The sequence below is a fragment of the Agrobacterium fabrum str. C58 genome, assembly GCF_000092025.1.
Classification (GTDB): domain Bacteria; phylum Pseudomonadota; class Alphaproteobacteria; order Rhizobiales; family Rhizobiaceae; genus Agrobacterium; species Agrobacterium fabrum.
The window spans coordinates 1941596-2056938 of record NC_003063.2 but is presented as its reverse complement, the minus strand read 5'-3'; the positions used below and the strand labels follow the sequence as shown (position 1 = coordinate 2056938).

99 protein-coding genes and 4 pseudogenes (2 of these 103 running past the window's edge) are annotated in these 115343 nt (G+C 57.9%); 52 read left to right on the top strand and 51 right to left on the bottom strand.

The window, feature by feature from the left end; translation table 11 throughout:
* On the bottom strand, positions 1 to 396 hold the 5' portion of the coding sequence (locus ATU_RS22895) for a hypothetical protein (RefSeq protein ID WP_035258782.1). Its footprint begins 21 nt before the window's first position; 396 of the gene's 417 nt are visible here — the first part of the coding sequence; it begins with the start codon at positions 394 to 396; its stop codon lies beyond the left edge, outside the window.
* A gap of 73 nt (positions 397 to 469) precedes the next feature.
* Between ATU_RS22895 and ATU_RS22890 the strand changes: the two genes are divergently transcribed.
* Positions 470 to 1042 (top strand): TetR/AcrR family transcriptional regulator, encoded by a 573-nt coding sequence (locus ATU_RS22890; RefSeq protein ID WP_010974242.1) that lies wholly within the window; start codon positions 470 to 472, stop codon positions 1040 to 1042.
* A gap of 126 nt (positions 1043 to 1168) precedes the next feature.
* Here ATU_RS22890 and ATU_RS22885 read toward each other — a convergent pair whose 3' ends face one another.
* On the bottom strand, positions 1169 to 2068 hold the full coding sequence (locus ATU_RS22885) for a LysR family transcriptional regulator (RefSeq protein WP_010974241.1): 900 nt from the start codon (positions 2066 to 2068) through the stop codon (positions 1169 to 1171).
* A 195-nt stretch (positions 2069 to 2263) separates the two neighbouring features.
* Between ATU_RS22885 and ATU_RS22880 the strand changes: the two genes are divergently transcribed.
* The gene (locus tag ATU_RS22880) at positions 2264 to 3223 is read left to right on the top strand and encodes a quinone oxidoreductase family protein (protein ID WP_010974240.1); all 960 of its coding nucleotides are present in this window, start codon (positions 2264 to 2266) and stop codon (positions 3221 to 3223) included.
* A 16-nt stretch (positions 3224 to 3239) separates the two neighbouring features.
* On the opposite strand, the gene ATU_RS27005 is transcribed toward ATU_RS22880, so the two are convergent.
* On the bottom strand, positions 3240 to 3662 hold the full coding sequence (locus ATU_RS27005) for an AraC family transcriptional regulator (RefSeq protein ID WP_010974239.1): 423 nt from the start codon (positions 3660 to 3662) through the stop codon (positions 3240 to 3242).
* Positions 3663 to 3857: 195 nt separating this feature from the next.
* On the opposite strand from ATU_RS27005, the gene ATU_RS22870 reads away from it, so the two are divergent.
* The 5 genes and pseudogenes from ATU_RS22870 (at position 3858) to ATU_RS22855 (ending at position 6901) form a co-directional block, all read left to right on the top strand.
* Complete coding sequence (locus ATU_RS22870; protein WP_010974238.1) at positions 3858 to 4928, top strand: aldo/keto reductase; 1071 nt, start codon at positions 3858 to 3860, stop codon at positions 4926 to 4928.
* Positions 4929 to 4932: 4 nt separating this feature from the next.
* Positions 4933 to 5469 (top strand): nuclear transport factor 2 family protein, encoded by a 537-nt coding sequence (locus tag ATU_RS22865; protein WP_010974237.1) that lies wholly within the window; start codon positions 4933 to 4935, stop codon positions 5467 to 5469.
* A gap of 5 nt (positions 5470 to 5474) precedes the next feature.
* Positions 5475 to 5597, top strand: coding sequence for a hypothetical protein (locus ATU_RS26945; RefSeq protein ID WP_266021892.1), 123 nt, complete (start codon positions 5475 to 5477; stop codon positions 5595 to 5597).
* A 16-nt stretch (positions 5598 to 5613) separates the two neighbouring features.
* Positions 5614 to 5850, top strand: a pseudogene (locus tag ATU_RS22860) (Atu4866 domain-containing protein); the annotation flags it as partial.
* Between the two features lie 169 nt (positions 5851 to 6019).
* Complete coding sequence (locus ATU_RS22855) at positions 6020 to 6901, top strand: SDR family oxidoreductase (protein ID WP_010974235.1); 882 nt, start codon at positions 6020 to 6022, stop codon at positions 6899 to 6901.
* Between the two features lie 218 nt (positions 6902 to 7119).
* On the opposite strand, the gene ATU_RS22850 is transcribed toward ATU_RS22855, so the two are convergent.
* Positions 7120 to 7572 carry a MarR family winged helix-turn-helix transcriptional regulator gene (locus ATU_RS22850; RefSeq protein WP_010974234.1) on the bottom strand — a complete coding sequence of 151 codons (453 nt, stop codon included), beginning with the start codon at positions 7570 to 7572 and terminating at the stop codon, positions 7120 to 7122.
* A gap of 127 nt (positions 7573 to 7699) precedes the next feature.
* Between ATU_RS22850 and ATU_RS22845 the strand changes: the two are divergent.
* The 3 genes and pseudogenes from ATU_RS22845 to istB form a co-directional block, all read left to right on the top strand.
* A pseudogene (locus tag ATU_RS22845) lies at positions 7700 to 7870 on the top strand (alpha/beta fold hydrolase); the annotation flags it as partial.
* Between the two features lie 100 nt (positions 7871 to 7970).
* A complete protein-coding gene (gene istA, locus ATU_RS22840; protein WP_010974233.1) occupies positions 7971 to 9467 on the top strand; it encodes an IS21 family transposase in 1497 nt (498 codons plus the stop codon).
* Positions 9464 to 10222: an IS21-like element helper ATPase IstB gene (gene istB / locus ATU_RS22835; protein WP_010974232.1), complete on the top strand. Its 759-nt coding sequence runs from the start codon at positions 9464 to 9466 to the stop codon at positions 10220 to 10222. Before istA ends, istB begins: the two co-directional genes overlap by 4 nt.
* A gap of 254 nt (positions 10223 to 10476) precedes the next feature.
* Here istB and ATU_RS22830 read toward each other — a convergent pair whose 3' ends face one another.
* Positions 10477 to 10671 carry a hypothetical protein gene (locus tag ATU_RS22830; RefSeq protein ID WP_035258776.1) on the bottom strand — a complete coding sequence of 65 codons (195 nt, stop codon included), beginning with the start codon at positions 10669 to 10671 and terminating at the stop codon, positions 10477 to 10479.
* 116 nt (positions 10672 to 10787) lie between these two features.
* On the bottom strand, positions 10788 to 11723 hold the full coding sequence (locus tag ATU_RS22825) for a nucleotidyltransferase and HEPN domain-containing protein (RefSeq protein WP_010974231.1): 936 nt from the start codon (positions 11721 to 11723) through the stop codon (positions 10788 to 10790).
* A 467-nt stretch (positions 11724 to 12190) separates the two neighbouring features.
* Between ATU_RS22825 and ATU_RS22820 the strand changes: the two genes are divergently transcribed.
* A complete protein-coding gene (locus ATU_RS22820) occupies positions 12191 to 13264 on the top strand; it encodes a nucleotidyltransferase family protein (protein ID WP_010974230.1) in 1074 nt (357 codons plus the stop codon).
* Between the two features lie 346 nt (positions 13265 to 13610).
* Here ATU_RS22820 and ATU_RS22815 read toward each other — a convergent pair whose 3' ends face one another.
* The 3 genes from ATU_RS22815 to ATU_RS22805 all read right to left on the bottom strand — a co-directional run bounded on the left by ATU_RS22815 (position 13611) and on the right by ATU_RS22805 (position 16693).
* The gene (locus ATU_RS22815) at positions 13611 to 15275 is read right to left on the bottom strand and encodes a type IV secretory system conjugative DNA transfer family protein (protein WP_010974229.1); all 1665 of its coding nucleotides are present in this window, start codon (positions 15273 to 15275) and stop codon (positions 13611 to 13613) included.
* Positions 15272 to 15580 (bottom strand): anti-sigma factor antagonist, encoded by a 309-nt coding sequence (locus ATU_RS22810; RefSeq protein WP_035258773.1) that lies wholly within the window; start codon positions 15578 to 15580, stop codon positions 15272 to 15274. The genes ATU_RS22815 and ATU_RS22810 overlap by 4 nt, the downstream gene beginning before the upstream one ends.
* A gap of 186 nt (positions 15581 to 15766) precedes the next feature.
* Positions 15767 to 16693 (bottom strand): nucleotidyltransferase and HEPN domain-containing protein, encoded by a 927-nt coding sequence (locus ATU_RS22805; RefSeq protein WP_010974227.1) that lies wholly within the window; start codon positions 16691 to 16693, stop codon positions 15767 to 15769.
* Between the two features lie 636 nt (positions 16694 to 17329).
* Here ATU_RS22805 and traA point away from each other — a divergent pair.
* The 3 genes from traA (at position 17330) to ATU_RS22790 (ending at position 23270) form a co-directional block, all read left to right on the top strand.
* A complete protein-coding gene (traA, locus tag ATU_RS22800) occupies positions 17330 to 21130 on the top strand; it encodes a Ti-type conjugative transfer relaxase TraA (protein WP_010974226.1) in 3801 nt (1266 codons plus the stop codon).
* A gap of 842 nt (positions 21131 to 21972) precedes the next feature.
* On the top strand, positions 21973 to 22560 hold the full coding sequence (locus ATU_RS22795; protein WP_010974224.1) for a hypothetical protein: 588 nt from the start codon (positions 21973 to 21975) through the stop codon (positions 22558 to 22560).
* Positions 22561 to 22727: 167 nt separating this feature from the next.
* Positions 22728 to 23270 carry a hypothetical protein gene (locus ATU_RS22790; protein WP_010974223.1) on the top strand — a complete coding sequence of 181 codons (543 nt, stop codon included), beginning with the start codon at positions 22728 to 22730 and terminating at the stop codon, positions 23268 to 23270.
* A gap of 34 nt (positions 23271 to 23304) precedes the next feature.
* On the opposite strand, the gene ATU_RS22785 is transcribed toward ATU_RS22790, so the two are convergent.
* The 10 genes and pseudogenes from ATU_RS22785 to ATU_RS22740 form a co-directional block, all read right to left on the bottom strand.
* Positions 23305 to 24183 (bottom strand): citrate synthase, encoded by an 879-nt coding sequence (locus ATU_RS22785; RefSeq protein ID WP_236762346.1) that lies wholly within the window; start codon positions 24181 to 24183, stop codon positions 23305 to 23307.
* A gap of 1 nt (position 24184) precedes the next feature.
* Positions 24185 to 24733, bottom strand: a pseudogene (locus ATU_RS22780) (hypothetical protein); the annotation flags it as partial.
* Positions 24734 to 25201: 468 nt separating this feature from the next.
* Positions 25202 to 27598, bottom strand: a complete 2397-nt coding sequence (locus ATU_RS22775) for an aldehyde dehydrogenase family protein (protein ID WP_035257133.1) — start codon at positions 27596 to 27598, stop codon at positions 25202 to 25204.
* An 11-nt stretch (positions 27599 to 27609) separates the two neighbouring features.
* The gene (gene deoC, locus ATU_RS22770; protein WP_010974219.1) at positions 27610 to 28569 is read right to left on the bottom strand and encodes a deoxyribose-phosphate aldolase; all 960 of its coding nucleotides are present in this window, start codon (positions 28567 to 28569) and stop codon (positions 27610 to 27612) included.
* Between the two features lie 19 nt (positions 28570 to 28588).
* Positions 28589 to 29527: a ribokinase gene (gene rbsK / locus ATU_RS22765; protein ID WP_010974218.1), complete on the bottom strand. Its 939-nt coding sequence runs from the start codon at positions 29525 to 29527 to the stop codon at positions 28589 to 28591.
* Between the two features lie 24 nt (positions 29528 to 29551).
* Positions 29552 to 30634 (bottom strand): aldose 1-epimerase family protein, encoded by a 1083-nt coding sequence (locus ATU_RS22760; protein ID WP_010974217.1) that lies wholly within the window; start codon positions 30632 to 30634, stop codon positions 29552 to 29554.
* A gap of 4 nt (positions 30635 to 30638) precedes the next feature.
* Entirely contained in the window at positions 30639 to 31637 is a 999-nt protein-coding gene (locus tag ATU_RS22755) for an ABC transporter permease (protein WP_010974216.1), read from the bottom strand.
* Between the two features lie 14 nt (positions 31638 to 31651).
* Positions 31652 to 32629 carry an ABC transporter permease gene (locus tag ATU_RS22750; RefSeq protein WP_010974215.1) on the bottom strand — a complete coding sequence of 326 codons (978 nt, stop codon included), beginning with the start codon at positions 32627 to 32629 and terminating at the stop codon, positions 31652 to 31654.
* A gap of 13 nt (positions 32630 to 32642) precedes the next feature.
* Positions 32643 to 34142 carry a sugar ABC transporter ATP-binding protein gene (locus ATU_RS22745; protein ID WP_010974214.1) on the bottom strand — a complete coding sequence of 500 codons (1500 nt, stop codon included), beginning with the start codon at positions 34140 to 34142 and terminating at the stop codon, positions 32643 to 32645.
* 71 nt (positions 34143 to 34213) lie between these two features.
* Complete coding sequence (locus tag ATU_RS22740) at positions 34214 to 35260, bottom strand: autoinducer 2 ABC transporter substrate-binding protein (protein ID WP_010974213.1); 1047 nt, start codon at positions 35258 to 35260, stop codon at positions 34214 to 34216.
* A gap of 337 nt (positions 35261 to 35597) precedes the next feature.
* Here ATU_RS22740 and ATU_RS22735 point away from each other — a divergent pair, with 337 nt between their 5' ends.
* Entirely contained in the window at positions 35598 to 36329 is a 732-nt protein-coding gene (locus ATU_RS22735; protein WP_010974212.1) for a DeoR/GlpR family DNA-binding transcription regulator, read from the top strand.
* 723 nt (positions 36330 to 37052) lie between these two features.
* Here ATU_RS22735 and ATU_RS22730 read toward each other — a convergent pair.
* From ATU_RS22730 to ATU_RS22700, 7 genes are all read right to left on the bottom strand, one after another.
* Positions 37053 to 37751 carry an SDR family NAD(P)-dependent oxidoreductase gene (locus ATU_RS22730; protein ID WP_010974210.1) on the bottom strand — a complete coding sequence of 233 codons (699 nt, stop codon included), beginning with the start codon at positions 37749 to 37751 and terminating at the stop codon, positions 37053 to 37055.
* A gap of 19 nt (positions 37752 to 37770) precedes the next feature.
* Positions 37771 to 38301: a lipocalin family protein gene (locus ATU_RS22725; RefSeq protein ID WP_010974209.1), complete on the bottom strand. Its 531-nt coding sequence runs from the start codon at positions 38299 to 38301 to the stop codon at positions 37771 to 37773.
* 26 nt (positions 38302 to 38327) lie between these two features.
* Positions 38328 to 38885: a hypothetical protein gene (locus ATU_RS22720; protein ID WP_010974208.1), complete on the bottom strand. Its 558-nt coding sequence runs from the start codon at positions 38883 to 38885 to the stop codon at positions 38328 to 38330.
* Positions 38886 to 39001: 116 nt separating this feature from the next.
* Complete coding sequence (locus tag ATU_RS22715) at positions 39002 to 39679, bottom strand: ROK family protein (RefSeq protein WP_010974207.1); 678 nt, start codon at positions 39677 to 39679, stop codon at positions 39002 to 39004.
* Positions 39680 to 39711: 32 nt separating this feature from the next.
* Positions 39712 to 41097 (bottom strand): glucose-6-phosphate dehydrogenase, encoded by a 1386-nt coding sequence (gene zwf, locus ATU_RS22710; RefSeq protein ID WP_010974206.1) that lies wholly within the window; start codon positions 41095 to 41097, stop codon positions 39712 to 39714.
* The gene (gene gnd, locus ATU_RS22705) at positions 41094 to 42098 is read right to left on the bottom strand and encodes a phosphogluconate dehydrogenase (NAD(+)-dependent, decarboxylating) (protein WP_010974205.1); all 1005 of its coding nucleotides are present in this window, start codon (positions 42096 to 42098) and stop codon (positions 41094 to 41096) included. The genes zwf and gnd overlap by 4 nt, the downstream gene beginning before the upstream one ends.
* A gap of 37 nt (positions 42099 to 42135) precedes the next feature.
* Positions 42136 to 44538 (bottom strand): glucan 1,4-alpha-glucosidase, encoded by a 2403-nt coding sequence (locus tag ATU_RS22700; protein WP_010974204.1) that lies wholly within the window; start codon positions 44536 to 44538, stop codon positions 42136 to 42138.
* 1135 nt (positions 44539 to 45673) lie between these two features.
* Between ATU_RS22700 and ATU_RS22695 the strand changes: the two genes are divergently transcribed.
* Together ATU_RS22695 and ATU_RS22690 are read left to right on the top strand one after the other, a co-directional pair.
* Positions 45674 to 46063 carry an MbcA/ParS/Xre antitoxin family protein gene (locus ATU_RS22695; protein WP_010974202.1) on the top strand — a complete coding sequence of 130 codons (390 nt, stop codon included), beginning with the start codon at positions 45674 to 45676 and terminating at the stop codon, positions 46061 to 46063.
* A complete protein-coding gene (locus ATU_RS22690) occupies positions 46060 to 46755 on the top strand; it encodes an RES family NAD+ phosphorylase (RefSeq protein ID WP_010974201.1) in 696 nt (231 codons plus the stop codon). Before ATU_RS22695 ends, ATU_RS22690 begins: the two co-directional genes overlap by 4 nt.
* A 28-nt stretch (positions 46756 to 46783) precedes the next feature.
* On the opposite strand, the gene ATU_RS22685 is transcribed toward ATU_RS22690, so the two are convergent.
* Complete coding sequence (locus tag ATU_RS22685; RefSeq protein ID WP_155276038.1) at positions 46784 to 46954, bottom strand: hypothetical protein; 171 nt, start codon at positions 46952 to 46954, stop codon at positions 46784 to 46786.
* A complete protein-coding gene (locus ATU_RS22680) occupies positions 46923 to 47234 on the bottom strand; it encodes a TIR domain-containing protein (RefSeq protein ID WP_258114828.1) in 312 nt (103 codons plus the stop codon). The genes ATU_RS22685 and ATU_RS22680 overlap by 32 nt, the downstream gene beginning before the upstream one ends.
* A gap of 18 nt (positions 47235 to 47252) precedes the next feature.
* On the opposite strand from ATU_RS22680, the pseudogene ATU_RS22675 reads away from it, so the two are divergent.
* From ATU_RS22675 to ATU_RS22635, 9 genes and pseudogenes are all read left to right on the top strand, one after another.
* Positions 47253 to 47444: pseudogene (locus ATU_RS22675) on the top strand (transposase); the annotation flags it as partial.
* 405 nt (positions 47445 to 47849) lie between these two features.
* A complete protein-coding gene (locus ATU_RS22670; protein ID WP_010974200.1) occupies positions 47850 to 49727 on the top strand; it encodes a TRAP transporter large permease in 1878 nt (625 codons plus the stop codon).
* A 65-nt stretch (positions 49728 to 49792) separates the two neighbouring features.
* On the top strand, positions 49793 to 50803 hold the full coding sequence (locus ATU_RS22665) for a TRAP transporter substrate-binding protein (RefSeq protein WP_010974199.1): 1011 nt from the start codon (positions 49793 to 49795) through the stop codon (positions 50801 to 50803).
* 76 nt (positions 50804 to 50879) lie between these two features.
* Positions 50880 to 51683 carry an SDR family NAD(P)-dependent oxidoreductase gene (locus tag ATU_RS22660; protein WP_035257141.1) on the top strand — a complete coding sequence of 268 codons (804 nt, stop codon included), beginning with the start codon at positions 50880 to 50882 and terminating at the stop codon, positions 51681 to 51683.
* Position 51684: 1 nt separating this feature from the next.
* Positions 51685 to 52551 (top strand): IclR family transcriptional regulator, encoded by an 867-nt coding sequence (locus ATU_RS22655; RefSeq protein WP_010974197.1) that lies wholly within the window; start codon positions 51685 to 51687, stop codon positions 52549 to 52551.
* A complete protein-coding gene (locus ATU_RS22650) occupies positions 52548 to 53717 on the top strand; it encodes an acetyl-CoA acetyltransferase (protein WP_010974196.1) in 1170 nt (389 codons plus the stop codon). The genes ATU_RS22655 and ATU_RS22650 overlap by 4 nt, the downstream gene beginning before the upstream one ends.
* Positions 53714 to 55354 (top strand): acyl-CoA synthetase, encoded by a 1641-nt coding sequence (locus ATU_RS22645; RefSeq protein WP_010974195.1) that lies wholly within the window; start codon positions 53714 to 53716, stop codon positions 55352 to 55354. The genes ATU_RS22650 and ATU_RS22645 overlap by 4 nt, the downstream gene beginning before the upstream one ends.
* A 31-nt stretch (positions 55355 to 55385) precedes the next feature.
* Positions 55386 to 56165: an SDR family NAD(P)-dependent oxidoreductase gene (locus ATU_RS22640; RefSeq protein WP_010974194.1), complete on the top strand. Its 780-nt coding sequence runs from the start codon at positions 55386 to 55388 to the stop codon at positions 56163 to 56165.
* On the top strand, positions 56162 to 57055 hold the full coding sequence (locus ATU_RS22635; protein WP_010974193.1) for a PPC domain-containing DNA-binding protein: 894 nt from the start codon (positions 56162 to 56164) through the stop codon (positions 57053 to 57055). The genes ATU_RS22640 and ATU_RS22635 overlap by 4 nt, the downstream gene beginning before the upstream one ends.
* Before the next feature lie 38 nt (positions 57056 to 57093).
* On the opposite strand, the gene ATU_RS22630 is transcribed toward ATU_RS22635, so the two are convergent.
* Positions 57094 to 57501, bottom strand: coding sequence for a PPC domain-containing DNA-binding protein (locus ATU_RS22630; RefSeq protein WP_035257145.1), 408 nt, complete (start codon positions 57499 to 57501; stop codon positions 57094 to 57096).
* On the bottom strand, positions 57488 to 58054 hold the full coding sequence (locus tag ATU_RS22625; protein WP_035257148.1) for a PPC domain-containing DNA-binding protein: 567 nt from the start codon (positions 58052 to 58054) through the stop codon (positions 57488 to 57490). Before ATU_RS22625 ends, ATU_RS22630 begins: the two co-directional genes overlap by 14 nt.
* A gap of 160 nt (positions 58055 to 58214) precedes the next feature.
* Between ATU_RS22625 and ATU_RS22620 the strand changes: the two genes are divergently transcribed.
* The 4 genes from ATU_RS22620 (at position 58215) to ATU_RS22605 (ending at position 62826) form a co-directional block, all read left to right on the top strand.
* Positions 58215 to 58733: an Lrp/AsnC family transcriptional regulator gene (locus ATU_RS22620; RefSeq protein WP_010974190.1), complete on the top strand. Its 519-nt coding sequence runs from the start codon at positions 58215 to 58217 to the stop codon at positions 58731 to 58733.
* A gap of 387 nt (positions 58734 to 59120) precedes the next feature.
* Positions 59121 to 60374: a glycosyltransferase family 4 protein gene (locus tag ATU_RS22615; protein WP_010974189.1), complete on the top strand. Its 1254-nt coding sequence runs from the start codon at positions 59121 to 59123 to the stop codon at positions 60372 to 60374.
* Positions 60371 to 61654: a glycosyltransferase family 4 protein gene (locus ATU_RS22610; RefSeq protein ID WP_010974188.1), complete on the top strand. Its 1284-nt coding sequence runs from the start codon at positions 60371 to 60373 to the stop codon at positions 61652 to 61654. Before ATU_RS22615 ends, ATU_RS22610 begins: the two co-directional genes overlap by 4 nt.
* Positions 61651 to 62826 carry a glycosyltransferase gene (locus ATU_RS22605; RefSeq protein ID WP_010974187.1) on the top strand — a complete coding sequence of 392 codons (1176 nt, stop codon included), beginning with the start codon at positions 61651 to 61653 and terminating at the stop codon, positions 62824 to 62826. Before ATU_RS22610 ends, ATU_RS22605 begins: the two co-directional genes overlap by 4 nt.
* On the opposite strand, the gene ATU_RS22600 is transcribed toward ATU_RS22605, so the two are convergent.
* From ATU_RS22600 to ATU_RS22575, 6 genes are all read right to left on the bottom strand, one after another.
* Positions 62790 to 63398: an LbetaH domain-containing protein gene (locus ATU_RS22600; protein WP_010974186.1), complete on the bottom strand. Its 609-nt coding sequence runs from the start codon at positions 63396 to 63398 to the stop codon at positions 62790 to 62792. The two genes, ATU_RS22605 and ATU_RS22600, sit on opposite strands and share 37 nt — an antisense overlap.
* A 3-nt stretch (positions 63399 to 63401) precedes the next feature.
* Positions 63402 to 64679: a hypothetical protein gene (locus ATU_RS22595; protein ID WP_035257154.1), complete on the bottom strand. Its 1278-nt coding sequence runs from the start codon at positions 64677 to 64679 to the stop codon at positions 63402 to 63404.
* Positions 64676 to 65374, bottom strand: a complete 699-nt coding sequence (locus ATU_RS22590; protein ID WP_010974184.1) for a YdcF family protein — start codon at positions 65372 to 65374, stop codon at positions 64676 to 64678. The genes ATU_RS22595 and ATU_RS22590 overlap by 4 nt, the downstream gene beginning before the upstream one ends.
* 7 nt (positions 65375 to 65381) lie before the next feature.
* Positions 65382 to 66527 carry an MraY family glycosyltransferase gene (locus tag ATU_RS22585; protein WP_010974183.1) on the bottom strand — a complete coding sequence of 382 codons (1146 nt, stop codon included), beginning with the start codon at positions 66525 to 66527 and terminating at the stop codon, positions 65382 to 65384.
* Between the two features lie 254 nt (positions 66528 to 66781).
* Complete coding sequence (locus ATU_RS22580) at positions 66782 to 68101, bottom strand: glycoside hydrolase family 140 protein (RefSeq protein ID WP_010974182.1); 1320 nt, start codon at positions 68099 to 68101, stop codon at positions 66782 to 66784.
* A 4-nt stretch (positions 68102 to 68105) separates the two neighbouring features.
* The gene (locus ATU_RS22575) at positions 68106 to 69305 is read right to left on the bottom strand and encodes a glycosyltransferase family 4 protein (RefSeq protein WP_010974181.1); all 1200 of its coding nucleotides are present in this window, start codon (positions 69303 to 69305) and stop codon (positions 68106 to 68108) included.
* A gap of 270 nt (positions 69306 to 69575) precedes the next feature.
* Between ATU_RS22575 and ATU_RS22570 the strand changes: the two genes are divergently transcribed.
* The 3 genes from ATU_RS22570 (at position 69576) to ATU_RS22560 (ending at position 73501) form a co-directional block, all read left to right on the top strand.
* The gene (locus tag ATU_RS22570) at positions 69576 to 70808 is read left to right on the top strand and encodes a polysaccharide pyruvyl transferase family protein (RefSeq protein WP_010974180.1); all 1233 of its coding nucleotides are present in this window, start codon (positions 69576 to 69578) and stop codon (positions 70806 to 70808) included.
* Positions 70809 to 71033: 225 nt separating this feature from the next.
* Positions 71034 to 72545, top strand: a complete 1512-nt coding sequence (locus ATU_RS22565) for an oligosaccharide flippase family protein (RefSeq protein ID WP_010974179.1) — start codon at positions 71034 to 71036, stop codon at positions 72543 to 72545.
* Complete coding sequence (locus ATU_RS22560; protein ID WP_010974178.1) at positions 72542 to 73501, top strand: glycosyltransferase family 2 protein; 960 nt, start codon at positions 72542 to 72544, stop codon at positions 73499 to 73501. Before ATU_RS22565 ends, ATU_RS22560 begins: the two co-directional genes overlap by 4 nt.
* A gap of 33 nt (positions 73502 to 73534) precedes the next feature.
* Here the strand turns inward: ATU_RS22560 and ATU_RS22555 are convergent, their stop codons facing one another.
* Complete coding sequence (locus tag ATU_RS22555) at positions 73535 to 75787, bottom strand: response regulator (RefSeq protein WP_035257239.1); 2253 nt, start codon at positions 75785 to 75787, stop codon at positions 73535 to 73537.
* 857 nt (positions 75788 to 76644) lie between these two features.
* Between ATU_RS22555 and ATU_RS22550 the strand changes: the two genes are divergently transcribed.
* The 4 genes from ATU_RS22550 (at position 76645) to ATU_RS22535 (ending at position 81537) form a co-directional block, all read left to right on the top strand.
* On the top strand, positions 76645 to 77373 hold the full coding sequence (locus ATU_RS22550; RefSeq protein ID WP_010974176.1) for a LuxR C-terminal-related transcriptional regulator: 729 nt from the start codon (positions 76645 to 76647) through the stop codon (positions 77371 to 77373).
* 215 nt (positions 77374 to 77588) lie between these two features.
* Entirely contained in the window at positions 77589 to 78992 is a 1404-nt protein-coding gene (locus ATU_RS22545; RefSeq protein WP_010974175.1) for a glutamate-1-semialdehyde 2,1-aminomutase, read from the top strand.
* Between the two features lie 117 nt (positions 78993 to 79109).
* Positions 79110 to 80180 (top strand): NAD-dependent epimerase/dehydratase family protein, encoded by a 1071-nt coding sequence (locus ATU_RS22540; RefSeq protein ID WP_010974174.1) that lies wholly within the window; start codon positions 79110 to 79112, stop codon positions 80178 to 80180.
* A 13-nt stretch (positions 80181 to 80193) separates the two neighbouring features.
* Positions 80194 to 81537, top strand: a complete 1344-nt coding sequence (locus ATU_RS22535) for a DUF4910 domain-containing protein (RefSeq protein ID WP_010974173.1) — start codon at positions 80194 to 80196, stop codon at positions 81535 to 81537.
* Positions 81538 to 81541: 4 nt separating this feature from the next.
* Here ATU_RS22535 and rfbC read toward each other — a convergent pair whose 3' ends face one another.
* Positions 81542 to 82069 (bottom strand): dTDP-4-dehydrorhamnose 3,5-epimerase, encoded by a 528-nt coding sequence (rfbC, locus tag ATU_RS22530; protein ID WP_006311451.1) that lies wholly within the window; start codon positions 82067 to 82069, stop codon positions 81542 to 81544.
* Positions 82070 to 82373: 304 nt separating this feature from the next.
* Here rfbC and ATU_RS22525 point away from each other — a divergent pair, with 304 nt between their 5' ends.
* From ATU_RS22525 to ATU_RS22495, 7 genes are all read left to right on the top strand, one after another.
* A complete protein-coding gene (locus ATU_RS22525) occupies positions 82374 to 83666 on the top strand; it encodes a class I SAM-dependent methyltransferase (RefSeq protein ID WP_010974172.1) in 1293 nt (430 codons plus the stop codon).
* The gene (locus ATU_RS22520) at positions 83663 to 84475 is read left to right on the top strand and encodes a glucose-1-phosphate cytidylyltransferase (RefSeq protein WP_010974171.1); all 813 of its coding nucleotides are present in this window, start codon (positions 83663 to 83665) and stop codon (positions 84473 to 84475) included. The genes ATU_RS22525 and ATU_RS22520 overlap by 4 nt, the downstream gene beginning before the upstream one ends.
* Positions 84472 to 85125 (top strand): PIG-L deacetylase family protein, encoded by a 654-nt coding sequence (locus ATU_RS22515; RefSeq protein ID WP_035257160.1) that lies wholly within the window; start codon positions 84472 to 84474, stop codon positions 85123 to 85125. The genes ATU_RS22520 and ATU_RS22515 overlap by 4 nt, the downstream gene beginning before the upstream one ends.
* An 86-nt stretch (positions 85126 to 85211) precedes the next feature.
* Positions 85212 to 85922, top strand: a complete 711-nt coding sequence (locus ATU_RS22510; protein WP_010974169.1) for a helix-turn-helix transcriptional regulator — start codon at positions 85212 to 85214, stop codon at positions 85920 to 85922.
* A 54-nt stretch (positions 85923 to 85976) separates the two neighbouring features.
* Positions 85977 to 88139, top strand: coding sequence for a GumC family protein (locus ATU_RS22505; RefSeq protein WP_010974168.1), 2163 nt, complete (start codon positions 85977 to 85979; stop codon positions 88137 to 88139).
* A 39-nt stretch (positions 88140 to 88178) separates the two neighbouring features.
* A complete protein-coding gene (locus ATU_RS22500) occupies positions 88179 to 89402 on the top strand; it encodes a polysaccharide biosynthesis/export family protein (RefSeq protein ID WP_236762329.1) in 1224 nt (407 codons plus the stop codon).
* A 223-nt stretch (positions 89403 to 89625) separates the two neighbouring features.
* Positions 89626 to 89922 carry a hypothetical protein gene (locus tag ATU_RS22495; protein WP_010974166.1) on the top strand — a complete coding sequence of 99 codons (297 nt, stop codon included), beginning with the start codon at positions 89626 to 89628 and terminating at the stop codon, positions 89920 to 89922.
* A gap of 541 nt (positions 89923 to 90463) precedes the next feature.
* Here ATU_RS22495 and ATU_RS26745 read toward each other — a convergent pair.
* From ATU_RS26745 to gmd, 4 genes are all read right to left on the bottom strand, one after another.
* Positions 90464 to 90952 (bottom strand): hypothetical protein, encoded by a 489-nt coding sequence (locus ATU_RS26745; protein ID WP_010974165.1) that lies wholly within the window; start codon positions 90950 to 90952, stop codon positions 90464 to 90466.
* Between the two features lie 36 nt (positions 90953 to 90988).
* Positions 90989 to 92770 carry a glycosyl hydrolase family 28-related protein gene (locus ATU_RS22490; protein WP_236762327.1) on the bottom strand — a complete coding sequence of 594 codons (1782 nt, stop codon included), beginning with the start codon at positions 92768 to 92770 and terminating at the stop codon, positions 90989 to 90991.
* A gap of 164 nt (positions 92771 to 92934) precedes the next feature.
* Positions 92935 to 93930, bottom strand: a complete 996-nt coding sequence (locus ATU_RS22485) for a GDP-L-fucose synthase family protein (protein ID WP_035257168.1) — start codon at positions 93928 to 93930, stop codon at positions 92935 to 92937.
* Positions 93914 to 94984, bottom strand: a complete 1071-nt coding sequence (gene gmd / locus ATU_RS22480; protein ID WP_010974162.1) for a GDP-mannose 4,6-dehydratase — start codon at positions 94982 to 94984, stop codon at positions 93914 to 93916. The genes ATU_RS22485 and gmd overlap by 17 nt, the downstream gene beginning before the upstream one ends.
* Positions 94985 to 95300: 316 nt before the next feature.
* Here gmd and ATU_RS22475 point away from each other — a divergent pair, with 316 nt between their 5' ends.
* Positions 95301 to 96380 (top strand): class I SAM-dependent methyltransferase, encoded by a 1080-nt coding sequence (locus ATU_RS22475; RefSeq protein WP_010974161.1) that lies wholly within the window; start codon positions 95301 to 95303, stop codon positions 96378 to 96380.
* A gap of 136 nt (positions 96381 to 96516) precedes the next feature.
* Here ATU_RS22475 and ATU_RS22470 read toward each other — a convergent pair whose 3' ends face one another.
* The 5 genes from ATU_RS22470 to ATU_RS22450 all read right to left on the bottom strand — a co-directional run bounded on the left by ATU_RS22470 (position 96517) and on the right by ATU_RS22450 (position 102874).
* Positions 96517 to 97326: an inositol monophosphatase family protein gene (locus tag ATU_RS22470; protein ID WP_010974160.1), complete on the bottom strand. Its 810-nt coding sequence runs from the start codon at positions 97324 to 97326 to the stop codon at positions 96517 to 96519.
* A gap of 27 nt (positions 97327 to 97353) precedes the next feature.
* Positions 97354 to 98415 carry an ABC transporter ATP-binding protein gene (locus ATU_RS22465; RefSeq protein WP_010974159.1) on the bottom strand — a complete coding sequence of 354 codons (1062 nt, stop codon included), beginning with the start codon at positions 98413 to 98415 and terminating at the stop codon, positions 97354 to 97356.
* The gene (locus ATU_RS22460) at positions 98412 to 100643 is read right to left on the bottom strand and encodes an ABC transporter permease (protein WP_010974158.1); all 2232 of its coding nucleotides are present in this window, start codon (positions 100641 to 100643) and stop codon (positions 98412 to 98414) included. Before ATU_RS22460 ends, ATU_RS22465 begins: the two co-directional genes overlap by 4 nt.
* Positions 100644 to 100721: 78 nt before the next feature.
* The gene (locus ATU_RS22455) at positions 100722 to 101747 is read right to left on the bottom strand and encodes an ABC transporter substrate-binding protein (RefSeq protein WP_010974157.1); all 1026 of its coding nucleotides are present in this window, start codon (positions 101745 to 101747) and stop codon (positions 100722 to 100724) included.
* Positions 101748 to 101845: 98 nt separating this feature from the next.
* Positions 101846 to 102874 carry an ABC transporter substrate-binding protein gene (locus ATU_RS22450; RefSeq protein WP_010974156.1) on the bottom strand — a complete coding sequence of 343 codons (1029 nt, stop codon included), beginning with the start codon at positions 102872 to 102874 and terminating at the stop codon, positions 101846 to 101848.
* A gap of 217 nt (positions 102875 to 103091) precedes the next feature.
* Here ATU_RS22450 and ATU_RS22445 point away from each other — a divergent pair, with 217 nt between their 5' ends.
* Both ATU_RS22445 and ATU_RS22440 read left to right on the top strand, forming a co-directional pair.
* Positions 103092 to 103838, top strand: a complete 747-nt coding sequence (locus tag ATU_RS22445; protein ID WP_010974155.1) for a response regulator transcription factor — start codon at positions 103092 to 103094, stop codon at positions 103836 to 103838.
* A complete protein-coding gene (locus tag ATU_RS22440; RefSeq protein WP_010974154.1) occupies positions 103835 to 105967 on the top strand; it encodes a sensor histidine kinase in 2133 nt (710 codons plus the stop codon). The genes ATU_RS22445 and ATU_RS22440 overlap by 4 nt, the downstream gene beginning before the upstream one ends.
* 175 nt (positions 105968 to 106142) lie before the next feature.
* Here the strand turns inward: ATU_RS22440 and ATU_RS22435 are convergent, their stop codons facing one another.
* The 4 genes from ATU_RS22435 to ATU_RS22425 all read right to left on the bottom strand — a co-directional run bounded on the left by ATU_RS22435 (position 106143) and on the right by ATU_RS22425 (position 109337).
* Positions 106143 to 107231, bottom strand: coding sequence for a coiled-coil domain-containing protein (locus tag ATU_RS22435; protein WP_010974153.1), 1089 nt, complete (start codon positions 107229 to 107231; stop codon positions 106143 to 106145).
* 345 nt (positions 107232 to 107576) lie between these two features.
* Complete coding sequence (locus tag ATU_RS26600; protein WP_162854817.1) at positions 107577 to 107753, bottom strand: hypothetical protein; 177 nt, start codon at positions 107751 to 107753, stop codon at positions 107577 to 107579.
* A gap of 65 nt (positions 107754 to 107818) precedes the next feature.
* The gene (locus ATU_RS22430) at positions 107819 to 108799 is read right to left on the bottom strand and encodes an alpha/beta fold hydrolase (RefSeq protein ID WP_010974151.1); all 981 of its coding nucleotides are present in this window, start codon (positions 108797 to 108799) and stop codon (positions 107819 to 107821) included.
* Positions 108800 to 108818: 19 nt separating this feature from the next.
* Positions 108819 to 109337, bottom strand: a complete 519-nt coding sequence (locus tag ATU_RS22425) for a Dps family protein (RefSeq protein WP_010974150.1) — start codon at positions 109335 to 109337, stop codon at positions 108819 to 108821.
* Positions 109338 to 109746: 409 nt separating this feature from the next.
* Here ATU_RS22425 and ATU_RS22420 point away from each other — a divergent pair, with 409 nt between their 5' ends.
* The 5 genes from ATU_RS22420 to ATU_RS22400 all read left to right on the top strand — a co-directional run.
* Positions 109747 to 112041 (top strand): FdhF/YdeP family oxidoreductase, encoded by a 2295-nt coding sequence (locus tag ATU_RS22420; protein WP_010974149.1) that lies wholly within the window; start codon positions 109747 to 109749, stop codon positions 112039 to 112041.
* A 260-nt stretch (positions 112042 to 112301) separates the two neighbouring features.
* A complete protein-coding gene (locus ATU_RS22415) occupies positions 112302 to 113882 on the top strand; it encodes a sensor histidine kinase (protein ID WP_010974148.1) in 1581 nt (526 codons plus the stop codon).
* Positions 113875 to 114531 carry a response regulator transcription factor gene (locus ATU_RS22410; protein WP_010974147.1) on the top strand — a complete coding sequence of 219 codons (657 nt, stop codon included), beginning with the start codon at positions 113875 to 113877 and terminating at the stop codon, positions 114529 to 114531. Before ATU_RS22415 ends, ATU_RS22410 begins: the two co-directional genes overlap by 8 nt.
* 64 nt (positions 114532 to 114595) lie before the next feature.
* Complete coding sequence (locus ATU_RS22405; protein WP_006311406.1) at positions 114596 to 114970, top strand: response regulator transcription factor; 375 nt, start codon at positions 114596 to 114598, stop codon at positions 114968 to 114970.
* Between the two features lie 324 nt (positions 114971 to 115294).
* Positions 115295 to 115343 carry the beginning of a hypothetical protein gene (locus ATU_RS22400; RefSeq protein WP_010974146.1) on the top strand. 416 nt of this gene lie beyond the right edge of the window, so the window shows 49 of its 465 coding nt (coding positions 1-49); it begins with the start codon at positions 115295 to 115297; its stop codon lies beyond the right edge, outside the window.

The window sequence follows — 115343 nt, the reverse complement described above, 5'->3', positions numbered from 1 at the left end:
GACGAACCGCCAGCCCACGACGGAAGCTTCGCGATGAGGTTCAGCTTGCAACGCGTATTCCGGTGTGTCGATTATTGAGCACAGGTCCGCGAAGCTGTCGTAGCGGACGATGACGATGTCGTCCCATACCTCGCTCTCTTTTGGAAGCAATGTCATCAATTGGGAGCCAGCGTAGATAAGCTCCGTTGAAATATTGAGCGCCGTCGCGATCTGCTGGAAGGCCGAGGCATAACCCTCATAGTATGCGGATCGAGACGTTGTCTTCACATGTTCGAACCCGTCGGAATATAGCGGACGGTCTCTGAAGCGGAGGAAGTTGATCATGACAACCGGCCCACCGCCTAACCGCTTAGCAGCGTCGGCAAGTGTTTCAGGAATGAGAGCTTCAAGTTCCATTTTTTGACTTTCTGACACTTTATGTTGATATGTCAGACATTGACACTTTTCGTCTTTTTGTCAAGTTAGGGGAATGGAGAAGTTTTCAAATAAAGAAGAACGGGTCCTGACCGCTGCGGAAGATGTGTTCGCCCGGTACGGATTCGCGCGCACGACGATGGGCGACATCGCAAAAGCGGCTGCCATTTCCCGTCCGGCGCTCTATTTAATATTTCCAGACAAAGAGGCAATCTTCACCCGTGTGATCGAGATGATGGACGCCAGATCCCTGGACCTGATCCAGAATGAGGTCGATCAGATCGCGGCTATTGATCAGAAGCTGCTACACGCCTGTACTATTTGGGGTCTGCATGGAGTGGAACTCGCTACCGCATATCCCGACGCTGCCGATCTATTCGATTTCCAATTTCCGGCCGTTCGTCAAGTTTACGAACGGTTTCAGCAGTTTCTCGTTCGAATATTGGAAAAAGGAACGGCTTCTTGGGAATTGCCGGTGTCACGTGCAGACTTTGCGACGACGCTCACCTATGGTCTACGAGGCCTTCGATACGCAGCGACTGACGTTAATCACATGAGGCACCTCATTGAAGTTCACGTAACCGTGTACGGACTGACCCTTACGCGAACGGACGCTTCAATCGGCTGAGAAAACGATGACGTCAAATCCACGTATGCTGCTCAACCATACGTGCGTGCCTTCGTTTAAATGGACTTCAAGATTGCACAACTGCGGTACCGGTTTTCATTGCGTTCAGGCAATGACAATAGGATTCTAAGTCACTCCCTCCTTTTTGAAATGCTCGATGAGTGCGCGAAACGCTGGCGAAGTTCTGCGTCGGCTCGGATAATAAAGGCTGAAACCTGGGAGGTCCGTTAGCCAATCTGTGAGAACCTCCCGGAGATTGCCGGCTTCAAGATCGGAGGCCACTTGCGAGCGAAGCAGAAAGCCAATACCGAGCCCGTCCATTACGGCTGATCGGATCGCCGCTCCGTCGTCGAGGATCAACGCTGGGTCTCCCTTGTATTCAAACTTCTGACTACCCTTTGCCAGCGGCCACCGGAATAGCCGTGACGAGCTCAGATAGCGATATAATATGCATCGGTGACCAGCCAGATGTTCCGGAGCCAAGGGAATTGGGTAGTTCTCAAAGTAAGATGCAGAGCCAGCAATCACGATAGGGGTAGACGCCGTCAAGGGAAGCGCCACCATATCTTTATCGATGAGCGTACCGAAACGGATCCCACCGTCAAACCCTTCTGTGACGATGTCATCCAGTCTCTCACTCGTAGAGATTTCGAACACGACATCGGGGTAGCGCTGACAAAAGCTTGGCAGCATTGGCCGAACGATGCTTTCAAAGGCGACCGGGATCATCGTCAGCCGAACGACGCCTGCGATCGTCTCCCTTGCTTCCTGTAAACGCAGGAGCTCTTCCCGGAGATCGCGCAGTGCCGGACCGAGTATCTCCAATAGGCGTAACCCTGAGCCGGTTGGAGCCACGCTTCTCGTGGTTCTTGCAAGCAGAGCAACCCCGATTTTCCGTTCGAGTTGGCTAATCGTGTAGCTCAAAGTGGACTGCTTCACACCAAGTTCGGATGCCGCATCGGTGAAGCTCTGGTGTCGCGCAACCACTTCGAAGACTGCTAAATCGCGGAGGATATGCCGGTCCATTTATCGATCCTATCTATAGAGCTTCTTGAGGCGCAGTATCTTATCAATATGCGGATGGACGTCTATGCTTCTTCGACATCAAGTTTTGTCGACAGCCTGCAAGGGATGGATCGTGCCTCTAAACAGGTGAGTTGTGAACGAGGGCGCGATTTGCCGCCGCACAGGCCCAGCGATAATTAAAAAGGAAAAGAAGGCATGAAGGCAGCCGTTTACGATCAAGCAGGACCTCCGGATGTTTTGACGTACAGGGACGTCGCCGACCCGATTGTAGGTCCGGATGATGTCCTCATCGCAGTGGAAGCCATTTCGATTGAAGGAGGAGACTTGATCAATCGTCGATCCACGCCGCCTCCTGGCCGCCCGTGGATAGTCGGCTATGCAGCATCTGGGCGCGTCGTGGGGGCCGGTGCGAACGTGAGGGACCGCAAAGTCGGAGACAGGGTTACTGCCTTTGACATGCAGGGTTCGCACGCCGAACTCTGGGCCGTGCCAGCGATCCGAACGTGGCTTTTGCCATCCGGCGTGGATGCAGCGTCGGCTGCCGCTTTGCCGATATCGTTTGGTACTGCCCACCATTGTCTTTTTGCCAGAGGTGGCCTTCTGCGCAACCAGACGGTTCTTGTACAGGCAGCGGCGGGTGGAGTTGGCCTCGCCGCAGTTCAGCTCGCGGCTCAAGCCGGCGCAACCGTCATCGCCGTCTCAAGTGGAGAAAGCCGGCTGCAAAGGATATCTTCCCTTGGGGCTGATCACGTTGTCGATCGGTCGATGGGGAACGTTGTCGAGGCTGTCAGACAGAACACGGGAGGCAAAGGAGTCGATCTCGTGATTGATCCTGTCGGTGTCACCTTGTCCGCTTCTCTGACTCTCCTGGCACCAGAAGGACGTCTTGTGTTTGTGGGAAACGCTGGGGGCGGAAGCCTGACCATCGATCTGTGGCCAGCCATGCAGTCAAATCAGACTTTGCTCGGAGTTTTCATGGGCCCGCTATTAGAGAGACCTCAGGTTCGTGCGACGGTAGATGAGATGCTTCAAATGCTCGATCGTCGCGAAATCCGTGTGATGATCGAAAAGACGTTTCCGCTCTCGGAAGCGGCAGCCGCTCATGATTTTGCAGAAAATGCGAAACCGCTTGGCCGGGTGATTATGGAGCCGTGAATGCGGCTCATACCCGCTAGGGCGGCGGCCTGCTCAATCGGATAGGCCTCCCGGAAATGCGTCCCGATCCAAAGGATGGCGCGGGCGATCTGGCTGAGACGCTGTCAGCCTGCGCCATTTGGTGGGGCGTAGTTCCGCTGCCCCCCGTCAGAAGGCGATAAAGGATTTCCCGAGTTGTCAAAGGTGCAAGCTCCTCAATGTCATCTGGTGTTTCCAGAAGTCTGGCAAGCCGAATCGAAGTATCGAGCAGTGGAGGTGTAACGCGGTTGAGCGCAATCCCTACCGGCATTCCCTTGGTGTTGGGACTTTTGGGGGCAGCGGATTGCGCGGCCGCGTCGAGATCGAGCTGAAGGCAAAGATAAGACCTCTCCACAATCGCTTCGATGACCGATCCCACGATTGGCAAATCGACCGACGCATCAGATAGCCTGACGGTCACAGATGAAGGATCTCGCGCCCAGCACGGCCCGTTTGCAACGATACAAAAGCGTAGGCTCTTAGATGACGGGGATCGGTATCATTCGGATGATCGTACAAGAAACCCGGACAAACATTCTACCTCCGACTTAGCGTATCCGTTCATATGGGACGGCAAGAAACAGCGACACGTTAGCCTCGATCGGAGACAGCTTTCATGCCAAAGACCATTTCGCTAGACCAATATCGTCTGCTCGGCCGCTCCGGCCTGCGCGTATCACCCCTATCTCTCGGCACGATGACCTTCGGGTCGGAGTGGGGCTGGGGCGCCGATGAAGGCGAGGCTCGCCGCATTTTTGACGCTTACGTCGACCGTGGCGGGAATTTCATCGATACCTCGGTCAATTACACCGATGGTGCGTCCGAGAGGATTCTCGGCGGCTTCGTCAAGGACAAGCGTGAGCGCGTGGTTCTCTCAACCAAGTTCACGATGGCGCGTGACGCACAAAACATCAATTCGGGCGGCAACCATCGTCTCAACCTCATGCGGTCAGTGGAAACCAGCCTTCGTCAACTCGACACCGACCGTATCGATCTTCTCTATCTGCATGCCTGGGACTTTACGACAACACCCGAAGAGGTCATGCGCGCACTGGATGATCTCGTTAGCGCCGGCAAGGTTCTTTACGTTGGCATCTGCAATACGCCGGCCTGGCGCGTGGCGCAGATGCAGACGCTGGCCGATCTGCGCGGTTGGTCACCGTTCGTGGCGCTCCAGATCGAGTATAGCCTCGTGGAGCGAACGGTGGAGTTTGAACTCATGCCGATGGCACACGAGTTGGGGCTTGGCGTGCTGCCTTGGTCGCCTCTAGGCGGCGGCATCCTGACGGGAAAGTACAGCCGCGCCGACCTGTCTGACGAAAACGACGCCAATGTCGCGCCGACACGAAAAGGTGTGATCGCCTCGACCGGCCACCTCAACGAGCGCTCACTTGAGATTGCTGACGTGGTGGGGACGGTAGCGGAAGAGCTTGGCGCGTCGCGTTCGCAGGTCGCGCTTGCCTGGACGCTGCTCAACCCAGCCGTAACCTCGCCCATCGTGGGAGCACGCACCCTTGAACAGGTGGAAGACAATTTCGGTGCGCTGGAAATCATGTTTAGCGACAAACAGATCGACTTGCTGAACCGGTCCAGCGCCTTGCCGCCGATCTTCCCAGAGCGCTTCATCGGCCGCCCGATGGGCCAGCAACTCATCTTCGGCACGAACAAGGTAGTAGACAGGAGATAATGTCATGCTGAGCATAGATTTCGCCAGTCGCTCGCGCTGGACTTTCTTGAAAACTCTTCTGGCTTGCGCTGTGGTGCTGCCGATGTCCATAGCGCATGGACAGGAAACGCCCTTGCAGGAGGCGCCACGCGACCGCAACAGGGCGATCATTGGAGCCGCCTTCGATCGCTGGGCCGCCGGCGGGTCCGACTTCTTCAATGAGGTTCTGGCGCAAGATGTTGTCTGGACAATAGAGGGCACAGGGCCGAATGCTGGAACTTACCGCGGTCGAGACGACTTGATTGAGCGAGCTGTTCGTCCCCTCGCGACGCGCCTGACCAAGCCCATCCGGCCAGTCTCAACGCGTATCTGGGCCGATGGCGATCACGTCATCGTCAATTGGGAAGGCGAAGCCGTCGCTCGTGACGGCAAGCCCTATTCCAACACTTATGTGTGGATACTCCGCATGGACGGAGAACGGGCGACTGAGGTGACTGCGTTCCTTGACCTCGTTGCCTATGAGGATGTGCTGCGCCGTATTCCACATTCCGAATTGCGGTGATCACGATGACCAAAGCAAAGCTATTCGGCTGCGGTTTGCTCGAATCAGTGATCCTCGCTGTCCCGCTCCTCGCTATGGAGATGCCAAACGAGGCGGACGCCGGGCGTTATCTCAACCTCGAGAAATGAAAGGACAGGCACTATGCAACATCCCTATGTCGGCATTTGGGTAACGGCTGACGGGCGCATCCGCCAGGAACTATTGCCAAACGGGCGCTACGATGAAGCGCGCGGCAACCGCAAAAGCGCATATCAGGGCCGCTATGAGGTCCGGGGCGCCCACATCAATTATTGGGACGATACCGGTTTTACCGCTGACGGAGATTTTGTAAGCGCGAACGAACTACATCACGGTGGAATGACATTCTACCGCGAAAAGTAAAAGTGACGCTTCGGAATCTCACATAGTTGCCGCAAGAGTCAGGCACAGCCGTCGTCAATCATCTTCCAGCTCGAAACAGGTACTGATTTCGGTCGCGAAAGCGGTACGGGTGCGCATTTTGTTCAACACGTTTGCGAGCTTCCCTTCAACAAAACCAAGGAGAAATGTTATGAAGACCGTTCTTATATCAGGCTCCGGATCGGGTATGGGCCTTTTGACCGCGCAAACGCTTATCCGGCAAGGCTATGCGGTCTACGCCGGGGTACGTGATCCTCACGGGAGAAGTGCCGGGCGGCGAGAAGCCCTTGAACGTTACGCGACCGAACATGGTGGCTATGTCCGTGTCATCGACATGGACATTCATAGCGAAGAATCTTGCCAGGCAGCCGTTGATCAGTTGGTCGCCGACCACGGACACCTCGACGTCGTCATTCACAATGCCGCTCATCTGTTCATCGGCGTATTTGAAGGCTTCACACCGGACCAGTTGACCGACTGTCTCAACACCAATGTCGTCGGTGCTCACCGGCTAAACCGTGCCGCAATTCCGCAGATGCGCAAACAGGGGAACGGTGTTCTCCTCTACGTTGGCAGCACCATTTCCCGCATCGTGACACCCTTTGTCGGGCCGTACATCGCCGGGAAATATGCGCTGGACGCGTTGGCAGAGGTGACCGCCTATGAAATCAATCGCTTCGGCATCGAGACCGTGATCGTAATGCCGGGCATTTTCCCGGATGGGACGGCGCATTTCGAATCCGCTGTCCATCCAGGCGATGACGACGCGGTCGAGGGATACGAGAAATTCAAGGCCGACTTCGACAATATCGGGCCTGGTTTGCGTGCTCTTCTTCGAGGAGCCGATGCACCCATCCAAGGCGTTGCCGACGAGATCGCACGTGTGTTGGCGCTCCCGAAAGGCGATAAGCCAATGCGCACGATCATCGATTACTCGGACTATGGCACTCCTGTAATCAACGCGGTGGTTGAAACGCAAACTGCACGCGTGTTCCAAATGATGGGTTATGAGCATCTGCTCAAGGTGTCGTAGCTGGCGGGCACGTCGCTTCATGCTGCCCTCACGGTTCACATGGGGCGTGGGGGCAGCGCTATGATGATCGGGTCGCACAGATCTACGGTGAAGCAGTTGCGCCGTGAGGGCGCCGAACTCTGGACGGTCCAGGCCAAGGCGGCCGTCACGGATGTGGAACTCTGGTTGCGGTCGATCCTCAGCCACGAGATGATCGAGCGCCAGCATTGCAGCGGCCCTTATGACTTGATCTTATCCCTTATGGCGTCGAGTGACGCTTTGACCGATTGAACTGTCTCGGCATCCAATCCCACGGCTTCCTCAATGCAGCGCCCGACATCCGAAGCGCTAGTCCGGAGATCATCCCCTTTTTGCGTCAGGTGAATAAGAACCTCGCGTTCATCCCTTGGATTGCGGCTTCGGGTGATCAGCCCCGCCGCATCCAGTCTCTTGAGGAGCGGTGTCAGAGTGCTGGAATCCAGGAACAGTGTCTTCCCTAGTTCCTTCACGGTCTGGCCGTCGCGATGCCACAGAGTCAGCATCACCAGATACTGCGGGTAAGTTAGGCTCAATTTGTCGAGCAGTGACCTGTAGAGCTGCGTGAAGGCGTGGCTCGCCGAGTAGAGTGAAAAGCACAGCAATCCGGTCACGTCTGCGCGGGTATCCGGGGCGTCAATCCGTTTGTCAGTCATGGCAATCTCCTTTGCTTAAAAATAATTTGTACGCGATTAGATTGCAAGCGATTGACAGCAGCCAAATGAGTGGCATATATATTGTGCACAAACAAATTACGAACAATCAAATTTCCAGGAGAGCAACATGTCGATATTCATCACCACCGATGGCGCGCGCCTCTTCTATAAGGACTGGGGTGCAGGACAGCCGATCCTCTTTTCCCATGGCTGGCCGCTGTCTTCGGACGCTTGGGACCAGCAGATGCTGTTCTTCAGCCAGAATGGCTTCAGGGTGAGAGCGGCGGTGCAAAAGTCGGCCATGGTAGCGGCGGAATAATCCAGCCGCGGGCGGAGTAAAATCCGGCCACCTATCTTCCTTCTGCATTGGAAGCAGGAGGGACAAGGGGATCTACACCGTGGAATTGTATCTCAAGGTTCGCCTGGCCGTCTCGGAAGGGATGACCCGGCGTCAGGCTGCAAAGTATTTCAACATATCTCGCGACAGCGTTGCCAAGATGGTGTCGTACTCGACGCCGCCGGGCTATCAGCGTCAGTTGCCGATCCGGCGGCCGAAGCTGGATGCGTTCGTCTCGACAATTGATCATTGGCTCGATGAGGACGTGAAGGTGCCGCGCAAGCAGCGCCACACGGCCAAGCGGGTGTTCGACCGGCTCCGGGACGAGCGCGGCTTCACCGGTGGCTACACGATCATCAAGGATTACATGCGCGAGCGGGATCAGCGCCGCCAGGAGGTGTTCGTGCCGCTGGCGCATCCGCCCGGCCATGGGCAGGCCGACTTCGGTGAGGCTCTGGTGGTGATCGGCGGTGTCGAGCGGAAGGCCCACTTCTTCGTGCTGGATCTGCCGCACAGCGACGGCTGTTATGTGCGGGCCTATCCAGCGGCCGTATCGGAGGCCTGGGTCGACGGCCACATCCATGCGTTCGCGTTCTTCAGGGCCGTGCCGCAATCGATCGTCTACGACAATGATCGTTGCCTGGTCGCAAAGATCCTGCCTGATGGGACCCGCAAGCGTGCGGCGCTGTTCAGCGGTTTTTTGTCCCACTACCTGATCCGGGATCGTTACGGACGGCCGGGCAAGGGCAACGATAAGGGAAACGTCGAGGGGCTTGTTGGTTATGCCAGACGCAACTTCATGGTGCCGATACCGCAGTTTCCAACATGGGAGGCGTTCAACGTCTGGCTTGAGGAGCAATGCCGCAAGCGCCAGCGCGACAAACTGCGGGGCGAGAGCGAGACGATCGGCGAACGGCTGCAGCGGGATCTGGCTGCCATGCGCATGTTACCGGCATCTCCATTCGATGCGTGCGACCATGCCGGCGTCAAGGTAACGGCCCAGTCGTTGGCGCGTTACAAGACCAATGACTATTCCGTCCCGGTCGCCTACGGCCATCAGGATGTCTGGGTCAGGGGTTATGTCAACGAAGTGGTGATCGGCTGCCGCGGCGAGATCATCGCCCGTCATCCCCGGAGCTGGGACCGTGAGGACGTCGTCTTCGATCCTGTGCATTACCTGCCGCTGATCGAGCAGAAGATCAATTCGCTGGATCAGGCAGCACCTCTCCAGGGCTGGGATTTGCCAGAGGAATTCGCCACGCTGCGCCGTTTGATGGAAGGCCGCATGGCCAAGCATGGCCGGCGAGAATATGTGCAGGTCTTGCGCCTGCTGGAAAGCTTCGAGCTCGCCGACCTGCACGCGGCGGTAAAGCAGGCGCTCCAACTCGGCGCGATCGGCTTCGACGCCGTCAAGCATCTGATCCTGTGCCGAGTGGAGCGCCGGCCGCCACGACTGGACCTGTCCATCTACCCGTATTTGCCGAGGGCGACGGTCGAGACGACGTCGGCGAAAGCCTACATGCGACTGCTTTCCGCGTATGGGGAGGAAGCGGCATGAGTGACGAAGTGCCCGAGATCCTGCTCGCCCATTATCTCAAGACCCTGAAGCTCCCGACCTTCCAGCGCGAGTACCAGAAGCTGGCCCGGCTATGTGCCACCGAGGGCGTCGATCATGTCGAATACCTGTTGCGGCTTTCCGAAAGAGAGATGATCGAACGGGACCGCCGCAAGGTCGAGCGCCGCATCAAGGCGGCACGGTTCCCAGTCGTCAAAAGCCTGGACAGCTTCGACTTCGCCGCCATCCCCAAACTCAATAAGATGCAGGTGCTCGAGCTGGCACGCTGCGAATGGATCGAGCGTCGTGAGAACGTCATTGCGCTCGGGCCCAGTGGCACGGGAAAGACGCATGTCGCGCTCGGCCTCGGCCTGGCCGCATGCCAGAAGGGCTTGTCCGTCGGCTTCACCACGGCCGCCGCTCTGGTCAGCGAGATGATGGAAGCCCGTGACGAACGGCGTCTGCTCCGCTTCCAGAAGCAAATGGCTGCCTACCAGCTTCTCATCATTGATGAGTTGGGCTTTGTGCCGCTGTCCAAGACTGGTGCGGAATTGCTGTTCGAGCTGATCTCACAACGCTATGAACGCGGCGCGACCCTGATCACCAGCAATCTTCCGTTTGACGAATGGACAGAGACCTTGGGATCGGAACGACTGACTGGTGCACTGCTCGATCGCATCACCCACCACGTCAACATTCTCGAGATGAACGGCGACAGCTATCGTCTCGCCCAAAGCCGCGCACGAAAGGCAGGCTGAAACCCTTTCAAAAATCGACGCGCACGCATGAGAACCCCGCTCGGGCTACGCACTCCCGGAGGTCTCATGCGTGCGCCGATAGTGGCCTGGTTTTACTCCGCCGCCTGGCCTTAATTTGCTCCGGCGTTGACATCGAAGAATTGAAGCAGCGTCACAATCCCGCCCAGACGGAACTGCGCATGCGCCACTTCTTCCTGCAGGCGCGCCGCGGCAAAAACGACGATGCCAAGCGTCAGGTGATGCCGATTGTGCGCTCACTGGTGCAGAAGGTGGTGATCGGCAAGACCCAGGGCCATCAGCCGGCAACCCTCGAAGTCCACGGCTTGATCTCCTCCATCCTTGCGCAGATGGACGTTCTCGACCTGATGGAGCGCCGCTTCGTCGCCGAAGTGCATGCGGACTTCATCGAGAAGCTGGAGGCTGGCGAGATCGAGACGAAGGAGAAACAAAAAAAGCTCCTCGACTCATATGAGGAGGAGCTTCGTCGCAAATACCCCGAGTGGGCGAATTTGCAAGTGTCGGTGGTTGCGGGGGCACGATTAGAACCTGCTTTGACACCTCGCGGTCATTGGCTGCTTTCACTCCCGCCCATTCGAACGCCACAATCCACCTTTTCGATATGTTCATCGCAAACGACCTTTACCAGCTCGAGCAAATGCGCGGTGCGCTCACCGAGCCAGCCAAGCGCCTCTTCGCTGATCTCGAAATGTTTCGAGTACCGCGCCTTCACATAGGCTTCATTGATCGTATTGAACCAGGCCCGCTGCCGATGATGATCGCGTGGAAACGCGTCGACCAGTCGAAGGTCCTGCTCCTCGGCAAGAGAGCGGAGGAACTTGATGTTGTGGGAGGCAGGCCCGTAGTTCGTCAGTGTGAGAAGGACGCAGGAATAGGCTTGCTCGATCGCCTGATGCAAAAGAAACGCAGCTCTTTTTGTAAAGCCACTGTTGCGAGCGTGACAGGATAGAACAAAGAACTCGGTACCTGCCTCGAACCGTTCCCGGCAATGCTCCCGCGCGACATTCAACCGTTCTTCCGCAGTCAGCAGCTTCGGCTCAGCGAGCGGCTCGTCATCCAGTTCGTATAGAACGATGCCTTCCTTGCGGATATCCGAGAAGAAGTAGTGGCCCTTCTTAAGCTCTGTGTTCACCTCGCGCAGAGAATGCACGATGAACTGCGTCGGCGTTTCGATAAAGCTGTCGCGGATGATCCGGTCGGCCGCCTTGTACCAGTAGGTCGCGTGATCCGTCAGCTTGCGATTGTTGACGATCACCAGCAAATCGAAATCCGAGCGATAGCCCTTCATCGTATGCGGCTCATCGACAAAGGTGCCGCGGGCATAGGAGCCAAACAGAATGATTTTGAGAATGCGTCCGCGCTTCTTGAAGTCGGCGGTGCCTTCCCCCAGCGCATCCTCGAACTCCTCGTGCAGGATCTCCAGCGCACGGGCGAGCTCTCGCTGCTTTCTGTGCGGGATATGATCAAGGGAGGATTTCATCATGGGAACGAGGTATCTGACTAGCTTGCGATTGCGACACCCACGCAATCGCGCTGGTGGTATCCATGAACTTTATACGCTTCGACACGTTGATCAAATGCCAAAAGTGCTAGTCGAATTTTGTAGGTCGGGAAATGGCTGACAGGAAAGCCTGATAAACACGCTGCCGAATGCTGATATCATCTCCTCGCTTCGATGCGTCTCCTCTCTCGAGAGAAAACATGCGTTGGCGCCAAATCTATCGATCGACCTTACTACTACTTGGTTTGGGGTCGAAGGAGAGGACGACGGCATTTAGGTCTGGCAGTTGCGGCCGTCTACAGTCTCCGCTCGACGGCCTGCATGCAATGGTGTCGAAGCGAACCAGTGTCCACTTTCTGAATGAAAACGACGTGGTCTTGCCTCGCTCCATTGACATCTGGCAGCATAGTTATAATGTTTTTGCAAATTCATTATAACTGGATCGGGCGATGAAACAGATTGACCTCGTTTACAGAACGGCGTTCGCTGAACTCGCGCAGCGGACGTTCGATGCACAATTTCAGGCAGATTTTCCCCTTGAAGGTCGGTTTGTTGCCGTTCCGGTCAAGGGCCGCAATTATTGGTATTTTGATCTCCCTACTCCCGAGGGTAAGGACAAGAGACGCTATGTCGGCCCGCAGGATGACGTCGACATCACGGCTCGGGTGAAAGCCCATAGGCAAGTCAAAGACGACATCCGGGAGCGGCGCAAGCTCGTCGGCATGCTGCTGCGAAGCGGTGGCATGTCCGCGCCGGATCGCTTCGCAGGTGAAGTGACTAAAGCACTCGCTGACGCGGGCCTATTCCGTCTGAGGGCACTCCTCGTCGGTTCCGTGGCTTTTAGCTGTTACTCAGGCCTCCTTGGCGTTCGTCTCCCTGGTACCTCTATGCAAACAGGCGACGCGGACTTCGCGCAGGACTTTGCGATCTCGGCGGAAGTCGAGGACAGCCTGCCTCCAATCCTCGATCTCCTGAGATCGATAGACAGCACGTTCAGGGCGGTCCCGCACCAGGCCGATAACGCAAAGGTGGTGGCCTTTTCGAATTCGGTAAACTACCGCGTCGAATTCCTGACGACCAACCGTGGATCGGATGACTACACGGGCAAGCCGTCCCCAATGCCTGCCCTTGGAGGCGCGTCTGCTGAAAACTTGCGGTTCCTGGACTTCCTGATCTACGAACCCGTAAGAACGGTATTGCTGCACCGGGAAGGCGTTAGCGTGAATATCCCCGCTCCCGAGCGGTATGCCATCCACAAGCTGATCGTTGCATCCAGGAGGCGCACGGATGCCCTCGGGCGAGCCAAGAGGGATAAGGACCTCGTACAGGCCTCGCTGCTGTGCGAGGCGCTCGTGGAGACGCGACAGAGCCATTTGCTTGCCGATGCCTACCGCGAAGCGTGGACGCGCGGAGAGGCGTGGCAGGAAGGGATCCTGTCGGGCCTCGTATTAATGCCAGACAACGGCAAGCTCGCGTTGGCAAATGCCCTTGGTGTCACGGTAGACCGACTGGGTAAGGCGTAGGGACATGGAAGCAGAAGACAGCACATGCGACCCGGACCTCGCCAAAGATGCGGCGACAGCTCTCGTTGTCGCTGGAGACATGCAGCACGCCTCCGTTTTCATGCCTTTGCAGCAAGACGCACGCCTGTCCTGCCGCTCACTTCGGCGCTATGGGGGAGCGCGTTCCCGTCAGGACAGGCTGGATCACCCCGTTCATTGCTGCAGACGTTCATACCGACCCGTTTCCAATTCCTTGACGATTGGAATTATCAGTCATGATAATTGGAAGTCCACGCCGAGGAGATCCAAGGGCCTCCGATACAAGGTTGCGATGCGAATGCCAGCCTGCCTGTTTGTCACGCTACCGTCAGACTGGATCGAACATCTGCCTGAACTCCGGATCGGCAAAATAGGCAAGCTTTTCAGCAAAAATTGGTCGTTGCCCGGCCAGGAACAGCAATTGTCCGTTCGCCGGCAGATTGCGCACTTCATCAGGGGTGAGTAGCGGCCGGCCGGTATGTTGCTGGCTGTAGGTGATCCCGGTCTTATCGGAATAGAGCGCTCTCGCTATGGTCTGGAACACGACCGTTTCCTGTCCGAGCAAATCAGAGATGAGGCGGGCGCTGTCATGGTCGTTGACGCCAAAGACCTGCAGCACGCCGGCGTTTGACAGAAAGGTTCCGGCGCGGTGACCATATGTGGCACGCAGCTGATGGATGTCCTGGAGGATGGGCCAAAGCTGGACACCATAACCCGCCATCACACCCATCGCGCGCTCGACTGGTGCCAAATGCCCAAGGGATGCGAACTCATCGAGCAGATAGAGAACCGGTGTCGCCGGCTTTGTCGGATCGCGGGCCATTTCGAGCAGGCTTTGGGAGACAAGCAGTCGCAGCCAGCGCGAATAGGTCGAGAGACGATCAGGGGGAAGGACGAGGAACACCGTCACATTGCTGCGCTTGAGATCGGCAAATCGGAAATCCGAGCGGCTGAGGACGGCCGTCATGCGCGGTGAATCAAGAAAATGCGTATGGCGTTGGGCTGCGGAGAGAACGCCTGCAGCTTCGCGATCGGATTTTCCAAGGTGGCGGTTTGCGGCGCGCGCGACAAGACCTCTTGCCGCATCGCTTTCCTGCATACGCTTGAGCAGCGCTGCAAACTGTTCAGGAGCAAGGGTGAGATAGTCGCGAAGTGTTGCGAGGTGCCTGCCACTCAAAGGCTCATCTGCAACGATCTTGAGTAGCAATCCGGCAATCAGTGCTTTTGCCTCCTCGTTCCAATGCGCCTCGCCTGCCATTCCCGGTTCGTCGAACACGAGAGCGTCGGCAAGGGTGTTGGCGTCGTCGGCGACATCGAGGCTGTGGGGATCAAGCAGGGCAAGGGGATTGAAGGCGGCCGAGGATCTCCCGGTGACCCCGAAAGGATCGAGCACATGAACCGGGCCGAATTTCTGGCGCGCACGACCGGTGATTCTTGCATTCTCACCTTTCGGATCGACGCAGATCACGGAACGGTCGGCGGTCAACAGATTTGGGATGATCGTCCCGACACCCTTGCCGGTGCGGGTCGGCGCCATCGTCAGGAGATGGGCCGGGCCATCATAGCGCAGAGGTTTGGCTGATTTTGTATCACGACCAATCAACAGGCCGGAACCGGATGAGGTGAGAGCGGCTATCTCCTTGTCTGTCGCGAAGCGGGCGGAGCCATGGGTATCATCGTCATCATCCCCGAAATGCAAAATCAGTGGAGTAGTGATGAACCAAAAAGAGATAACGGCAAGCGCCAGCAGGGTTAAGAGACCTGGGATGATGTGGACAAGCGAGCCCCGCTCGAAACCCGTTTGCTCGAGGAAATGACCGCCACCCATGCCGATCACAAAGTTGACGTTGAACAGGATGAACATAAATCCAAGGAGCCGTTTCCAGATCCGGAAGGGCATGGTGATTAAAGCCAGGAATGCCCAAAGCGGATCACGCGCGGCGGCTCGCATCATGTTCTTGAATGCGTCCCGAGAAAGTCGCAACCGGTTCATGGAGCGCCCTGCCCGCTGTCGCCATTCTCTGCTGTGCCCGTCAGTCCTTGTCCGATCAGATCGGCAAACAGCGCCTTGTCATTGTCACGCGTCAGAAAGCCCGGCAGTTCGCGGCGTAGCCAGTCATCGAGCTGTTGCTTAAACTCCTGATCATTCGCGGTCTCCAGGTGATGCAGAACGAGCGAGCCGATCAGGACCTTGCGGCGCATATCGTTGTTGCGCTCGGTTTTCGAGAGACGGGCCTTGAGGGCGGAACGTTGCGCATCCAGTTCAGCCAGGCGCTGTTCGATTGTTTTCCTTGCCACGATTGTTCCTTTCGATTGCGGTCGCATCGGAACTGCCGCTGTTGACCACGGCTTCGTTCCTGGAAGACGACCAGTTTCTATGAGGAGATCGACATAGCGATAGCGAGAGTTGGTTGGACCGTATGGTTCATGACGCTGCGGTGGCTGTTACCTGAGTTCAGGAAAGTTTGTGCTAACCCGTGAAGCTCAATCGCTGGAATTTGCGGCTTGTCCTGCGGCATGTTCGAGCTTTTCGATGTGCTCGCGGCAAAGCGTCTCAACCAGCTTATGAAGTTCCGCGGTGCGCTCCTGAAGCCAGGTGAGCGCCTCTTCGGAAACCTCGAAACGCTTCGAATAGCGTGCCTTAACGTAGGCCTCATTCAGGATGTTGTACCATGTGGTAAATCGCTGACGATCGCGCGGCCAGATGTCGATCAGACGGCGATCACGACCTTCGGAAAGTCCACGCAGGAATTTGAGGTTGTGCGACGCAGGCGAATAGTTTGTCAGTGTCAGGAGGTAGCAGTTGTAGGCGGTCTCCACTGCCTGATGGAGATTGAAGGCGGCTAGGTGTAGGTTACCTTTCGCAACGAGATATTTTGCTACATCAGCGAAATCTCGCGCATCCGGGAGGTGCCGCAGAAAATGATCTTCTGCCACCCTGAGTGCATCGGCAGGGCTGAGCGGTTTCGGTTCAGCCAACGGCCTGTCGTCGAATTCGTAGAGGACGATGCCTTCACGAGCGAGATCGACAAAGAAGGGTTGGCCGTCATTTAGAAAATTGCTGATTTCGCGAGCGCCGTGCACGATAAGACCGACAGGTGTCTCGATCTCCTTGTCCCACATCAGCCGGTCTGTTGTTTTGTCCCAGTACTTGGGATCGGCAAGTTCCTTGTTGCTGACGATGACGAGGATATCGAAATCCGAGCGGTAGCCTTTCGACGTATGCGGTTCATCCACCCAGGTGCCACGCGCGTAAGAACCGAACAGAATGATTTTGAAAATCCGCCCATCCTTCTTGGCGTCAGACTTGGAGCGCTCCACCAGATCAGCAAACTCTTCCTGAATAATTCCGACGACGCGCGCGAGTTCGCGTTGCTTTCGTTCTGGCAAATGTTCAAGGCTGGTCTTCATGTCTGCTCCGCTTATCGACGGTGTCCTGTACGGGCCATTCCAGAGGCCTTTGAAACTCCGATTTTTGGTAGCCACCAGGCGAATGTCTGTCTTCCTGGACGATGCACATTCGATCTTGCGGCAACCGGCTCTGATTTGTGCAAATGGTATTGGAATACCCGCATTCCTCAATAGCGAACATTCAATGGTACTTTATCTCAGGTTGTATCTCGCTTTCCGTTTTTTTTTCCAATCGCAGGTACTGCGGGCGCAATACCGTGGCCGACAGAGCGCAGTATTGAGGTTCTGAAGGACCGTTCACGAAGGCATTCTGTCCAACCGTTGCAGCAAGATGCCCGCCTGCCCTGCCCCTCACGTCGGCGCGCTGCCGCAGGTCCTCACGATGACCGCATTCCTCCTTTCGTCCAGCTCCCTGATCCGTTGTGCGATCGGCTTGCGCATATCGCCTCCCTGATTGAGGCGTTTGCGTCCCCTATTCAAACACAAGAAATTGCCAGTTGGCGACTACTACTTTTAGTAGTCGAAATCGCTGTTCGATGTTGCTAGCGTCGCCACCGGTAAACAGACAAGGGCGCACTTACGACTTGCAGCGCGTTTGAGCGTTTGGTCTCCCCGTTTGCGTATCGGAGATTTCGTTTGGCGATTTATCATCTCAGCACCAAACCTGTCTCGCGCTCATCTGGCCGCAGCGCTGTCGCATCCGCCGCCTACCGTTGTGCTGTTCTTCTCGTCAATCAACGCGATGGCCTTGTGCATGACTTCACCCGGAAAGAGGGTGTGGCGCATAGTGAGATCGTGCTGCCGCAAGGCGTGTCTGCCGGCTGGGCTTTGGATCGCTCGACGTTGTGGAATGCTGCCGAGTTTGCAGAAAAGCGAAAGGACGCCCGCGTCGCGCGCGAATTCGAAATCGCGCTTCCGCATGAGCTTTCGCCAGAAGGGCGACTGAAGGCTGCGCGTGCCTTTGCTCAGGATCTGGCAAACCGCTATGGCGCGGCCGTGGATTTTGCGATCCATTCGCCGAGTGAGCATGGTGATATCAGGAACCACCATGCGCATGTGCTGATGACGACGCGACAGGTTGGCAAAGCCGGCCTTGGCGAGAAGACCTGTCTTGAGCACAAGAACGCACGGCTGTTGGCAAATGGCATGGCGACAACCGACATGCAGCTTCGCGATATCCGGCAGTCATGGGAAGGAATCGCCAACCGTCAGCTTCAACACGAAGGCCTGGACGTTCGCATCGATCATCGCTCGCATATTGAGCGCGGTCTTGAGTTGTCGCCGACCGAACATATGGGCGTGCATGCGTCGCAGATGCGCCAGCAAGGAATGGCCGTCGAGCGCGGGCGGCTGGATGACGAGGCAGCACGGCAAAATGCCGCGCTGATCCGCCAAAAACCGGAACAGGTTTTGACGCTGATCAGCCATGAGAAGAGCGTGTTCGATCGCCACGATATTGCCAAAACCTTGCATCGCTACATCAACGATGACGCCCAAACATTCCAGAACGCCTTTGCGGCTGTTTTGGCATCATCAGCGCTCGTGGAACTTCAGGCTGAGCGCATCGATCCTGGGACAGGCAAAGTGTCCAATGCGCGCTATTCGACGCGAGAGATGATTGACCTGGAACTCGCAATGGCGCGATCGGCGGTAAGATTACATCAGGCGCAGTCCCATGGCGTCGATCCTCGCCATGTCGATCGCGCGATTGAGAGGCAGGATCGCTCTCTTCGGAGAAGCTCCGGCGGAATGTTAGCTGCAAGCGATCCGTCAGCGGGATTGTCGGACGAACAGCGTCATGCGATCAAACATATTACAGGTTCAGAACGCATCGCGGTTGTGGTCGGGTTTGCCGGCGCTGGAAAGTCCACCATGCTTACAGCCGCTCGTAAGGCCTGGGAGGCTCAAGGCTATCAGGTCCATGGTGCGGCACTTAGCGGAAAGGCAGCCGAGGGTCTTGAGGAAAGTTCCGGCATAGAGAGCCGCACTCTCGCGTCATGGTCTTACAGTTGGGACCAGGGCCGGAATCTGATCGGCAGCAGCGACTTGTTCGTCATCGACGAGGCCGGCATGGTCGGCAGCCGTCAGCTTGCCCGCTTTATCGGCGAGGCGGAAGAGCGCGGCGCAAAGATTGTTCTTGTTGGTGACCATGAGCAGCTGCAGGCAATCGGAGCCGGTGCACCCTTCAGGGCGATTGCCGAGCAGATTGGTCATGTCGAGCTTTCCGGCATTCGCCGTCAGCGCCATGATTGGCAGCGGCAAGCATCGGTTGCCTTTGCCACCCACAAGACGGCAGAGGGCCTGGCCGCCTATCGGGATCACGGCGACATCCATTTTGCGGAAAGTCGCGACGCAGCAATGGCGCAGATCGTGCGTGATTATATTGACGATAATGAGAAGCGACCAGATGGCACCCGCGTTGCCATGGCGCATCGCCGCGCCGATGTGCGCGCTCTCAATGCCACTATCCGATCCGAGCTTCAGAACCGGCAAAGGCTCGAGCGCAGCCTCGGGCTGAGCGATGGTCCGGACCGTGGAGACCGTGGGGATGTTGAGGATCGTGGGAACAGTGGGGATGTTGCAGAACTCACTTTCCAGACCAGTAACGGCAAACGCGCCTTCGCTTCCGGTGACCGGATCATCTTCCTCGAGAACAACCGCGACCTCGGTGTGAAAAACGGCATGCTCGGCACGGTCGAGGATGTCGAGAAGGGTCGGATCGTTGCGCGGCTCGATGGTCGAGGCGGCGACAGTGTCAGCATTCCAACAGACAGCTACCAGGCGATCGACCATGGCTATGCGACGACGATCCATAAAAACCAGGGAGCGACGGTCGATCGCGCTTTTGTGCTGGCGTCCAGCACCATGGACCGGCATCTGGCCTATGTCGCCATGACCAGGCATCGCGACAGCGTGCAGCTCTATGCCGACATTAAGGAGTTCACCAGTGCGGGCCGGCTGGTTGATCACGGCGTTGCGCCCTACGAGCATAATCGCCGGGCGCGAGAAAACTATTTTGTGACGCTGGAGAATGACAAGGGCGAGCGGCATACAGTGTGGGGCGTTGATCTCAATCGGGCCATGCGAGATGCATCACCCGCGATCGGTGACAAGATCGGACTGCAGCATGTAGGCGCCACGCCTGTTACGCTTCCGGACGGTACAAAGGCCGAGCGCAATGCGTGGCGTGTCGTCAAGGGTGAGGAACTCGCCTACCAGAAGCTGGCAAGCCGCCTGTCGCGTTCCGGCGCCAAGGAAACGACGCTGGATTACATCAGCGAGTTTGCCGAGCGGCGCGGGATCGCCAGCGACCCACGGATCGCAGGCGACCAAGGGATCGCGGATCAGCTCGGGCTCAAGAGCGAGATCGAGCTTGCGTCCGCCCGAAAAGACCGTCAAGAGGTCTTGTCCCGTGCGGCCCATCTGCAACGGGAGCAGCAGGATCGGCCATCAGAGCGTCAGCAGGTTTACGAGGAACGTGCCGGCGATCTGGCCGGCCCTGTTCGCCGCGGACACCCTCGTAGTCCGTTCGCCCGAGATATCGATGAGGGACAGCAGGACGACCGGGCAGAGGAAACCAATCGATATCGCCGGATCCGGTGGTCCGACCTCATGTCACAAGACGGCGCCGTCCCTCCCCCAACCGAAACTGTCGGCCAGCAATCGTCGCTTGAAACCGGTAGGCCCACTCCGCTTGTGCCAGCCATCACCCGATACCAACGCAGCATCGAAGAGGTGGCGCAGCAAAGGGCGTTGTCCGTCATCGATCAGCAATTCGATACGGTGGAATCTCTGGTGCGGCGCGTATTCCGTGATCCGGCCGAGGTCGCCGCAAGACTGCGCGCCGCGATGACCGAGAAGGAAGGCAATGGAAAAATCATGGCGAAAGCCATGGCCGGGCAGCCGGAGCGCTTCGGCGAGCTGCGCGGCGAGTCAGGTCTGTTCGGAAGCAACAAGGAGCGCAAAGAGGCGCTGCAATATGCGAGATCTCTCTCCGCCCATATCGGTTATGTCTCCGAGGCATGGGAGCGCCGGCTTGGCGAAGAACGTCAGAGCGAACAATGGCAGCGGGAACAGCGTGACGTGATCGAAGTGCCCGGTCTCACCCCGCGCAGCGCCGAAATCCTTGCCAAGGTGGAGGAGATGCAGGTCGAGAAGCGAGGCAAGTTCATCAAAGACCTGCGATCGTCGGCTGAGGGGCAAGCCGCGCTTGATGAGGCCAGGCAGGTGGCCGATGCGCTCACGCGGCGGTTCGGTAGTTCTGATCCTCGCAGGTTCGCCGAGGAGCTGGAGGCACGCCCGGAGCTCGCAAAACAGGCCGAGCAGATCCAGACAATCGCCCGCATGGTGCATCGGACACGCCATGCCGAGCTTAGCCATGACTACGCGCTGAAACGGCAGCTTAACCGGTCACAGGGGCTTGGATTGAGTAGATAGTAGGCGCCGACGACAGCAGCGTTAAATAGTGGTCGTCCTCGAAAGTGCGCCACGCTTCCAAATTTCCTCGGCGGCGCGATAGACCTGACCGGGCGCGACTGGAGAGAGCACTCCGTTTCTTTTGTATTTTCGTGTCGGGGCGCAGAACAGCTCGACGTAATCTAACATGTTCTGGCGCGCTTTGTAGCGTGAACGGTGGATCCTGCTGCGGGTCCGCTCTCGCATCAGTAGGTTGAAGACGCTCTCCGCCCCGTGAGCTCAAGGGCAAAAAGTCTCATGAGGTTGAATTGGTCCACCGGCGCAAGTAGGAAGCGGAGCTTGTTCTGGCAGGTGGTGACAAAACTGTAGAGGTTGAGACTTCTCGGAATGCGCGCCCCTTGGAAGAAGATGAGGTAGCGGACTGAGGAGGCGATGCCTCACCGGCAGATCCTGCGGCAAGGCCGTTGAACCGCCGTTAGGAGCTGGGGCAAAAGCGCGAAGCTGAGCGCAATTGAGACGAGCAGGAAGTTAAGATGAACCGAAGAAGCCTGCTTCACATAAGCCATGAGACGAATTAGCGGAGAAGTTGAGGCGTTATAGCGATATATGATTCCGGCGGCATTTGCGGTAGCCCTACTTTTCCTCGTGGTGTTCATGGTAGGCGCAGCGCTCGATATCGCTTGGGTCCACCTACAGCAATGATATCAGGTCATCGCCAGCCACAGGCCATTCTAATTGGCGAATAAAGCCGAGTTAGCTTGTCTTTTTCATTTGGAACGCGCGGGAGCTCTCAATTGCAGACGGAAGACCCTATTTCCTACAGCTTCACTACGCAAGTCGTGATGCATCGTGTGGGATCCACAATGATCACAACCGCCTACCTCATCGACGCCAAAGGCCTTTGGGTGACGCGAGCAGGATCCGCCCGTCTCATCCCGTGGACCTCTATTCGGTTCCTGCACGTTCACGTAACGAGTGGGGTCGGCACCACCGGGTTTCCAGTCTACAGCGCGCGTTTGCGGATGCTCTTCGCATGGAGGGACATATCCTCGCTGCATTGGCAGGGAGAGACACGTACCGATCAATCAGCCGATTACGTTCGCTTCATGGAAGAACTTATTCCTTTTGCAATCGCCCGTAACCCGCGTATTCGGCTCCGATACGGCGGCGACCCTATGCTGGAGGCGGCGATCCCTGGCGTACTCTTTCTCGTCTCTCTGCCATTCTTGTTCATACCGTTTTTGATCATTAAACCGCTCGGTGCTCTTGTTTCTGGCTTTAAATTTTTTGGGTTGAACAAATTCGGATCCAGGCCCGCAGTTGCTGCAATTATCGCGGGGCTTGGCGTGGTGCTCAACATGCTTCCCTGGTCCACGGGCAAACACTTCAAGGCCGATGATCTGCCCACCGCAGAACTTCCGCCGAAATATCGACAACACCAGCAGATCTGATTATCCGAGCGACGCCAATGACACAGCTCCACGAGACCGGCCTCCCGGAGGAGGTTGCCCCTGAAATCGCCTCGTGAGACGCCCAGTTTAGCATTGCAGCTACTTACAGTTTTAAGCAGCCCACGTTAGTTTTCCATTCATGCTAATCGGCAAATAGGGATTACGTAGTGACCGAAGATTCAGTCATCTTGTTAGAGAGAAAGTTCATCAAGGCATCTGTTGTCACGTATTTCACGGCATTTATTGTCGGAATTCTGATATCTGCGCTTCTCTGGTCTCGTGTTGATCACCTTAATGCAGCAGAATTCTGGATTTTTTGGCCCTTAAATTTACGCTACATTAGCCAAATAACAGCACATTTTGGCAGCATCGACGGCTGGAATGGATTTTTATTCTCTAATTACGTCATCAGTTCAATAATGATTATACGGATAATCTATCTTTTTTCAGTAGAACTTGCCAAGCCTCATGATAGCTTTACGTGGGGAATTACTAAAGTTCACCTCATGGTTATACCTTTCGCACTGATAGCTTTATTCCTCCCCTTCCGAGAAGGGCCACGATCCTACGGAATGACATTTTACGATGGTCCAGTTGGCAGCTCCCTAAAGAGCAATTTTCTCGTTGCGATTTTTTATTTCAGCATCACAGACCCGGTCGTGAAGTTCGTAAGCTGGCTGAAGTTCTCCTTTTATCCACGAAGTAATTAGATGGATTTTTCCTAGCTCTGCCCAAGATCGTGGGCTATTGCCCCATATAACGGGCCCGGGGTCGAATGAGTTTGTCATCCAGCTTCTGTTCCAGTGCATGGGCGACCCAGCCGACAGTTCGTGCTACGGCAAAAAGTGCAAGCGCCGCACCGCGAGGCAGCTTCAGGCTTCGCCGGAGGCTGACGAGCGCCACATCGCAGGTGGGCAGTTGCCCGGTAGTATCGTTCATCATTTGCAGAAGCTCGTCGCGTTGAGCATCCGGCGGGAGATAGAGCAACAGGCCAGTCGCTCGAGGGTCGCCGTCTGGATAGAGCGGATGACGAAAGCCGGGAATGGCTTCACCCCGACGCAAGCGTTCGTCGATGACCCGCTCGACATCCCCATATCGATCCAGCTCGTCGAATAAAATTTCGACAAGGCTTGTCATGCCGCCATGCAGGGGGCCGCTCAGCGCGGAAAGCCCCGCATTCAGGCACGCCCCCAGCGATGCGCCCGTCGAAGCTACGACGCGCACCGCAAATGCCGAGGTATTGAGTTCGTGATCGGCCTGTAGAACCAGGGCCCGGCGAATGAGATCCGCACCTGCCGCGTCCGTCTGCCATGCGTCCGCGAGGGACAGGTGAACTGCCTGCGTCTTCGGTTGGCTTGAGATGCAGGCACCGGCGATGCCCCGCAACAAGGCTGCGGCACCAGGCCAAAGACGCCGGTTGTCACGCCGCCAGGTGGTCACCCGGCCCGCTTCCAAAAGAGGGAGAAGCGCCTGGCACCGCTCTGTCAGTGGCAGATCTCTGACATAGTCGAGTACCGGCTGTGGCCACGGCGTTGGGGCAGCTTTTAGATCATCGAATGGATCAACTTCGCCGCAGTCCCATAGCAGCCGGGCAACGTCCTCAAGGCTCTCGTTCGCGAGTATCAGCACGCCCGGGCCGCTTCGCCTTTTCGATCGCCGCTTCCGATCGGGCCAACACCGCATCGATGGCGGCATAGTCGACGCCGGGAAGCCCTTCGGCTTCGTCGCTGTCTCTCCCCTCACCTTCTGCATTAGCGGTGACTGCGGGCCGAACGACCCCGGCTAGTTCCGAAGCCTCAACTCCGACCGAATTGATGTCCGACGTTTGTCGCAAAGACCGGACACCCTCTGCGGACAAGGCCCAGTCCGGAGACTGCGCGGCGATGCGCCGGCGGGTGCGCAACACGTCGCGGGCGATGGTGAGTTCGTGGGTGGGCGTGCGGATGTCGCGGGTGGCGTCGTGGAGGACGAGGTCTTCGAGATGAACGAGTTCACCGTCGATCCAGAGGGAAGCACAGGCGTCGGCGAAATTTTGCCGCTCGATAAAGCCCTGGCCGACCGGGGAGCGCGCAATTCGCTCGTCAAGACGTGCCAGAGCGACACCGGCGTCGAAAGCCGGCCGCATCAGGGCTGTCATGCAGATTTTCGTGAGATCGTAAGCCATTGAAATCATGGTAAATGATTTCTTAAACGAACTCTATCGAAATATTACAGTTCCTCACATGGTATGATTGCTGGTTGAAGTACTAACCATCGATAAGTACCCCATATCAGTAATAGATTTTTATTTCGATATAATATTTGCTATTTATATATTATACCGTAACAGAATAAATTTTTTATTAAAATGTACACGCCTTCTTATGAATTTGATCAGAAAGTATATTTCTGTCATCTAGCAGCCCGTTTACGAATCATTACTGCGAAGCCTAAAGCATTCCTGAACATAATCGCGTGGAGAAGTACTCAGTTTATCCAACGCTATTGCTTGAGTTTGCGTCTCGACCATCCTCCCAGCGCCCCGAGTGACGGCAACAGCGTGCAAGTGCCTCCGCAGGATTGATCTCACGGATAAAACCTTACGGGGACCGCCTTGTCCCCGTAGACAAACTTGTCAGTTGTTGATCCGCCAAGATGCCTATCAGGCTCCGTATGGTACCCAGATATTCTTCACCTGAATGGCCCTTCGCAAATAGTCACGGCCTTGCCATTGTGTACGGTCAAGCCAATCCGGCTGACGCCCATTATTGACCCAAGCGGCCTTCAGGTTGCCCGCAGAAGCCCTCTCGACCATCGCGCTCCCAACAGCCGATCCGAAATACCAGATAGCCGCAACGTCATCATGCTCGGCCAGCGTCTTTGCAAGCATATCGCGTTCGCCGGTCACAATGTTGATGACCCCGCCGGGAACATCCGACGTGTCCAGCACCTGGTAGAAATCACCGGCAATCAATGGATGGCGCGATGACGGGATGACCACGACGCGATTGCCCATGGCGATTGCCGGCAGCACCAGCGACACCAACGACAGCAGCGGCGCCTCATCCGGGCAAACGATACCGACGATGCCCCACGGCTCGTTCATGGCAAGCGTAACGTGACGCGACTTGGTGGAGTGTATGGCGCCATCGAACTTGTCGGCCTGGGCCGCGTAATAGGAAATGCGACGCAGAGACGCGTCGAATTCGTCCCTCGCCTTCTTTTCGCTCACACCCGTGCTATCGATGATGCGGGCGACAAATTCGTCACGCCGCGCATTGAGGTTCTCTGCGAGATAATAGAGCACCTGCGCGCGATTATGGGCGGTTGCGGAACTCCAGCTGCCAGCCTTGGACGCGGCTTCCACAGCATTGCGGATGTCCTTGCGGTTGCCTATTCCGGCCATGCCAATCACGGCATTGCCCTTGCCGGTGACCGAATAACTGTAGCCACCGTCGGGGCGTGCTTGCTTGCCGCCGATATAGTTCTTCATAGTCCGATCAAGGCCATCGATCGCCTTTTTGCTGTCAGCGTTCGGCAATGCAGATGGTGCGAAGGCTTCAGCGGGCTTGCTGACCGACAGGTTCTTTTCCCAGTCTGCCGCCAGATATTCGTAAAGCCCTTCGCGCGCACCTTCACGGCCGAAACCGCTTTCACGGTAGCCGCCAAAACCTGCACCGGCGTCCAGCATGTTGGTGCAGTTGATCCAGACCACGCCTGCCTTGACCCGGGCAGCCAGATCAAGCGCGACATTGATGTTTTCCGACCAGATCGAGGCGGCGAGGCCGTAACGGGTGTTGTTGGCCAGCGAAACGGCTTCATCCGGCGTGCGGAATGTGGTTGCCGCAGCGATCGGGCCGAAAATTTCCACCTGGCAAACCGTCGACGCCTGATCAACATCGGTGAAGAAGCCGGGAGCGACATAATTGCCGGTGGGCGGCAACGGGTTGGAACTCTGCCAGAGTTCACCGCCTTCTTCCACGCCCTTGCGGACCAGATCTGTGATGCGTTTCACCTGCGTGGCGGAAACAATGGCACCGACATCGGTCGACTTGTCGAGCGGATCGCCGACCCGCAGGGTTTCCAGTCGTTTTTTCAGGCGTGCATAAAATTTCTCGGCAATGCCTTCCTGCACCAACAGCCGGGAACCGGCGCAGCAAACTTCGCCCTGGTTGAACCAGATCGCGTCAACAACACCTTCAACCGCCGCATCAAGATCGGCATCCTCGAAAACGATGAAGGGTGACTTGCCGCCCAGTTCCAACGACAGTTTTTTGCCCGAACCGGCAATCTGCTCGCGAATAACGCGGCCAACCTTGGTCGAACCGGTGAAGGCGACCTTGTCGACGCCGTCATGGCCGCAGATCGCAGCGCCTGTTGAGCCATCGCCCTGCACGATGTTGACGACACCGGCCGGAAGGCCGACCTCGTGGCAGATTTCCGCAAAGGCGATAGCCGTCAGCGGTGTCAGATCGGCGGGCTTCAGCACCACGGTATTGCCAGCCGCAAGTGCTGGCGCGATCTTCCAGGCCAGCATCAGGAGAGGGAAATTCCAGGGGATGACCTGACCGCAAACACCGACGGGCGAGAAACCATGGAACTCGTCTTCCACCATTTCGGCCCATCCGGCGTGATGGTAAAAGTGGCGGGCGACGAGTGGAATGTCGATATCACGGGTTTCGCGAACCGGCTTGCCGTTGTCCATCGTTTCCAGAACGGAAAGGAAGCGCTCGCGCTTTTGTATATGACGGGCAATGGCATAGAGGTAGCGGGCACGCGCATGACCCGACAGCTTCGACCATTTTCCGAAGGCCGCGCGGGCGGCCTTGATCGCCTGATCCACGTCTTCCTCATTGCCGCAAACGATCTCCGCCAGCTTGTCCCCGTTTGCGGGGTTTGAGACGGCAATCGTCTTGCGGCCGTCAGGCGATACGAACCGGCCGTTGATATAGTGACCGAACGAGCGTCCGTGAGCGTCGAGCCACTGCTTCACATCACCATTGGCTTCGGGGGAAGGTCCATATTCCATGGTTTCCAAAATGTCCTTAATAGGTCGCATTATTTCAGTCCTTATGCGGCAGCGTGGTGGTGAGCGCTTGAATAGCGGCCGGTTACGAAATGTTCGAGCTGCCGCTCAATATCGCCGAGCATCGAGCTGGCGCCGATGCGGAACAGGTCCGGCTCCAGCCAGCGATTGCCCAGCTCCTCCTTCATCAGCGTCAGCCATGACACCGCGTCCTTTGCCGTCTTCAATCCGCCTGCAGGCTTGAAGCCGACCATCTGGCCGGTCAGTTCGCCGTAATCGCGCAGTGCCCGAACCATGGTCAGACTGACCGGCAGGGTGGCGTTGACCTCTTCTTTGCCAGTCGACGTCTTGATGAAGTCCGAGCCCGCCTGCATGGCCACCATCGAGGCACGATAGACGTTAGTCAGGGTGTTGAGATCGCCCGTCGCCAGGATAGCCTTCATATGGGCGTCGCCGCAGGCTTCACGCATCGCGGAAATCTCGTCGTAAAGTGCTGTCCAGTTCTGCGTCAGAACGAACTCGCGGGTTATGACGATATCGATCTCCTTGGCGCCTTGCTCGACGGCATATCGAATTTCGGCAAGCCGTTGCGGCAGCGGGGTCAGGCCGGAGGGAAAGCCCGTCGCCACCGATGCGACCGGAATTGCCGTGCCTTCCAACGCCTTGACGGCGTGGGGCACCATGGTCGGGTAAACGCAGACGGCGCCGGTGGTGATGCCGGCATCCGCAAGGCCGAGTGTCTCGAGGATATCTTCCCGGACCGGACGGCGCGCTTTCGCGCACAGGCGGCGCACGCGACCGGGGGTGTCGTCGCCGGACAGCGTCGTCAGATCGATGCAGGTGATGGCCTTGATCTGCCAGGCGACCTGGTATTCCTTCTTGACCGAGCGCCGGGTGGTGATCGTCGCTGCACGCCGTTCGGAAGCGCTGCGATTGACCGACACATCGTCGAACCATTCCGGTTTGAGAGCGGTGCCGTTATTTCTGGGAAATGCTTCGCTCATTTTCTGTCCATTCTTCTGGTCAGGCTGCGCCATTGGCATGGTCGCGGCAAAATGCCTCGAACTCGTCGATGCTGGCATAGGCCTTCTGTGTTCCGGGACGGGTGATGGAATGCGCCGCGTAAAGCGATGCCTTCTTCAGGGAGGATACGACCTCGCGCGTTTCGGCGTAAAAGCGGGCGAAGGAACCAATAAAGGCATCGCCCGCACCCGTAGTGTCTCTCGGCGTTACCTTGACGGGCTCGATGTTGACGATTTCATCTGACGTAATCATGCGCGCACCGCGCGCGCCCAGGGTCACGATGACGGTGCGAATGCCGCGTGCGATCAGCGAACGGGCGGCCCTGACGATGTCTTCGTCGGTGTCGGTCGGCAACCCCGACAGCAAGGCGAGCTCGCTCTCGTTCGGTACGAGGAAGGTTACCTGGCGGATGCGCTCAGGATCGAGATTGGCAGCGGCAGGCGCGGGATTGAGGATCGTCTCGATACCGTTCTGGGCTGCAAATTCGATAGTATGGTAGACGGTCTCAACTGGCACTTCCATCTGCATCAGGATCAGGCCGCACTCTTTCAGATCAGCGGCCGCCTTGTCGACCTCAACAGGCAAAAGGTCGGCATTGGCTCCTTTGACGATGAGGATGGAATTCTCGCCCGATTGTTCGACGAAGATCGGGGCGACACCGCTGGATTTGCCGGAAACCTTCACCACATGACGCGTATCAACGCCAAAGCTCGCGAGGTTGCGGATGGTGTTATCGGCGAAGACATCGTCACCGACCCGGGTGACCATCATCACTTCAGCACCAAGTCGCGCCGCAGCAACCGCCTGGTTGGCACCCTTGCCGCCGCACCCCATTTCGAAGGTGGGCGCCTCGAGTGTCTCGCCCGGTCCAGGCATACGGTCCACATAGGTGATAAGATCGACCATGTTGGAGCCGACGACCCCGATTTTCTTACTCATGCCGATATTCCCTGCTTATCTGTTTTAAAGGGCGCTGATCCTGGCGCCGAACCGATCGGCGGCAGTGTGGTCGAGATAGCCCAGCCGTACCGGGAAGACCCTGCGTTCACCCGGCGATAGTCTCTGCACGTTGTTCTTGGCCTTTTCAGCCAGATAGCCTTCCGGCTCGCAGGTGGATGGGAGGGCAAAAGCGGCAACCTGCGAATCCCCGTTGACCAGGATCCAACGCACTGTCTTGGGGAAGGCTGAAAGCGAATAGGAGATGGCAAAGCCATCACCTTCACGTCGTTGCATCATCAGATGCGTGAGCCCCTCACCGTCCGCCGGCAGGCCGTTGATGTAGAACACCTGTTCGGGGTCGTAACGTTTTGGTTCGTCGAGCACTTCCATGGCCGAAGGCTGCCTTGCGAGCGTCTCCAGCAGGGAAATGTAATCGGGATTTGGTGTGACATGGCCGGGTACGACCGTTCGCACCTTCACATGCTCCGACGTGTAGGGCACGGGCTGAACGATCCGTGCGCCCTCGGCATAGGCGAAATTCACATGACACATATACATGAGATCCATGGGCGCTGATGAGAGGTTCTCGATGTCCATGACCATGTCAAAAAGCGTGTCCTCAGCATGCAAAGTCACGCTTGGTCGGGCCAGATAATTGGCGCCAAAGCCCATGACATATTCGACTTCGCTTGTTACCCGAACATAGGCGCCGCGCGCATCGTGACCGATGACAAGACCAGCTTTGTCCATGGCGGCACAGGGCATTTCGCCATGCAGCGCATGATTATCCTGCGGCGACGGGCAGCCGTTGCGCAACATGCCGCTATGGAATGCAAAACACCCATATGTCTCGACGATTGAACCGGCTGGTCGCGGCATCGAAAAGCGACTTCCCATAGTCAGGTCCACACCGTTGAACTCAACGCTCCAGATCATCTGCCCCATGAATGGCAATATGACGATCCGGCCGTAGCGGTTCTCCAATTGCAGCGCCTCAATGCCGGTGGCGTAGCGGAAGGTGGTAACCTTCAGCCCATCGGTTGCGGCTAGAAGATGCGGAAGATCGGTGAAGTCCTGTCTGCGAAGTTGAAATTCTGTCGCCTGCATGGGATCACCTGCCCGGGTTTCGCCATGCATTGATGGCGATGACGAGAATGAGGAATGCGCCCCAGATGAAGTCGATAAGGTGGTTGGAGAACCGCATCATCTGGAAACCGGAGGAAAGCAGCATGAGGGCGATCAGCGCAATGGCGATGCCAAGAACCCGCCCCTTCCCGCCTGCCGGATTTGTGCCGCCGAGAACGGCAATCAACACCGCCTGCAGCAGATAGGACGCGCCGTAGTCGGATTTCGCTGCATTGGTTCGACCGGACAAAATGATGCCCGCCAGCGACGCCAGAACGCCGGTCAGCATGTAGGAATAGAGCATCATGCGATCCTTGCGGATGCCTGCAAAGACGGCTGCGCGCGGATTGGTCCCGATCAGCATCAGGTTAATGCCGAGCGTCGAGCGCGTCAGCAGGATCGCCACGGTGATGCAGACACCGATGAACAGCAGAAACGGCGTCGCTATACCCAAGATCTTGCCGTTGCCGATCCAGTTCCACGCGTCAGGGAAGCCGACGATTGCCGGGCCGCCGGTCAATACCAGCGCCAGCCCCATCAGCACCTGACCTGTGCCGAGTGTCGCCAGTATCGGGGTAATACGCAGCTTCGCGACCAAAAGGCCGTTGATCAGACCGGCCAGCAGGCCGACCGCCATGGCGAGGACGATGCCGAGCCCGGTGTAGAACACAACGCCCGAAGTGGAGGATTGCCCCGCCTGAACCATTGTGGAATGGAAATAGACGCCGGCGATGATACCCGCCAGATTGGCAATCCCCACCACGGAAAGATCGATGCCACCGGTCAGCATGGCAATCATCATGGCGATGGAGAGGATCCCCAGTTCGGGCATGATGTAGCTGATGGATTCAAAATTGTAGTAGTTCAGGAACTTACCCGGGTTCATCCAGGTCATCAGCGCAAAGACGATGACGGTGATCACAAGAAGCTGAATGATATTGCTGTCGTTGCCGAAAAGCCGACGCATGTCGAACGAATTTTTCATGATGCGCTCTCCCGTCACGCTATGCTTTTGCGGTCGCGCCATGCCGTGATGGCGGTGGCGATGATGATGATCAGGCCGACAACGACCCGCTGCCAGGTAGTGTCCACTTTCATGATGATCAGCGAGTTTTTGACCATCACCAGCATGAACACGCCCATTAATGTTCCGAGAACCGTGCCGCGTCCACCAAAGATCGACGCACCGCCCAGAACCACCGCCGCGATCACGTCGAGTTCGAGACCGACAAAATCACGCGGGTTGGCAAGCCAGATCATCGAGGAATGCAGCAGGCCCGAGAAGCCCGCCAGCGCACCGGCGATGCAATAGACAAAGAAGATCGTCGCACCTGTATTGAAGCCAACACGTTTGGCTGCTTCAGGAGAGCCGCCATAGGCATAAACGCTGCGCCCAATCATGGTGTAGGTCAGGATGAGATGAATGACCAATGCCAGCCCCAGATAGACCAGGAACATCGCGGTCAGGCCGAAAGTCGATCCAGTGGCCGACGTCAGCGAGATAACATCGGTCTTGCCGAACTCGATCAGCTCCTTTGGCATCTTGTTGATGTTGACGATGCTGGTACCGACGAGGCCGAGAACCAGACCACGCACAATGGAACCGGTCCCGAGCGTCACGATCAGCGGGATCATCCTGAAACGATGGATAATCAAACCGTTGAAAGCACCGAGAACGAGCCCAATCAGCGTTGCCGCAACAAAGGGAATGAGCACGCCATCATAGCCGAGATAGACCATGCTACGCACAGTCAGATACATCGCCGCAATGGCAAAGGCCGTGAACGATACGTCGATACCGCCGGAAATCATCACGAGTAATACACCGAGCGCCATGATGCCGATCACGACATTGGAGCGCAACAGGCCGAAGATGTTGTCGAGCGACCAGAAGGCTGGATTGATGAGACCGATGATGATCATGGCCGCGAGCAGGACGCAGGCGATAATGAATTCTGTGCTTTTCAGGAATTTCATGTCTTGCGGCCCCTCAATTCAGCATCTTGAGCCGGTCGTTAACGGCGTCTTCGGTCATGCTCTCTCCAGACAACTCGTCAACGAAACGGCCGCGATGCATGACCAGCACGCGGTTGCAGTTCTGCACCAGTTCCGGCACATCGTCGGAAATCATCAGCACGGCCAGCCCTTCCTTTTCGGCCAGCTTGCGGATGATGGTGTGGATCTGTGCTTTGGAACCGACATCGACGCCGACGGTCGGGCCGTTCAGGATCAGCACTTTGGCCCCAGTCAACAACCAGCGAGCCAGAACGACGCGCTGTGCGTTGCCACCGGACAAATGGTTGACCGGCGTGTGCGGTCCTGGTGCCACGATCTGCATGGCCGAGAACATTTCGCGGGTCGTCTCGTCCGCCTTTTTGCGATTGATGAAAAGACCGCGGACGAATTTCTCAATCGACGTGACAATGATATTCCGTTCGATCGATTGCGTCAGGAATAGCCCCTCGGTCAGGCGATCCTCCGGCACATAAGCGACACCGCAGGCAATACCCTCCTGAACGGTCCTTGGGTGAACCTCGCGGCCTGCGAGGCGCACTGAACCGGTAAAATCGGGGCGCATGCCAAACAGCGCCAGCGCAAGTTCGGTACGCCCCGAACCGATCAAACCCGAAATACCGACGATTTCGCCTGGCCTTAACGTCAGGTCGGTGTTTTCCACGGAAGCCGGAACCGAGAGGTTGCGGACTTCCAGCACCGGTGTATCGGCACCTTCCTGCGGTGCCCACTTGTAGCTGTGGGCGGTCAGCTCCTGCCCCGTCATCGCGCGGGTGATTGCCGGCTCATCGAATTCGGCGATCGGCCCTTCGGCCACCTTCTTGCCATTGCGGAAAACTGTCAGGCGCTCGCTGATTTCGAGCATCTCGCGCATTTTGTGGCTGACGAAGAGCACGGCGATGCCCTGCGCCTGAATATCACGCACAATCTTGAAGAGGGCATCAACCTCATGGCGCGTCAGCGCGGTCGTCGGCTCATCCATGATGATCAGGCGTGCATCGGCCATGACGGCACGGGCAATCGCCACGATCTGCTTTCCAGAGGTCGGCAGGGTTTCGACATCCGTATCAAGATCGATGCTCACGCCGAGGCGGTCCAACGCCTTTTGGGCCAGCTCACGGACATGTCGCCAGTCGACCGTTTTGCGACCTTCCATCAGAAAGGTATTGATGGCCAGGTTCTCGGCGACCGTCAGGTTACCAAACAGCGAAAAATCCTGATAGATCACCTGAATACCGTGGTGAACGGATTTTACCGGATCGAGTTTGCCGACAGGCTTCCCGTCGATCAGGATCTCACCGTCCTCGGGTGTGTAAACCCCGGACATGATTTTGATGACGGTGGATTTGCCGGAACCGTTTTCACCGGCAAGGCAATGGATTTCGCCCGGGCGAATGCTCAGCGATACGTCGTCGAGCGCCTTCACGCCACCAAACCGCTTACCGATGTGGCGCAGCTCGATCAGATTTTCAGTCATAATGGCCTCGTGCAAGGCTGGAAAACACGGGGTGCACAGAGAGAGGGTTGCCCCTCCCTCCGTGGTTCGGATCAGAAGTCGTACTTGTCCATGTTTTCTTTGGTCACCCCGACCCAACCTGCGCCGTAGAGCAGGTGTGGCTTGGAGGCGTCAGGAACCAGCAGGCTTTCATAACCGGGTAGACCCATGTTGAGACCCGCCTTGATCTGCTCATTCTTCTTCTCGAGAACCGCGACAGCCAGCATGTTCATGGCATAACCGGCCACGGCCGGATCCCAGAACTGGATGTACTGGATATTATCGTTCTTGATGTATTCGCCGGCAACGGAAACCAGGCCCGTTCCCGAGAAGAAAACCTTGCCCGACAGGCCGCCCTCGGCGATCAGGCGGCCAGCGCCTGCGGATGTCGGCATCGGCGCGCCGAGAATACCGGTAATGTCCGGATAGGCGGTCATTGCTTCCTTGAGTTTGGTGTAGTCGGTGTTGGCGTCGTCATAGGTTTCCAGCCGCTCGGTCGCCTGCGACATTTCCGGGAAGTTTGCCTTCTGGTACTCGACGGCGCCGTCGATCCATTCCATCTGCGACTTGGACGTCAGACTGCCAACGGTGGCGACGTACTTGCCCTTACCGCCCATGGATTTGCCAAGTTCCTTCATCAGGTTGGCGCCGTATGCTTTGTTGTCGAAGGCTTCGATGTCGAAATCGACGTTCTGGATGTTCGAAGCCTCATGGCTGATGACGACGATGCCGCGATCTCGGGCTTTCTTGAGCACCGGCTCTACCGCTTCGACCGAGAACGGCACGATGGCGATCGCATCAACTCCCTGTGCGATGAGGTTTTCAACGAGCTGCACCTGGGCGGCAGCATCAGCCTGGCTTGGGCCAACCATCCAGACATCGTTTCCGGTATCCCCCTTGAACTGCTCGACGCCATCGCGCATGCGGTCAAACCACGCAATGCCATCCACCTTCACGACAGTTGCAATGGTGTATTTCTTGCCGCTCGCCGTTGTGATCAACTCCTTGTTGACCTTCGACGCATCGACGGCGCTCTGCGCAAAGACAGCCGAGGCCGAAAGCGTCGCAGCAAGCGCGATAGTTGTGAAAATTTTATTCACGGATAACTCCTCCCTTTGAAACTGCAATGTGTGGGAACTATTCCAGCCCCAGCACCCGACAATGTTCGATAACTGACGCCGGAAACTGGTTCTCACGCGTCCGACGCCTCCTCATTCGCCCGGAAGGATTCCCATGCCCCCGGTGGATGGGCCACGATGTGCCCCAGAAACCTGTTGTTTTCCTCTCCCGATAATGCGAACTATTATGATATAATCCGATCATTATGTTTCGATCGTTTCATGTTTGTTATTCTTCTGTCAAGCGCAGAGATGTGCGATTGCGAGCAAAGTAACACCGAAATATGACGCACAGCGAGAAACCGAAAGCGGAGACAAGGTGAGCAGAATAAGTGCACACAATGCCAGGTTGGACGCCCTGGCTGGGCTGGTTCAGGAAACGGGCGTACTGAGGCTGCGGGACGCCGCGTCCAGGCTTGGCGTCTCCGAAATTACCATTCGCCGCGATATTGCCGCCGATGGCGAGCGGCTGAGCTGTCTTGGCGGCTACATTATTCCGGTTCAGGACGGCACCGTTAGCAGCGACTATGTGCTGGAACAGGAAAAGGACAGCCACGCAACTGCTAAAGCGCGGGCCTGTAGGCAGGCGGCAGTTATGATCGAACCATATGACACTGTATTCATCGATTGCGGAACGACGATGCCGCATTTGGCGCGGCAGATTCCGGCAAATGCCCATGTCACCGTCATCTGCTATTCCCTTAATGTTGCAGAGGAGCTGGCGAGCAGAAACGATGTCCGCCTGATCATGCTCGGAGGAGTTTATCACCCGGAAGCGGCTTCGTTTTCAGGTGATGAGGGTATCGAGGTGCTAAAGCGCATCAATATAAATAAGGCATTCTTGTCTGCCGGCGGTGTGGACGAACAGCATGGCGTCACCTGCTCACACTTTCATGAAGTGCCGATCAAACAGATGGTTATGCAACGCTCAATGCAAAAGCATCTTGTGGTGGACAGCAGCAAGTTCAGCAAGGTGCGGGCCGCGCGCTATGCTTCCATAGGCGACTTCAATTCAATTGTTTCGGATCAACCCTTACCGTTTGTAAAATAAGCGGAAAATGGCGCACGTTTCCGCTGCTCGTTGAAGGAGGCATCGGCTATTACCCATAGCCTGTTCGGGCGGATTATTCGGGGTGTTATTCTCGGCCTCCCGAAGACGGAAATGCTCGAACCTCCCGTGCCCAGGACGGGCTCTACCAATCCCCTGATGGCTGGTACAATCTCATCACAGCTTAACCAGTTGCGGACGTCAGGCACCATGCCGGTGGTAGAGGATAACAATTAGCCAAAGATATCGATCTAGCTGACCTCGACCTCCACTTCCGTCAGGCGTACTAGGAACTCGGCAGTTTCGTAAACGGCGCTGTGGAATACAATGTCAGGCCGTCGGCACATCGGGCTATCGCGACATGCTGATGAGGGCCTTGCCGACTTTACGATCCGGTCTGAGGCAAATATCCTTAAAAACTCCCCGGGCCGTCTAGCTGACTTTTCGACACCCCCCCTGATCTGAATGCTCTACTCTCCAAAAAACTGGATCGTTTTTGATTGGAATTTTTCGCGCTAGATTCCCGGCTGGGAACAGGAGCGGAAGCAATGAAAGCATCGAATTTTCCGGACGCGTAGATGGGGCTCACGTCAAAAACTTTGCAGGTCAGGAACGCCGAGAAGGCCGAGTTCATCAGACTGCAATGCGCAAAGTCGCTATGTTGAAAACTTATAGCTCGTTTCGTCGAGTTGCTGTTGCTCGCAACAGCACTGTATAAGTCAGAACTCACCATTCTATCGTTGAGCCGTCATGGGCGAAAAATCGGCCCGTCTGGCTCTCGTCGAGACCGTTGATGGTCTCCAAAAGGCGCACAGCCGAGTGATCCGGAGTGAACCGGTCTCTGCCCTTCGAGAACGGCTGGGAAAGGTCCGTATCGACTGTCCCGGGATGCAGCGCGACGATGATGGCCTGGCGGTTGGTGCGAGCAATTTCGATCGCCGCAGTTCGAATGATCTGATTTTGAGCGGCCTTCGCGGCGCGATAGGAAATCCACCCGCCCAGCCGGTTATCGCCAATCGAGCCAACACGCGCCGACAGGGAGGCAAAGACGCTTCGCCTGTCCCGTTGCAAAAGCGGCGTGAAATATTTCAGGAGCAGTGCAGGCCCTATGGCATTGACCGCAAATTGTTTCGCCATGAGATCGGCGTCGATCGCCCGTATCGACTTTTCTGGACCGGCACCATCGACCACCAAAGCACCCGTTGCGTTGAAGATCAGATCGAATGAACCGCGCTGGTCTTCCAGACGGGCAGCGGCTTCGCGGACCGTCGTCTCGTCGGTGATGTCGAGACCGTCGTGGCTGCGAGACAGAGGCAGGGCAAATGCACACCGGGGATCGGCCTTGAGGCGCGCAAGCAATGCAGCGCCAATACCGCCGGACGCACCGATGACGATGGCTCGATAGCCGTTTTCAAGGGTCTTCATCGGCGCTCTCCGTCAGCGGTTATTTCTGGGCGGGAAATTCGAGCTTTTTGACATCATAACCCAGCTCACGCACTTTCATCATCATCCTGTTGAGCTTCGCCTTGGAGGGAACGCTGCGGGCGTAAACCCAGACATCTTCGGTGGATGGATTGGCGCTGATGAACCAGGACTTGTCAGGAGATTTATAGAGCACCCAGTAATTGAACGTGATCAGAAGCGGGTAACGGACCCTCATCTTCGCCTTGGTAGATGCGAAGTCCTCGATCTTTCCAACACCGTTGATGGTCTTCAACTTGCCCTGCGGCGTGCCTTCGCGGCAGCCATCTTCTACCAGCACTTCATCGGCCGACTTACCCTGCCGGTAGGTGGAATAGCCGGCAACGCATCCGTCCGTCAGAAGCATCGGCATGCGACCGATTTCCAGCCATGTGCCACGATAGTGACCGGCATCAACGGCAACGGGCTTGGGGGCAGCAGCAGCGAACGAGCCCGCGAATAAAAACAACGAGAATGTGAGCGCCCCCATGATGCGCTTGCGATCTTTCTGCATAAACTCCTCCTGTCGATCAATCGGGTTCAGGTTTCAGTTCGCCGTGACAAGCCGGCATATCGAAGCGCGATAAAGGCCATGAGGCCGGCAGCGGAAAACGTATTCAGATTGACAAGCGTTGCAAGATCGTCCGCCGACCAGGATTGCAGCCCCGCGCCCAGAAATGTGCGCGAGCAGAAGAAGGCGATAAAGACAAGAATTGCCGTCGCATATTGCCAGAGTTTCTCGTCCGCACGGAACGAGATGGCCGCCAGCATGATGCATGCCGCAAAGAAAAATTCCGTGCCGGATGCGTGGCCGAATATCGCTGTTTCAAACAGGGTATCAAGCGTTCCCACAAGAGGAAGCGACAGGCGCGCAGCCAGATGGGATTTCTTCGCAAGAAACGGAATCGCAAGGAAAAACGGCAGCGATAGCAGGGTTACGAGCGATGCCACAGCAGCATCGGCATCGACCAGATACCAGACATAAAGCGGATAAAACGGCTTGTTGAGGATGATGACCCAGGCAACGGTCAGTGTCGCCTTCGTCAGGTCTTCTGTTACGGCCAGACCCGTCCGCGTATCGTCCCTTCCAAGCTCCATCAGGCCGTCTTCTCCGTTAGCGCCAGGCAGGTCGCTGGCCTAGATACGAAGAGGAGACTGGTTTGGTTTCAGTCGCGAGACAAAAGTGCGATGGTGGCTCCGTAAATCAATACCGCCTACACGATGAGGTCCGCGTTCTTCCACAGGCGGAACCCGCCTTCGAAAGCCATAGCGTTGTCTCCGCGTCTGCACTTCGGCGGCAGATTTTCGAGCCTTTCCACGTTGCCGCCGCCGATGACGACCTCATCCGGTTCAAGAGCCGCGCTCAGGCGCTCCACAACGTCCTGGACGCGCTTTTGCCATTTAGCGTTGCCTTTCTTTTCCCGATAGGCCTCGCTGACATAGTGCTCGTAGGTTTTGCCCTTGCGATAAGGAAGATGGGCGATCTCCATCGGCTGGGCAACGTTTTCGACAATCATCGCGGCGCCCAAACCCGTGCCGAGCCCCAGAAACAACATGCGTCCGCCGTTGTAAGAGCCAATCGCCTGCATGAGCGCATCGTTGACGATGCGAACGGGACGACCGAAAGCGCCCTCATAATCATAGCCGACCCAGCCTTCGCCCAGATTGACCGGTTCCCGAAGCGGTTTGTTGTGAACGACCGGGCCGGGATATCCCATGGCAATGACGTCATAGGTCATATCTTTTGCCATGGCGGTTACGGCGGCGACCATTTCCGGTCCCGTCATTGTCTTGCCGCTTTCAACCTTGCGTTCTTCACCATCTGTGCTCAGGCCGATCTTTACATGACTGCCGCCGATATCGATTGCAAGAACGGTTTGATCCTCTGCCATATACTGGCCTCCATCGACTATGTCTGTGGGCGTTATTCGGGATCAACCCATCCGCCTGGCGGGCCAAACCCTGCCATTTCCGCCGGGCCCCAGCTTCCCACCTCATAGACAGGCGGCACGGCGGGATCATCGAGGATAGGCTCCACGATCTTCCAGGCCAGTTCCGCCGCATCCTGGCGGGTAAAGAGCTGACGCTCGCCGGCCATCGCATCGCCGATCAGCCGCTCATAAGGCGCCATGTCACCGATACCGTCATCGACCGCGCCGAGTTCTACGGCCTCGCCGCGCATGCCATCGCCAGCTGCCTTGCGACGCGCACCGATTCCGATCGCGATATCCGGGCCCAGACGGAAGCGCACATAATTGGCGGGCGTTGTCTCGACATCGCCAAAGAGCGCAATTGGCGGCCGCTTGAAGCGGACCACGACTTCGGTTGCATGCGCCGGCAGGTTCTTGCCGGACCGGATGAAGAAAGGCACGCCATTCCAGCGCCAGGTGGCGACGCGAAAGCGGGCGGCGGCGAAGGTTTCCCGGTTGGACGCCGAGGCGACACCCGGCTCGTCCAGATAACCTCTGAACTGTCCGCGCACCACATCATCGCGGGTGAGCGGCGGCATGGCTTTCAGTATCTGCACTTTTTCATCGACGAGATCATCCGAGGCGCTGGTGGCTGGCGGCTCCATGGCCAGCAGCAACAGCACATTGATCAGATGGTTCTGGATCACATCGCGGATACATCCGACTTCGTCATAAAACTTGCCGCGCCCCCTGATGCCGAAATCTTCGGCCATGGTGATCTGCACGCTCTCAACGTGGTCGCGATTCCACACGGGCTCTAGAAAGGCATTGGCAAAACGAAAATAAAGAAGGTTCTGGATGGCTTCCTTGCCCAGGAAATGGTCGATGCGGAAAATAGCATCCTCTGCGAAAACCGCGTGCAACGCTTCATTTAAGGCTTCGGCGGAGGCAAGGTCACGGCCAAAGGGTTTCTCCACCATCAGCCGGGCCGAAGCGGCGATGCCCGCCCTGTTGAGGCCGGTTACCACGGTTTCGAACAGGGAAGGCGGAATGGCGAGATAATAAAGCGGATGCTGGTGCCCGCCAAGCGCCGTGCGCAGCTTTTCGAATGTCGCTTCGTTGCGATAATCGCCGGAGACATAGGTCAGCTGTGCGGCGAATTTTTCGAAGACGGCTTCATCGATCTTGTCCAAATGGTTGGCGACCGCATCGCGCGCCCGCGCTATCAGCTGCTCACGCGGCCAATCGTCGAAAGCGACTCCGATGATGGGCGTTTGCAGCGCGCCGCGTTTCACCATGGCGTAGAGAGAGGGAAAGATCATCTTATAGGCAAGATCACCCGTGGCGCCGAACACCACCAGCACGTCCGATCGCTGTCTGTCCGTGGCTGATGCTTTCATTTGGCTTTCTCCAGATGGCCACCAAAGGCATTGCGCATGGCCGACAGCACCTTGCCGGCAAATTCGGCCTCGCCGCGTGAGGAAAAACGCTCGAAAAGGGCCGATGCCAAAACGGGGGCCGGCACGCCGGTTTCGACGGCCGCCTGCAGGGTCCAGCGTCCTTCACCGGAATCCGACACGCGCCCACCATATTGATCGAGGTTCGGGTCCTGTTTCAGGGCCTGCGCCGTGAGGTCAAGCAGCCACGAGCCGATGACGGAGCCGTGCCGCCAGACCTCCGTGACGGCGGGAAGATCAATGTCGAACTGGTAATATTGCGGATGGGCGAGAGGGGCTGTTTCGGCGTCCGCCTCGCGGTGTTGCGTGCCCGCATTGGCGGCTTTCAAGATGTTGAGACCTTCGGCATAGGCTGCCATGACACCATATTCGATGCCATTGTGGACCATCTTGACGAAATGCCCGGCTCCCGATGGACCGCAATGCAGATATCCCATCGGTGCCGTTCCGGTGACCGGGTCGGCGGCGATGCCCAGACCTGCGCCGGGCGCAAGGGAGGCGAAGATCGGGTCGAGACGCTGGACCGCAGCCACCGGGCCGCCGATCATCAACGAATAACCGCGCTCCAGCCCCCAGATGCCACCGGATGTGCCGGTATCGATGAAATCAATGCCGCGAGGCGCAAATTCGGCGGCGAGATCGATCGCGTCGCGATAGTTCGAATTTCCGCCATCGATGATGGCATCGCCGGCCTGAAGTCTGGCGGCAAAATCTCGGGCAATTTTCGGCGTGATGGCCGCCGGCAGCATCAGCCAGACGGCGCGCGGCGGAGACAGCTTCGCAACAAGATCGTCCGGCGAGGTGGCACCGGTAGCGCCTTCCTTCACCAATGGCGCAACGTTGTCGGGATTGACGTCGAAAACCACGCAATCATGACCCTGTTTCAAAAGCCGTCGCACCATGTTTGCGCCCATTCTTCCAAGCCCAACCATTCCGATCTGCATGCTGACATTCCTTCTTTACAAATGCGCTATTGCTCGTTCATTCGCCCAGGCGAACGGTAAAGTCCTCGTTTTCCCACACTCCAGCATCTCGCCAGTAGAAGGTGAAAACTACCGTGCCGCCGGCCGCCAGTTCCTGCACGGGCAAGTCCGCAAAATGCGTGCCGAGACCGGAGGCCGTCGTATTTGTATCTGTGCTCGTCGCCCAGCTGTCGGCGCTCCAGTGCACGATGGCATTATCCGCCAGTTCAAGCCGCAGAACCTTGCCGGTGGGCATGGCTGATATCGTGTTGTTGAAGCACCAGATTCGAAGATGCGACGGTGTCTTGTTGCGGATGTAGCGCTCCACACCCTGCGGCGGCATGTCGAAAACGGAGCCATCGGCAAGCGAACGCAGAAGCTTGATATGTTCTGCATGCGCCCAGACCAGCGGCATCGCGCTGCCCGACGGGGAGCCATAAAACAGCTCCCTGTCGGGAAGATCGGGTTGATCCCAGACCTGCTCGGGGAAAAGGCCGCTCTGCCCCGCCGATTTTTCCATTGTGGTCAGCAAAGCTTCCGCCGCCCCGCGTCTGCCCGCAGCAAGTTCGTAATGGGCGCGCTCGCCGGTCAGAAGGGGCCATGGCCTGCCCTGACCCGTGCCGTCAAATGCTGTTCCATCAGCGTGCTCACCATACCCGTCGCCCGTGTACCTGTACCAGACCGGCCCCTGCGGCAGCTCGGCGCGCAGGCAATGATCGATCGCCTTGACGGTTGCGAGAATGTGGGGATCGTCCGGTGCGCGCAGGCCGAAGCGGACCAGCGCAAGTGCATCAGGGCTGATGACATCGCTTGTTGGCAGGAAAGCGCGATCCGGTGTCTGGTTGAGTATAGGCGTCATGCCCGAGAGCTGAACGGCATCGGTGGTACCGGGAGAAGCGATGCGAACATAATGGCCCGAAATACCAAGCTGCGCGCACATGGTCTGGTCACCGGCAAACGTCCACCTTTCGATCTGCTCATTCCAGCAATCGGCTGTCTGCCGCAGATGCGTGGCTTCGGCCGCATCGCCCTCCATATCCAACAGATCAGCAGCGGCAAGCAGCGCGGCGATCTCGACGGCAAGCGTAAACGGGCTGTAGCCTGCATCTTCCTCCCACCTGTCCTCGCCGGTCGTCGGGCCGTTTGCCAGAATATAAGCCGCAGCGCTGCGGATCATTGGCATGTAATCCGCCCTTGCGGCGTGGTCGAGGTGGCCGTGCCGATGCAGCATATCCGCAAGCAGGATCGGAAAGGCGCATTCGTCCATCTGAACGCCCGGCCAATAGGGCTTGCCATCCAGCCAGAGATTTTGCGGCCACCGCCCCGAGGGTTGCTGCACCTGGCGCAGATAATCAAGGATGGCCAAAGCCTCATCGTGATCACCGGCCGCTAGAAACCCGCCGGCGGCTTCCACCAGATCCCGCGGCCATATCAAATGATATCCGCCAAGATCGTCATCGCCCTTGGAGGCTCCCCACGGGATCGACAGGCTCGCCACGACGGCTCCAGGCCGGTCAGCGGCACGATGCGCGGCAAGCACGGCGGTCGAGACGCGATAGGAATTGACGCCGTGATGGGTATCGCGGTCGAGGGGGCAAAGACTGTCCTGCCAGCCACGCCAGTTGGCGATATAGGCATCGTGTGCGCGTCTGAAGCCGGACTTCAGACTTGCGACAGCACAGGATGCAGCTTCATATTCGGTCTGGCCGAAACCGAGCGCCAACGTCGCGGTGTCATGGGCATCGCTAAAATCGATTTCCGCAGCCAGCGAAACATTGCCGTCATCCGCCCGCTGGAATTCCTCAATGAGGCGTCCGTGCCGGCGCAATTGTTGCCAGCCATCGGAGACGCCAACAAATCCCGCACTTGCGGCGCGCCAGGGACCGTCGCAGACCAGAGCGAGATATCGTGAGCGGCCGACCGCAAACAAGACCCGACGCCCTTCATAATCCCCTATCCAGGCGGAGTTGAGATTACCGGCATTGACTAGATGCGGCGCCAGAAGAACGCTTACACGGTAATCCCCCATCTTTCCCTTCAAGGGCGAGAAGGACACATGCAGAAGAACACAGGCCCGCGCCGGATCGGTGATGACCTGTTTTTCAATCCGATAGGCTCCATCTGTCGCCGTATTGGTGACGTGGAACGCGGGAATTCCACTCTCGAAAGGTTGGGTAAGGGAGGTGCAGTCCCGTTTCTCTTCTGAAAAGTATCCGTCATCTCTGGTGACCACAAGACCGAGATCGCGGATGCAGGCACTATCGATCCTCGGGTAATAGACCTCGTTGAGGATGCCGTGGCTGAGCGTGAACCAGATTGGTGAGGTGTTCGACAGCGCGGTTCCCACGCCATTCTTGGCGCTCGACGTCCAGCGTGCGTCAATGCCGGGTGCGCCGGGTGCGAAATCAAGTGCGGCACGCATCGTTACATGCCTCAGGCAGGGAAATGATGAAGGTGAAAGTGAATGGTTCTATGGTATTGAAAACTCATGACGGAGATCTCGACCTTGGAGAAAGGGTCTTTCCGGAATGAAACGCGAGACGGGATGTGGTTCCCGTCTCTAATTTCAAATCCGATACGGCCTCGTCATTAAGCTAGGTATTCGCGAGCAGGCGCACAACTAAAGATTTGGTAATTGAGCTTGTGGCGAGTTCCTTCGTATCTGTGGCTCGCTATATGGCCTAGACGCAGATGCCCTGCCTTAGGCTCCAAACCCAATCAATTGATTACATTATTTTGTTGTGATTCACTGCCGGCAAACGGGAGTGTTGGGATCATCGCAGGAGAGTTCTGGCTCAGCGATCAGCAGGTGTCGTAGTCGAGCATCGGCTGAACCTGGACATCCCAGAAGCGCGCATTACCTCGCGCAGTGTTGGCGGCGCCCGTGAAACGGGCCGACCGTCCTGCTGCAGCTGTCTCGATCGTATTGCGCGCTGCCGCGTTGCCCTCGCCTTCCCAGAAATCAGGCCATGGGCATCCCTCAGGACATCGAAGTCATCGACTTCCATAACAGGCTTTCCGCCTTCGGACATAAAAAAGAAAACGGCCATCAATATCCAGGATTTTGATGCAGTCACTGGACCAGAAAAGTATCGCGCCAGCAGCGCAGACACGCTCACACCCTCATCATCGAGAGCGTCAGCCAGGATCTGAACACTACTTACATTCACGTCAGGGACAGATTGAATCTACTGCCTTTTCAACACCTGAGGTTCAAAGTGCAATACAAACTGCTCCCGCCAGGCGCAACCTTGCATCGTGCTGGAGGCATCAAGCAAAGCTGCGGCATGCGGCATGCCTCGTTCAAAGGCCAGCGCCGTCGTCTACAGCATCATGCTGAATGCATAGCTTGGCAGTGTAGCCACTGATCTACAGCCTTCGTATCGCCACCCCATCCCGGCGCGAGCACGCGCGCGTTGCCGTCTTGTCCAAGACGCAAATGATCGAAGCAAGAGCAAAGGCTCTTGCGGTGGGAGCCACTTCAAAATCAAATATCGGACCATATGAACTTTACTTTAAGATCATATGGCCTATATTACGAGCATCAGGAGGCCACTATGCAAATCGCCGTCAAGCCCCACAAACCCGCGGAACTCAATGCCGTTGCACTCAAGGCCTATGCCAAGGTCACCGATGCATGGTCACTGAGCCTCAGGGAAGCAGCGGGCCTCGCCGACATGTCGGAGAGTACATGGAAGCGTGCGCGCAAACCGGGGTTTACCGGCGAATTGACGAAGGATCAGTTGCTGCGCCTCAGTGCCGTGATCGGGATCTATAAGTCGCTCGAACTCTACTTCTCGGAGCAACTCTCCAGAAGCTGGTTCACACGCCCGAACATGGGCCCGCTCTTCAGCGGCGCGCGGCCGGTCGACATCGCCATCGATGGCGGCCTCCCCCAAATTCTAGCGATTCGAACCTATCTCGACGCGCTGCGGGGTGGCGCATGAGGAGAACCGAACTGTCGGTTCGAGGATTGATCCGCCTGCTACCCGCAACCTACCACAAGCCGCCGGCGCTTCGCGGTCTGGTCGACAGCGACGAGGAACTAGAAACTCTTGCCGAGATTGAGGGGTTGACCAGCGCCCGGTTGCTCGCCGAGCGCGGCCGCAATCCGCATCTCGATCCGCGAGAGCTCGCTTGGCGGCGGCGCAACCGTGATCTCAGGATCTATGGCGACACGCACGTAAATGCGGCCTTCACCTATACGCGGGTAGGCGGCAACCGCTTCAACTCCGAAGATCGCGGTGCCTGGTATTGCGCCTGGGACGTAATGGTATCGGTCGCGGAGGTCGCTTGGCACAGAACCCGTGAACTCCGTTTCACCGGCTCGTTCCACGACAGCGCCCGTTATGTCGAACTGATCTCCGACTTCATCGGAGAATTCGACGATCTGACGGATGAACCCGAACGCGTCGCGCTCAACCCAGACCCAGAAGTCGGCTACATCGAGGGACAGGAGCTGGCCGCACGGTTGCGAAGGGATGGGAGCCGCGGCCTCATCTATCCCTCAGTCCGTGCGCCAGGCGGAAACTGCCTGGTTTGTTTCGACCCCGGGGCCGTCCAGAACGTTCGGCCCGGCGCGTCCTGGAATCTGATCTGGCAAGGCACGCCGAATTATTCGATGGTCGCCATCTCGTAGCAGCGACGAAGCACAGGTTTCCGCGAGATCATGCCGCTTCCCCGTGCACCACGGTCAGATTCACCTTGTTGCCAGCCTCGGCGTTGTCGAGGTAGTCGCTCCACCATTCCAGCATCTCGCGTCGGCCCGCCAGCCATCGCACGCTAATGCAGGCAGAGCGAACCTCGTCACGATGGGTATGGGCAATCAGCCTCAGCATATCTTTCGCCCGGATTAAAGACCCATTTACTCCCCCATCCGGTTGCATCAAAAGGAATCTTTGCGGCCCTCAGCTCCTTGACTAGGGCTTGTTTCCAGCCTTCGGCAGCGTCCATTTCCGTATAGACGATGCCAAAGAGATCAGATGGAATTTCGACATTACACTTCCGAAATAGGCAGACCCGCCCTCTTCCCAGCTTTCCCGCAAAATTGCCAAGCTCAAAAATGACATTCTGCCTTGCGCGTTGGCTCTGGCCCTCGGCAGATACCGTCGATCCAATCTTTGGCCCCGGAGCAGAATGAGCACAGCGTCTTTTTACAAGTGGCGAGCCAAATATAGCGGCATGGATGCGGCGATGATCAGCCAGATAAAGGCTCTCGAAGAACGAGAACCGGCGACCGAAGAAGATGAATGCCTAGATGAGCATGCAGGCCGAATTGCTCAAAGAGGCCTTGGCGATAAAGTGACACGCCCATCTCACCGCCGAGATGGTCGGAAAAGCGCGACGCAGGCGTACCGGGTGTATGCCGACCTGCCCCAGTCGGCCAGTAAAATTTTCATTGACTGGCCTTTGAATGAGGTGCCGCGATGCAAGGTCACCATGAGAAATCGAGACTTTATCAATCATGATCCACTATATGGACCTTAAACGCGCACGACTTAACTGCATAAATCCGTCTATTTACTGTTGATTTCGTTAAACATCCTGTGTATCTCGGATACATGGTTTTGTAAGGGTCCATATTGTGGAGGCAATACCCCTATACATTCAGACTTCTGGAGGGTCTGGCCAGTCTGGCAACAATAGCTATCCTGATGTCGCGGTCGTGGCACGGACATCCTGTTTTGCCGACACCTTTGTTGCGAAGGTTGTTCTGTGGGAGAGGAGGCCCCGATGACCATGACCGCAAACGCGAATGACGACGTATTTGTACTCGATGGCGAACTTTTGCACACCGCACCGGTAACAGGCTCGTGGTTCATGCGCCCTATCGAGGCAGTGGCGGCGGTGCTGCTGGCGATGATGATTGGCCTGCTTCTGCTGGGTGTGACGTCGCGTTATGCCCTGCATCTGCCGATTGTCTGGATCGATGAAACGGCGTCCTTGTGCTTTCTGTGGTTTGCCATGCTGGGCGCTGCAATCGCCATCGATCGCAGTGAACACCTGCGCCTCACGCTGTTTCTCAACATGTTCCCCCAACGTGTTCTGGGCTACATCAATTCCTTGGCACTGGTGCTGGTGGCGACATTTCTTGCAGCAATTATCAAGCCCGCAATGGAATACGCCATCGAGGAATGGGTGGTCACGTCTGCGGCGCTGAATATTCCGATGTCGTTTCGCGCTGCGGCACTGCCGGTCGGCGCCTGTCTTATGCTGCTTTTGGTGCTCAACAATCTCTTCCGGCGAGAAAATCTGCGCGATATCATTGCGGCCTTTGTAACGGTCGCGGTCGCCGCCGGCCTGCTCTATCTGGCATCGCCGATGCTGGAATCCCTCGGCAATTTAAATCTGGCGATTTTCCTCGGCCTGTTCGTTGCGGTATTTCTGGTGCTGGGTGTTCCGATTGCCTTCTGCTTCGGCCTTGGAACGCTAGCCTACCTGACCTTCACCACCTGGGTTCCGACCATTGTGATGATCGGGCGCATGGATGAGGGCATGTCCGGCATCATTCTGCTGTCAGTGCCAGTCTTTGTGCTGCTGGGCTGCGTGCTCGATGCTACCGGCATGGGTAAGGCGATTGTCGAGCTTCTGTCGTCGATGTTTGGCCATATTCGCGCGGGCATGTCCTATGTTCTGCTCGGTTCTCTGTTTCTTGTCTCCGGCATTTCCGGCTCCAAGGTTTCTGATATGGCAACCGTCGCACCGGCGCTGTTTCCGGAAATGAAGCGCCGTGGCCACAAACCCAAGGAAATGATCGCGCTTTTGGCCACCGGCGCCGCCATGGCCGATACGGTTCCGCCCTCAATCGTGCTGATCGTTCTGGGTTCGGCGGCAGGTGTGTCTATTGCCGGCCTCTTCACCTCCGGTTTCATGATTGCAATGGTACTGCTTCTGGTGCTGGCCGTTCTGGCCCGCTGGAAGGCGCGGGATGAAAACATGGAAGGCGCAAAGCGCACGCCATGGCCGCAGGTCGGCAAGGCAGCCCTGATTGCCGCACCGGCGCTCGTTCTGCCCTTCCTCATCCGCAGCCTGGTGGGCGGCGGTGTCGCCACGGCAACCGAAGTATCCACTATTGCTGTGCTCTACGCCATGATCGTCGGCGCGGTGCTTTATGGCGGCATCAGCCTCAGGAAGCTTTATTCGATGCTGGTCGAGACGGCAGCCCTTTCAGGGGCGATCCTGCTGATCCTCGGCTGTGCATCGGCTATGGCCTGGGGGCTGACGCAGAGCGGCTTTGCTTTCCAGCTTACCGCGATGATTACCGATCTTCCGGGCGGCTGGATGACCTACATGGTCGTGTCGATCCTGATTTTCATGATCCTGGGCTGCGTCCTGGAAGGACTGCCAGCAATCGTTCTGCTCGCGCCGATCATGTTTCCGATCGCCCGCACGCTTGGCATCAATGACATCCATTATTCGATGGTCGTGGTGGTCGCCATGAATATCGGCCTGATGGCGCCGCCCATCGGTATCGGCTTTTACATCGCCTGCAAGATCGGCAACGTGTCGCCGGACGAAGCCATGGGTGCCATCTGGCCCTATCTCGCAGCCATGATCATCGGCCTGCTGCTGATTGCAGCAATCCCCGGATTTTCGACCATTCTGCTCTGAGACCGTGGCCGGTACGCCCGCCACGCCGATGAATGATACCTGCTTTATTTTGGGAGGAGAAAGCAATGAATATCAACAGACGTAGCATACTCGCCGGCGCCGGTTCCGCCGTACTGGCCACCGCCTTCGTGTCGCGCGCCCACGCTGCCCAATACAATTATAAATATGCCAATAATCTGCCTGCGGCGCACCCGATGAACATTCGCGCCAAGGAGGCCGCCGAGCGCATCGCCAAGGAGACCGACGGGCAGGTCAATATCAGCATCTTCCCCAGCAGCCAGTTGGGTGCCGACACAGACGTTTTGAGCCAGGTGCGCTCTGGAGGCGTTGAATTCTTCACGCTTTCGCCGCTGATCCTCTCGACGCTGATACCGAACGCCTCCATCAGCGGCATCGGTTTCGCCTTCCCGAACTACGAGTCCGTATGGGCGGCCATGGATGGCGATCTCGGTAAATATGTCCGTGGCGAAATTGCCAAGCAAAATCTCGTTGCCATGGACACAATCTGGGACAACGGCTTCCGCCAGATCACCAGCGCTTCCAAGCCCATCGCCACGCCGGCCGATCTCGAAAGCTTCAAGATCCGCGTGCCAGTGAGCCCGCTCTGGACCTCTATGTTCAAGGCGTTCAAGTCTGCCCCTGCCTCGATCAATTTCGCCGAGGTCTATACTGCACTGCAGACCGGTGTGGTCGATGGCCAGGAAAACCCGCTGGCGATCATTTCCACCGCAAAGCTGTTCGAAGTGCAGAAATTCTGCTCGGTCACCAATCATATGTGGGACGGGTTCTGGTTCCTCGCCAACAAGCGGGCCTGGGAGCGTTTACCGGACGACCTGCGCGCCATCGTCGCCAAAAACCTCAACCAGTCCGGCAAGGATGAACGCGCCGATGTGGCGAAGCTCAATGCCTCGGTCAAGGAAGATCTGATTTCCAAGGGCATGACCTTCAACGACACGGATGCGACACTCTTCCGCGCCGCGCTGAAAGAGGCAGGCTTCTATTCCGAGTGGAAAGGCAAATACGGCGATGAAGCCTGGGCCATACTTGAAAAGGCCGTTGGTGCAAGCCTGACCTGACCGGCCCGTTGAATAGCTGGCCCCGCCCGTAGCGGGGCCAACCCGACTATGTCTGACGATTGGAATGGAGACTGCTTTGACAGGTCGCCTGACGGGAAAACGCGCGCTTGTGTTTGGCGCAGGATCATCGGGGCCGGGATTTGGCAACGGCAAGGCTGCGGCCGTGCAATTTGCCCGCGAAGGCGCGCGCGTAGCCTGTGTCGATCTCTGCGCTGACGCAGCCGAAGAGACGGCTGAGATCATTCGCGGAGAAGGCTTGGAGGCGATTGCGGCTGCCGCCGATGTCACTGAACTACAGTCCGTATCGGCCACCGTTGACCGCACCTGCGAGGCCTTTGGTGGCATCGATATTCTGCACAATAATGTCGGCGTGACCCATATGGGCGGGCCGGTTGAGCTGGATGAGGAAAGCTTTCGCGCCTCGGTCGATCTCAATATCGGCTCCGTTTATCGCACCTCCAAGGCTGTGTTGCCGGTGATGTTGGCGCAGGGCGGCGGGGCCATTGTCAATATCTCGTCGCTCGCCTCCATTCGCTGGACCGGCTATCCATATTTTGCCTATTACGCCATGAAGGCAGCTGTAAATCAGGCGACTGTGGCGCTGGCCATGCAATATGCCCGGCAGGGCATTCGCGCCAATTGCATTCTTCCGGGAATGATCGACACCCCACTGATCTACAAGCAGATCAGCAATCAATATGCGTCTGTCGAGGAAATGGTGGCGGCGCGCAATGCGGCTGTCCCGGTGGGTCGCATGGGCGATGCCTTTGATATTGCCCGCGCCGCCGTTTTTCTCGCATCTGATGAGGCTAAGTTCATCACCGGCGTCTGTTTGCCGGTCGATGGCGGGCAAAGCTGTGCGGTGGGGGCGTTTTCCTAAGATGGCAACAACAACAACAACGATCCCGGTAGAAAAAGATCTGACGGGCGCGCGCGCGGTGGACCGGGCTCTGGCGCTGCTCTCCATGGTCGGGAGGCACGCGGAACGCGGCGTGGCGCTTTCGGTCATCGTGACAGAAAGCGGACTGAACAAGCCCACAGCCCGCCGCCTGCTGCTGGCTCTGATCCGCGCCGGCCTTGTGGAGCAGGATGAGGAAACGCGGCGTTATTACCTCGGCGAAGAAACCTATGTGCTGGGCAGCCTGTCATCGCGCCGGTTTGGCCTTCTTCAAATGGCGCAGGACGGCCTGACGCGCATTTCCCGCCGCTCGGAGGATTCGAGCTTCCTTTCCGTGCGCCGTGATACATTTGCCCTGTGCCTTTACCGCGAAGAAGGCACCTGGCCGGTGCGCACCCATGCGCTTCAGGCCGGTTTCGAACACCCCTTGGGTATTGGCGCGGGTTCGCTCGCCATGCTGGCGGCGCTGCCGGACGCCGAGGTGGAAAGTATCATTGCGGCCAATAGCGGGCTGATTGCCGCTAATTATCCCGGCATCACGCTTGAGGGTCTGCGCCGTGATGTCGAGTTGACGAGAGCCAATGGCTATTCGCTCAACCCCGGCCTGATCCTTTCCAATTCCTGGGGTATTGGCGTTGCCATCCGCGCGCCTGATGGCGCGGTAGCCGGAGCGTTGAGCATTGCCGCTGTGGACAGCCGCATGCGGCCGGAGCGCCAGCCGGAACTGGCAGCGCTGCTGCGCGAGGAAGTAACCCGCATCGAGACACGCATCGCAGAAATGATGGCCAGCCGAGCCCGCACGCGCGGTGAAGGCGACACGAAACGGCAAACGAGGAGAACGAGCAAATGAGCAAAGCGCAGATCGTCGGCTGGGCGCATTCGCCTTTCGGGAAGTCGGCCCTTGAAAATACCGAGCAACTGATGGCTTCGGTCGTGGCGCCGGCCATAGACCATGCGGGCGTCGATGTCAGCGATATCGACGGCATTTTCGTCGGCGTGATGAACAATGGCTTCTCGAAACAGGATTTTCAGGGCGCCCTGGTAGCGATGGGAGATGAGCGCCTCGCCTATACGCCCGCAGTGCGTTTCGAAAATGCCTGCTCAACAGGATCGGCCGCCCTCTACAGCGCCATGGACTTCATCGAAGCCGGGCGCGGCCGCATCGCACTCGTTGTCGGCGCCGAAAAAATGACGGCGCTGCCGACCGCAGATGTGGGCGAAATCCTGCTCTCCGCCTGTTACCGTGCGGAGGAGGCCAATATTCCCGGCGGGTTTGCCGGCCAGTTCGGCCGCATCGCACAGGCGTATTTTCAACGTTATGGCGACCGCTCGGAAGAGCTGGCGATGATTGCCGCAAAGAACCACGCCAATGGCGCGGTCAATCCCTATGCCCATATGCGCAAGGATTTCGGCTTCGATTTCTGCAATACGGCTTCCGACAAGAACCCCTACGTCGCAGGCCCGCTGCGCCGCACCGACTGCTCGCTGATTTCTGATGGCGCTGCCGCGATCATTTTGGCCGACGAAGAAACGGCAGCCACACTCAACCGCGCCATCGGCTTCCGGGGCCGCAAGCATGTCAACGACATCATGGCATTGACCCGTCGCGATCCGTTGGCCTTCGAAGGCGCGCGCCGCGCCTGGGCCGGCTCGCTGGAACTTGCCGGCGCAACGCTCGACGACCTCTCTTTCGTTGAAACGCACGACTGCTTCACCATTGCCGAACTTATCGAATATGAGGCCATGGGGCTTGCTAAGCCCGGTGAAGGATATCGCGTTGTCCAGGATGGAACGGCACTGAAGACCGGACGCCTGCCAATCAACCCATCGGGTGGATTGAAATCGAAAGGTCATCCCGTCGGAGCGACCGGCGTTTCCATGCATGTCATGGCGGCGATGCAATTGATGGGCGAAGCAGGCGACATGCAAATTCCCAATTCCTCGCTGGCTGGCGTGTTCAACATGGGGGGCACGGCGGTTGCCAATTACGTCTCGATCATGGAGCGTGTGAAATGACGATGCAAAGTGCCGTGCAGCATCCCGCGGGCGGGGTTGCGCCCTCCACCACGCGGGTGATGAACCTCTCGCATTTCCTGACGCAGGCGGCACGCCGCAACCCGGACCATATCGGTTTCGTCTGGGGTGAAAAGACTTGGAGCTGGGCTCAAATGGAAGCCCGCGTCGACGCCATGGCCCATGCGCTGGAGACTGAATTCGGCGTCAGAAAGGGGGATCGCATTCTGGTGCAGTCCTCCAACAACAACCAGATGTTCGAATCCATGTTCGCATGCTTCCGCGTGGGTGCGGTGTGGGTGCCGACCAATTACCGTCAATCGCCCGATGAAGTTGCCTATCTGGCGAAGGCAAGCGGCGCACGCGGCATGATTTGCGCCAGTGCTTTTCCCGATCATGCAAAAGCCAGCCATGAGGCAAGCACGATCGATTTCAGCATTGCCATCGGCACGGCTGAGTTCGGTGAGGATTACGATGCCATCGTGGCCCGTCATATGGGGCGCAAAGTCAAAAGCCAGGCAGTGGATCGGGATGACCCGTGTTGGTTCTTCTTCACCTCAGGCACCACCGGCCGGCCCAAGGCTGCAGTGCTTACCCATGGCCAGATGGCGTTCGTCATCACCAACCATCTCTGCGATCTGATGCCCGGCACCGGACCGGACGACGCCTCCATCGTCGTTGCCCCGCTTTCACACGGTGCGGGCATTCACCAGCTGGTGCAGGTGGCGCATGGCGCGAAAACCGTGCTGCCGGCGGCGGAAAAGCTCGATGTGCCCGCCGTCTGGGCGCTGATCGAAAAATGGCGTATCACCAACGCCTTCACTGTACCGACCATCCTTAAAATGCTCGTCGAAGACCCCTCTGTGGATCGTTTCGATCACTCCTCACTGCGCTATGTCATCTATGCTGGCGCGCCGATGTATCGCGCGGACCAGAAACGGGCGCTTGCAAAGCTCGGCCCGGTGCTGGTGCAATATTTTGGGCTGGGTGAAGTCACCGGGAACATCACCGTGCTGCCGCCTTCTTTTCACAACGCCGAGGACGGTCCGGAAACCCGGGTCGGCACCTGCGGCTTCGACCGTACCGGCATGGAAGTGCAGATCCAGAACGATGCGGCCGAGGAGGTTGGCGCCGGTGAAACCGGTGAAATCTGTGTAATCGGTCCCGCTGTTTTTGCGGGCTATTACGATAATCCCGAGGCCAATGCCAAAGCCTTCCGCAATGGCTGGTTCCGCACCGGAGATCTCGGCCATCGCGATGAGAACGGCTTCCTCTACATCACCGGGCGCGCCTCCGACATGTATATTTCCGGCGGCTCGAACATCTATCCGCGTGAAATCGAGGAAAAAATCCTCATGCATCCGGATATCAGCGAGACTGCGGTTCTGGGTGTGCCGGACGCGGTGTGGGGCGAGGTCGGTGTGGCCGTGTGCGTGGCCCGCGAGGGCGCGGATATCGCCGCCATCGATCTGAAGGCCTATCTGGAAGGCAAGATGGCCCGCTACAAGCTGCCGAAATCAGTGGTGTTCTGGGATGCCATGCCGAAATCCGCCTATGGCAAGATCACCAAGAAAATGATCCGCGAGGAACTGGAGAAACGCGGTCAGATGCCGGCTTTCGAAGAAAAGCGGACAGGCTGACAGGCGTGACATTCAATCGGGAGGAGACGGTATGACACATGAGAAAACAGGGACAAAAGGGGCCGTCGCGATCACCGGCGGTGCATCCGGCATCGGTTTCTCCACTGCGCAGCTCCTGATGGCGCGCGGCTGGCAGCCATGGTTGCTGGATCTCAAGCGCGAGGCGCTGGATATAGCCTGCGAAAAACTCGGTATCGATCTCTGGCGCGGCATAGTCTGCGATGTTGCGGACGAGGCATCGATAGAGATGGCTTTCGCCGCCCTGACGGCTAACGGTGCCGATCATGCGGTTGATCTGGTCGCCGTCGTCAACAGCGCCGGCATCGGTATCGACAAGCTGTCCGTCGACACAAGCGTCGAAGAATTTCGCCGTATCGTTGATGTCAATCTCGTCGGCAGCTTCGCGGTAGCGCGCGCTGCCGCACGTTACTGGCTAGAGCGCGATGTTGCCGGCTCGATCGTGAATATCAGTTCTGTTTCCGGCATGTGTGGAAATCGTGGCCGCAGCGCCTATGGCGCTTCGAAAGGCGGCGTCAATCTTCTGACGATGGTAATGGCAAACGAGCTGGGGCAATCAGGCATTCGTGTCAATGCAATTGCTCCCGGTCCGGTCGATACCCCCCTCACCCAGGCAGTTCATACTGAAAATGTTCGCGACCAATGGCATAGCCGCGTTCCGATGCATCGCTATGGCAGGACGGACGAGATCGCCTCTGCCGTGGCTTTCCTCGTGTCGGATGACGCAAGCTACATCAACGGACAGGTGCTTGCCGTGGATGGGGGCTTCATTACCGCGGGGCTTGCGGTATGACGGAGACAGGCACGCAAGAGCTTCCCCGCCACATCGTCCATCCCGGACCGATAACGCCTGAACGCTTTCGCGCCGTCGGCTGCCATGCCTATCCTGTTACTCTGACGGTCCGCTCCGGCGTAAGCGCCAACGAAGCGATTGCCGATGCCTTTGCGGAGTTGGGGTTCGAAGGTGGTTACGTCAGACTGAAAAACGTACCGTTGAAACGGTTGCATTATGTCATGCCGGCAGCCGCACCGGATGACGCACATGCCGCATGGTATAGCGAAACCTTTTCCATGCCGGGTGGCACAATCATCGATGCCGGCCTGCATATCGGCCGGCGAGATAGCGCGCCGTTTCTGCATTGCCATGGTTCATGGAAGAGTGCCGACGGCGTTGTCTCAATGGGGCATCTGCTGCCTTTCGAGACCGAATTTGCTGTAGAAACACCGCTTGAAGCTCTGGCGCTGGATGGAGCGATCCTCGATGTGCAAAAGGATGAGGAAACCAACTTCCCCCTTTTTACACCCATCGCGCAGCAGCGCCGCCAGAAGGGTTCGGGTCTTCGGGCACTTTTATGCACCGTGCGGCCCAATACCGATATATGCACGGCACTCGAAGAGGTCTCTGCCCAGTTTGGCCTGCGAGAAGCCGAAGTCAATGGAATTGGCAGCCTGGTCGGTGCGGATTATGAAGACGGAACAAGCCTCAACGCCTACGCGAGCGAAATCCTCATAAACAAGGGCCGTATCGGCCAGGCCGTTCCCGGAGGCCGCAAAGCAATGCTGGATATTGCGATGGTGGATCTCACCAGACATATCAGCGGCGGGCGGCTGGTACGCGGCAAAAACCCGGTCTGCGTTACTTTCGAGCTACTTCTGACCGAAAGACAGGGGCGCGCCGCATGAGTTGCGCTGCGCAACTCACCGGCCTGCCTTACTACAACTCACGCCGCCTGCGGCTTTTCCGCAGGCAACCACTCTTCCAGCGTCACTTCAAAAGTCATGCAAACCGGGTTAGCTCCGGCGATGAAGGGACCGCCATAAACCGAACCTTCGGTATCGGCGACGACACCGGTCAGCGAGGCGCGCAGCGAGCCGTCCGGCTGGGCACGCACTTCGCCGGCGATGGAGACGATTTCCACGGCGGGACCGCGTATCTGCAAGAACGCGCCGCTGCGTGTGCCGAGACAGGCATCAACCAGACTGCCCAGCGCGCCGCGCACAAAGGCATTTCTGAAACCTTCGGCAAGGCACAGCTTTTCGACACCGAGAACGAGGTCTTCATTGGGTGCGATGCGAGCATAGACGACACGCCCCATGGATCCGGTTTCTACAGTATTATACGTGCTCATCGGCGCGCCCCGTACGGTTCCTGGGTTGAAGAATGGGAATGTTGGTTTCAGGGTCGAATGACTGCTGCAGCACGAAACTGTCTAGTGAGGTCACCAGAGCGGAAACGCCGCTCTCGCCAACAATACAAGATTCAGTCAGCAGATGGCCGCCCTTGACCACACCCGCCGCGGTGCGCATGGCGGCATGGCAATGAACGATCGGCTCGCCCTTCATGCTGCGACCGAGCGTAGCATTGCCGAAGACAAGCCAGGCTGCACCGGCGTCGATGGGTTTCGTATAGGCAATGACCGCCTTGCCGGAAGGGTCGGGCGGGGCGACGCAATAGGACAATATGTCGAAATAGCCGCCGAGGATGGTGAGCGAGGCATTCTCAATGCCGTTTTCGAAAAGCGGCTGCACGATTCCATCATAAAGACTGCGGCCCGCCGCAATGAACAGCCGCACGTGGCGCGCAGATGGCGAGTGCAGGCTGTTGATGCGCACCGGCGAGGAAATGCCGGGATGGATCAACGTTCTCGGCCTTGGAAAATGATGTTGCTCTACGGGTGCCACGCCTGCTCCTCCCTGCTGCCTGTACCTTGCTGTACGGTACTTAAAAATCAGCGGAAGGTGCTTTTGAATGCCATCGCCAAACCGCCCGTCGGAAAACATTTCTTTCGCAGGCTGCCGCAGTGACGGCAGATCTTTTGCAACATATTGTGGGGAGACCGGGATGACGAAACCGCTGGACAGAATTGACCGCAAGATATTGCGCACCCTGCTGGAGAACGGCAGGTTGAGCAATGCGGAGCTTTCGGAAAAGGTGGGACTGTCGCCCAGTCCTTGCTGGCAGCGGGTCAAGCGACTGGAAGACGAAGGCGTCATTCGCGGCTACACCGCCATTCTCGATCAGGCCAAGCTCGGACTGACCGAAACTGTTATCATCGAGGTGATGCTGGAGCGCCACGACGACGAGGTTCTGGAACGCTTCGGGGAAGCGATGGCCGCTCTTCCGGAGGTGCTGGAAGCCTATCTGACAACAGGTGAATATGATTACCTCATCAAGGTGGCCGTGGCGGGAACCGCGGGCTACGAGCAGTTTCTGCGCCGGAAGCTCTACAAGATCGAGGGTGTACGCCACTCCCGATCCTGTTTCGCACTCAAATGTCTCAAACACACATTATCAGTCGTACCCGATCCCGAACCTCCATCAATGGAAGCGACCGGCACCGGCCGCGTACCGGCAAGATAGCGGCAGCGGATTGCTGGTAAAAAAGTAGCAGTCGCGTTTGCGCCCCCTTCGTTCCTCAGCCGTTGGCTGAACCGACTTGAAATTCTCGGTTCCAGGCAATGGCGTGCCGCAGAAGATCGCAGACGTCCAGCTATGCCAGCGCAGCCAGCGCGCGATCCAAGTCAACCGCCTCCTGCCATTCATTGGCTGGCATTTTATGGATCTTCTAACCCATAAGGGCGTCATCTGCGTTTCGGCTACCAAAAGGATAGTAAGGCGCCAACTTGGGAGTATTTGCCACTCCGTATCGTGAGCCCACTAGTCCTTACGACCAGCTTGCCGCTCGTTTTCACCTCGCCAAGAATGCTTCTTCAGACGGCGCACTTGGAGGAAGGAAAAAGCGTGAGGATGATCTTCCTGAACAGATACGGTTTCCCCGACCAGTCGGCAACGAGCCGGATGATATCGTCGCTCGCCATGTCGATGGCGCAGCGCGGAATGAATGTGACTGTCGTTACAAGTCGCGAAATACACAATCATCCTGGCAGCGTATTGCCCGCAACCGAGACAGTTCGGGGTATCCATATCCAGCGGCTGTCGAGCGGTCGTTTCGGCCGGCACAACCTCATGCGCCGGAGCATTGATTATCTTCTTTTTCAGGTGCTGGCATTCGCCTGGCTTCTGCGCAACGTTCGGGCGACGGATACGGTCATTGTCTGCACCGATCCTCCGCTTCTCTCCGTCATGAGCAGCATCGCGATCCGCCTCAAGGGCGCACTCATGGTGAACTGGATCATGGATCTTTTTCCTGAGACTGCGATCGAGCTTGGATTTTTCCGGAAACGCGCACGGTGGCTTGCGCCATGGCTGACGCGGGCGCGCAACTGGTCTCTGCGATCCCCCGGCATGGTCGTCTGCCCTACCGAAAAGATGGCGGAATTCCTCTTCACGCAAGGCATTGCAAAGGATCGCGTCAGCGTTCTGCATCACTGGTCGGATGGCGAGGAAATCTATCCTGTCTTGCCCGAAGGCAACAGCCTGCGGAAGGCGTGGGGATTGCAGGATGTCTTTGTCGTCGGCTATTCAGGAAACTTCGGGCGCGCGCATGATTTCGGCACAATGCTTGCAGCGGCGAAACGTCTCGAGCACCGGCCGGATATCCGGTTCCTTTTGATTGGCGGCGGACACCAGCACGCGGCTGTGAAGACTGTCGTTCAGGATCTGGGTCTTCAGAACGTCATCTTCAAGCCGCTGCAGCCCGTTGAGAACCTTGCTGAAAGTCTGAGCGTTGCGGACGTGCATCTTGTCTCACTGCTGCCGGAGCTCGAACACTGCATCATTCCAAGCAAATTCTACGGCATCATGGCAGCCGGGAGGCCGACGATCTTCATCGGCGATCCGGATGGGGAGGTACCCCGCATTCTCAGAGCCAAGAGATGCGGCAGCAACGTCGAAATTGGCGAGACCGATAAGCTCACCGGCATCATCGAGGAGCTTTGCGATGACCCGGATACCACGAAAGCCATGGGTGATGCGGCAAGGCGGCTGCTTTGTACCGATTATTCCCGAGAAAAGGCGGCAGATGCCTGGGCGGCGCTGATTGCCGGGCTGCAGACTGTCGAGCCTTCCAGGCCACATCTCGCTCAAGGTATTTCGCCATGAAAGACAAAGTCGTCGTCAGCCAGCTCGGCGCCCGCATGCATTATGCCGTGCCGAGGATATTCGCATCCGCTGGCCGCCTTGCGCATTTTTACACGGATATTTGCGCTACGAAAGGCTGGCCCCGGATCGTCAATTCGTTTCCGGCGACCCTTTACCCCGCACCTGTCAAACGGCTGGCCGGCCGGCTGCCCAAAGGCGTGCCAACAGCGCTGACGACGGTGTTTTCCAACTTCGGCCTCCGTTCCGTGCTGCGTCACATGCGCGCGAAAGACGTTGTGGAAGAAACCTCTCACGCGATCTGGGCCGGGTCGATTTTCTCCGAAATGGTCGCCCGGCGCGGCTTCCATGGCGCAGCCGGGCTTTACGCTTTCAGCGGCGACGCACTCGAACAGATGCAGGCGGCAAAACAGCAGGGGCTGTGGACCGCAGTCGAGCAGATGATCGCCCCACGCGATGTCGTCGAAATGCTTCTCAATCAGGAAATGAAGCGGTTTCCCGCATGGGCAGGTCCTGTACAGGAGAATCCGCATGCGCGTCTCTTCGCCGAACGGGAGAAAGCCGAGTGGCGTCTGGCGGATGTCATTGTCTGCCCGTCGGAGTTTGTCCGCAAGAACGTCGTAGCCTGTGGCGGGCCGGAAGACCGGTGTGTCGTCGTACCCTACGGGGTCAATGCCGCGGTTGCCAATAACCGGCCAGCACGCATGCCGGGGCCAATCAGGGTTCTGACCGTGGGCGAAGTCGGTCTGCGCAAGGGTTCGCCCTATGTCGTGGAAGCCTCCCGGTTGATGGAAGGTAGCGCCCGTTTCCGGATGGCGGGCCGCGTTCGCTTAGCCGATGACGTCAAGCAGCAGATTTCACAATGGGTCGAGCTGAGAGGGATCGTCCCGCGCTCGCAGATCGCCGAGGAGTTTCGGTGGGCAGACGTCTTCCTGCTGCCGTCGCTCTGCGAGGGGTCCGCGACCGCCGTCTATGAAGCGCTGGCAGCGGGCCTGCCGGTTATAACGACCGAAAACACCGGCAGTGTGGTTCGCGATGGCATCGAAGGTTTTATCGTTCCCGTCTGCGATCCCGAGGCTATCGCCACTGCGGTGCGTGCGCTTGCCGGCAATCCCGAGCTGATGCGGAGCATGTCCGCCAACGCGCTCCTGCGCGCGGCCGAACATACCGTGGAGTCATATGGCGAGCGGCTTCTTGCTGTCCTGTCCGGGCCGCATCTGGCGGGATCCGTGGGTCTTTGCCAGACGGAAGAGGCGCGATACCTGGGGAACAACACGATATGAAGATCATCCATGTCATCGCTTCGATTGATCCCAAACATGGCGGGCTGCAGGCCGTTGCGATGCGCCTTGCCGCTGCACAGGCCGGACTGGGTCTGGATGTGAATATAGTCAGCTATGGCGACGCCGCCATCGAGGCGCAGGTCAAGGAAATCGGCCGCAGCATTCCGCATTTCGAGAATATTCACTGGCATCTCCTGCCGCCGGCCGGGAGGCTGGAGACACTGTTCTGCTTCAGGGGACGGCGCATGCTGAAAGCCCTGCTGAAGGATGCCTCCTTCATGCATATTCACGGCGTGTGGGAGCCATTTCTGCTTTATGCGTCCAAGCTCGCCCGCGCTGCCGGCGTACCCTACTGCATTTGCCCGGCCGGCATGCTGGATCACTGGAGCCTTGGGCAGCGATCGTGGAAAAAGAAGATCGCCTTGATGCTCTGCTATCGCAGGATGCTGAACGAGGCTGCGTTCCTGCATCTGCTCAACGTCGATGAGATGGCGGCCGTAGAAACGCTGAATTTTCAGGCACGGAATCTGATCATACCAAACGGTGTTTTTGCCGAGGAATTCGACCCCCTGCCGGCCCGCGGACATTTCAGGCAGAAAATCGCCCTCGCGCACGGCAGGCGTTACATTCTGTTCCTGTCACGCCTGCACATCAAAAAGGGTATCGACATTCTTGCCTCGGCCTTTGCGGCTATCTGTGAAACCTATGTCGACGTTGATCTCGTCGTCGCAGGTCCCCCCGGCGGCGCAGAGGGCCACTTCATGCATCTGGTCAAGAAACTGAACATCCGGCACCGCGTTTTCATGGTCGGGGCCATTTACGGCAAGGCGAAGCTCGAAGCCATGGTCGATGCCGACTGCTTCTGCCTGCCAAGCAGACAGGAAGGTTTCAGCATGGCGATAACAGAAGCGCTCGCCTGCGGCACGCCTGTGGTGATCACCGACCAGTGTCACTTTCCCGAAGTCGGTTCTGCCGATGCTGGGCTTATCGTCTCGGTTGACGCGGCCGAGGTTGCGAAGGCGTTGGCAAGCATGCTCGGCAACCCGGCCAGGGCAAGAACGATGGGCGAAAACGGCCGCCGGCTTGTGCTGGAGAAATTCACCTGGCCGGCCATTGCCCATGCCACGCTCGAGGGTTATCGGCTGAGTGCATTGGAGGCCGCCGCCTCCTGACGGCGGGAGCCAACCGCCCTTGCCGGATTGCCGACATAAATCGTCCATGGCTCCAGTGACTTCGCGGTGACGGCGCGCGCGCCGAGCACGGCCCCCCTGCCGATCACGACACCGGGCCCGACGAAGGCTTCCGCAGCCACCCAGGCATCCTCCTCAATCACCACCGGCCGCGTCACGAGGGGAAACGCGCTATCCTGAACGTCATGCGATCCGGTGCACAGATGGGCCCGTTGCGAGACCGAGGCAAATTGGCCGATGGTGATCATGTCGACGTTGTAGCAGATCACGCCAGGTCCGAGAGATGAATGACGCTCCATGACGAGGTGCCCGGGCCACCACACGATCGCGCTCGAATACACCATTGCCGTGGCATGCAGGCGTGCGCCAAAACTGCGCAGGAGAAAATTGCGCCAGCGGCGCATCGGCGGCGGCGTCCAGCTGGCGAGAAGCCGCCAGACGATCATCCAGACCAGCCGTTTCAACCGCAAATTCAGTGCAAAGGTCGGACCTCCGAAACGCGGCAGGGGCGTCGTTGTATGCTGGAAACCGGGATCGTCGTATCGTGAGCGCATCGTCTACCCTCCGGCCTGAGACGTCAAAGATGGTATCGCGTATCGCCGCTGCTGCACGCGCGCGGGTATGACGGCAAATGCCAGCGCCGGCGCTGCAAACATCAGCATATGCACCCAGACCATGAGAACCCAGTCGGTCTGATGCGAGATCGCATGCATGGACGGTACGATCGACAACAGATAGGTGAATTGCGCAGCGAACTCGCCCGTGTTCGCGGTCACCCAGATCCGGCGCACCAGATAGGCGAGCAGGAAAAATTTGAATGCTCCCAGATACCAGAAGGACCCGAACGCATCCGCCATTCCGGTTTCGGTCGTGCCAAGGACGGGATTGTAGTCGCGCGATTGAACCGGCACCGGCAGCATGAAGGATTGCTTGACCTCCACGCCCACGAGCTGCGCCGGCACGAAGTTGAACACCAGCCTGTTCCAATGGAACTTGCCATAGTCGAATTGCAGGGTGTTTGCGGTGTTGTCGATCCGCATGATCGCATTGCGCATCTCGTCACCGCCGTCCCGGAAGACTTTTTCAAGATTGCCGACGAAATCGATCCTCTTGATGTCATCCCAGACGGGCGCATCGTTGGCCTTGGTAATGGCGCGGTAGTCACCCATGCTGTTCATCGACAAAGTGCCAAGGAAGAGCGCTATGATCACGAAGATGCGCGGGATCGCCCATCCCTTGTAAAACCACCATGCCAGCGCGAACATCATGATGAGTTCCACCGCTTCGGCGCGCTTTCCGGTTATCACGATGCGATCCAGGTAAAAGACGAGATCGAACGCGAGGACAGCGAGCGCCAGCCAGGAAAATCGCCGTGCAAGACAGAGCACCGCAATGGCCAGACCGTAGCTCAACAGCCGCGAAAAGAAGATGTACATGACCGGAACACCGGTCATTTGCACCGCAATGGTCAACTCGCCCGGCAGACGGCTAAGCTTGAAATAGAAGTAGGCGCCGGCGAGCGAGAGAACGGCTGCGACGATCAGCAGACGGGTTTCATCGAAATCGATACGGAAGAATGCAAAGGGTTTCGCCGTTTTCCTCCAACCCCACCAGCACATGAAAAGGCAAAGCATCATGAACAGCGCGGTTCTGGCGAACGCGCCTTCCGGCAGGAATCGTTCCGACGCCAGTCCGGGAACCTGCGGCAAGATGAAACTGAACGTGATGACGCCCGTCAGAAACGGGAACTCGTAGATTCGCTCCCGGCGGATCATTCCCCAACAGATGAGCAGGATAACACCAACGAAAAGGCAAAAAACCAGCAGCGTATTCATGACGAGAGCCCCACCTGAACCGGAGGCAAATCCCGCACGAAACTGCTTCTGACGTCGTAGAAGAGCGCTTTGGCATACTCCTTGAACACCTGCACCCCGTCACCGTTGATGGCGAGCCGCCACAACGACACGGTTCTTTGCGCAGGAAGGGAAATCCACTGGATCTGAGGCATGACGAACCGGAAGCGCTTTACCGCGCGCCGGGAATGAAACCAGCTCGTGACCAAAATGGCGCGTTTTGCTCCCATTCCAGTCAGTATAGGCTGGGCGAATGTCGCGTTTTCCCACGTGCTGAGGGAAAGACATTCCGTCGAGACCGCAGCGAAATCCACGCCTGAGCGCACCAGCATATCGCGGATGAAGTCGCAATCGCCGTAGCCGGTCACCAGAACAAGCGGCGCCTTTCCCTCGTGCCACAGTTTCGCGGCCTGGGCGGCTCGAGGAGGACCGTCACCGCCCAGAACCACGATGACGTCGGCTTGCGCAGGCGGATCCTCCACGACCAGGAGCGATCCCGCCGAAACGAGCGCCAGTCCGTAGAGCCCGATTGCACCCAAGATGATGACACCGAGGACAATCGAATTCCGTTTCCACAGCCAGTTGGTTTTCACGCTTCGAGAAACGAGCGAACGCCAGGGCCGTCCATTCGTAAAGTGCTTTGGGGGAATGCGCGGTCCGGGCCACGGCGGCTTCATGATACAATCACTCTTCATTCGGCGATTGTATTGCTCTTGGCTCCGACACTGATTTGGCAACCACAGGCAGACGCACGACCTCGCGATAGAGATCGAAATTGCCCCTGTGAAGCAGCGTTTTCGAGAGATAACCCGTCGCGGCAAGGACGAAGGCGGTGTGAAGTGCAATAGGCAAGAGAAGGCCGGCGGCCATCACTTCCGCCGGCACACCGGCTTTTATCCCGGCAAAACCAATGCCTCCACACAGGAAGGAAATGACGATCAGCGTGTTGGTTGCCGCCGCCGGCGTGAAACCGTAATCCAGCAGCAGATGATGAAAGTGCCAGCGATCGGCCGACATGGGACTGCGACCGTGCATGATGCGCCTAATAATCAGGCTGAGCGTATCAGTGATCGGCAGGATGACGATCCACAGCAGTGCCGGAAAGGATACCGAAACGCTTGTGGTTGCAAGCAGGACGATCACGTATGCAATTGTCGCGCCAAGCGCGGTACTGCCGGCATCGCCAAGGAATATGCTCGCCCGTGCGCGCCATGGACCGCGCATGTTGAACACCAGAAAGGCGCATAGGCATACCGAGAGTGCCTCAAGCGGTGGGATGATGTCGCCGACGTTCGCGAAGACCGCCACGATCATCAACCAGATCAACGCAACGCCAGCCGTGCCGCCGGCAAGCCCGTCCACGCCATCGAGCATGTTCCAGGAATTCACCAGCCCCGTCACGAAGAGAACGCCGATGAAGAAAAACAGCGGCAGGAACAACTCCGAATGCGACGTGAACAGCACGCCGACCGAGAGAGAGCCGATATCTGCGCCGCCTACGAGCGCAATCGCCATTGCCAGTTGCATGACGAGACGCCCTGCTGCGGGCAGCGGCCGGCGGTCGTCAACGACGCCCATCAGCAGGATGACCGCCAGTCCGAGCCAGAAGTTGATGCCGAGCGCCCCGCTCCACCCGCCAACGAAGGCGGAAACAGCGAAAGCGGCAAAGATTGCAATGCCGCCGCAAAGCGGAACGGCGCCGGTGTGGCGTTTGCGGATTGAATCGGGACGATCCACAAGCTGAAACGCAATGGTCAGGCGCCTGAGAACGACTATGAAGGACACGCACAGGACGAAAGTAGCGATGGTGTTGAAGAGTATCCCCGACATGTTTGATCCCCACGCTGAACCTTGGCGGCGCATTTGCAACGATACTCGCCTGCTGACGATCCTAAAAAACACCAGCCTTCAGGGGTATGCGGGCAAAAGGCGTGTGGAATCCACCAAAGGGAGAGGGTGTCGATATTAACGTCTACCCTGCCTACACCCGAACCGGATCAACCATCGAAAGAGCTACGCTCAGGCCCTTGACGGCGGGTGACCACGAATGAACGACTCGGCAATGAGCCGCAGCTCGGGAACGATCATTCCTGCGCGGAGAGAACGGCGATCCAGTCCTGAAAGCCGGATGCATTCGCCGATGCAGGCACCGTCACGTTGCGAAGGCCGCTGCGGCCCAGACGCTCGGTGGGTTCGATGTAAAGTCCGTTCGAGGGATCATACCAGCGAAGGGTCTTCTCGCCGCCCCCCAGACTGTCGAGATCGATCGCAACGGAAGGCGTGTCGAGATAGATCAAGGCGAATGTCCCATCCCTGTCGCGCGCCGCAAATGCGCCAGCTTCGCTTTTCAGCAGGCTCCCCTGATCGGGCACCAGCTTCCACCATGCCAGTTGGCTGAAAAGAGCGGCGAGATGGGTAATGCTTTGAGCGCCGCGGCTGTTCAGCGAATTTTGCCATCTGTCTTTCGCATCATAAAGCCCGGCGGCGGAAAAATGCCAGACCGGATTGTTGCCGAAGAGCTGACCGCTCGCTCCCGAAAGCAGTGCGCCATAGGCATTGAGACGAACCTGCCGCTCCTTGACATCGTTCTCGCCTTCATAGGCGCTTTCGATGAGGAAAAAAGGCCGTCTCGGTCCAGATCGGTAACGATCCAGCACCGCCGCCGCGACATTGCTGTAAGTATAAACTGAATCGATATCGAGCCAGGAAGCGTCCCGCCAAAAATCGCTGGTCACGGTATCGGGATTGCCGTGCACGGTCTGCAATGCCGAAGGATCGGTTTCTGCTATCCCCATTGCAACGGCCATGACCAGCTGACGATTGGGCGGATCATAATCCCCGCCCTGCACCCAAATGATATTGGGGTACTTCGCAAAGCGTTGTCCGACATAACGTCCATAAGCCCGCAGCTTTTCCGGCCCGGCCGCAACCATTTCCTGATACCATCCTTCTGGACCACCGCGCGCGCCACTATAGGCCGGACAGAGAAGTACCAGCAGGTTGCGACTGGCGGCGGCCTTTATGAACGCTTCGGCCCTGTCGAAATAGGCCTCGTTCGGTTGCCCGAAGGGCTTACCGATAAAGGGTTTCTCGTCGTAGAAATTCGCCGGCGCCTTGCGGGAGAACCGGTGCTCGATCAACGATACAAGCACAGTGTTGAAGCCCTGCTGCTCTCGGGTTTGCAGATAAAATTCGGCATCGGGGATGGAGGCATCGCCAATGAGCGACCACGCACTGTCTCCGACAATCAGGAATGGCAGGCCCTTGCCGTCTTCGAGATAATGACCGTCCTGCGCAACCCGCAGCGGAAAAGCGACATCCTGTGCGGCACAGGTCGAAAACATGCCCAACCATAGAAGGAAGATGCCGGACAGAGAGCCAAGTCGCCGCTGATCGCCGATCATCGCGTCAGAGCCGTTCTCGAACGACGCGAAGCCAGTTTTTCAAGGGCAACGGCAAATAGGTTCTGAGACCCGGCCTCAACCCGGCGGGAATAGACCAGTCCTCCATCCTGAGCACCGTTGACAGACCGGGGCGGTCGTTCAATGTCATGGCGATGACTTCGTTATAGCGTGCGGCCATCCGTTCGATGCTGAAGCGGTTCAGGACCATTTCCTTTCCCGCGATCGACATCCTCTCGAGAAGGTCGCGATCGGCATGCAAGCGTCCGATCGCATTGGCCGCCGCCGTATAATTGCCGATCGGGAAAAGGAAGCCGTTTCGGCCCGGCTCGACAATCGTGTCCGTCACGCCCCGGATATGTGACACGACCGGGACACAGCCGCCGGCCATCGCCTCGATCATCGTCATGCCAAGCCCCTCGAAGCGGGACGGCATGATGAGAACATCGTGACTGGCCATGATGACCGGTATGTCGGAAAGCTGAACGGATCCTGCATAACTGACGCGATCGTCATGGCTGGCCAGCCTTCGCCTGAGTTTGCCCATGTCCGGCCCATCTCCGACGATCGTCAGGCGCACCGCCTCTGGCGAGCCATCCAGTATTTCCCGCAGCCACATCACGCCCTTCGATGCGTCTTCAATGCGGCCGACAAAGAGAACCTTGAGTTCCGGCCCCCGGTTGACGCGCCGAACCGCCTGGCTGCGGAACGCATCGCTGTCCACCGCATTGGGGATTGCGTAGGTGCGATCCTTCGGAAAGCCGTTGCGCGCGACCAGATCGGCGCGGCACCGCTCCGATACGCCTATCGTGACATGGGCATAGTCCCGGACCGAGCGCGCGGCCGCGTATGTTCCCGGCGAAATATTATGAACGACGAGAATACGCAGGATGCCTTCGGGCAGATAGCGCGCGATATTTGTCTGCAACTGATCGCCAAGAACGTTGACGATCACACCGTCGAACCCTCCGTTTTCGATGGCAGCCGCCATTCGCGCGGCGCAATCGCGTTCGCTGAGATTGACGGGCATGCGCAGGAGTTGACCGAAAGCTGTCTCACCCTGCAGATCGAGGGGCAACCCGTATGTTTCCTTGCACACGCCAAGCCATCGCACGTCTATGTCATAGGCAGCGAGGCCTTTGCGAAGATGTTTGAAGACGGAATAGGTGCCGCCGATATGGGGAATGACAAAATAGGCAAGCTTCATGGGACACTCTCACTCTTGCATCCACAACCATGCCGCAATGGATCGACGGCGGATGGTTCGAGTGGCGGCTAAGGCGACATACTAAAAAGCCACGGGATGACAGTCAGTTGCATCTTAGGCTTAGCCGTATCTTCCTTTGAGAGGTTTGCGTCGGCCAGACTATTCGTTTGGCGTAAGACGCAACCCGAAGGTCGGTGTGGGGTCGTGCCGATCCAGCGGATATCAATGCCATATCGAGCGTGTCGGCGCCGTGCTGCGATTGGAAAATAAATGAGGATCACTCTCCTTGGACAATTTGGCTCGGGCAATTCCGGCAATGACGGATCGCTGGAAGCCATGCTCCTTTATCTGCGCAGGATGAGGCCCGATGCCGATCTCTTGTGTATCTGCGCAAGCCCGACAGTCGTAAGTGCGAAGTTCAACATTCGTTCGATGGGCGTCGGCGGCCCTCCCCTGACGAATCCGTGGATGAGGCAACTGGACAGGCTGCTCGGCAAGGTGCCTTCACGGCTGATGTTATTGGTCAGTTGCCTCTTTGGTTTCGACAAGGCTGACCTGATGATCATACCGGGGACCGGCATCCTCGATGATTTTCAGGAAAAGTGGTTCGGCTGGCCCTTTGTCGTATTTTGCTGGTGTCTCGTTGCACGCCTTCGTAACACGCGGATCGCTTTCGTCAGCATCGGCGCCGGTCCGATGAAAAGCCGTCTCAGCCGCTGGTTCCTGCGCTCGGCAGCACAGATGGCCTCCTACCGCTCCTATCGGGACGATTTCTCCCTCAACTACATGAAAATGATCGGCGTTGACGTGTCGCGAGACCACCGTTACCCCGATATCGCTTTTGATCTTCCTGCGCCTGTTCCCCACCGCGAGAGGTCCGCCGACGGCGCAATGAGAATAGGTGTCGGCGTCATGGATTATCGCGGTTGGCGTCACAACGATCCCGAGGCCAACAGGATTTACCAGACCTACATCCACAAGCTCTCGCAGCTTGTTAGCTGGTTGATCGGTGAAGGTCATCGTATCACGCTTTTGATGGGGGACGTTACGGATCGGGTCGCCTGCGCGGATCTGATGTTTCTGCTTAACGATATGCTCTCCGAGGATGAGATGTCACAGATCGAGATCAGCTCGGCCGCAACGCTGCGCGATATCATGCTGCAGATGGCAGCAATCGATCTGGCCGTGGTGTCGAGATACCACGGAGTGGTCTGCTCGCTGAAACTTGGAAATCCTACAATATCAATCGGTTACGCCCGCAAGTTCGATGATCTCATGAATGATTTCGACCAGGAGAAATTTGTCCGGCACATCGACACGTTCGAAGTCGAGGACGTTATCGAGCTTGTGAAGGAAATACTTGCTGGGGCCGATGCGGTGAGGCAGCGGATTGCCCACGCCAATGAACGATTCAGGCGCCAGCTCGCCGAGCAGGAGGCGCTACTCGGCCGGGAATTTCTCCTAACGGATATCGTCGCAACGCCGCAGGGCGTTACGCCTTAGGCACGCACTATCCCGCAAACTAATGCTTTCGGCGTAATACCGAGGCGCTTTAACATTCGATTGGAGTAGACCGCCCACTGTCGCATGCCCTTCGAGAAACATTCTCCAAACCGCCTGCACCTACGGATCCGACTGGCATCCCAATGGTCAGATTTTCAAGGTTCAAGTCCGCACTCTAGATTTGACGCTACCGTCGACTATCGTCGACGCTGTCGGAGCTCTTCGATGCACAAAGTCCGCCGTGCCTTTTTCATGGCCATGCTGGAACAGCACCTCGGAATTGCGATCAATTTCGCTCTGATCGCGATCATGTCGCGGCTGCTTTCGCCTGCGGAAGTGGGCTTCGCCGTTATCGGCTACGGGGTGACGGCGGTCATCTTCGCCTTTCGCGAATTCGTTTCGTCCGACTTCCTCATTCAGCTCGATGTCGTTGAACGCGATGACATCAACACATCGCTTACACTGCTGCTTCTGGTCAGCGGTATTCTCGGGGTCGTTCTTTATCTGTGCGGACCGTATCTGGCGCTTTTCTACCACCAGCCCGGTCTCCAGCACTATCTTGTCCTCGCAATAGCCGCCGTCATGGCCGAAAGCCTTGGCATGCCGGCGTTTTCCATGCTGCGTCGCCGGCTGGCCTTCGGCACCATCGCACGCGTCCGAACCATCGGTCTCGTCGTCATGGCTGTCGTGACGATCTTCGCTGCCAGAAATGGATGGGGCTTCGTCAGTTTTGCTCTTGGCCTGCTCGTCGGCAACAGCGTTGCCAGCGCTCTTGCCGCCTATGCCGATCCGGCCCAGCGGTCAGCACGCCTCTCGCTCAAGTCGTGGCGCCGTATGGCCGAATTCGGCCGTTACAGGGGCGCTGCCACCATCGTCGACAAATTATACGAGTCCCTGCCGCAACTGGTGCTCGGCTTTGCCATGACACCGACCGCGGTTGCGATCTACAATCGCGCTAATACCGTCTGCTCCATTCCCGATCGCATTTTCCTTTCGGCAATCTTTTCCTTCGCCTTTCCGGCGCTCGCCGCAGAAGTTCGCGAAGGCGGGGACGTCCGCAGATCCTACCTTCGCGCCCTCAGTTACATCACCGTGCTCTATTGGCCGTCGCTGATCATGGTCGCCATCCTCGCCGATCCCATCGTGCGCCTTGCACTGGGAGACCAGTGGCTTGCCGCCGTACCAATCACCCGGATCCTCGCGCTTGCCTCGATTTTCTGGTTTCCAATGGTGCTGACAACGCCGCTGCTGATCGCCCTCAACGCCAACCGCGAAGCGTTCCTCGGCAATTTCGTCTGCCGCAGCGTTTCGGCAATTGTGCTCTGCTCCGCGAGCTTCTTCGGCCTGACCGCAGTCGCGCTGAGCCAATTCGTGACATTGCCCTTCCAGATGCTCGTCGCCTTCTATCTGGTCAGGCGCCATGCGCACTTCAAATTACCCGAACTGTTCGCAGCCGTCGCGCCAAGCGCCAGCGTGACCCTTGCCGCGATTGCGGGGCCGCTCGCCATATCCGCCTGGATGGGCTTCCGCTTCGATTACTCCCTCGCCCAGGCTGGCGGCGCCGTCCTTCTTTCGGTGACGGGCTGGGCCGCCGGCCTGTTTCTTCTGCGCCACCCGCTCCTCAGCGAAATACGTTCGACCCTCGACGCTTTCACCGGGCGCCGGCGTAAAGTCGGCAAACCTGCTGCACCGGCTTCCATTCCCGACACCGTCGTTTCAGCAGCGGTCGAGCCATGAGCAGTATCGATATCGTCATTCCCAACTACAATTACGGTCGCTTTCTCAAGGGGTGCGTAGAAAGCGTCCTTGGCCAGAACATCGCCGACATGCGCATCCTCATCATCGACAATGCCTCTACAGACGATAGTGTTGCGATCTCCCGGTCTCTCGCGGCAGCAAATCCGCGTATCGAAACGAGCCTGCGCGCAAGGAACCTCGGCGGTCACGCGTCTTTCAACGCAGGCATCGATTGGGCGCGGGCGGATTATTTCGCCATTATCTGCGCCGACGATGTCCTGTCGCCGGGTGCCCTGGCACGCGCAATGGAAGCGCTCGACAATAATCCCGGCGCGCACATGGCCTTCGGCCGCACCGCCTTCTTCCGCGACGACGCCGAAATTGCATCAGGCCTCCACAGCGATGCCGATGGTATGCGGCTTCATCGCGGGATGGACTTCATCGCCAACATCTGTGCGACGGGACGCAGCCCGGTGCAAGGCCCACTCGCGGTTACCAGAACGCACATTCAGCAACATGCCGGACATTACCGGCCAGCACTGCGTCACACCGACGATGTCGAGATGTGGATGCGGCTCGCGGTGCTGGGCGACATCGTCGAACTTGACGCCGTGCAGAATTTCACCCGCATCCACGGCGCCAACCAGTCGGCCATCCTTGATAACGTGCTTGCCTGGAATGCCGAAATCGAAGCCGCGCTTGAAAGCTTCTTCGGCAACGAAGGGGCGTTACTTGCCGATGCCAAGACCCTGCTCCGGCGCGGTCGCGCGAGCCTGAGCGACCGCGCCTATTGGTGTGCGCTTTCCAATCTGGTTCGGCGCAGGCCTGGCGCGGGTGCCCTCCTTGCACAAGCTTTCCGCCTGAGACCCGCTTCAGCGCTTCTACCACCGATAAGTTATCTTATGCGACGACCCGATGCGCTGCACCGCATTCGTGCAGCGATCGCCCGCCGATAGCTGTCGACCGACCAAATTTTCGATGACAAAGGCCTATTCTTCGGCATTCAGGACAAGCCGCAACAATGCCGGCAACGAAGCGGATTTCGTACGGCGCATGATTGAAGCACGGTGATTCTCGACGGTGCGCTGACTAAGCTTCAGATCGGCTGCAATAATCTTGTTGGCCTGCCCCTGGACAATACGGTCAAGGATCTGCCGTTGCTTGCGCGTCAGCGTCGCCAGGGTGGCGCGCGCCGCTTCACGCCGTTCCTCGCGCTCGTTCGCATCACGCGAACGATCAAGCGCGGACCGAACGCTCCGATACAGTTCCTGGTAAGAAATCGGCTTCTCGATGAAATCGGCCGCTCCGTATCGCATCGCATCGATTGCCATACGCACATCGCTGTGACCCGTGATCACAATGACCGGAAACCGGTGCTGTCTTTCTTTCAGCAGGCGCAGCAACTCCATGCCGACCATGCCCGGCAGATACGCATCGACAAGCAGACAACCTGATCTGTCCGGCTTGTAATCTGCAATATACTCTTCGGCCGAAACATAGGTTGCGACTGTCCAGCCCTCGCCTTCGAAAAGAGCCCGCAAGTGGTCCCGGATGTCTTTCTCGTCGTCGACGACTTCGATGAGCCGGCCCGTCATCGGCTCCATGTCTTCAGGTTCGCTTATATGCTCCGCCCTTTCGCCGGTTTGGCGAACGACCAGGGTCTCGACCACCTGCACGACGTCCTTGAGTTTCACCGGCTTGTGCAGATAGGGTATTTCGTGCTGCGCAAAAGTCGTCAGGGCCTTGCTGGAAATATCGCCTGTGAGAATGAGCGCCGGAACATTTCGGCGGAGCGCCTGCCGGATATCTTCAATCGCAGCAATGCCATTCCCGCCGGTAGGGAAATTGTAGTCCGCGAGAATGACGTCGGGCTTGAACTGCAGTCCGCGAACGATCGCGAGCGCTTCGGCACCCGTTGAGGTCGCAGCGACCACATATCCAGACTGCTCAAGGCCCATCTTGAGAAGATCGCGCATGCCGTTTTCGTCCTCGATGATCAAAACCGAGGCAGACGACAGGGCGGTCGTGTGATGCGGACGGCCATCCACCGGCGCACGAAGTGGCACAAGCGGCTCACCTGCCGGTGCCTGATCGATCTCGATCATGAATACGGAACCTTTATGCAATCGCGATCGCACCGCTACCCTCAATTCGAGGAGCTCGCTGAGCCGCTTGACGATTGACAATCCCAGCCCCAAACCACGGTCTTCTGTTCCAGCAGACGCATCGAGCTGGAGGTATTCCTGGAAAACATCCTCGATTTGGCTCTCGGGAATACCGATGCCAGTGTCCCACACTTCGAACCGAACCTTCGTACCACGCCGGCGACAGCCGACCAGAATTTTGCCGCTGGTCGTATATTTCAGCGCATTGGACAGAAGGTTACGAACGATCTGCTCGAACAGACGCGGATCAGTGCGAACGGCGAGGCTGGACGGCACGACATGGAGTTGCAGCCCGGCGGCGCGAGCGGGATAATAAAACTCCTTGAAGAGCAGTCCCAGAAGGTTGCCTATTGCAAAGTTCACGACCTGCGGTTCCACCATGCCAGCTTCTATCTGGTTGATGTCGAGAAGGGAGTCGAGCATGCCCGACATCGAGGACAGCGTTTCCTCCATCCTCTGAACGAAAGTGCGCGCCCGCCCTTCGCCCACGCTCCTCTCCAAAAGCCCCTGCAACAGTTTCAGGGTTTGCAGCGGCTGACGCAGATCGTGGCTTGCCGCAGACAGGAATCGCGACTTGGCCTCGGTCGCCCGCTCGGCGGATTTCTTTGCAGCTTCCCTGCTCTCGGCAGCCTGTTTCTGGGCGCTCACATCGATGAAGGTGATGACGACCCCGTCGACGGTCTTGCTCTCGCCGCGATAGGGTTTGACGCGGCGGACATACCATCGACCGTCAGATCCTCCTATTTCCCTGTCGATTGTATTGCCGTCGTGGAGGGTCGCCATGGCATCGGTTTGAAGCGTACCGTCGCCGTCGAAGCCGCTGAGGTCTGAAAGGGGACGGCCCACATCGGACGATACGATGTGGAATACTGACCGAGTGGCTGGTGTGAAGAACCGTATACGAAGACTGGAATCCAGAAAAAGCGTCGGGACATCGGTACTATACAGGACGTTTTGCAGATCGTTGGCAACCGCGCGCTGGCGCTCCAGTGCTTCGTGCAATTGATTGTTGAGGGCTGTCAGTTCTTCGTTGAGGGATTGCAGTTCCTCTTTCGAAGTGACGAGTTCCCCATTCATCGACTGATCCTTAGCATTCAGTCCACTCGATGAAGATCCGACACCGACACTCGGGAATGCCTTAGCATGTGCTGCTTCCCGTGATCCGGGCAGCGGACCGGTGTCCGCCTCGAAAGCGGAGGGAACCTTTTGACTGTCATCGCCGCCTTCCGCCATGTTACTCTCGTAAAAATTGGCACACGTTCCAAACAGAAATCGACCCTTGCAAAGCGCCGGGTATGAAGGGTCAACGAAGTCTTGAAAACGGCCTTCACGGCCTTGAGATCATTCGTCAGGGATATATATTCTACCGTGCTCCGTCATAAGACGAATATACGGGTACAGAGTGTCCAATCGTCTTGAGACGCAGCTTCAGAATGCGTTGAACACGCATAGGTTGCCGACATCACAAACAAATGGACCGAAGGCGGATAATAAATCAATCCGGCCGCGATTATAATTCATCCATTATAATTAGTGGTAGCCTACAAAAACGACGACGGCCTGACAGACATTATATTTCAAGCAGTTCGCGCGTGTCTGCTTGTCTGTTCACATCATGCCCGATTGAACACTGCCTCGAAATCACAATCGAAAGTGAGTAATTTCCGAACCTTTTCCAGTTGTGATACTCCATTGTACGATGCCCTGATAGAAATTCGGGTAGTGCCACGTCTGTTGCTTTCTGGCCGACATTGAATCTCGAAAAATCCAGACCGCAATTCAGATTGTGTCTTTCCGAAGTTCCCGATTGACAACGACGTGACGGGTTGCCCCTCAACGTCCGTTGTGGCGACTCGTAAAAAGAAACTCTTCGGTTGCGTCTCTGCCAAGCCAGGCAGATCCGCAAGCACGCTTTAGCGCGGATAGGACATACCATGCTGACGTCAGTTCCCAATAACGCATACAGCCCATTATCACCGAACTTTCATGTGATTGCGCATTCGAAACCTATGGAAACTTCGGTCAAAAAGCTGGCGATCATCGACGACCGGGCGCTTGACCGTGAGTGTCTGGCTCAGAGCCTGATCGCATATGGCCTTGATATGGAAGTCGAACTGTTTTCATCACTCGACGACTGGAGGCATGCCCCGAACGGACATCATAGCGGCATTCTGGTCAACGTCGGACGCAGCGATTTTTGCGATGACGTATCCCTTCATGAGCTGCGGGAATTTATTGCCGATTACCCTTATCTGCCGGTCGTCATTCTTGCGGAAAACCGCGATCTGCGCCAGGTCATGAGGGCGTTTGACGCAGGCGTGCGGGGATACATCTCCTCGTCGATAGGACTGGCGGTATGCGTGGGCGCCATCTCACTTGCATTGGCGGGTGGCGCTTTCGTGTCAGCTGAAAATCTCAGCGATCTCAGGCAGTTGCTCGTGGTTGCAGAAGACAAGGAACGTCAGCGCACCGCAATGTTCACCCAACGTGAGGTCGATGTCATCAACGCGCTCACGCAAGGCAAGCCAAACAAGATCATCGCCTATGAACTCAATCTTCGTGAAAGCACCGTAAAGGTGCATATCCGCAATATCATGAAGAAAGTCGACGCCAAAAACCGAACGGAAGTGATCTTTAAAATATCCGATCTGTTCAAAAACTAACGTCAGGTGTCGTGAAGCGAACCTGTTTAAAATCCATGATCGCCTGCGGGTGTCGGGCCTGCACGATGCAAACGCATTGGAGCGATTATGACAAGAAGGCTGTACATCTCCTCTAAGCCTTTCGGTTAGCATTCCAAGCATAAAGACGGGGTAACGGGCACCGAGCCGGATACGGTAATCTCCGGTCATTGGACATATGGACCCGGGATTTCGCCATGCAAACTTTCGTCGAAAATTTCGAAAACTCGGATCGACTGCGCCAGCGCGCCCGCAACATCATACCGGGCGGCGCGCATACCTATGCAAAGGGTGACGACCAGTACCCTGTCCTGTCTCCCGGATTCATTGAAAGGGGATATGGCTGCCATGTCTGGGATGTCGATGGAAATGAATATATCGAATACGGCATGGGTAATCGGGCTGTCGGCCTTGGCCATGCCTATGCCGACGTCGTAGAGGCGGCGCGTGCGGAACTATACCGTGGCTGCAACTTCACGCGCCCTTCAAAGATCGAGGTGGATTGCGCATCGACCTTTCTCGATACGGTCCAGACCGCCGAAATGGTCAAATTCTGCAAGAACGGTTCCGATGCGACATCCGCCGCGATACGACTTGCACGCGCCGTTACCGGCCGCGACCTGATCGCGCGCTGCAGCGACCACCCGTTTTTCTCGACCGACGACTGGTTCATCGGGACAACGGAAATGAATGCGGGCATTCCCGAGGCGATCCAGAATCTGGTCCTTGGCTTCAGCTACAATGATCTGGCAAGTGCGCGCAGTCTGTTTGACCGCTTTAAGGGTCGCATAGCCGCCTTCATCCTGGAGCCGTCGCGCGGTGATCCGCCTCGGGACCAGTTTCTTCACAAACTCCAGAAGCTTTGCCACGAAAACGGCGCGCTTTTCATTCTCGACGAAATGATCACCGGCTTCCGATGGGATGCGGGGGGCGCGCAGAAGACATATGACATCGTCCCCGATCTATCCTGTTTCGGCAAGGCGCTGGGGAATGGCTTTTCTATTTCCGCACTTGCCGGCAAGCGCGAGTTCATGGAACGGGGCGGTATCGATCAAACCGATGCCCCCCGCGTCTTCCTGCTTTCGACGACGCATGGTGCAGAAACGCATGCGATGGCGGCGGCCATCGCAACCATGAAAGTTTACACGCATGAACCCGTGGTCCCACATCTGGTCCGACAGGGAAATTCGCTGCGCGCCGCCATCAGCCAGATCGCAATTGCGCACGGGCTCGATTCCTACTTCGGCATCCAGGGCCATTCTGCCTGCCTCAGCTACTTCACGCTAGACCAGACCGGAAAGCCGTCTCAGGCCTTTCGATCGCTGTTTCTGCAGGAAACCATCCGTCGCGGCCTTCTCGCACCGTCTCTCGTTGTAAGCTACACGCATGAGGACGAGGATATAGCCAAAACGCTTGACGCCATCGATGGAGCGCTCGTCGTCTACCGTAAAGCGCTGGAATACGGCGTCGACAAATTCCTGACGGGACGCCCATCCGATGTCGTCTTCCGGCGTTTCAACGGCAACGCGCAGCATCAGGCCGGCCATGGGCTGGTCATGGCCGACATGCCCGGATTATCGGAAAGCATCCGAAAGCCTTAACCGGCTGGGGCACCTAGACCGTTCGCATTATCGCTACAGCCGCTTTGCGCGGTGCATCGATCTCGCCTGAAAAGATACGCTCGTCGCAATCGAAAATGGATTTTAAGGGGAAGTTTCATGCACGTTCTGGTCACCGGGCATCGCGGATACATCGGCTCCGTCATGGTACCCATCCTGCGCAAGGCCGGTCACGACGTACACGGCTATGACACTGAATTCTACCATCGCTGCGCTTATGTTCCAGGCGGACCCTTGCCGCAGGTCCCCGGCGTCTGCAAGGACATCCGCGATATCACGCCTGCGGATATGGAGGGTTTCGACGCCGTCATTCACCTCGCAGCGCTGTCAAACGATCCGCTGAGCAATCTCAATCCGGAAATTACCTATGAGATCAATTACCGCGGCAGCGTTCGGGCAGCGCAGGCGGCAAAGCAGGCGGGCGTCAAGCGTTTCATCTTCGCCTCGTCATGCAGCAATTACGGCGCCGCTGGCGAGGGACTGGTCAACGAGACGGCAGAGCTGAAACCGGTATCGGCCTATGGCACTTCCAAGGTCTTGGCGGAGCGGGAGATTGCAAGCCTCGCGAGCCCCGGCTTCTCACCGGTCTATATGCGCCCGGCAACCGCATATGGCCTTTCGCCCATGCTACGTTTCGATATCGTCCTCAACAACCTGACCGCTTGGGCGGTGACGGAAGGACTGATCCTCCTCAAATCCGACGGATCGCCCTGGCGTCCGATCGTTCACATCGAGGATATTTCACGCGCCTTTCTGGCCGCGCTCGAAGCGCCGACAGATGCCATACACAATCAGGCCTTCAACGTCGGACAGGACGCGCACAACTATCAGATCAGGGAGATCGCCGAAATCGTCGCTCTCACGGTGCCCGGATGCCGGCTGCAATACGCCAGCGATGCAAGCCCCGATACCCGCTCCTATCGCGTCGATTTCGGCAAGATCGCCCGTGCGCTTCCAGCGTTCAAACCGACATGGACGGCCGCCGCAGGTGCCGAGCAACTTTACCGGGCATATAAGAGCGCCGGCCTGACAATGGCCGAATTCGAGGGACCGCACTATCAGCGGATCGGCCAACTCCAGAAGCTGATCGGTGACAAGGATATCGACCTCAACCTGCGCCGCCCGATGGCCGCGCCGCGCCACGGCGCCGATATTGCGGCACCTGTTTGAACGAGAGGCGCCGATGGGCAAGATGGAGCCTGGTATCAGGCTGACGGGCGATGCATGGCGACAGGAAGGTATCGGCCAGACTATTCACGACCTGGCCTCCCGCCTCTTTCCGATCTGTCGCAGCATCACCGGCAAGGGCGTGCGAGACACCATCGATATCCTCAAAGACTACATCGATATCGAGCAGCGCGCCGTCCCGAGCGGGACACGGGTTTTCGACTGGACAGTGCCGCAGGAATGGATCGTCCGCGACGCTTATGTAAAAAACGAGGCAGGACGCAAGGTGATAGATTTCCAGATCTCTAACCTGCATCTCATGAACTACAGCATCCCTCAACGTCGCGTGATGCCGCTTGGCGAACTGCAAGCGCATATCCATACCTTGCCTGCACAACCCGATCTCATTCCTTACAAAACGGCCTATTACACGGATGCCTGGGGCTTCTGCATGGCGCATCACGACTTCCTCAAGCTCGAGGAAGGCGACTATGAAGTCGTCATCGACACCGAAAAGACGTCAGGCAATCTGTTCTACGGCGAATATCTGCATCGCGGAAAAAACGCCAAAGAGGTGCTTCTCTTCGCGCATATCTGTCATCCGTCGCTCGCAAACGACAATTGTTCCGGCCTTGCATTGCTGACATGTCTTGCCGCCGGCCTGAAAAGCAGGTCGACATATTACAGCTATAGGTTCGTCTTTGCGCCCGGAACGATCGGCTCCCTGTCGTGGCTTGCGCGGAACGAAGAAGGGATATCGAACATCGCGCATGGTCTTGTGGTTTCATGCATTGGCGACGGGGGTGGGCCGAACTACAAGCGCAGCCGCCGGGGAGATGCGCTGATCGACCGGATAGCCGCCTGCACGCGCTGCGGAGAGGATCGCAAACACCTAGAGATCGCCGACTTCATCCCCTATGGCTATGATGAGCGTCAATTCTGTTCGCCGGGCTTCAACCTGCCGGTCGGACTGCTGCAGAGAAGCGCTTTCGGAACCTTTCCCGAATATCACACCTCGGCCGACAATCTCGACTTCATCCGGCCCGAGCACCTCGCCTCATCCTTTTGGATGATCATGGACATGATCGATGCTCTCGAAGACAACTGGACACCGTTGAACCTTCGGCCCAAGGGCGAGCCCCAGCTCGGAAAATACGGGCTTTTCCCTGCGATCGGCGGCCATAAGACGAATGACGACCGCACCATGGCCTATCTCTGGATACTCAACCTCGCCGATGGCAATAACTCGCTAGTCGATATTGCCGAGAGGTCGAAAATGCCGTTCGTGGATATTGCGAGCGCTGCCGACAGGCTGCTCGAGGCGGGCCTCGTCTCGAACCTCGGTGTCCAGACGCGCTAGACCTTCATTGCCAGGCCGGCCAACCGAGATCCTTTTCAGATATAACGGAGGCTGGCGCAGGCCATTCAACACCGATCGCCGGTTCGTCATGGCGGATCCCCGCCGCGCTCGCCTCGGCATAGGGCACCGAAATCAGATAGGACACAGCCACGTCGTCGCTGAGCGACTGGAAACCGTGCGCAAAACCCTCGGGAATGTAGAACTGTGCGCCATTATCGGCTGACAACACCGTACCAACCCACTGAAGATAGGTCGGCGAGCCGCGTCGCAGATCGACGGCGACATCCCATATCGACCCTTTGACGCAGGAAACCAGCTTGGTCTCCTGATGCGGCGGCCGCTGGAAATGCAACCCTCGTATGGTGTGCTTGAGCTTTGACAGCGAGAGGCTGTGCTGACTGAAATCAGACACCAGCGCGTTGCTCTCAAATTCACGCTTGCAGAATGTCCTTGCAAACGAGCCGCGACTGTCCCGGACAGGTATCGTATTGACGACCAAAAGCCCCTCGATCTTCGTCTTCTCAAACAGCATTCGGCGCTCCTGATGCAACCCGTATCCAAGAAGGATTCTGCGCCATTTCAGCGGCGCTGGAATACATCCATAGGCAGCAGCATACCTTGAAGGCGGGCTGGCAATTAAGTCACCCTTTCGGTTACCCAGAACGACAGCTGGAAGCGCATTTTCGCGGATATTCCTGTCAACCTACGGCTTATGGATGACGTTTTCGAGCCGAATGCAGTATCGTCACCCACCCTGATCCATAGTATTTTTTCCTTCTAATAAAAGAATTTTCTGAAATTAACTCAACGACACCGCGAAAATCAGGGGGCGTCCGATGAATAATGAGGCGGTTTTTTCTGCAAGACTGAGCTCGACGCAACATGTCGGGCTTTGCCGTCTTTGCAACTCGCCATTGGTGCATACCTTCGTCGATCTGGGAATGTCTCCGCCCTGCGAAAGTTTCGTCGCAGCTGATGCAGCCAACGACGTCGAGCCATTTTATCCGCTCCATGCATTTGTCTGCGACGAGTGCTTCCTCGTCCAGCTTCAGGAATATGTCGCCCCTGAGAACATTTTCACGGAATACGCGTATTTCTCTTCATTCTCGGACAGTTGGGTCGCTCACGCAAAGCGTTATTGCGACATGGTCATCGAGCGCTTCGCGCTTGGCCAGTCCAGTTTCGTTGTCGAACTTGCCAGCAACGACGGTTACCTGTTGCAGCATTTCCTGACCAGCAACATCCCGATGCTCGGAATTGAACCGGCGGTCAACGTCGCGAAGGTGGCGATCGGGAAAGGTATTCCGACGCTCACGGAATTTTTCAACGAGGCTCTGGCGACCGATATGGCGGCCAGGGGGCAAAAGGCCGATCTCATCATCGGCAACAATGTCCTCGCGCAGGTGCCTGATATCAACGATTTCGTTGCCGGGATGAAAACCCTGCTCAAGCCTGAAGGCGTCATCACCCTCGAGTTTCCGCACATCGAAAAGCTTATCGCGGAAAACCAGTTCGACACCATCTATCACGAGCACTTTTCCTACTTCTCATTGCTGACAATAGAAAAAATGGCCCGTCGTCACGGGCTCAAGGTTTTCGATGTCGAAGAGATCCCCACGCATGGCGGTTCACTGCGGGTCTTTTTCTCACACGAAGACATCAGGTTTCCGCGTGAAGCCCGCGTGGATAGCCTCCTCGCACGGGAGTTGAATGCCGGGCTTGACAAGATCGAGACCTATACGGCGTTCGCCGAAGCCGTGCGCCAGACCAAGCGAAACCTCCTGTCCTTCCTCATCCGCCTCAAGGAGATGCGCAAATCGATCTGCGCCTATGGCGCACCGGGGAAAGGCAACACGCTGCTGAACTATTGCGGCATAGGTACCGATTTCATCGATTTCGCAGTCGATCGCAACCCTTACAAACATGGTCGTCTCACGCCGGGAATGCATATCCCGATCCGGCCCGTCAGCGAAATCCCGCACATGAAGCCGGACTACGTTCTCATTCTCCCCTGGAACCTGAAGAATGAGATCGTTGCGCAAATGAAAGACATCAGAAACTGGGGTGGGAAATTCATCGTTCCAATTCCCGACATATCCATCATTGATCCGAAGGAGTTGGTACAATGAAGGTCGTCTTGTTCTGTGGCGGCAGGGGTACCCGCATCAGGGAATATTCCGAAAGCGTCCCGAAACCGCTGATCCCGCTCGGGTCTCAACCGATCATGCGGCATGTCATGCAATATTACGCCCGTTACGGGCATGAGGACTTCATCCTCTGCCTCGGCTACAAGGCGCATGTCATAAAAGAGTTCTTCCTGAACAGCCGGCCGGAGAGCTATGCCGATTGCGTCATATCAAGCCCCGGACGTGTGGAACTGCTTGAGGAACTGCCGAGGGACTGGCGCGTATCCCTGATCGATACGGGGATATGGCGCAACATAGGCGAGCGTCTCTGGGCCGTGCGTCATCATCTCAAAGGCGAGAAGATGTTCCTTGCCAATTATAGCGATGGACTGACCGACGTCGATCTCGACGACATGATTGCCCAATTCGAAAAGAGCGACAAGCTCGCCTGCTTCCTCGCTGTCAGACCGCCCCTCACCTACCACCTGGCGGAGATCGACGAGAGCGGAAAGGTCCGGGAATTCCGGTCGTCGGAAACATCCGACATGTGGATCAACGGCGGCTATTTCCTGATGCGGCCGGAGATTTTCGACTACATGCGCGAGGGTGAGGAACTCGTGCTGGAACCGTTTTCCAGGTTGATTTCCGAAGACAAATTGATGGCCTACAAGCATGAGGGCTTCTGGCGGTCAATGGATACGCTGCGCGACTGGCAGACGCTGGAGGCGATGGTCGAGCGTGGTGACATGCCATGGATTGGAGACGATGCGTCAATGGCACGCAAATCGTCAAACGCCAAGCTGCTGCCATGAAAAACATGTCCCTCGCCTCAGCCGGTGATCGACTGTCGATCCTTTGTCTTGGAGCTCATTCCGACGACATAGAGATCGGCGTCGGAGGCACAGTCCTCAGCCTGCTATCAAAGGGCGTGTTGCTGGATGTCTACTGGTGCGTGCTTAGTGCCGGCAACGAACGTGCCCTGGAGGCGCGCAGTTCCGCAGAAGCTTTTCTGGCAAAAGCAGCATCCTACTCGATTGAGCTTGCATCGTTTCAGGACAGCTACTTCCCCTCGCAGAGCCGTGAGATCAAGTCATGGCTGCTGACGTTGCGCGACAAAGTCAGTCCCGACATCATATTCACACATAGCCGCGAGGACGCACACCAGGATCACCGCGAAATCAACAGGCTCACATCCAACATCTTCAGAAATCACCTGATTCTGGAATACGAAATCCCGAAATGGGACGGCGATTTCGGCAGGCGAAATGCCTACGTGCCGTTGAGCGAAGACGCGATGAACATGAAGGTCGAGCTTCTCCTGCAGCACTTTGGAACACAGAGATCGAAGGACTGGTTCGACGCGGATACCTTTCGGGGCCTGGCGCGGCTGCGGGGAATGGAATGCCGTGCGCCGACACGTTTTGCGGAAGCCTTTACCGTCAGAAAGCTCACATTCGCCTGAAGCAAGCGCAAGCTCTACGACGGTACGAAATAGACGTTTTTCGGAAATTCAAAGAAACCAAAAACAATACAGGGGGCATCTTCGTCATGATCCGTAACCATCTCTCCGAGAACCCGCCGGAAGGCGCACCGCATCCGCAGGCCGCAGCCAGTGCGGCCGGCTATATCGGCATCATAGATCGTCGTATGCTCGAGCGGGAATGCCTCGCCCATAGTCTCAACTATCAATATGCGGACAGGTGCATCCTGACCTTCTCCAATCTCGGCGAATGGCAACAGGCACGCGCGGAAATCGGCATGCCTGCGGCAGTTCTGGTCAGTGCCTGGCCCGGTCCGTCGGCGGAGACAAACCGCGAGCTTGCGGAGATTGTCGCTGCGGTCTCACCGGCCGCCGTCGTCGTGCTCTCCGATGATCAGGATATTAATACCATCCTTGATACGATCGCTCTTGGCGTGCGCGGGTATATATCGAGCTCCGTCAGCGTCGATGTCTGCGTCCAGGCGATCAGTCTTGCAATCGCGGGCGGCCGTTTCATACCGGCCAGCAGTGTCATGAACATGAAAAGTCTGTTCGGCCTGACGGCACACCCGGCCATACCGCCGATGAAATTTACAAGCCGTCAATCGGCTATCGCAGAGGCCCTGCGGTGCGGAAAGGCGAACAAGGATATCGCTCTGGAGCTGAACCTCTGCGAAAGCACCATCAAGGTGCATATCCGCAATATTATGAAGAAGCTTGGGGCAACCAACCGCACGGAAGTTGCCTGCAAGATCGGTGACATGGCGTACGAGCGCTAAGCACACGTCAGTCACCGACCGCTACCGAATGCCCCGCTTACAGCAGGAACCGTCATGATCCAGTCGTCATCATCTCCGGGTGAGCAGGAAGGTATTTCCCGCTTCATATCCATCCTGCGGGAGCGGCGCAGAGCCGTCTTCATCTGCTTTCTCGCCAGCTTCGCGATCGCGGCAATCGGCTATGCGCGAACTCCGATCCGCTACAAGGCCGAGGCGACCCTTGCGCTTGATGTCCGCAAGCTTCAGGCGCTCCCCACCGAATCCGTGGTGTCTCCGCTGCCTCAGGAAAGCCCGGTGCTTCGAACCGAACTCGATATCATCGGCTCGAGGTCCATGGCCGAACGGGTTCTCGTCATCCTGCAAAAAGATCGCCTGCTCGAAGGGCGGCAAACCAACTCCGATCGGGCGACCAACGACGTGACCACGCTTGGCAACGACGCCGAGACATCGAAAAAGGTCGACAACCTCATGACCAATGTTCGTGTGATGAATGATGGCCGGTCGTATACAATTTACATCTCCTATTATGCCGGCGATCCGGCACTCGCCGCGAAAGTCGCCAATGCTTTTGGGGAAGCCTATATCGACTATCAGATCGACCTTCAGACAACTGCAACCCGGCGCGTCAGCGCGTGGCTCGGGGAGCGGCTGGTCAGTCTTCGGACGGCACTGGAGGAATCCGAACGTCAGGCATCGCAATTTCGCGAGAAATCCGGATTGATAAACACCGGTGGTCTTCCGCTGCAGTCGCAGCGTCTTTCAAGTCTGAATGTCGAGCTGACGACGCTGCAGGCCAAGCTGGCGGGGTCAAGGGCACGTCTGGCGACAGCGCTCGCATTGCAGAAAAGCGGCGATGGGCTGGGGATCACCGAAGTTCTGTCCTCGCCAACGATCCAGCTTTTAAGGGCCGAGCAGGCAAGGGTCATCAGAGCAATTGCCCAGATCGATGAAAGCGGCGCCGTCATGAGCCCCGAGCGGCCGCAATTATCCTCCCAGCTCAGTTCGCTCAACAAGCAGATCGATTCAGAGATAGCGCAGATTATCGCTGCCTTGCGCAACGAGATCGAGGTCAACGAAAAACAGCGGCAGGAGGTTGAAGCCAGCCTCAATGATGTGCAACGCGCCATTTCCACGACGGATATGGCAATGGTTCAGTCCGGGCAACTCGACCGGGAAGCGGCGGCGAACCGCTCGATCTACGAGACATACCTCGCACGCTACAAGCAGACGATCGAGCAGGACGGTATCGCTACTGCCGAGGCACGGATCATATCGAGCGCCATGCCGTCCCGTAAGCCGACCAGTCCGGACGCGGGTCTGTGGGGCCTCGTTGCACTTCTTCTCGGTTGCAGCACCGGTTTGGCAACGGCCTTCATCCTGAATTTCACTGACCGGTCCGTTGGCTCCATCACATCTCTTCAACAGAAAACCGGACTTAACGTCATCGGCCGCATCCCGCGCATTTCCTTCGGAGAGTTCCAGAACAAGCCCGGGAAATTCAGCAGCGGCGCGGCGGATTTCTACAGCGCGTTTGCGGACCTCCAGACCCACCTACAGTTGGCCGAGAGCAAGGCGAAAGTGATCGCCTTCACTTCTTCGGCCGATGGGGAGGGCAAGACGTTCGTGATTGCCAACCTCGCCAGATCTCTTGCGATGAGCGGCGTGAAGCTGCTGCTGATCGACGCCAATCTGCGAAATCCGGCTCTCGGGGCGGAATTCGATGTGGGATCGACGTCGCATGTCGCCCAGGCAGTCAGCCATGAGGTCACTCTGGACGACATTATCCAGCGCGATCAGGCCTCCGGGGTCGACATCATCATCGCTGAGAAAAGCGATATGCCGCCAAATCTTGTTCTTGGAAGCAAGCGCTTCGCCGGTCTGATTGTGGAGGCGAGACAGCGATACGAACTGATATTGATCGAGGCCCCATCCGTTGACCATGACCTCGACCTGTTGCGGATCGCCACCCTTTCGGACGCCGTCTCCTTCGTGGTCCGGCAGGATGTCGCCGATGGCACGGGCATGAAAAACGCCGTCATCAAGCTGCGGGTCGCGGGTCGGCCGATCACGGGCATCATCCTCAACGGAATACGACGCCCGAGAAAGCGTCAACCGCCGGTCTGGCCGAGGATTTTCCGGGACTGGAACCCTCATTTCAAGCTGCGCAAGCGGGCGACCAGTCTGCGCCCACCGGCTGTGGTTCATAACGAGAGGTGAAACATGCGCTTTTTGACAAGGTCCAGGGGCTCTTCCCTGATGATCGCCAGCACCACCTTTCTGTCCTTGGCGTTTTACCAGATACCGGCCGCGGCAGATGGCACCAACTACAAGGTCGCTACCGGCGACGTCCTGACGATCTCCGTCTATGGCGATCCGGGCCTGACCGGCCTCTTCCCCGTCAGCGCAGATGGAACGATCGGTTATCCGCTGCTTGGCAACGTCAACGTGGTCGACCAGACGGTGAACGAAATCGGTGAGCGGATCAGCCGCGATCTGGCAAGCCATGTGGCAAACCGCTCCGTCGCCGTCGCCGTCAAGGAATATGCTCCGATCTTCGTTGTCGGCGACGTCCAGAAGCCGGGGAAATACGAATTCCGTCCCGGCATGATCGTGCTTGAACTCTTCGCGCTCGGCGGGGGACTGCGCGAGCCGAATGCACAGAGGGACACCTCGGGCATACAGCTGATCGCTGCCCAGCAGGAATATGAAGACATGTCGATGCAGCTCCTGTCGCAGGACATCCGGCGCGTCCGGCTGGAAGCGGAACTGAACGACACCGAATTCGAATATAGAGGCGACGAAATCGGACTTGTCCGGGATCGCGCCGCGCTGGAGAAGATCGTCGCATCTGAAACAAGTCTGTTTCGCCTTCGCCTGTCGGCGCAGCAGGACGAAAAGACCAATCTCGAAGTCCAAAGACAGAACTTTATTCAGGAAATTGATACGCTTCAGAAAAGCAACGTCATGCGCGGCCAGCAGCTTGAGTTGCTCGACATGGACGTCAACGCCTCGAAGGAACTTGTCACGCGTGGTGCAGCCTCGGAATCTGCCTTGAGAGAGCGCAAGCGCGAGTTGCTATCCATGAACCAGCAGGTTCTGGAATCGACATCGTTCCTGGCGCGCGCGCAACAAAACAAGAGCGAAGTGGAGCGGCGTATTCTGGAGCTGAAGAGCAAAAGGCACAATGACGCCGCGACCGAACTGCGGGAGACCTCCCTGGACATCATGCGTCTGAAGAAAAAACTGGCCTTCAGCCTTCAATCCATGGCCGAGATCGGCTCGACGGCGCGGCGGGTCTCCAGCCTCGAGGACATGATCCAGACCAAATTCTTCATCGTGCGTCAGGTTGCAGGCACATATCGCGAAACAGCTGCGGACGAGCATACGCAGGTCCGCGCGGGGGACGTCGTCCGCGTCCGCCTGTCGGTATCGGGCAGAGATCCAGTTTCGGCAGCGGTCGTCACAGGAAGCGTCAACTAGAGAGACGAGCGTTTCTGATGCCCCTGCTAAAACGGCCCTGCAAAGCAGCTACCGCTTTTGGAGAGCTATGGCACCAGCTCGCAATTTGCTATCCTGAATAGTGCCCTCCAACAGTCTTGTAGGATCCGCACCAACCAAAAGAGCTTGCCGGCGTTCCGATCGGTAGGCTCCCGATTTCCTCCAGAGGATAGAAACGATCGGCACAAGTGCCGGGGAGACGGAGATGGAATCTGCGATCGTTCCGGTTGGTTATCACATGGTCAGGCAGCGTGCCGTCATCATCTTGAACGGCGAAAGAGGGCTACAGCCCGTCCATGTGACGCAAGATGCCCTGAACGACATCCAATCCCCACCGCAGTGCGATGCGCAACGTCTGGCGCAATTCGTCGACGTGTTTGCAACGATAGCGGCATCCAAAATCGAGAAGGGAATGTTTGCGTTCGATGGACAGATCTGGATCACTGCGACCGACGTCCAGGTCTGGCTTAATTTGGCGGCGGAAAACGGACCGGCCAAGTGACATCTCTCAAACTCTAACGCTTTTGTCCTTTTACCGTTACCCAAAGCGCGAAAATTTGTGAGACAGCAGATGGATGGATGTGGACCCTACCGCTTATAGCCAGATTGAACCGAAGCGATAAAAGCGGTTTGTAAGAGTAACCCGTCGCCCCCTGATACTTTGGCGGGTCCCTGGTAACCGGGGTTTACCTGGTAACTGGGAGGGCTCGCTCGTTCAACCGGGCGAGCCTATTTGCGTCCTGCACAAACCGTCACCAGCGCGGCGCAAATCTTGTCGTGCCGACGGGTTCAGATTGAAATTTGCAGGAATATTACCCAGTCAAACTGGAACCACAGACCGCTCGCCACTCATGGAGTAACGAACGATCCGTCGGTCCCCTCGCCTGAAATGAAAACCGCCGAGCCTGAATTTCAATGGCCCGTGGTATCGCATGGCCTTGATTTATTGAGCCATATTCGCCACTTTCCGGCAGCTCGTCAATTCACCGCAGATACGTCATTAGAGGTAGTTTGCCGGGATTTTCGCAGGAATGGACTCCGGTTCAATCAGGTGTTGGCCTTGCAGCATTGGAGGACGATTTAACGGCGCCGCCCTTAGGGCCCCCGTTTCCCATTGCAAAGCCGCTCCATGTGGAGCCGACATTTACCCAGCTGTTCTGCGGATGCATCGTCACGAAACCCGCACTTTGAACGGGCCCTGGCGTTCCTCGGGTAAAATGATTGTCGTAGAGCACCCTGTTTATCCGCCTTGAGCGTTCGGCCGGTCCGGCCTTGAAGCTGCCGTCGTGCGTCCACATGAGTTTGTAGGCATCTACGAAGCCGTAACGGACGTTGGCGACGGTATTTCCATCGAAGACCGTCCCATTATAGTCGGCGCCGGGATGGTTCCAGGTTTCATATTCGACGCCGATATAGGCGATATCCGTGAACCTGTTCCTGCGATAAACATTCCCCAGACCGCCCCAGATGCCGGCAACGCCGGTATCTGCGAATGTCGTGCCGACATAGAGGCCGCTGTTGCTGCGCGTCACGCTGTTGTTGGAATATTGCAGGAAATACGGGCTAAGTCAGCGCGTCGAGTCCAGCGCAACCGTCATCATGCCGTGCCGCATCCGGGAGATACGGTTGCTGTCGACCACCACGTCGTAGACGTTTCCGTAGAGAAGAACGCCGGTGGAATCGGAATCATGCTCCGCATAGCTTTCCCTGCCATCGAGCGTATTATCGTATATCACCGCCCTCGATGCGGTCGCTGCCAGGGCAAAACGGCTCGTTCGATCCGGAACGACATTCCAGGCTTGCTCAAGCAGAACGAAAGAACCGTCCGTCGATGCGATGTGACGGTGTTGCCCGGCACCTCGCCCGCCAACGATGACGAGATCGAAACCGCCCGGCGTGGCATCCCCCAGATCCGACAGGGACTTGAAGGTAACCGAGTTCGAGGAAGCGCGGACGAAATCGTTTTTAAGCTTGCTCCCGACGATCTCGAAGCAGATCTGTTCGCCCTTGTTGCAATCGACCTTGGTGCAGTCGTGGGGCGCGGCGTTTCGCGAGATGTTTTTCTCAAAATAGAGGTTTCGCATGCTCCCGAAATGCGCCTGGGCAACAAAAAAACGTCCGATGCCATGACCGTCGTCGCGGCTTTCATCGGCGTTTACCAGCTCGTTGCCCGTCATGGCAAAATCGCGCCCACCCCATAGGGCGACGACGGATTCACCGTAGCCCGTCATCGAAAACCGGTTGTCAGAGAAGAACACCTGCCGGCTCGCGCCATAAAAGGACCCGTTTTCGATCAGCTCGGACGCATGGACAAAAAGCCTTTCTGTATCCTGCGCGTCGAAAGCCGGCACGCCCCAGGCGTCGACGCGAACGGAATCCAGCCGTGTGTTTTTAGTGCTGCGCAAAGCAAGAAGGGGTTTACCGGCAATGTTGCGGTTGGCATTGAGGGTCAGATTCTCAAACCGGGTGTCGTCGCCATCAACGACAACCATGCTCTGGTCAATCCTGCGGTTCAGCCTGATCTCCGTTTTGTTCATTCCTTCCCCGAACCAGGCCACGTTTGCGGGCGCTACCAGAGGCGCCGTCACGAGATAAATGCCGGCAGGGAAATACAATGTCGCTGGCGCTGTTGCAGCCGCGGCATCGATGGCGCGCAAAATGGCTGCGGTGTCGTCGGTCACACCATCGCCCTTTGCCCCGAACTGCCGGGCGTCGATGCGCTTTTTATCCTGCGCCGCCCATGGCGATTGCGACAGGACATCAAGTGTCAGCGGACCGCTCCAGCCGAAACGGCCGCCATGAGTATTGTGAACCCATACTTCATAACGCGCCGGCGGCAGAGCCAGCACCTTGAAATCGACCTTGAAGGGATTGACGGAGATTGCCTTGACGTACCAGCCGGCGGCACCGGCCGGCTTGACATAGAGATAGGATTGGCTGGTGCCGTTGAACCGCGAAAGGTTGCGGCCATAGACCGAGACGATCGCTCCCGGCGCTGCGGCGTCGGGCCCGATCCACCAGCTTTCCGTGCGATTGATCGCAAAGCTGCGCCCTTCGAGATCGCCCCGCAGAGGCCTGATCAGGTAGGTGGACCATGAAGGAAGCGTGGCAGGCAGCAGCAGCGTCGCCGCCGTTGCGTCAGCCGTCAGCGGTGCCAACGGCGTCACGACGCCCTGCGCGGCACCGGGGAATTGCGAAAAGACTTCGAAACCCGTTCGTCCGTCGAGATCGACGCCGGTCATCGAGACAACCTCGCCAGCGCCCGCCGTTCTCGAAATCTCCGCGATTGCCGGCCCCTTGCCGCCGACCTCCATCCACGGCGGATTGAAGGCATCGGCATCGTCAGGCAATCGTGGTTCCGGGACAGGTATCGGGAAACCGAACTGCCGTGGATCGGGTTGGCTGCCTTGCTCTTGCACTCCCTGCGCCGCGGGCTTCCCGGCAAACGAGAGACCTGAAAATGCGAGCGCAAGGGCGGCAAGCAAAATTGATGATATTAGGGAATTTGGCGATCTCATCTTGCCGCTTGTCGTAACATATCCGATTGCAGCGACTTCGGGTGTCGCCACCACTCATACAAATCCTGAATTCCGTATCTGAGTTCGACCGTCGAGTTCCAGCCAAGCGCGTTGAGCCGCGAGCAGTCGAGCAGCTTTCTGGGGGCTCCATCCGGTTTGCTGGTGTCAAAAACGATCTGCCCCTCGTAACCGACGATGCCTGCAATCAGATGGGCGAGATTGCGGATTGATATCTCCCGCCCCGAGCCGATATTGATCAGCGGAAAATGCGCAGATGACTTCATGAGGAAACAACAGGCATCGGCCAGATCGTCCACATGGAGAAATTCACGCAGAGGACTGCCCGTACCCCATAGAACGATCTTGTTCTGGCCGCTGATTTTCGCCTCATGCATTCTCCTGATCATCGCGGGAATGACATGCGAGCTTTGCGGATCGAAATTGTCGTTCAGCCCGTAAATATTGGTCGGCATGACGGAGACGCAATTCAGGCCGTACTGAATGGAATAGAATTGGGAAAGCTTGAGCGCCGCGATCTTCGCAATCGCGTAGGCCTCGTTGGTAGGCTCCAGCGGACCTGTCAAAAGGGCATTTTCCGTGATCGGCTGAGCTGCGAATTTCGGATAGATGCAGCTAGATCCCATCCAGAGAAGCTTTTCGACACCGATATCGGCAGCCGATTTCATGATATTCATCGAAATGAGCGTGTTGGTGTAAAGAAAGTCCGCCGGATAGGCTGCATTTGCTGCGATGCCTCCGACCTTGGCGGCAGCGACAAAAATGACCTGCGGCCTTGCCGCCGCCATCCATTGCTCCGTCTCGTATTGTCGGGTCAGATCAAGCTCGCGGCGGGAGACTTTGAGGATTTCGCAATTCTCGCGCTCCAGACGTCGCACGAGTGCCGAGCCGACCATACCCGTATGGCCGGCAACCCAGACACGCTTGCCGTTTAGACTGAACGGCATGTCTTTCGATTCAGGCGACGAACTCATTTCTTCCCTCTTCCAACATTACGAGGCGAAGATCCGCTTCGACCATTTCCTGAACGAGGTCGCAAAAGGACGTCGAGTGACTCCAGTCGAGTTTTCTGCGCGCCTTGCTGGGATCGCCGAGAAGAAAATCCACTTCCGCCGGACGAAAATATCTGGGATCGATTTCGATGATCGAATTGCCGGTTTTGGCATCATATCCCACTTCGTCACTGCCATCGCCGTGCCATTCGATGGTCTTGCCAACCACGCCGAAAGCAAGCTCAACAAATTCCCGCACCGTATGTGCTTCGCCGGTCGCAAGCACATAGTCCTCGGGTATTTCCTGCTGCACGATGCGCCACATGCCTTCGACATAATCGCGCGCATGCCCCCAGTCCCTCTTTGCGTCGAGATTGCCAAGACGCAGCTTGCTCATGAGACCGCGCTCGATGGCCGCAACGCCACGCGTGATCTTCCGGGTGACGAATGTCTCCCCGCGAATGGGGCTCTCATGGTTGAAGAGAATGCCGTTGGATGCGTGAAAGCCGTAACTTTCCCGGTAATTGACCGTCATCCAGTATGCGTAGAGTTTGGCCGCAGCATAGGGGCTTCTCGGATAGAACGGCGTACCCTCGTGCTGGGCGACCGTGCCCATCCCCCCGAACAGCTCCGATGTGGATGCCTGGTAAAACCGGCAGCGATCGCCAAGGTTCAGGATACGCATGGCTTCCAGCAGCCTCAGCGTGCCAAGCGCATCCGCATTTGCCGTATATTCCGGCGTCTCGAAGCTGACCTGGACATGGCTCTGGGCGCCTAGATTGTAGATCTCGTCGGGCTGGACCTCCTGAATGACCCGGCACAGGTTCGTGGCGTCCGTGAGGTCACCGAAGTGCAGGCGAAAGCGCAGGTCTTCCTCGAAGGGATCTTGGTAAAGATGATCGATCCGACCGGTATTAAAGGAGGAAGACCGCCTCTTCAGGCCGTGAACCATATATCCCTTGGCAAGCAGCAATTCGCTGAGATAAGCGCCATCCTGCCCGGTTACGCCGATAATCAAGGCTCTCTTGTCTACCATCCACCACATCTCCCAGCGGTTCCGGCCCCGGATGGCGCCTCCCTGAAAGGTATAACGAGGCCCTGCGCATCGGCAGCATACCAAAAGGGAGAGGACGGCAAGTCAGAACTGGCCGATTCACCGTCCACCACGTCGACATCTGCCTTTTAGAGGAGGCAGGGTGAGTATTGCCGCTTTCGACTTAAGCCTTTTGGTCGAGTTGCAGGTCCCGCAGGTCGTGCCAGACTTCGGAAATACAACGCCGGGTCGCGCACTATCTCTTAAGGTAGCAGGGAGCGCGAGACGACATGATCTACGATTCATGGAGACGGATTGGATGGGTACGTTCGCGACGACTTACGAAAAAATCCAGGACTTCAACTGGCTGACGCGCTTTCTGCATGCGGGCCGCTATCGCAAGCTGCTCGAGGTCCTCGAAACAGTACAGAAGGACGTTGGCAATCGGAAGGTCAGAATACTGGATATCGGCTGCGGTCCTGGAACTGCGGTCGGCCATATTCTCGAAAGATTCGACGTTGAGTATGTGGGTATCGACTACGATCCAATCTTCATCGATGCCGCGCGCAATCGTTACGGCAAAAACGAAAACTGCCGTTTTATCGTCGGCGACGCCACCGACGAGAGGCTTTACGAAACGATCCAGGCCGATATCGTCATTGCACTGGAAACGCTCGAACATATCCACCTCAACCGCACGGTCCGCGTCATCGAGCATGTCTGCACAATCATTCGTCCGCGGATTTTCCTGGTGACGGTGCCGGTTGAAGTCGGGCCAGCCGTATGGATCAAGAACTGGGGTTCGGCCCTCATGGGCTACAACCGACAGTCCGGCAACCTGAAAGAGACCTTTTGGGCGGGGTTGTATCGGATGGACCGGGTGCCGGCGCACCATACCTCACATCAGGGCTTCGACTGGCGGTGTCTGGCGCAGCTTATCCGCGTCAACGCGCCCTTGCGCGAAATCCGCAGCCTGCCGTTTTCTTTCGTTCCGCGCTTGCTCAGCCCGAACGTCGCGCTGATAGCCGAGCCGGTAAAATCGACGATCGATCTCGCCAATGATGATCCCGAGGCATGGAAGATCAACCATGGCCAAACGGCCTTTCAGCGTCCGCATATTGTCGACGAGACCGATGCTGCCCGTCACGCCAAGTCCTTGGCAACATGGTCGATGCGTCTTAAAGGACTTTTGGGAATGGCCCTCGCCACGATGCCATTTGCCTGGCATCGCTGGTCTTACATTTCCATTTCGCCCGGTGAAGCGCAGTCATCCCATTTCCTGCTGACGATCGACAAACACCTGCTGCCACCTCATCAATCCATTGAAGGCGACACGATCCTCCTTGCGGCGCAGGCAATTGTTCAACGCGTATCCGACGCCAGCTATCTGCTGACCTAGGGTGTGAATTTCCAAGCCGGAGCGAGGGCATGGAGAAGTCATCGAACCTACAGCGTCACGAGGTGATATAGTTTAAAGCGGCAAAAAACGGCCGCTACCGGCCGCTTTTCGATATTGGGAAAGCTGCACGCTTCTCTTAGGCGTCACGAGCTGCTTCGTGAATGTCCACGAGCTCCTGATAACAGGAAGCATTGCCAGCGAGGACGGGCTGTCCTTCGAACAGCTTTTCGCCTTCCAGCGAAAACGGCATGGAACGGCCGCCGGCTTCGTTGACGAGGCAGAACCCGGCCATGCAATCCCAGGCGCGCATATGGGGCTCGTAATATCCGACGAGGCGTCCTGCCGCGACATAGGCCAGCATCAAGGCTCCCGAGCCATTGCGGATGAAGTTGCCGCCGCGGGCCAGCACGTCGCTGATGATGTGCCCGACGCACTGCGGCGTGACATAGTTATTGCTGCCGATGCCCGTCAGCGCATTCTGCAGGTTACGTGATGGATCGAGTTGCAGGCGTGCGCCATTCAGGGTCGCGCCATGTCCCTGCGCGGCAGCGTAGATTTCCTGCGAACATGGCACCTTGATGACGCCGATAACCGGGGCACCGTCACGGATGACGGCGATGGAGACGCACCAGCTTGGCATGCCATTGACGAAAGGAGCGGTGCCATCGATCGGATCGACAACCCAGGTGTAGCCGGAGGTGCCGTCCTGATAACCGTGCTCCTCACCGAGGAAACCATCATTCGCGAAGGCTGCGGCGACGCGCTCGCGCAGCATGGTCTCGACGTTGCGGTCTGCAATGGAGACCACGTCCTGCAGATCGCGTTTCGTCTCGATCACGAGGCTGTCGCGCTTGTTGAAATAATCGAGCGCCATTGAACCGGCCTCTTCCGCCAGCGTCTTTGCCAGCGCAAAGCGTTGATCGAGGCCGTCATTCTGTCCTGTCATTTCCATTTTCCTTAAGTCCATGAGTCTTCAAGCGTCGATGAGGGCTATGCCACGGTTTTTGAAATTGAGTGTGACATCGCTCGTTTCGCGTTGCGTGTGGTTCATTTCATGGTCGATGATGAAGAGCGTGCCGACTTCCGTTTCGACTTCATATTCGATGTGGCCGCCGAGATAGGCCGTGTGCAGCACGCGGCCGGGCATGCCGCTGCCACCCGCCGCGCCGATGGTGATGGCGCCGGGACGCACGGCAAGCTTGGCGCTGCCGGAGCGCGGGCCGCGGCTTCGGACCCGATGTTCCATCGTGCCAACCCGCACAAGGGATTCGTCACCCGTCTGGGAGACGACTTCGCAGGGCACGACGTTCGCCTCGCCCATGAAATCGGCGATGAAGGAGGATGCCGGTGCCTCATAAAGTTCGCGGGGGGCGCCGGATTGGGCGATTTCTCCCTCTTTCATGACGATGATGCGATCCGATACCGCGAGCGCCTCATCCTGGTCATGCGTGACATAAACGGCGGTAAAGCCGATCCTCTGCTGAAGCTCACGAATATCGGTGCGCACGCGCCGGCGCAGGCGCGCATCGAGATTCGACAATGGTTCATCGAGCAGCAGCACCTGCGGCTCCAGCACGAGGGCGCGGGCGACCGCGACGCGCTGCTGCTGGCCGCCGGAGAGTTCCGCCGGCAGGCGGTGGCCCATGCCGGCAAGGCCGACGAGTTTCAGCCCCTCTTCGGCCTTTTCCCGCGCCTCGGCCTTTTTCAGGCCCGAGGACTGGAGGCCGTAAGCGACGTTATCCAGCGCACTCATGTGCGGAAATAGGGCATAGGACTGGAAGACCATCGAGACATCGCGCTCGTTGGCGGGAAGCATGGTCACATCCTTGCCACCGATGAGGATGCGGCCGGAATTGGGATGTTCAAGGCCGGCGAGCATGCGCAGCGTCGTCGTCTTGCCGCAGCCGGAGGGCCCAAGAAGCGTGACGAGCGTGCCGGGCTCGATGGTCAATGACAGATCTGGAATGGCGGTGAATGCGCCGAAGGTCTTGCGGACATTTTCGAAGACGACGGAGCCCGGTTTGACGGTGATCATGCGATTTTCTCCTGAGGGTGAGAAACGGATTTGGCTGCATCGAGGCCCGCGACGCGGTTTTCGCGCCGCAGACGTCTTTCGCCGACGATGAGCTGGAAGCCCGCGATGACGGTGATCATGACGACGATCAGCATTGAGGAATAAGCGATTGCGACACCGTATTCGCCGTTTTCAACGAGGCCGACGATATAGGACGTCGCCATGTTGTATTGGGCGCTGACGAGGAAGATGACCGCGCTGATGGACGTGATGGCCCTGACGAAGGAATAGACCAGCGCCGCCCTGATCGCCGGGCGCAGGAGTGGCAGCACCACCAGGCGAATGGTGCGGAAGCTGTTTGCCCGTAGTGTGAGCGAGGCCTCGTCGAGGCTCTTGTCCAGCTGGCTCATGGCCGCGATGCCACCGCGAACGCCGACTGGCATGTTGCGGAAGACGAAGCAGGCAATGAGGATCAGCGCCGATCCAGTCATTTCGAGCGGTGGCAGGTTAAAGGCCATGATGTAGCTGACGCCGATGACCGTGCCGGGAATGGCAAAGCTCATCATCAAAGCGAATTCGAACAGGTTCCTGCCGGCAAATTTCTGCCGGACGATGATATAGGCCGTCAGCAGCCCGACAGCCGCGGTGAGCGGGGCCGAAATCAGGGCGATCTCCATCGTCGTCCAGAAGGAATTCCACGCGACGCCCGTCCAGGCGATCGAACCATTGCTGAGGCTGACGGAGAAGGCGCGGACGTAATGTTCGATCGTCAGCGTATTATCCAGACCCCAGGTCTTCACGAAACCACCGACGAGGATCATGCCATAAACGACGATGGTAAAGAGCATCCAGGGAACGACGAGCGCGTGTACAGCAATCGACATGGATTTCGGAAGGGCGATATGCGCGCCGCTGTCGCCCTTGCCGGTGACGGTGGCGAAATTCTTGCCTGCCAGCCAGAAGCGCTGGGCGATGAAGGCCGACAGCGTGAAGCAGAGCAGCACGATAGCGAGAACTGCGGCGCGTGACGGGTCATTCTGCGAGCCAACGACAGCGAAGAAGATTTCCGTCGAGAGAACGCCGTGGCTGCCGCCCAGCACCAGGGGATTGCCGAAATCCGCCATGCTTTCGATGAAACCGATCAGAAACGCATTGGCAAGGCCCGGCTTCATCAACGGAAGCGACACACGCCAGAAGGTGCGCCAGCGGTCGGCACGCAGCGTCTGCGACGCCTCTTCCATCGACGGGCTGACGCCCTCGACGACACCGATCAGGACGAGGAACGAAATGGGCGTGAAGGACAGGACCTGCGCGATCCATATGCCCGTTAGGCCATAAAGCCAGCGGCCCGGCTCGATGCCGAAGACGCTCGACATGAATTCGGTGACGACGCCTGCACGGCCGAAAAGCAGAGTCAGGGCAAGACCGATAACGAAGGGCGGGGTGATGATCGGCAGGATCGTCAGCAGCCGCAGACCTTTCTTGAACGGAAAACGCGTGCGGGTGGCGACCAGCGCAAAAGCCAGTCCGAGGATGGTCGATCCCGCCGCCGTCATGATGGCGAGGAAGAGCGTGCGCCATGCGACACCGCAGCGGCCGGCACCGACGACACAGTCCAGGCTCCAGATGCCGGGATCGCGCATATTGCGGATAAATCCGTCGGGATTGAACGAACCGTCAAAGTCCTGAACCGCGCCCACCATCATGCTGCCGATGGGATAAAAGACGAAAACGCAGACCAGGAACACGAGCAGCGAAATAGAGGAGACGACAAAGACGTCGCCCTTCATGAAGCCCCGTTCGGCAAGACCAAAGGAAATGAAGAGCACGAAGACGAAAGCCATCGTCACGGCGCCCGCGCCCATGGAGGGTTGGCCGTCGGCCATGGCGCCGAACAGGCTTTCGGTGGCCTGCCAGGTCCACCCGATAAAGCCGATCGCCAGCCCCTGAAGTACGAGGAAGGCAAGCCCGAAAGCACCGGCGGCCACCAGAAGCCTGCCGCGCAGGATAGGATCGGACAGCGTCCGCGCAACGGCTCCCAGCAGAAAGAAGATCAGGACGCCGAACAGCCAGGTGCGGCCTTCGGTTATCATCTGGAGAATGCCGGGCGCGACCTGCGATGATGTCGGAAAATCCGATAGCCAGCCAAGGCCAAAAAAGCCGCTTTCGATGCGGTACCAGGGCACCAGCACCAGGGCAGCAAGGCCCAAGGCCAGAACAATATCCAGCCTGCGATTGCCATGGGTCATGGTCAACCTCACAAAATTGAGTGTGTCGGAAAGGGGCTGCCTTCGTCATTGAGAAACGAAGGCAGCCGACATGGGATATCAGTTGGCGGCGGCGCCGACGTCCTTGTCCCAGCGCTCCAGCAGGGCCTTGCGCTTTTCAGGATCGCCATAGGTCTTGAAGTCGTAATTGATCAGCTTGATATCCTCGAAGCGTGGTGCTTCCTTCGGAATTTCAGCCGTCTTGTTCGACGGAAGCTGGAACGACTTCGCATCCTTCATGCGCGATTGAACGTCCGGCTGCAGCGCCCAGTCATACCAGGTCTTCGCGTTCTCGAGATTGCGCGCGCCCTTGACGATGGACATGGAGCCGATTTCATAGCCGGTGCCTTCACACGGCGCGACCGACTTTACCGGAAAGCCTTCGGCTGTCTGCGCCACGGCATCATGCATGAAGACGATGCCGACAGCCGTTTCGCCACGCGCAGCTGCCTTGACCGGAGCCGAGCCCGACTTGGTATATTGCGAAATATTGCCGTTGAGCTTCTTCAGATAGTCGAAAGCCTGATCTTCGCCCATGATCTGCACCAGCGAGGCAAGCGCGGTGTAGGCCGTGCCAGAGGAATTCGGGTTGGCGATCTGGATTTCGCCCTTCAGTTCGGGCGCGAGAAGGTCTGCCCAGCACTTGGGTTCCTTGTAGCCCTTCTTCTTGAAGATATCCGTGTTGTACCCCCAGCCGAGCGCACCGGCATAAACGCCGACCGTCTTGTAACCGGCACTCTCTGCCTGGTTCTTTGCCCAGTCCTGCAACTGGTCGAGCATCTTCGATTTATATTCGAGCGTCAGGTTTTCAGAAGCCGCCTGAAGATGCGGATCGCCGGTGCCGGCCCACCAAAGGTCGGTCTTCGGGTTGCGGGCCTCGGCGCGGATCTTGGCATAAGCCTCGCCCGAGGACATGCGCACCATATTGACCTTGATGTCATGGGTCTTTTCGAAGTCACCCTTCATCTGCTCGCAGATCACCACATCTGCGGCGCAGATGAGATTGAGGTCGCCGGCAGCATGGGCCGGAACGCCCAGGAGCGTGGTGCCTGCGAGAAGCAGGCTGGATATGATCGTCAGTCGCATGATTTCCTCCATTGTTTGCGTCTGAATAAGTCTGCGGACATGGCTTCGCCGTTCCACATGCCGGTGGCTGTCGTCCTGGTCCGCTTCAAATCGTCTGGTTATTGGCTGGGGGGATGTACTTCCGTGTCAAACCGGCGCAAAAGCCGTCCCCGTTCTTCCGGTGTGCCGAAGGTCGCGAAGTCGTAGTCGACCATCTTGATCAGCGAGAGGTCCGGCGCGCCTGCCGGCAATGCTGCCTTTGCATTTGATGGCACCTGGTTCTGTCCCGCAGCAGCCCCTGTGGCCTGACCGTCAGGGCTCAACGCAAAGTCCACGAACCGACGGGCTTCCTCCCGGTTTTTCGTGCCCCTGACGATGCTGACCGCACCGATCTCATAACCGGTTCCCTCACAGGGAGCGACGATGACGAGGGGTGCACCCGCCTCCTTCTGCGTGACGGCGTCATGCATGAACGATATGCCGATCACTGCTTCTCCGCGCGCCGCCGCCTTGACGGGCGCCGAACCTGCCTTGGTATATTCGGCCACGTTCTGATCGAGCGCCTTCATGTAGCTGAACGCCTCCTCCTCCCCGAAAAGCTGGACGAGGGTCGCGAGCATGGTGAAGGCGGTGCCCGACGAGTTCGGATTGCCGGCCAATATCTTGCCGCGATAGGTTTCGCTGATCAGGTCTTTCCAGCAGCTTGGAACCGGAAGCCCCTGCCGCTGCAAGAGATCGCTATTATAGGCAAAACCTAGCGCACCCGCATAAATGCCGGCCGATTGCCCACCCGACATGGTGAAGAAGTTTTGCGCCCACGGAAGAACTTCGGTTTCATTCTTCGAGGCATAGGCCTCCAGAAGCCCTTCTGAGGCCGCCTGCAAATGAGTGTCGCCCGTACCGGCCCACCAGACGTCGACCGTGGGGGCGTCCTTTTCTTTTCTGACCTGTTCAAGAATTTCGCCGGTGCTCTTGCGAACCATGATGGTCTGTACGCCGGTTTTCGTCTCGTAAGCGCGTTGCATCGCTGCGCACCAGGCATCATCCGCCGCGCAGAGAATATTCAGCCGTCCATCGGCCTGCGCCCCGGCAGTGCCGAACGCCCACAGGGCTAAACCGGCGCTGAATGCCGCAAGCGATGCTTTCACCTTGTCCTCCCATGGAACCTCCCCGTTCCATTCTTGAGGACAATCATGCCAGAACGACGAATTTCAGCAATCCATTGAATGGTTACCGATTTTTCAACGAAAGACACCTGCGGGCGAGATTGGTTACGAATATTACAAATGTAACACGACCAGTCATCATCGAGCTTTTGAATATTTCATTGCTCTTGCATATGATCGGTGATGGGAGGACTTCATTTTGCAGAAACAGAGGATCGGGATACTGATCGTCGAAGACGATCCTGATATGGCGGAACTGATTGCCGATCTTGTGGAGGCCGAAGGCTGGTCTCCGCTTGTGGTGCACTCGGCAGAAGATGCCGCAGCGACACTGGGACACGAGCAAATCGATCTCGTGCTTCTCGATCACAATCTGCCCGGAATTTCCGGTAGAACCTTCGCCCAGCGCATCCGCACCGAACTGGGACTGAATGTCGGTATCGTGATGGTAACCGCGGCCGGCAGCGCAACCGAGCGCGTGCTGGGTCTGGAAACCGCCGCCGACGACTATGTCGTCAAACCTTTCGAGCCGATTGAACTGACGGCGCGGATCAAGGCGGTTCTGCGTCGCATCGCTCCGTCCCTCAAGGTCGAAAAGGAGCCGGAGCGCGAAACCGAGACGAATTCGCTGAGACTGGGAGACTGGGCGGTCGATCTTTCAGGGCGGCGCGCCGTCTGCCTTGCAGACCGCAGCAGGACGCTGACGACGGCCGAATTCGCCCTTCTGGAAATTCTGGCGGAAACGCCGAACAAGCCGGTCAGTCGATCCCATATCCTCGATCGCCTCGGTGCGGAAAGCGACCGCTTCATCGATCGTAACGTCGATGTTCTCGTGCTTCGCCTGCGCCGGAAGATCGAGCGCAACCCGGATCTGCCGCAACATATCCAGACACGCAGAGGCAAGGGCTACGTCCTGCATACAGACGCGGCAGAGCCGCAATTGTGATCAACAGGCTCTTCCTCCAGTCAATCGCGTTTCGTCTGCCCTTTGCCATCGTCTTCATATGCTCGTCGGTCTTCATTCTGTCGGCTGTCGCAATCTACGGCTTGCAGAAGGCGAAGACCGAAATGGCGACCTACAGCCTGCAGGCGTTCTCCAGCCTTGCGCGCGCTTCGCTCGTGTCGCGACAGGTGGCCGATCTCGTTTCCAGCGCGCCGCTGCTGATGAACGCGACATCGCCTTACCGCGTATCGAGCGAAAGCCGCGCGGTGGTTTCGCAGGTGGACAGCCTTCTTGAGACAATCGCGCAATACAAGAAAGCAGAAACGCAGAACGCCATTCCAAACGACGATATCGTCGAGCTGCTCCAGGCCATTCGCCAACAGACCCTGTCGCTCGCGGCGGACGCGGATGCCGCCCAGCAGCACAAGGCAGAGGCGGCAGCGGCACTAGGCGAAATCGCAACCGGCCAGGCCGTCACCGAAGGCGCCCTTCGCCAGCGCCTGAACGCCATCGTGCAGGCTGCGGCCAATTCCGCCAGCCTGTTCCAGCTGGGTGAATTGCAGCGCCGCTTCACGTCGGAAACCGGCTATTTCATGAACGAGCCCGCTGCAATGGATGACGCGGGAGCCGAGGGGCTTGTACCCTACAAACGCGTGTTCGACGCCCAGACGCAATATCTTCTGGAAATGTTTGCGATCCAGTCCTCCGTATCGAAACTCCACGTCGTCTCCCGCAACCTTTCCCATGCCACCGAAACGCAAAGCGAAGCCGTCGCGCACAGATTGACGCAGGGCCTCGCCTCGGCTTCGGCGGCGCTCACCCGGCTGATCGTCATGGTCGCGATCGCCTTTGTCGTCGTCATCATTCTCTCGACCCTCTCCATCCGCTCCGTCATGCGGGTCTCACATGGCATAACGGCACTTTCGGGCGGCATGAACTCCCTCGCCAATGGCGAGCAGAATGTCAGCCTGCCCACGTACCGAGGCTCGGAAACCGAACTCATCCGCCTGTCGGACGCATTTCACGCCTTCAAGGACAGCGTCGACCGCGTGTCCCGTCTTCGCCGCACGGCCGAAGCCGCGGCCCGAACGATCCGCTCCACCTTCCGGACGATGAACGAGGGCATAGCGCTGTTTAACGCCAACGGCCAGCCCATCACCATGAACAGGCGCATCATCGAGCTTGTCGGAAAGCGCGGCGGTTACTCGAGGAAGCTGCCATTGCGCGCCTTCATCGAAACGATACCGGAGATCGATCCGGGCCTCTTGCCCTCTTCCGACGATCCGGGCGGGCTTGCCAGCCGGATCACCGTGCGCCACCGCACGCAGGACCAGCAGGTCACGGAGATTGCCGTCTCCCGGCAACCGGACGGCGGCATCGTGCTGCTGGCCCGCGACGTGACAGCGCTCGACCGCCAGGAGGCAGAGGCTGCAAAGGCACAGCGGCTTGATGGCATCATGCGCATGACCCATCAGCTCAGCCACGAAGTCGGCAACATGATCGGCATCATTACCGGAAGCCTCGGGCTTCTGGAGCGGGAAACAGGCTTCAGCGAGCGCCAGCAGCGCAACATCAACCGCATCCGTAAAGCCGCCGATCGTGGCCGCCAGCTTGCCAGCAGCATGCTCTCCATCGGCAGCCAGCAGCCGATCCACCCTGCATATGTCGATGTCGCCGCGCTCCTGAAAGGAATGGTGGATGTCCTGGAGATTGCGGTCGGTACGCGCAACCAGATCAACCTTCGTCTTCAGGATGATCTGCCACGGCTGGCGCTGGACGCCGCCCTGTTTGAACAGTCCATCCTCAACCTATGCCTCAACTCAGCCGCAGCCATGCCCACCGGCGGCGTCATCATCATTGCGGCCGAGAAATCGGACAATGTTGTCGAGATTTCCGTGGAGGACAACGGACACGGCATGGATCAGGATGCGGTGGACCGCGCTTTCGAACCCTATTTCACCACGCGCGCCCAACAGGGCGGCACGGGACTTGGCCTCGCCATGGTCTACGGTTTCATGCGTCAAAGCGGCGGTGACGCCAAAATCACGTCGCAGCCCGGTTGTGGTGCGCGCGTATCGCTCACATTCCCGATCTTCGGCAAGCAGGACGATATGCCTGATGACGCGCGATAAAATGACGTGCTGTCATCGCAGGTAACGCTTACGTCAGTATCCCTCGAGGCAGGCACGGAAACAAAAAACCGCCATCGTGAGGATAGCGGTTGCAGCGGGGAATAAGATAAGTTTGATCGTCTTGCTGGAGCGGGCCCCCGGTGTTGCGGAGGTCCGCTCTTATCACTCGTACTGGTTATTTGCGGTAGGCAAGTCCACCCCAGATGCGGCCTTCATCTCTGTGGCGTCCGCCATGCACTGCACCGATATAAGCGGCAGCAGCGGAGACGAGTGCGGAGGCAGCCAGCAGGAACGCGGTCAGAATGCCGGCGATACGGGCTTTTTCAGCAGCATCGGCAGCCTTGTTCTTGGCGTCTTCCAACGCCTTCTGCGCTTCCGCCTTCACAGCCTCAACCTGCTTTTGCGCTTCATCTACCTTCTTCTGCGCTTCAGCTCTGATAGCCTGTACACGTTCAACCGTTTCGTTGACGCGTGCCTGGGCATCCGTCTGGCTGATGTTTGTACGGGCGGCAATCTGATTGGTGAGCCAAGTTTTATCGGCGTCGGAAATCTGGCCGGTTGCAAGCAGATTACCGAGAATACCGCTGATCTGCCGCTGAAAGTCACCGGCGCTTTGATCACCCGGCACGGCGGTGGCCGGAGTGTCGGTTCTCAGCAGCGTATCGGTGAAATAATCGACCGGATTGGTCTTCAAGCCCTGCGGAAGCATCTGCTCGATGCTGGGCGCAGCGGCCTGACCCGCACCTTGCGCGAGACCGCCTGCAGCACTGCCAGCGCCCGAGATGATGCCGCCCGCAAGCTGACCAGCACCCTGCATTGCTCCGCCAACGGCGGAACCCGTGGCCTCGACAGCGGTCTGCGCCACACTGCCCACGGCTTTCGCACCGCCGGACAACACGCCGAGAGCGAGGAACGCGGACACAACCGTTCCGAGACCCCAGACGACCAAACCATTGACGCCGTCACGAACGGTCAATTCGTTCCTGTCGGCAGCCCCGGCGGGGCGACGCATGCGGCCGGCAATGTAACCGCCCAGCATGTAGGAGCCCACCATCGAGAGGATGACGAAAAGCGCGGTGAGGATCAGCCATACGGTACTGACTTCGCCACCATTGTCGGCCGAAATGGAACTCAGTCCCAGACCACCCGCGAATGCGGTGAGGATCGCCATGGCGCCAGAGGAGATAACAGCACCGGCGAAAATGGCAGGCCAATCGACATAGCTGCGGTTAGGATTTGTTTCGATACCCGTTGGATCAACCATCAACGTAGCCCCAGCAATGAGAGAATGAACAGGACAACGACAACTAGACCGACTAGATAGATAATAGAATTCATGTGGTATCTCCTCCGAAAGGACGATCATCCTCCGCGTAGCGGATGATTATAGGCAGCGAGAAATGCGAGCTGATTGCTCTCTGCCCAAACTCGTCGCGCTCGAAAAAGTTTCATTACACGTCAATCTGGCGGAACGATTCTGCGAAAATGTCGGGAGACGATATCGTGGCGGAAATGCTTTTTCGCCGCGGAACGGACATTGGCTTAACGCAGGCCATGATGTCGACAGGCCGATTGCTGCCTGGAAACAGCCGGGCTCATCACACGTCAATCAGTCCTGAAATGTTGTTCCGGTACTTACCGTATCCGGCTCCAACCCCGCTTCGACCCGATTTTCCCCATCGGCCTGCCGGGGCAGAGGAAGCTCAAGCTGGATATTCTCCGTCTCGGGCAGGCTTGCGATGCCGTCACGAAGGGCAAGGTCTTCATAAGATGGCTTGAACGGCATCGAAATCTCCTATTTACGAGAAATAGCCGCCATCCGCTTCTGCAGGTAGCGGCCGTTTTATGCGATCAGCCCTTCACGAAGGCCAGCAGATCGGGGTTGATGACGTCCGCATGGGTCGTCAGCATGCCATGCGGATAGCCCTTGTAAACCTTCAGCGTGCCATTCTTCAGAAGTTTGACTGACAATTCGGCCGAATCTGCGATCGGCACGACCTGGTCGTCATCGCCGTGGAGAACGAGCGTCGGCACCGTGATCGCCTTGAGGTCTTCAGTCTGGTCGGTTTCCGAGAAGGCCTTGACCCCATCATAATGGGCCTTGGCACTGCCCATCATGCCCTGACGCCACCAGTTCCGGATGACACCGGGGTAGATTTTGGCATCCGGCCGGTTGAACCCGTAGAAGGGACCGGCCGGCACGTCGAGGAAGAACTGCGCGCGGTTCTCGGCCACGCCCTTGCGGAAGCTGTCGAAGACTTCGATCGGCAGGCCGCCGGGATTGGAAGGCGTCTTCAGCATCAGCGGCGGAACGGCGGAGACAAGCACGGCCTTGGCAACACGGCCCTGCGGCTGGCCGAATTTCGCGACATAACGTGCCACTTCACCGCCGCCGGTCGAGTGGCCGATATGAACCGCATTCCTGAGATCGAGATGTTCGGCAACGGCGGACGCGTCGGCGGCATAATGATCCATGTCGTGGCCGTCGCTCACCTGCTGCGAACGGCCGTGGCCGCGGCGATCATGCGCCACGACGCGGTAACCGTTCTGAACGAAAAACAGCATCTGCGCATCCCAGTCGTCGGAGGACAGCGGCCAGCCGTGATGGAACACGATCGGCTGGGCATCCTTCGGGCCCCAGTCCTTGAAATAGATTTCGACGCCGTCCTTGTTCTTTACGAATGATTCGGTCATTGGAAATGTTCCTTCGTTGCGGGATGGGATGGATTTTGAAAATGCAAGCGACGGCATGGCCATCGCAGTGGAAAGCGCGGCACCGGCCAGCAGGACATGCCGTCTGGAAATTGCGAGTTCGACAGGATTGTCGGTCATTTTGGTTTCCTGGCTGGCTTCAGCGCGCGCGACGGGTGGTTTCGAACAGGAACCAGGTGCGGCGTTCTGTCTCGTCGATCCAGTTTTCGATCAGGCTGGTAGTCGCGTGGTCATTGAGGTCGGAGGTGAGGTTGTGCGTCTGGCGCAGGATGGCGGTGAGTTGCTTGTTGTCTTCGCGCAGTTCGGCCAGCATATCCTCCGGCGTGACGAAATCGGCGTCGTTATCGAGGAGACGCTTGACGCGGGCGATATGACTGATGGAGCGGATGGTCGTGCCGCCGATCTTGCGCGCCCTTTCGGCGATGTCGTCGGTCATTGCAAAGATCTGGGCGCCCTGTTCGTCGAGCAGCGTGTGATAATCGCGGAAATGCGGGCCGGAAACATGCCAATGGAAATTCTTGGTCTTGATGTAGAGCGTGAAGACGTCCGCCAGCAGCGCGGTCAGCGCAGCGGAGATTTCGCGGCTCGCTTCAGTCGCGAGATCGGTCGGCGTTGCGAGTGGAAGCTTGCGGTTTTTGGCAGCTGTGGTCGTGTCCATGATCGTTCTCCTTCGGCAATCGACCGCTCGTTGTTGAGCGCCCCTGTTGCGGCTGTCTGATCGGCACCGAGAATAGGGAGAAGGATGGTCGAAGAGAAATCGGCTGCTGGTACAGTCCACCCGATACCTAAGTGTAGTTTCGGCAAGGCCTGGCCTGCGATAATTTCTGCCTGTCGCCCCGCCCCAGGGCGATTGGCTCGCAGAAGCCAGAAACTCCGGCGTCCCCTCCCCGGAGCCGCGGATCTCCCTCCCGATCCGCCAAGGCCGCCCCCGCCGCAGGAGGCGGCCTTTTTTTTCATTTTGGCCGCGGGAACGCAGGCAACCTATGCCTGAGTATTATGTTTACTCCTTCGCAGTTGCGTTAGCGTCATGACTATCGTCAATCCGCACAATCGAAGGAACCTCTGACATGGCAGAAGAACGGCCGGAAGGTATTGAAAAATACAATCACCCAGCCGGTGGCTGGGATGCATTGAAGGCCGTCGCGAAGACGCTCGCGCATCAGCAGATCATCGCGCAGGGCACCATGACGCTGCTCAAGGCCAATCAGCCCGAGGGTTTCGACTGTCCCGGCTGCGCCTGGCCCGATCCCCAACACACCTCATCCTTCGAGTTCTGCGAAAACGGCGCCAAGGCCATCACCTGGGAATCGACCGCGAAACGATCCGGGCCTGAGTTCTTCGCGCAGCATACGGTTTCCGAACTGTGGCAGTGGACGGATCACAAGCTGGAAGATGCCGGCCGGCTGACCCTTCCCCTGCATTACAACGCCGACAGCGATCGCTACGAGCCAATCGCCTGGCACGATGCCTTCCATCTGATCGCGCAGGAATTGAACAAGCTCGATAATCCCGACAAGGCGGAATTCTACACTTCCGGCCGGGCCTCCAACGAGGCTGCGTTTCTCTATCAGCTTTTCGTGCGCGCCTATGGGACGAACAATTTCCCTGACTGTTCCAACATGTGCCACGAGGCGACCAGCGTCGGGCTTCCGAAATCCATCGGCGTCGGCAAAGGCACGGTAACGCTGGAGGATTTTGATTATGCCGATGCGATCTTCAGCTTCGGCCACAATCCCGGCACCAACCATCCGCGGATGATGACGACGCTGCACAATGCCGCCAAACGCGGCGTGCCGATCGTCGTCTTCAATCCGCTGAAGGAACGGGCGCTGGAACGCTTCGCCGCACCACAGGACCCGATCGAAATGGCGACGCTGTCGTCGACGCCCATCGCCTCCGCCTATCATCAGCTCCGCACCGGCGGCGATCTCGCCGCCCTGAAGGGCATCATGAAGGCGGTGTTCGAACTGGATGCGGAAAACCTTGGTGCGGGTGGCGCCGGCGTGCTCGATCGAGCCTTCATCGAGGAACACACGGCCGGCCTCGAGGCGCTGCGTGCCGATATCGATGCGACCTCCTGGGACATCATCTCATCCGTCAGCGGACTGACGAAAGAGGCGCTTGAAAGCGCTGCCCGGATTTATGTGAAGGCCTCGAACGTCATCATCTGTTACGGCATGGGCATCACGCAGCACGCCAAGGGCACCGGCAATGTGCAGCAGATCGCAAACCTGCTCTTGCTGCGCGGCAATATGGGCCGCCCGGGCGCTGGCATAGCGCCCATTCGCGGCCATTCCAACGTGCAGGGAGACCGCACCGTCGGCATTACCGAAATCCCGAACAAGGCGCTGCTGGATGGCATGGAGCGCGCTTTCGGTTTTCGGCCGCCTGCGGAAAAGGGGCATAATGCCATCGAAGCCATCGAGGCGATCATTGCCGGGAAATCCCGGGCGCTCATCTGCCTTGGCGGAAATCTCGCCGTCGCCATGTCGGATACGGCCGCGACCTTCGAGGGCATGCGCAAACTCGATCTCGTCGTTCACATTGCGACAAAACTCAACCGCTCGCATCTTCTGACGGCCAGAACATCGCTGATCCTGCCGTGCTTCGGACGCACCGATCTCGATACGCAGGCCTCTGGCCCGCAGGCGGTGACCGTCGAAGATTCGATGTCGATGGTGCATGCCTCGCGCGGTTTCCTCAACCCGCCGGGAGAGCTTGTAAGATCGGAGCCAGCCATCATCGCCGCTATTGCCAAAGCGACCGTCGGTAACCGTTACGGAATTGACTGGGATTGGCTGATTGCCGATTACGACCGCGTCCGTGACAAGATCGAAGAGGTCTTTCCCGATTTCAGGGATTTCAACAGCCGGGTCCGCATGAAGGGCGGCTTTCGCCTCGATGTCGCAGCGTCCTATCGTCGGTGGAATACGGAAAGCGGCAAGGCCAATTTCCTCGTCGCCACGGGGCTTGAGGAAGATCCGCTCATCTCCAATCCTGACGCGCTCGTCCTGACCACGATCCGCAGCCACGACCAGTACAATACGACGATCTATGGCATGGATGACCGTTATCGCGGCGTCTTCGGGCGCAGGGACATTATTTTCATGAACCGGCACGACCTTGCCGAACGTGGTCTGAAGGACGGCGATCGCATCGACATTCACGGCATCGGCGCAGAAAGCGCGGATAGACACCTCGTGCAGGGTTTTACCGCCGTCGAATACAATATCCCAAAGGGTTCGGCGGCCGGTTATTATCCGGAGATGAATGCGGTGGTGGCGCTTGGCCATTATGATCGCCTGTCCGGAACGCCCTCCTACAAGGGTGTTCCGATCACCATAAGCCCGGCGGCGACCTGACGAACGCGGGACAGGCGCGCAAGGCAGCGATCGCTTCGCGCTTTTCTTTCCGCCGCCCCGTGTCAAATTCACGGAAACCTCACCACCAGCCATCTTGCATGGCTGTGGATGACCGGCCGTACATGCGGATTTTTCGATATATCGCCGCACCGTTTTCCCGCTATCCTGATGTTTCGACGACGGGGGCAACCAAGACCTATGTATAGGTCAGGTTGTGCTGAAAAACCCGTATTGTCTGCAAAAATCGCATCGGGGGAACAATGTCGATTGCGTCAAGGATGTTTCGTGCTCGCGAGCCGGAAGGCGGAACGCACCATCTGGCCTTTGGCCTTGGGGCGCTGGCGCTGGCGGCCGCGGTATTTTACGTCGATACCTATACCGACATAGAAGGCGCGATCGCGGTGCTCTATGTGATCACGATCCTTTTGGCCGCCCAGGCGATAACCCGGTCCGGACTGATCGCGATCTCCTGTATCTGCGCCATTCTTTCCCTGTTGTCCTATGGGGCAACGCATGCAGAGGACGCGGATTTCCAGTCGGCCCTTCGATTGGTCGTCGCCCTTGCAGCACTTGCCGTCACGACCATGCTGCTTCTGAAAACGGAAACCGCCCGACTGGCGATGTTGTCCGTCAACGCGGCGCTGAAGGAAAGCGAGGAGCGCTATCGCTCCATTTTCGACCGCACGCGCGTCGCACTCTGGGAGCGTGACTATTCGAAGCTTCACGCTCTGCTCATGGGCCTCAGGCAGCAGGGGATTACCGACATGCACGCCCATGCACGCGCCAATCCGGGTTTCACGCAACAATGTATCGATCTCATCACGGTCGTTGCTTCGAACGAAGCCGGTAAGGAAATGCTGGGCTACGACTCCTCGATCCGCGGTACCCTTCAGCAATCGGTCGTTTCCGCCTCCAGCAAGTTCGTTGATGTGTTGCAGGCGATCATGGACAACCGCCGTGTCTTCGAAGACAAGGTCGTGGTACGCACCGACAGCGGCGAAGACAAGCTTGTGCTGCTTTCCATCAGTTTCCCCGCGGAGGCGGCCTCCTTCAACCGGGTGGTGGTCAGCATGGTGGATGTCACTCAGCGCGAAATGGAGCTGAAGGCGCTGGCGGAAGCACAGGCGGAACTGACGAAGGCCTCCAAGGCGGCGGCTGTCGGCGCCATGTCCGCATCGCTCTCTCACGAATTGAACCAGCCGCTCGGTGCCATCATCGTCAATGCGCAGACATTGCTGCGGTGGCTCGATCGCGATCCGCCGGATCTCGCGGCCGCCCGCCGCTCGGCCGAACGCATGATCCGCGATGGCGAGCGCGCCAGTGACATCATCCAGAACACACGCAGCCTGCTCGCCCATACCAGCGGCAAGGTGGAAACCTTCGACCTCGATGAGTTCATCGATGAAACGCTCAGCCTTCTCGAACATGAGCTGGAGCGCAGCGGCACCACGGTCCATGTGGAAAATGAGGCCACGCCGCCGATAACGGCCGTCAGGATCGAATTGCAGCAGGTTCTCATCAACCTCCTCACCAATGCCATTCAGGCAATGGACGAGGCGGGTATCAGCAATCGCACCATCACGGTACGAAAAGAGCGCGAAGACGGGGATAATATTCAGATCGCGGTTGAGGACAGTGGCCCCGGCTTTCCCGCGCAGATGAAAGACAAGCTGTTTTCGCCGTTTTTCACGACGAAGGAGACGGGAATGGGCATGGGGCTTTCCATTTGCCGCACGACATTGGAAGCACGCGGCGGCAGGCTGACCGGTGACAATCATCCTCTCGGCGGGGCGGTCTTTACCATTTCCATGCCGATCAGCCAGGAGATGGAACATGTCTGAGCCACGCAAGACAACGAAGGAGCCGCTTTCACCCGTCGTTTTCATCGTCGATGACGATGTGTCGATGCGGGAGGCGCTTACCGATCTTTTCCGCTCCATGAAATTCGATGCCGAAGCTTTCGACAGCGCCGCCGCTTTCCTCGAAAAAGCTAATCTGAACCGGCACGGCTGCCTGCTGCTGGATGTGCGGCTTCCGGGCATAAGCGGCCTTGATTTCCAGGTGCAGCTGGAACGCGTCGGCAACAGGATGCCGATCATTTTCATGACCGGCTTCGGTGATATTCCGATGAGCGTGCGGGCGATGAAGGCGGGAGCCGTGGATTTTCTGACCAAGCCCTTCAAGGAACAGGACATTCTGGATGCCGTCGCGGCTGCGATGGAACGGGATGCGTCACGCCGCCGCGAAAGTGCCCAGAACGAGGCCGTCACCTCCCTTGCCGGACAACTGACGCCAAGGGAGCGTGAGGTCATGGGCGCCGTTGTCCGCGGCCTGATGAACAAACAGATCGCCTACGAACTCGGTATCAGCGAAGTTACCGTGAAGCTGCACCGGGGCAATGTGATGCGCAAAATGGAGGCAAGATCGGTGGCCGACCTTGTTCGGAAGGCGGAACTGATCGGCGAGAAGCTCCGACCACCTGTATCTTAGTATGGTATCTTTCAAACGGGCCTGAGCGCATAGAGAAAGAAAGAAACAGAAAAGGTCGCTCTCATTGCCCCCCGTTCCCGTCATTGCCGTCGTCGACGACGATCCCGCTATCCGCGAAGCCATGGATGATCTCATCATGTCCTTCGGTTACGAATGCCGCCTGTTTGCATCTGCCGAGCATTTTCTGGAGTCGCAGCAGCAGGCGGGCATCGACTGCATCGTCGTGGATGTGAAAATGCCCGGTCTGTCCGGCATAGAGTTGCAGAGCGAGCTGAACCGGCGTGGCAGCCATCCGCCGATGATATTCGTAACCTCCTACGAGGATGAACGCACCCGGAATGCGGCCCTGAGCGGCGGCGCTTTGGCTTTTCTTCGCAAGCCGGTCAATATCGGCAATCTGATCGGATGCCTGGAATCCGTTCTCGGCCAGCGGCCCTGACCGCAGCGTGACGCTCGGCCACCTGGCAATCGAGCAGTCGCCGCCTTTCCCAGACTGCGCAGACAGCCTTCCATCGCGCTGACCGCCCCCCTATCTCCATGAATATCCGTCACTATGTATGCCCCGACGCCTTGCCGTCCGGGCACGCATTGCCGTTGAGCGCATGACTTCCGGCGCGCATGTCTCCCGCCAACACCTTCCGCTATAAGAACTAGACCTCTGTATAGATGCCGGCGCCTCCACCTCGCCGTAGCCTTTGTTCCAGTCAAGCGCCTCCGTTCCGGACGGCCCTGGCAGCACCATCACCGTTTTGTGGAGCAGGGCATGACCTCCATCAGTCAGAATGCAGACGAGCGCCAACCTCGTCATCTCA

Excerpts from the sequence above, each read along its gene's own strand:
- ATU_RS22610 (WP_010974188.1), top strand. The coding sequence starts at position 60,371 with ATGAAAGACAAAGTCGTCGTCAGCCAGCTCGGCGCCCGCATGCATTAT.
- ATU_RS22570 (WP_010974180.1), top strand. The coding sequence starts at position 69,576 with ATGAGGATCACTCTCCTTGGACAATTTGGCTCGGGCAATTCCGGCAAT.
- ATU_RS22745 (WP_010974214.1), bottom strand. The coding sequence starts at position 34,142 with ATGACTGAAAATCTGATCGAGCTGCGCCACATCGGTAAGCGGTTTGGT.
- ATU_RS22475 (WP_010974161.1), top strand. The coding sequence starts at position 95,301 with ATGGGTACGTTCGCGACGACTTACGAAAAAATCCAGGACTTCAACTGG.
- zwf (WP_010974206.1), bottom strand. The coding sequence starts at position 41,097 with ATGAAAGCATCAGCCACGGACAGACAGCGATCGGACGTGCTGGTGGTG.
- ATU_RS22555 (WP_035257239.1), bottom strand. The coding sequence starts at position 75,787 with ATGAATGGGGAACTCGTCACTTCGAAAGAGGAACTGCAATCCCTCAAC.
- ATU_RS22685 (WP_155276038.1), bottom strand. The coding sequence starts at position 46,954 with ATGCTGAGGCTGATTGCCCATACCCATCGTGACGAGGTTCGCTCTGCC.
- ATU_RS22565 (WP_010974179.1), top strand. The coding sequence starts at position 71,034 with ATGCACAAAGTCCGCCGTGCCTTTTTCATGGCCATGCTGGAACAGCAC.
- ATU_RS22460 (WP_010974158.1), bottom strand. The coding sequence starts at position 100,643 with ATGACCCATGGCAATCGCAGGCTGGATATTGTTCTGGCCTTGGGCCTT.
- ATU_RS22795 (WP_010974224.1), top strand. The coding sequence starts at position 21,973 with ATGATCACAACCGCCTACCTCATCGACGCCAAAGGCCTTTGGGTGACG.
- ATU_RS22410 (WP_010974147.1), top strand. The coding sequence starts at position 113,875 with ATGTCTGAGCCACGCAAGACAACGAAGGAGCCGCTTTCACCCGTCGTT.
- ATU_RS22605 (WP_010974187.1), top strand. The coding sequence starts at position 61,651 with ATGAAGATCATCCATGTCATCGCTTCGATTGATCCCAAACATGGCGGG.
- ATU_RS22420 (WP_010974149.1), top strand. The coding sequence starts at position 109,747 with ATGGCAGAAGAACGGCCGGAAGGTATTGAAAAATACAATCACCCAGCC.
- ATU_RS22760 (WP_010974217.1), bottom strand. The coding sequence starts at position 30,634 with ATGCAGGCGACAGAATTTCAACTTCGCAGACAGGACTTCACCGATCTT.
- ATU_RS22665 (WP_010974199.1), top strand. The coding sequence starts at position 49,793 with ATGAATATCAACAGACGTAGCATACTCGCCGGCGCCGGTTCCGCCGTA.
- ATU_RS22890 (WP_010974242.1), top strand. The coding sequence starts at position 470 with ATGGAGAAGTTTTCAAATAAAGAAGAACGGGTCCTGACCGCTGCGGAA.
- ATU_RS22655 (WP_010974197.1), top strand. The coding sequence starts at position 51,685 with ATGGCAACAACAACAACAACGATCCCGGTAGAAAAAGATCTGACGGGC.
- ATU_RS22870 (WP_010974238.1), top strand. The coding sequence starts at position 3,858 with ATGCCAAAGACCATTTCGCTAGACCAATATCGTCTGCTCGGCCGCTCC.
- ATU_RS22880 (WP_010974240.1), top strand. The coding sequence starts at position 2,264 with ATGAAGGCAGCCGTTTACGATCAAGCAGGACCTCCGGATGTTTTGACG.
- ATU_RS22695 (WP_010974202.1), top strand. The coding sequence starts at position 45,674 with ATGCAAATCGCCGTCAAGCCCCACAAACCCGCGGAACTCAATGCCGTT.
- ATU_RS22430 (WP_010974151.1), bottom strand. The coding sequence starts at position 108,799 with ATGACCGACAATCCTGTCGAACTCGCAATTTCCAGACGGCATGTCCTG.
- ATU_RS22635 (WP_010974193.1), top strand. The coding sequence starts at position 56,162 with ATGACGGAGACAGGCACGCAAGAGCTTCCCCGCCACATCGTCCATCCC.
- istB (WP_010974232.1), top strand. The coding sequence starts at position 9,464 with ATGAGTGACGAAGTGCCCGAGATCCTGCTCGCCCATTATCTCAAGACC.
- ATU_RS22425 (WP_010974150.1), bottom strand. The coding sequence starts at position 109,337 with ATGGACACGACCACAGCTGCCAAAAACCGCAAGCTTCCACTCGCAACG.
- ATU_RS22465 (WP_010974159.1), bottom strand. The coding sequence starts at position 98,415 with ATGATCACCGTCAAACCGGGCTCCGTCGTCTTCGAAAATGTCCGCAAG.
- gmd (WP_010974162.1), bottom strand. The coding sequence starts at position 94,984 with ATGGTAGACAAGAGAGCCTTGATTATCGGCGTAACCGGGCAGGATGGC.
- ATU_RS22700 (WP_010974204.1), bottom strand. The coding sequence starts at position 44,538 with ATGCGTGCCGCACTTGATTTCGCACCCGGCGCACCCGGCATTGACGCA.
- ATU_RS22720 (WP_010974208.1), bottom strand. The coding sequence starts at position 38,885 with ATGGAGCTTGGAAGGGACGATACGCGGACGGGTCTGGCCGTAACAGAA.
- ATU_RS22510 (WP_010974169.1), top strand. The coding sequence starts at position 85,212 with ATGATCCGTAACCATCTCTCCGAGAACCCGCCGGAAGGCGCACCGCAT.
- gnd (WP_010974205.1), bottom strand. The coding sequence starts at position 42,098 with ATGCAGATCGGAATGGTTGGGCTTGGAAGAATGGGCGCAAACATGGTG.
- ATU_RS22435 (WP_010974153.1), bottom strand. The coding sequence starts at position 107,231 with ATGGTTGATCCAACGGGTATCGAAACAAATCCTAACCGCAGCTATGTC.
- ATU_RS22500 (WP_236762329.1), top strand. The coding sequence starts at position 88,179 with ATGATCGCCAGCACCACCTTTCTGTCCTTGGCGTTTTACCAGATACCG.
- ATU_RS22615 (WP_010974189.1), top strand. The coding sequence starts at position 59,121 with ATGATCTTCCTGAACAGATACGGTTTCCCCGACCAGTCGGCAACGAGC.
- ATU_RS22550 (WP_010974176.1), top strand. The coding sequence starts at position 76,645 with ATGCTGACGTCAGTTCCCAATAACGCATACAGCCCATTATCACCGAAC.
- rbsK (WP_010974218.1), bottom strand. The coding sequence starts at position 29,527 with ATGAGTAAGAAAATCGGGGTCGTCGGCTCCAACATGGTCGATCTTATC.
- ATU_RS22755 (WP_010974216.1), bottom strand. The coding sequence starts at position 31,637 with ATGAAAAATTCGTTCGACATGCGTCGGCTTTTCGGCAACGACAGCAAT.
- ATU_RS22600 (WP_010974186.1), bottom strand. The coding sequence starts at position 63,398 with ATGCGCTCACGATACGACGATCCCGGTTTCCAGCATACAACGACGCCC.
- ATU_RS22670 (WP_010974200.1), top strand. The coding sequence starts at position 47,850 with ATGACCATGACCGCAAACGCGAATGACGACGTATTTGTACTCGATGGC.
- ATU_RS22620 (WP_010974190.1), top strand. The coding sequence starts at position 58,215 with ATGACGAAACCGCTGGACAGAATTGACCGCAAGATATTGCGCACCCTG.
- ATU_RS22725 (WP_010974209.1), bottom strand. The coding sequence starts at position 38,301 with ATGCAGAAAGATCGCAAGCGCATCATGGGGGCGCTCACATTCTCGTTG.
- ATU_RS22640 (WP_010974194.1), top strand. The coding sequence starts at position 55,386 with ATGACACATGAGAAAACAGGGACAAAAGGGGCCGTCGCGATCACCGGC.
- ATU_RS22515 (WP_035257160.1), top strand. The coding sequence starts at position 84,472 with ATGAAAAACATGTCCCTCGCCTCAGCCGGTGATCGACTGTCGATCCTT.
- ATU_RS22415 (WP_010974148.1), top strand. The coding sequence starts at position 112,302 with ATGTCGATTGCGTCAAGGATGTTTCGTGCTCGCGAGCCGGAAGGCGGA.
- ATU_RS22560 (WP_010974178.1), top strand. The coding sequence starts at position 72,542 with ATGAGCAGTATCGATATCGTCATTCCCAACTACAATTACGGTCGCTTT.
- ATU_RS22525 (WP_010974172.1), top strand. The coding sequence starts at position 82,374 with ATGAATAATGAGGCGGTTTTTTCTGCAAGACTGAGCTCGACGCAACAT.
- ATU_RS22495 (WP_010974166.1), top strand. The coding sequence starts at position 89,626 with ATGGAATCTGCGATCGTTCCGGTTGGTTATCACATGGTCAGGCAGCGT.
- ATU_RS22855 (WP_010974235.1), top strand. The coding sequence starts at position 6,020 with ATGAAGACCGTTCTTATATCAGGCTCCGGATCGGGTATGGGCCTTTTG.
- ATU_RS22825 (WP_010974231.1), bottom strand. The coding sequence starts at position 11,723 with ATGATGAAATCCTCCCTTGATCATATCCCGCACAGAAAGCAGCGAGAG.
- ATU_RS22455 (WP_010974157.1), bottom strand. The coding sequence starts at position 101,747 with ATGCGACTGACGATCATATCCAGCCTGCTTCTCGCAGGCACCACGCTC.
- ATU_RS22580 (WP_010974182.1), bottom strand. The coding sequence starts at position 68,101 with ATGATCGGCGATCAGCGGCGACTTGGCTCTCTGTCCGGCATCTTCCTT.
- ATU_RS22520 (WP_010974171.1), top strand. The coding sequence starts at position 83,663 with ATGAAGGTCGTCTTGTTCTGTGGCGGCAGGGGTACCCGCATCAGGGAA.
- ATU_RS26600 (WP_162854817.1), bottom strand. The coding sequence starts at position 107,753 with ATGCCGTTCAAGCCATCTTATGAAGACCTTGCCCTTCGTGACGGCATC.
- ATU_RS22730 (WP_010974210.1), bottom strand. The coding sequence starts at position 37,751 with ATGAAGACCCTTGAAAACGGCTATCGAGCCATCGTCATCGGTGCGTCC.
- ATU_RS22775 (WP_035257133.1), bottom strand. The coding sequence starts at position 27,598 with ATGCGACCTATTAAGGACATTTTGGAAACCATGGAATATGGACCTTCC.
- ATU_RS22820 (WP_010974230.1), top strand. The coding sequence starts at position 12,191 with ATGAAACAGATTGACCTCGTTTACAGAACGGCGTTCGCTGAACTCGCG.
- ATU_RS22535 (WP_010974173.1), top strand. The coding sequence starts at position 80,194 with ATGGGCAAGATGGAGCCTGGTATCAGGCTGACGGGCGATGCATGGCGA.
- ATU_RS22540 (WP_010974174.1), top strand. The coding sequence starts at position 79,110 with ATGCACGTTCTGGTCACCGGGCATCGCGGATACATCGGCTCCGTCATG.
- ATU_RS22690 (WP_010974201.1), top strand. The coding sequence starts at position 46,060 with ATGAGGAGAACCGAACTGTCGGTTCGAGGATTGATCCGCCTGCTACCC.
- ATU_RS22815 (WP_010974229.1), bottom strand. The coding sequence starts at position 15,275 with ATGAACCGGTTGCGACTTTCTCGGGACGCATTCAAGAACATGATGCGA.
- ATU_RS22590 (WP_010974184.1), bottom strand. The coding sequence starts at position 65,374 with ATGAAGCCGCCGTGGCCCGGACCGCGCATTCCCCCAAAGCACTTTACG.
- ATU_RS22750 (WP_010974215.1), bottom strand. The coding sequence starts at position 32,629 with ATGAAATTCCTGAAAAGCACAGAATTCATTATCGCCTGCGTCCTGCTC.
- deoC (WP_010974219.1), bottom strand. The coding sequence starts at position 28,569 with ATGAGCGAAGCATTTCCCAGAAATAACGGCACCGCTCTCAAACCGGAA.
- ATU_RS22715 (WP_010974207.1), bottom strand. The coding sequence starts at position 39,679 with ATGGCAGAGGATCAAACCGTTCTTGCAATCGATATCGGCGGCAGTCAT.
- ATU_RS22850 (WP_010974234.1), bottom strand. The coding sequence starts at position 7,572 with ATGACTGACAAACGGATTGACGCCCCGGATACCCGCGCAGACGTGACC.
- ATU_RS22585 (WP_010974183.1), bottom strand. The coding sequence starts at position 66,527 with ATGTCGGGGATACTCTTCAACACCATCGCTACTTTCGTCCTGTGCGTG.
- ATU_RS22545 (WP_010974175.1), top strand. The coding sequence starts at position 77,589 with ATGCAAACTTTCGTCGAAAATTTCGAAAACTCGGATCGACTGCGCCAG.
- ATU_RS22645 (WP_010974195.1), top strand. The coding sequence starts at position 53,714 with ATGACGATGCAAAGTGCCGTGCAGCATCCCGCGGGCGGGGTTGCGCCC.
- ATU_RS22485 (WP_035257168.1), bottom strand. The coding sequence starts at position 93,930 with ATGAGTTCGTCGCCTGAATCGAAAGACATGCCGTTCAGTCTAAACGGC.
- ATU_RS22630 (WP_035257145.1), bottom strand. The coding sequence starts at position 57,501 with ATGAGCACGTATAATACTGTAGAAACCGGATCCATGGGGCGTGTCGTC.
- ATU_RS22865 (WP_010974237.1), top strand. The coding sequence starts at position 4,933 with ATGCTGAGCATAGATTTCGCCAGTCGCTCGCGCTGGACTTTCTTGAAA.
- ATU_RS22805 (WP_010974227.1), bottom strand. The coding sequence starts at position 16,693 with ATGAAGACCAGCCTTGAACATTTGCCAGAACGAAAGCAACGCGAACTC.
- ATU_RS22885 (WP_010974241.1), bottom strand. The coding sequence starts at position 2,068 with ATGGACCGGCATATCCTCCGCGATTTAGCAGTCTTCGAAGTGGTTGCG.
- ATU_RS22650 (WP_010974196.1), top strand. The coding sequence starts at position 52,548 with ATGAGCAAAGCGCAGATCGTCGGCTGGGCGCATTCGCCTTTCGGGAAG.
- ATU_RS22505 (WP_010974168.1), top strand. The coding sequence starts at position 85,977 with ATGATCCAGTCGTCATCATCTCCGGGTGAGCAGGAAGGTATTTCCCGC.
- ATU_RS26945 (WP_266021892.1), top strand. The coding sequence starts at position 5,475 with ATGACCAAAGCAAAGCTATTCGGCTGCGGTTTGCTCGAATCAGTGATC.
- ATU_RS22575 (WP_010974181.1), bottom strand. The coding sequence starts at position 69,305 with ATGAAGCTTGCCTATTTTGTCATTCCCCATATCGGCGGCACCTATTCC.
- ATU_RS22470 (WP_010974160.1), bottom strand. The coding sequence starts at position 97,326 with ATGACAGGACAGAATGACGGCCTCGATCAACGCTTTGCGCTGGCAAAG.
- ATU_RS22595 (WP_035257154.1), bottom strand. The coding sequence starts at position 64,679 with ATGAATACGCTGCTGGTTTTTTGCCTTTTCGTTGGTGTTATCCTGCTC.
- rfbC (WP_006311451.1), bottom strand. The coding sequence starts at position 82,069 with ATGCTGTTTGAGAAGACGAAGATCGAGGGGCTTTTGGTCGTCAATACG.